The following is a 114049-nucleotide window of genomic DNA, read 5'->3' as shown; positions in this document are numbered from 1 at the left end:
CCGAGGCGACGCACGAGGCGAAGGCGACGCCACCCGGCGGGCAGGCGGATCGCGCTCCGGGAGACGATCGCCCGGTCTCGGCGCACCGGCTGGGAGACCCTGACGATCGTGCGCACCAGGCCGGTGATCCGGCCCCGGCGGATGGTGATGCTCTGCGACGTGAGCCAGTCCATGCAGCCCTATGCCGACGTCTACCTGCACCTGATGCGTGCCGCCGTGACCCGTGGCGACGCGGAGGTCTTCGCCTTCTCGACGCGGCTGACCAGGCTGACCGCCGTGCTCGCACACCGATCCGCCGAGGCCGCGGTCGCGCACGCCAACGACAGGGTGGTCGACCGGTTCGGCGGCACCCACATCGGCGGCAGCGTGCGCGACCTGCTCGCGTCGCACCACGGCAACGCGCTGCGTGGGGCGGTGGTGCTCATCGCCTCGGACGGCTGGGACAGCGACAGCCCGCAGCAGCTGGGCGCCGCGATGGCCCGCCTGCACCGCAGGGCGTACCGCGTGATCTGGCTCAACCCACGCGCGGGGGCGACGGGGTTCGAGCCGCTGGTCGGGGCGATGGCCGCGGCGCTCCCGTACTGCGACCGGCTGCTGGCCGCCGACACCCTGATCTCGGTGCGTGAGGCGCTCGAGGTGATCGGTGCCGCCGCGTGGCGCGGCCGTTGAGCGCCGGACCTACAGGTGCCGCGTGGTGTCGATGCCGAGCGACATGCCCGCCAGGCCGCGCGAGCGGACCGAGAGCTTCTCGGCGATATCCCGCAGCGCGGTGCCTGCCGGGGAGTCGGGATCGCTGAGCACGATCGGGACGCCCTCGTCGCCGCCCTCGCGGACCGCCTGCTCGAGCGGGATCTGTCCGAGCAGCGGGACCTTCGCTCCGACGGCCTTGGTGAGCCGGTCGGACACGGCCTGACCGCCCCCGGAGCCGAACACCTCCATCCTGGTGCCGTCCGGCAGCTCCATCCAGGACATGTTCTCCACGACGCCGACGATGCGCTGGCGGGTCTGCAGCGCGATCGCGCCCGCCCGCTCGGCCACCTCGGCCGCGGCCTGCTGCGGGGTGGTGACCACCAGGATCTCCGCGCCGGGGATCAGCTGGGCGACGGAGATCGCCACGTCACCGGTGCCGGGCGGCAGGTCGAGCAGCAGCACGTCCAGGTCGCCCCAGAACACGTCGGCCAGGAACTGCTGGAGCGCGCGGTGCAGCATCGGCCCGCGCCAGACGACGGGGGTGTTGCCCTGGGTGAACTGCGCGATCGAGATGAGCTTCACGTCGTGCGCCTGCGGCGGCATGATCATCCGCTCGACCTGCGTCGGCTTGGCGTCGGTGCCGAGCATCCGGGGGACCGAGTGGCCGTAGATGTCCGCGTCGAGGACACCGACCGAGAGGCCGCGGGCGGCCATGGCGGCCGCGAGATTGACTGTGACGGAAGACTTTCCGACGCCGCCCTTGCCGGATGCCACGGCATACACGCGGGTCAGCGAGCCGGGCTGGGCGAACGGGATGACCGGCTCGGCCGAGTCGCCGCGCAGTGACTTGCGCAGCTCGGTGCGCTGCTCGTCGTTCATCACGTCGAGCTCGACGCGGATGGCGCCGATGCCGGACACATCGGCGACCGCCTTGGTGACCCGATCGGTGATCTCGGTCCGCATGGGGCAGCCCGCGGTCGTCAGGTAGATCTCGATGTCGACGCTGGCGTCGTCGGACAGCGCGACGCTCTTGACCATCCCCAGCTCGGTGATGGGTTTGCGGATCTCCGGATCGAGCACCCGGGACAGCGCGCTACGAACGTCGGACTCGGTCACTACTGGCATGCCCTAATCCTAGGTGGCCTGGACTCAGTGGATACGCGGCAGGGCGTCCGCGGTGGGGGTGATGCCGGTCGAGTAGGCCAGCGCCCATGCGGTCACGTTGGCCACGTACGCCATCGAGTTGTTGTAGCGGTGGATCGCCATGGTGGCCGAGCCGATGTCGCGCATGTTGGTCCCGCGGTCGCACAGGTACTTGCCGGTCGCGGCGGCGGAGTCGAACAGGTTCTGCGGGTCGATCTTGCCGTCGCCGTTGCCGTCGGCGCCGAACTGCGCCCAGGTGGTGGGGATGAACTGGGTGGGGCCGACCGCGCGGTCGTAGACGGTGTCGCCGTCGAGGGCGCCGCCGTCGGTGTCCATGATGACGGCCTGTCCGGGCAGGCTGCCGTTGAGCGGCAGGCCGATGACCGGCTCGAACACGTCGCCGTTGTCGTGGGCCTTGCCGCCGTTGGCGTGGTGCGACTCGACCATGCCGATGCCCGCGATCTGCATCCAGCTGATGCCACAGCCGGGCAGGTCCTTGGCGAGCAGCTTCTCGGCGGACTGGTAGGCGGCGAAGTTGACGCCGGGGATGCCGAGCGGTCCCTCGGGCAGGGGGGCGGGCGCGGGCGCCGGTGCGGGCTCGGGGGCGGGCGCGAGGACCGGGGCGGCCTCGGCGGCGGGCGTGGCCACGGCGGCGGGCTCGGCCTCGGGCTGCGGGGCGGCGGGAACGTCGGCGATCGGTGCGGAGTCGGCGGCGACCGTGAACGGGAGCGAGGGGGAGGCACTTGCCGTGGTCCCGACGACCAGCCCGGCGGGGACTAACCCGGCGAGTGCCACGACGGAGTTGCGGCGAAGATTCGAATCGTTCTTCTTGCTGTGGCGACCCACGGTGATCCTCCTGCGTCCCGGTCGGGGCACTGATTTGTTATCGACCGGAGCCGAGGCTACCCGAATTCGAGATACTTCCGTTACTTTACCGTGATCTGCGTAACGGGATTCTGGAGGTAATCACTGGTCAGCGAAGAAAATTGGATAGTTTCAGTTAGGTCACGCCGAGGGCGCGTCGAGACCGAAAAGTGAACCCGTTCGAGACCTGGCGAAGGGATGCCGAGCGTTCCGTCCGGACTGTCAGGGTGCGGGCGGGGGAGGCGGCGTCGCCGGCGCGGCGGGAGTGCCGCCGGGCGGCGGACAGAAGATCAGGCACGGCAGCTCGGGCAGGCCGGGGATCAGTGGCGCCGGTGCTGGGGCCGGTGCGGCGGGCGCGACGGGTGCGGCCGCATCGACGGCGCGTCCCGGTTCGGGTGCCGACGTCGGCTCGGCCGGCTCCGGCCGGACCTCCGGGATCGAACCGGGGGCGGGCGTCCCGCCGCCCGCATATGCCGCGGACCACGCCAGCACATTGGCGGCGTAGGCCATCGAATTGTTGTAGCGCAGGACCGCCCGGACTTCTTGGGCGCTGTCGCGCAGGTTCAGTCCACCCGAGCAGAGGTACCGGGCGGCCGCGAGCGAGGCGTCGAAGACGTTGTTCGGGTCGGCGGTGCCGTCGCCGTTCCCGTCGGCGGCGTACCGCGTCCAGGTGCTGGGGATGAACTGCATGGGCCCGACCGCGCGATCGTGCTTCTTGTCGCCGTCCAGGGCGCCGTCGTCGGTGTCGGTGATGACCTGGTTGCCCGCGAGGTGCCCGTTCAGGACCGGTCCCAGGATCGGGGTCAGCGTGGTGCCCGCCGCGTCGGTACGGCCGCCGCCCGCGTGCCCGGACTCGATCCGGCCGATCCCGGCCAGGAGATGCCACGTCACCCCGCAGTCCGGTGCCTCCGTGGCCATCGTCGACTCGGCCATCCGGTACGCGCCGAGCACCAGTTCGGGGATGCCGAGTTCGCTCACCGTGATCGCCGCGGGCATCGGCGACAGGCGGGGCGCCAGCGCGGGCGGCAGCTCGAACTGGACCGGTGGGGGCGGGGTGTACGCGTGCGGTGCGCGGGCCGGCCTGGGCGCGGGGGGCAGCACCCCGACCGTGCCCGCGGGATCGAGGGCGTCCTGCGTCGTGACCGCGACCCCGGCGAGGGCGGGTGCGGCGGTACCGAACGGTCCGAAGCCGAGCGCGGCGCCCACGACCGTGGCAGCGGCCCCGACCGCGACCAACGTCGCCGTCGACCCGGCCGCGAGACCCCTGATCCGCATGCGCCCACCCTTCGCAATGCCCGAACCCACGAAATGTGACCCAGATTACAGAGTGGATACGCGGGTGGTGGCCCTTTCGGGTGGTGCTACCGGCGCGGGGGCCTCGGCTCCTCCTCATCCTGCGGGGTCAGCAGGGACTTGATCTCCTCGAGCTCGCGGCGCAGGTAGTCCCTTGTGGCCACCTCGCCGACGGCCAGGCGCAGCGCGGCGAGCTCGCGGGCCAGGAACTCGGTGTCGGCCTTGGTCTGTTCCGCCCTGGCCCGGTCCTCCCCGAGCGAGACGCGGTCCCGGTTCTCCTGCCGGTTCTGCGCCAGCAGGATCAGCGGCGCGGCGTACGCGGCCTGGGTGGAGAACGCCAGGTTGAGCAGGATGAACGGGTACGGATCCCACTGCAGCCGCACCGCGAACACGTTGAGGGTGATCCAGACGATCACCACGATCGTCTGGATGGCCAGGTACCGCCCGGTTCCGAGGAACCGAGCGAACCGCTCGCCGACCCGGCCGACGGCTTCGACGTCGATCTGGAAATTGAACAGCCGGGATCCGCGCGGTGTGTCGAGCCGTTGACGTGCGCTCAGTGCAGTCGTCTTCTCCGACGATGTCCGCTTCTCACTCATCGGCCACTTCCTGTTCGCGCCAGTCCTCAGGGAGCAGGTGATCGAGCACGTCGTCGACGGTGACGGCGCCGAGCAGGTGTTCCTCGTCATCGACGACCGGTCCGCACACCAGGTTGTATCTCGCGAAGTAGCGGGTCACCGCCGTCAGCGACTCGTCCGGGTCGAGCCGGGTGAGGTCGGTGTCCAGCACCCCGCCGACCAGGGTCGCGGGCGGCTCCCGCAGCAGCTGCTGTAGGTGCACGCAACCGAGATATCGGCCGGTCGGCGTCGAGATCGGCGGCCGGACGACGAACACCAGGCTGGCCAGCGCAGGCGTCAGATCCGGGTTCCGGACCCGGGCCAGCGCCTCGGCGACGGTGGTCGAGGGCGTGAGGATCACCGGTTCGGGCGTCATCAGGCCGCCCGCGGTGTCGGGGGAGTGCTCGAGCAGCCGGCGCACGGGCTCGGAGTCCTCGGGATCCATCAGCTGCAGCAGCGACTCGGCCTCGGCGTCGGGCAGCTCGCCCAGCAGGTCCGCGGCGTCGTCGGGGTCCATCGCCTCGAGCACGTCGGCCGCGCGTTCCACCTCGAGGTGGGTGAGCAGGTCGGTCTGATCGTCGGACGGCAACTCCTGCAGCACATCCGCGAGCCGCTCGTCGTCGAGCGCGACCGCGACCTCGTGACGGCGCTTGTCGGGAAGCTCGCGGATGGCCTCGGCGACGTCGGCGGGACGCATGCCCTCGAACTGTGCCAACAGCTGCGAGACGCCCTGTCCCGGCAGGGCCAGCTGAGATTGCGTCAGCCCCTGCACGTGCTGCCAGTCGACGATCTGCATCGCGGTGCGGCGGGCGAGCCTGCCTCGGGGCTTGCGGACCGCAACGCGGGAGACCACCCAGTCCCGCGTCCTGGTCAGCTCGATGCCCAGGTCCGCGACCAGAACCTCCTGACCGGCCAGGTCGTCGTGTTCGGGGTCGTCGACACGCACCCGGCTGTCGAGTATCTGGGCCAGGGCCAACACCTCGCCGGGTTTCTGGGTGAACCGGCGCAGGCTCACGTTGCCGGTCAGTGTCACCGAGCCGGGCTCGATGGCCGTCACCCGCAGCATCGGGATGAATATCCTTCGCCGGGTGAGCAATTCGACGACCAGGCCGAGGACTCGGGGGCGTTGTCGGCCGACCCGGATGGTGATGACGACGTCGCGGACGCGACCGATCGATTCTCCGTCGGGCCCGAGCACCACCAGGCCGGCGAGCCTGGCTACGAAGACCTTGCTCACTGCTGCCATGATGGCCAGGCTAATTCACACTGGAGGTCCACATGCAGGTCGCGCGTCCGCGTCGGTCGATTCTTGCCGTTCCCGGCAGCAGCAGGAAGATGATCGACAAGGCCAAGGGATTGCCGGCCGACGAGATCTTCCTCGATCTCGAGGACGCCGTCGCACCGATCGCCAAGGCACAGGCCAGGGCCGAGATCGTCGATGCGCTGAACTCCGACGGATGGGGTGAGCAGATCCGGGTCGTCCGGGTCAACGACTGGACCACCGAGTGGACCCACGCCGACGTCATCGAGGTGGTCTCCGGCGCAGGTGCCCGGATCGACGCCATCCTGTTGCCGAAGGTGACCGACGCGAGTCACGTGCAGGCACTCGATCTGCTGCTCACCCAGGTCGAGCGGGCCAATGGGCTCGAGGTGGGCCGGATCGGCATCGAGGCGCAGATCGAGAACGCGATCGGCCTGACCAACATCAACGCCATCGCGACCGCCAGCCCGCGGGTGCAGACGCTGGTCTTCGGGCCCGCCGACTTCATGGCGAGCATCAACATGCGCACCCTTGTCGTCGGCGAGCAGCCGGAGGGTTACGAGCCGGGCGACGCCTACCACCACATCCTGATGACGATCCTGATGGCGGCGCGGGCGCACGGGCTCGAGGCGATCGACGGGCCGTACCTGCAGATCCGCGACGTCGAGGCCTTCCGGCGCGCCGCCGGGCGGACCGCGGCGCTCGGTTTCGACGGCAAGTGGGTGCTCCACCCCGGCCAGATCGATGCGGCCAACGAGGTTTTCAGCCCGCGTCAGGCCGACTACGACCACGCCGAGATGATCCTCGACGCGTACGAGTTCCACACCTCGGCGGCGGGCGGCGGGCGCGGCGCCGCGATGCTCGGTGACGAGATGATCGACGAGGCGAGCGCCAAGATGGCGCTGGTCGTCGCGGGCAAGGGGCGCGCGGCAGGCATGGTGCGGACCACACGGTTCGACCCGAACTCTCAGTAAGATGGACATCGACGAGAGTGCAGTTCTCACGAGCTGAATCACCGATGAGGGAGCACAGACGATGACCAATCCGCTCGCACAGCCGAATCGGACCGGACGCGGCGGGCCGCTGCCGACCCCTCCCACCGGTTGGCCGATCGGTTCGTACCCGACCTATGCCGAGGCGCAGCGCGCCGTCGATCACCTGTCGGACCAGGCCTTCCCGGTCGAGGACGTCACCATCGTCGGCGTGGACCTGATGCAGGTCGAGCGCGTTCTCGGACGGCTCACCTGGGCGAAAGTGATTGGTGGCGGAATCGTTTCGGGAGCCTGGTTGGGTGTGTTCCTTGGCCTGCTGCTCGGACTCTTCACCGACAGCCTCCTCGGCCCGCTGGTCGCGGGCATCATCGGCGGCATCATCTTCGGATTGATCTCCACCACCATCCCGTACGCCGCCACGCGTGGTCAGCGTGATTTCGCGTCCACCATGCAGTTGGTGGCCGGCCGCTACGACGTGCTGTGCGAGCCGAAGACCGCCGAGCGGGCGCGGGATCTGCTCGCCAAGCTGGCCATCTGACGGTTCCCGCCGCACCAGGGGTCTCCACACGGGTGACTCACGGCGAAGTCATGGCCTCGACCACCGCAGCGGTGGTGTCGGCAACCACCTCATTGTTCCCCTGTGCATCCTCCTGATTGGTCAGGCTGTCGGTGAGGATAGCGAGAACCAGGGGGTTGCCGTCCCGGTCCCAGGCGACGCCTGCGTCGTTGACGGTCCCGAACCGGCCTGCGCCGGATTTTGCCGCAGCGGTCCACCCGTCCGGCAGACCGGCGCGAATTCGCTTGTCCGACGTCTTGCTCGCCCGCATCCAGTCGACGAGTTGCGCGCGTTCGGGAGATCCGAGCGCGTCCCCCAGGAGCAGTGCCTGGTAGCCGTCCGCGAGTTCTTTCGGTGTGGAGGTGTCCCGCGGGTCCCCGCGGAGCGCGCTGTTCAGTTCGGTCTCCCACCGGTCCAGGCGGGTGCTCTCGTCTCCGATCTCGCGGGCGAGTGAGGTGATCGCGGGCGGCCCGCCGATCTCCTCGAGTAGATAGTTTCCTGCCGTGTTGTCACTCCGGGTCAGCGCCGCTTCGGCAATCTGCCGCAGTGTCATCGGGGTGCCGACGGCGGCCGCGGTGACGGGTGAATTCTCCACGAGGTCACCGGGTTCGACCAGGACCGGTTTGTCGAGTGACGATGTGCCCGCCCGCGTCCGGCGGAGTACCTCGGCGGCCGCGTACGTCTTGAACGTCGAACACAGGGCGAATCGTTCGTCGCCCCGATGCTGGTAGATCTGGCCGGTCGCGGGATCGATTGCGGTGACCCCGATTCGCGTGGAGTAGCGGGCCTCCAGCGCGTCGAGTTTCGTGTCGAGTGAGGGCAGTTCCGGTGTCACGGCCACCGAAGTGTCCTGGACGGTCTGATCCGCGGCGGCCGTGCACGCGCCAAGAAGCAGCGGAAGAGTGAGAGCGAGGGTGCGGGCACCGTGATGTCCGATGCTGCCCCGCTTCGATTTCGGATGAACTCGATTTCTGGTCATGACCCCAATGTCGGGGTCGGCGCCGCCGTGCGCAAAGACGGTCACAGCGTCGAGACGAGTCGAGAATGCTATCTCGCCAGTTCAGGAGGCAATTCTGTGTGGAGCAATTCGTCGCGCGCCCCTGACGCCCCCTGATCGGCTGATTCAATGGTGGCCATGGATCTGGTCCGCCATTTGAATTTCTTTGTCGCAGTTGCGGAAGAGGGGCATTTCGGAAATGCCGCGGCACGATTGGGAATGACACAACCGCCGTTGTCGCAGGGCCTGCGGCGTCTCGAACAGAGGCTGGGCACCGAGCTCGTCCACCGCAGCGCTCGTGGCGTCGGGCTCACGGACGCTGGGCGACAGTTGCTTCCGCGAGCACGGCTCCTGGTCTCCGACGCTGCCAGATTCGAGGACGAGGCTCGGCGCATCACGGGCGGACATGACGCAGCGGTGAGATGGGGTGTCACGCACTCGCTTGGCGACGACGTGGTGGTGCGGTGTGTCCGCGCGCTCCGCGACGCCGACAAGGCAAGGCCCACCAGGGTCGTCACCACCACTGCGACCACCACCGAACTGGTGGAGAGCGTCCGAACAGGGAGTCTCGACGTCGCTGTGGTCGAACACCCGGCGCTGCTCACGGGTCTCGATAGTGGGCCCATCCTGAAGATTCGGCGTTGGGTGGTCGTGCCGGACGACCATCCGGCCGCGATCGCGAAGAAGGCGCAGGTCCGGATGCTTCGGGGACTGACGTTGTCGACAGGTCCACGATCGGACAATCCCCCCGCTCACGACCTGTTCGTGGACATGTGGCGGGCCCGTGGCCTTGACCCGGACGTGGTCGTCTCGACGGGGCCGCGAGACCTGCTCGCCCGCGTGGCGGCCGGTGGCACTTTCGGGGTGACGACGACTCCGCCGACAACGATGCCCGGCGTGTCCTGGGTCGACATGGTGCGAGAGGAACTTGCGCTGCGCCTTCGTATCGTCTGGCGGGCGGGTGCCGATCTCGCGCTGTCGGCAGGCGCACTGGACCGGGTGCTCCTCAAGGCGGGACGATGAGCACGACCGCGGAGAAGCGGATCCGCGACGTGTTCGCCGACGCCGGCTGCACCGGCTGGCTTCACGCCAGGCGCATCGGAACGCGGCGAGCGGACGACGACGAAGACGCCGTCTCGGTCGGTGCCGACGAACTCGTCGTGACGGCGTCCGTCTACAAACTCCCACTCTTGGTTGCCCTGTGCAGGGCTTTCGACGTGGGGTCCCTCTCCCCGACAGCGACGGTACGTATCAATCCCGCGGACTGCACGCCGGGGCCGACCGGGGTGTCGACCTTCCGGGACCCGGTGGTGATGAGTTGGCGCGATCTGGCCCTGTCGATGATGACGGTGTCCGATAACGCCGCCGCGGACCTCATCCTCGGACGAGTGGGACTCGACGGCATCGATCGGGTGCTCGCCGAACTCGGACTGCTCCGCACGCGAATCGTCGGCGGCACAGCGGATATCCATCGGACCATGCTCGAGGAGGCGAATTCGCACACGACGAGGGAAGCGTTCGAGGTACTCGCCGACAATGACGAGGCGTGGGCGGGCTCCGCCTACGATCCGGCGTTCACGAGCGCGACGACCCCGAGAGAGATGACGTCGCTACTCGACGCGATCTGGACCGACGGTGTGGTGTCTGCGGATCAGGGTCAGTTCATCCGGGAGGTCATGGCGGGACAGATCTGGCCGCATCGAATCCGCTCGGGATTTCCCTATGCGGGGGTGACCGTGGCGGGGAAGACCGGGACGATCGGGGCCATCCGCAACGAGGTGGCAGTCGTGGGTTTCCCTGGCGAGACTCCGGTTGCCGTAGCCATTTTCACACGGGCGGCGCGCGCCGATCCTGTGCTGCCCGTGGTCGACCGGGCGATCGGACGGGCCGCTCACATCGCGGTGACCGAACTTCGTTCCGGCCGCATCGCGTGAGTGCGCGGTGCCGAGGGTTTCGTGGTGCGATGTCCTACCCTTGGTGCGGCGACGGAAGTCTTTCGGCGGTAGGGGAGTGCAATGTCAGCGGGGCTCGAGGCCAGGCGAGAACGATTGTCCCGCAGGGCCCTGAGCCGCGCGACGCTCGACCGTCAGCACCTGCTGCGCCGCACGAGCGGCACCGCGCTCGAGTTGGTCGGCCACCTGTTCGGCCTGCAGGCGCAGGCGCCGATGGCGCCGTACTTCGCGTTGTGGGCTCGGCTCAAGGGATTTCGGCCCGCCGACCTGTCCGCGCCGATCGAGAACCGGGACGTCGTACGGATCGCCCTGATGCGCGGCACGGTGCACGCCGTCACCGCGGCCGATGCCCTCTCGCTGCGGCCGTGGGTGCGGCCCATCATGGACGCGGACCTGCGAACGAACACCCAGCACAAGGCCGCCCTCGTCGGGATGGACCTCGCGGCGCTGACGGACTGGAGTCGGGCGACCCTCGAGGGCACCCCGCTGAGCCTGGCCGACCTTCGGCCGCTGCTGGCCGAGCGTTGGCCGGACCGCGACCCGGTGGCCCTCGCACATGCGGTCCGGGCCCTGCTCCCGCTCGTGCAGGTGCCCCCGCGGGGGATCTGGGGCAGGTCCGGTCAGCCGGTCTGCACCACCCTGGAGCGGTGGACGGACACGCCACTGTCCGAACCGATTCCGGACGAGATCATCCTGCGTTACCTGGCGGCCTACGGCCCGGCGTCGGCGGCGGACGCACAGGCCTGGTCCGGCCTGACCAGGCTGGGGGAGGTGTTCGACCGACTTCGCCCGAGGTTGCGGGTGTTCGTCGACGAGGACGGTGCCGAACTGTTCGATCTGCCCGACGCCCCGCGGCCTGACCCGGCAGGAAGCCTGCCGCCACGGATCCTCGCGCCCTACGACAGCGTCCTGCTGGGCCACGCGAACCGGAGTCGGGTGATCGCCGACGAGCACCGCAAGGTGGTGTTCACCGTGAACGGGATCATCAAGCCGACGGTCCTGGTGGGCGGCCAGGTTGCCGGGTTCGTCACGGTCACCGCCAAGAAGCGTTCGGCGGCAGTCGAGATCGCGACATTCGCCCCGGTCGCGAAGGGCGCCACGTCGGCGCTCGAGGCCGAGGCGCAGCGGTTGCTGACGTTCGCGCACCCCGACGCCGACGATCACGACATCCGGTTCACCGACGCGCGGTAGCCGCCTCCGCCATCGACGACTCGCCCGCTGCGGGAAGGTCGTTGCCCGCTTCCGCCGCCGCCGTACCCCGCGAGATCCGCCGCGCGAGCGCGTGGGCCGCGCCAACGAACAGCCCGACGATCGCGCCCCAGACCGCCGACACGAGCGCGCCGCCGACGAGCGAGGCCAGGTAGGCGCCCGGTCCCTCCTGCAGCACGAAGCTCAGGTACACCGTGCGGATCAGGTTGCCTGCGAGGACGCCGGTCACGGTGGCGCCAAGGCCCGCCAAGAAGGCGCGCCCGACCCCGCCGCCGGGGTGCCTGCGCGCCGAGTCGGTCAGCCGCATCCAGACGACGGCGAGCATCACCAGTGCCGCGGCGCAATCGACGAGCCAGTTGGTGGTGGTCGTCTCGCCCAGCGGGAACAACCGCAGCGCCGGGATGCCGAAGGGCAGCCCGATCGCGCTCGGGACGAGCAGCTCCGGGATCCGGGTGAGCACGGCGCCCGTGATCGACCAGACCCCGAACAGGACCGAGATCGCCGCAAGCGTCGCGACAGCCGGCCACGGGGCGCGGAAACCGGCATCGACCTGCGGATTCACCGAAACAGCAGCGCTGGCGTCAGACATGCCGCAACATTAACGGGATCGAATGGACCAAGCGTCCAGAATCATGCAGAAAGTTGGGTGTGAGTCCTGTGCGGCGAACCAGAGTGGTGTCCCTCGTTGCGGCCGGTGCGCTCGTCCTCGCCGGTGGTGTCGGCGCGGTGCTGCGATCAGATCCGGCGCCTGCCGAGTCGTACCTCACCGACGGCCAGGGACGTTCGCTCGTCCTCCGCGGATTCAACACGGCATCCAGCGCGAAGAGCACCCCCGACGGCATGCCGGAGTTCACCGAGGCCGACCTCGAGCGGGAACACACCGACATGGGCACCAACTTCGTCCGGTTCCTGATCTCCTGGCGCTCGGTGGAGCCGGAGCCCGGCGTCTACAGCCAGGAATACCTGGACCGGGTGGAGGACCGCATCGACTGGTACGCGGACCGCGGCTATCACGTCATGCTCGATATGCACCAGGACACCTGGGGGGCCGCGATCACCCCGGGCGGCAAGGCCGGCAACGGTGCCCCCGCGTGGGCCACGTACATGGACGGGTTGCCGGTCGGATCGCACGACATGTGGGAGCAGTACTACCTCGACGCAGGCGTGATCCGCGCCTTCGACAACTTCTGGAACACCACCGGAGCGCACCCCGAACTCTCCGAGCACTACGCGAATGCGTGGCGGGCGGTGGCCGAGCGATTCGCCGACCATCCCGCCGTCGTCGCCTACGACCTGATGAACGAGCCCTACGGCGGCACCCTGCAGGGCCCCGTCTTCGAGTCAGGGCCGCTCACGTCGCTCTACCAGAAGTCGGCGGACGCGATCCGCACCGTCGACCAGGACAGCTGGGTCTGTGTGGCGCCGCAGGCGATGGGCAACAACTGGGGCACCCCGAGCGGCCTCGGCGCGATCACCGACAGCCGCGAGGGCGACGCGCGGATCGCCTACTGCCCCCACATCTATCCGCTGCCGATGGACCTCGGTGGGGGCTACGAGGGCACCTCCCGCGACCTGGTCGACGCGACCGTCGCCTCCTGGCGTGACAACACCGTGCGCACCGCGGCCGCCCTCGGCGACGCCCCGATCATCCTGGGGGAGTTCGGGCTCGACACCACGCTCCCCGGTGCGCTCGACTACGTGGACCGGATCTACGCCACGGCGGCGGAGATCGGTGCGGGCGTGAGCTACTGGTCGCGCGATCCGGGTCCGTGGGGTCCGTACGGGGAGGACGGCACCGCCCGCAACCTCGTCACCGCACTCGACACGCCGTACCCGCGCGCGGTCGCGGGCACGCCGATCTCGTGGGAGGCGTCCGCGGACCGGCTCCAGCTGACCTTCCGGCCCGACCGCGACATCTCGGCGCCCACCGAGATCTACCTGCCGCAGCGCGGCTTCCCCGCGGGCGTGGCGGTCGACGGCGGCGAGGTGCTGGCCTGGGATCAGCAATCCCGGCTGCTCACCCTCCGGCAGCCGCAGGCGGACGAGGACGTCACCGTGACGCTCACCCCGGCGCCCTGATCGGTGCCTGACGGGCGTGGGGTGTTAGATGAACGGGTGAGTGACAGCGTCATCGCCTCCGTACGTGCGCACCTCACCGAGCGGATCGGTGGGCCCGCGCCCTCCGCCGCCTCCGTAACCTTCCTCGGGCTGGAACCGCTGGAGGTACTCCGCTTTCCCGCCGACTCCGACGACCTGGTCCGGTACGTCTCGCTCGGCTGTTCGCGGCATCCGATGGGTGATCCGAGCGACGCCATCGCGGACCCGGTGCGCGGGCCACGCGCGGAGCTGATGCTGACCCTGCGCGGCGGCGTCGGCGTCGCCTCGGGCGTGCACAAGACGCTGGCGATCCTGGCCGCCGCGCCCGCGGTGGAGGGCGTGGTCCTCACGGTCGACGGCCTGCTCGACGTGGGCGAGCCGCTGTGGAAGGGCGCCCCGTTCACCGCGGTGCTGCTGGGGGAGAGCGACGTCGAGGACCTCGAGCTGCCCGAGCCGGCCGATCCGGTGCGCTTCCTCGCCGCGGTGCCGATCACCGGGACCGAGGCCGCCTGGGTGCGGCTGCGCGGAGCCGCGGCGCTGCGGGAGGCGTGGGCGGAGGCAGGGATCGACGTGCGCGACCCGGCGCGCGGGGCGGCCTCGCTCTAGTCAGAGCCAGTTGTTGCGGCGGAACGTGACGAACAGGCCGGCGCACGCGATCACGATCACCGCGACAACACCGTAATAGCCGTAGCTCCAGCGCAGCTCCGGCATGTGGTCGAAGTTCATCCCGTAGATGCCCGCGATCATCGTCGGCACCGCGGCGATCGCGACCCAGGCCGAGATCTTGCGCATGTCGGTGTTCTGCTGCACGGCCACCTTGGCCAGGGCGGCCTCGACGAGGGTGCTGAGCACCTCGTCGAACTCGGCGATCCGCTCGGCGACGATGGTGTGGTGGTCCTGCACGTCGCGTAGGTAGCGCCTGACCTCCTTCGGCACCCCGGTGGTGGTGTCCTGGCTCAGCCGCTGCAGGGGACTGGCGAGCGGGTTCACAGACTTGCGTAGCTCGACGATCTCCCTCTTGAGTAGGTAGATCTGCTCGATCGGGACCCGGGTGCGGGGGCTGAAGACCTCCTCCTCCATGAGATCGACGTCCTTCTCGACGGATTCGGTGACTGCGAGGTACTGATCCACCACGTGGTCGGCGATCGCGTGCAACACGGCCGACGGACCCAGCGCGAGCCGACCGGGGTTGGCCTCCATCAGCGCCCGGACACCGGCCAGGCCGGAGTGTTCGCCGTGCCGCACGGTGACCACGAAGTCGGCGCCGAGGAAGATCATGATCTCGCCGGTCTCGACCACCTCGTTGGCCGTGGTGATCGACTCGTGCTCAACGTAATTCACGGTCCTCAGTACCAGGAAGAGCACATCGTCGTATAGCTCGAGCTTGGGCCGCTGGTGGGCATGCACGGCGTCCTCGACTGTCAGCTCGTGCAAGCCGAAAACCTCTGCGACACTGCCCATCTGATATTCGTCGGGGGCGTGCAAGCCCACCCAGGCGAAGCCCTTGCCGCGGGCGCGGACCTCGGCGAGGGCGGCGGAGTGGGTGAACTTCCCCGGCAGTCGCTCGCCGTCGATGTACACGGCGCAGTCCACGATGGCCCTTGCGGTCGGGACGGGGATCCGTGCCGGGGTGATGCCGGGCGACCTGCGGGTCGGGCGTAGCGACGGCATGGACGGCACAGCAGCCACTCCCTCTCGAGCCCGGCGATGATCTGGGGTCAATCCTAGCCCCGGTGGAATCGGGCGGACGCTGAGCTGCGAGGTGTCGAACCGCTTCCCACAGCCTGAGACAATGGCTCGGTGCGCATCGACCTCCACACTCACACAACTGCCTCGGACGGGACGGACAGCCCCGCTGACCTGGTGCGGCACGCCGCGGACGCCGGGCTCGACGTGGTGGCCCTGACGGACCACGACACCACCGCCGGCTGGGCGGAGGCCGCCGCCGCGCTGCCGGCCGGGCTGAGCCTGGTCCGTGGCATGGAGATGTCGTGCGAGGGCCGCGGCGAGGACGGCAGGCCGGTCGCGGTTCACCTGCTCGCCTACCTCTTCGACCCGACGAACGCGGCCTTCGCCGCGGAACGTGGACGGCTGCGATCCGAGCGGACGTCGCGGCTGCGGGCGATGGCCGAGCGGATGGCACTCGACGGCCTGCCGGTGGACCCGGACGAGGTGATGGCTGCGGCGGGGCCCGCGGCCGGTCGCCCGCACCTGGCGCGGGCGCTGGTGGCGGCGGGGGTGGTCGGATCCGTCGACGAGGCGTTCGGTGACCTGCTCAAGACCGGTGGCCGCTACTACGTGCACAAGGCGGATACGCCGCTGCCCGAGGCGGTGCGGATGGTGTCCGACGCGGGCGGGGTGAGTGTGATCGCGCACGGGCGGGCCGCGAGCCGCGGCCGCCTGCTCGCGATGGAGCAGATCGGCGAACTCGTGGCGGACGGTCTCGCAGGGGTGGAGATCGACCATCACGACCACCTGCCCGCGGATCGGGAGATCCTCGCCGGGATCGCCCGCGAACACGGACTCATCGTGACCGGGTCCTCGGATTATCACGGCGTCAACAAGGCGGTGAAGCTCGGCGAATTTCTCACCGCGCCCAGCGAGTTCGAACGGATCGTGGCCAGGGCCACCGGCATCGACGTGATCTCGGCATGAGGGAGGAGTGCTGATGTCCTTCGACACGACCCTGTACATGACGGCCGTGATCACTCTCTTCGTGATCATGGACCCGCCGGGCGCCATCCCCGTCTTCCTGTCCCTGGTCGGCCGCAAGAGCAAGGAGGCGCGCAACCGGGCCGCATGGCAGGCGCCCGCGGTCTCGCTTGCCGTCATCACGGTGTTCGCGATCGGCGGCCAGGCGATCCTCAACTACCTGCACATCGGGATCCCCGCGCTGCAGGGCGCGGGCGGCCTGCTGCTGTTGCTGATCGCATTGGAGCTGTTGACCGGCCGGGACGCGAATCAGCCGAAGGGCAATGAGGACGTCAACGTCGCGCTGGTGCCGCTCGGGACGCCGCTGATGGCGGGGCCCGGCGCGATCGCCGCGGTGATCGTCTTCGTGAACCAGGCCGAGGGGCATTCGGGTGCCCCGCTGGCCGTGGGGTTGGCGATTCTGACGATTCACCTCATCCTGTTCGTGGTGCTGCGGTTCTCCACGGTGCTGATCCGGCTGCTGGGCGTGAGCGGAATCTCGCTGCTGGCCAGGATCGCCGGACTCCTGCTGGCCGCGATCGCGGTGCAGCTCATTGCGGACTCGGTCCGCGGATTCATCGCAGGTGGGTAGGGACGTGTCGGTCGACGAGTACGAGGACCACGCAGAGAGCAGCGGGGGAGTCGCCCGCGGACTGCGGGCGCTGAGCGGTGCCATGGCGGCGGGCGTTGTGGTGCTGGCGGTGGTCGTCCTCGGCACGTCGTATCTCGGCGGCCAGCGCGGGTTCCCGGGGCCGGGGAAGGTCTCGGTCGGCGCGCACATCGTCGCGGTCGTGTTGGTGTTGCTGGCGCAGCGGGTGGCCGATCACCGGCGGGGTGTCACGGCCGTCTTCGGCTCGGTGGGCGTGTTCTTGGTCACAGGCCTGTTGCTGTGGACCCAGTGGTGGCGTTAGCTCACCAAAAAAGCTACTCACCGGTGAGATTTGCGTGCGGTGAGGCCGCGGTGGCACACTTGTTGCACTTCGCGCCGGTGCTACCCCCCGGTAACGGAGCGAGAGTCGGATTCACCAGCGGCAGATTTCGCGCCCGGGCTCACCCCGCCTGGCGCCTTCGCGCTTCCGAGTTGAGTGCAGCGGCCCGTAGACCAATCGGGAATTGATCGTGCACCCTCGGTTAGCCTCACCCCCATCTCGACCAAAAACCTGCGGCTGCGTCGATTTCCACCTCGGCGCTGCTACTTCCCAGTAACCCGCCCCCGAGTGGGAGCGGCATGAGTAGGAGTGCAATCGTGTCTCTTGTGTCTGAAGCAACCACACCGAAAAAGGTTGAGCTGACCGACGAAGAGATCTTCGCGGGCCATGTCGGCGGCAAGCTCTCTGTCGAGACGACCGCCCCCCTCGATTCTCAGCGCGCCCTGTCGATCGCATACACGCCCGGTGTGGCACAGGTCAGCCGCGCGATCGCGGCGGACGAGACGCTCGCGGACCGCTACACGTGGACCAGCCGTCTCGTCGTCGTCGTGAGCGACGGCACCGCGGTGCTCGGACTGGGCGACATCGGACCGCGCGCCTCGCTGCCGGTGATGGAGGGCAAGTCCGCGCTGTTCAAGCAATTCGCGGGCCTGAACTCGATCCCGCTGGTGCTCGACACCAAGGACCCCGACGAGATCGTCGAGACCCTCATCCGGCTCCGCCCGAGCTTCGGCGCCGTGAACCTCGAGGACATCTCGGCCCCGCGCTGTTTCGAGATCGAGAAGCGGGTCATCGAGGCCCTCGACTGCCCCGTCATGCACGACGACCAGCACGGCACCGCCATCGTCGCGCTCGCCGCGCTCAAGGGCGCGGTCAAGGTCCAGGACCGTGACATCACCGCGCTGCGCGTGGTGATCTCCGGTGCGGGCGCGGCAGGCGTCGCCTGCGCGAACATCCTGCTCGCGGCCGGCATCGCCGACGTCACCGTCCTCGACTCCAAGGGCATCGTGTCCAGCGACCGCGGCGACCTGAACGAGATCAAGGCCGACCTCGCCGCCCGCACTAACCCGGCAGGCCGCACCGGCGGCATCGTCGAGGCGCTCGACGGCGCCGACGTGTTCCTCGGCGTGTCCGCGGGCACCGTGCCGGAGGAGATCATCGCGACGATGGCCCCCGAGGCGATCATCTTCGCGATGTCCAACCCGGACCCGGAGATCCACCCGGACATCGCACGCAAGCACGCCGCGATCGTCGCGACCGGCCGCAGCGACTTCCCGAACCAGATCAACAATGTGCTCGCCTTCCCCGGCGTGTTCAAGGGCGCGCTCGACGCAGGCGCCCGCCGCATCACCGAGGGCATGAAGCTCGCCGCGGCGGAGGCGATCCTGTCCGTCGTCGCCGACGAGCTGGCCGTCGACAAGATCGTGCCGAGCCCGCTCGATCCGCGGGTCGCCCCCGCGGTCGCCGAGGCCGTCGCGGCCGCGGCCAAGGCCGAGGGCGTCGCCCAGGCCTGAGCCTCCAGCCCAGAGCTCGAGGGGCCCCGTCGTGCGGTTGACACCGCACGATGGGGCCCCTTCGCGTTCGGGGTGTCCGGTCTTGCCGGACGCGGGCTCAGCTCAGCGTCGGCGTGCGGCGCAGCCTCCCGGTGCCGGGTACCGAGGCCCACACCGCGACCGCGAGGATGCCGTCGAGGATCAGGGCCAGCGCCGCGACGAGGATCGCACCCACCAGGACGCGGGCATAGTCACCGAGCGCCAAGCCGTCGAACATGTACCGCCCCAGTCCGCCCAGATTGACATAGGCGGCGACCGTGGCCGTGGCGATGACCTGCAGCGTCGCATTGCGCAGCCCGCCGACGATCAGCGGCAGCGCGTTCGGGACCTCCACCCGGCCGAGCACCTGTGCCCTGGTCATCCCCATCGCCCGCGCGGCGTCGACCACGACAGGGTCGACGTTCGCGACGCCCGCATAGGTGCCTGCCAGGATCGGCGGGATGCCGAGCAGGACCAGCGCGATGATCGGCGGGATCAGGCCGAGCCCGAGGAGCAGCACCAGGAACGTCAGGATGCCGAGGGTCGGTAGCGAGCGGAGCGAGTTGACCAGACCGACCAGGATGGCGTCGCCCTTGCGGAAGTGCCCGATGAGCAGGCCCAGTGGGATCGCGATGGCCGCGGAGACGGCCACCGCGAGCAGGCTGTACCAGAGGTGTTCGACGATGCGGGCGCCGATGCCGGTTGGGCCGGACCAGTTCGACGGGTCGGCGATGAAGTCGAAGGCGGAGCCGAAGAGGTTCATGCGGGGCCCTCCGTCGCGCGCAGGACCGCGGCCGGCTCCTCGGCCTTGCGGCTGCGGGCGGTCCTGGTCCAGGGCGTCAGCACGCGACCCGCGAGGTAGAGCAGGCCGTCGATCACCAACGCCAGGAAGACGATCGCGATGATCCCCGCCAGGATCTGGTCCGGGTAGTCGCGCTGGTAGCCCTTGGTGAACAGTTCACCTAGTCCGCCGATGCCGATCAGCGAGCCGACCGACACCAGCGAGATGTTGGTGACGGCGACGACCCGGATGCTGGAGATCAGGACCGGGACGGCAAGCGGCAGTTCGACGGTCAGCGCGCGGCGCAGCGGGGTGAAGCCCATCGCGGTGGCCGAGTCGATCACCGACTCTGGCACCGAGTCGAGCGCCTCGGGCACCGCGCGCACCAGCAGCGCGGTCGAGTAGATCGACAGCGCGATCACCACGTTCATCTCGTCGAGGATGTTCAGCCCGAGCAGGGGCGGGATGGTGACGAACAGCGCGAGCGAGGGGATCGTGAACGCGAGCGAGGCGAGCGTCATGGTGGTCTTGCGCAGCCACGGGACATTTCGGATGGCGATGCCGGCGGGCACCGCGATCACCAGCCCGATCAGCAGCGGCAGCAGCGCCAGGTAGAGGTGCGTCTTCGCGAGGTCGACAACCTGCGAGAAGTTGTCGATCAACCAGCGCATCAGCCGGCCGTCTCGCCGTTGAAGAAGTGCCGGTTCCTGGCCCGGTCCTCGGCCTGTCGCTGGTCCGCGAGCTTGCGGATCACCTCGGATCCGTTGACCCCGCCCACCACCGAGCCGGATTCGTCCACCACGACGCCGATTCCGGACGGCGACGAGATCGCAGCGTCCAGCGCCTGCCGCAGGTCCCCGCCCCGCGTGAACAACGAACCGCCCGCGGATGTGCTCTCGGCCAGTGTGTTGCCTGCCCGGATGCCCTCGACGCCGGTGACGTCGATCCAGCCGCGCGGCGCGCCGTCCTCGGTGACCACGAGCACCCACTCGCCCTGGTCGAGGCGAAGCGCGGCGAGCTCGGACTCGACGGCGGTGCGGATCTCGTGTACCGGCACCTCGTCGGCGGGTCGGAACGACAGCCCGCGGTACCCGCGATCGCGTCCCACGAAGTCGGCGACGAAATCCGTTGCGGGGGAAGCGAGCACGGTCTGCGGATCGGCGTATTGCTGGAGCCTGCCGTGCGGGCCGAACACCGCGACGCGGTCGCCGAGCCGGACCGCCTCGTCGATGTCGTGGGTGACGAACACGATGGTCTTGCGCAGTTCGGCCTGCAGGCGCTGCATCTCGGCCTGTAGGTCCTCGCGGACCACCGGATCGACCGCGCTGAACGGCTCGTCCATCAGCAGGATCGGCGGGTCGGCCGCCAGCGCCCTTGCGACGCCGACGCGCTGCTGCTGGCCGCCGGAGAGCTGGGACGGGTAGCGGGTGGCCAGTGCGGGGTCGAGTCCGACCCGCTCGAGCACCTCGAGCGCGGCCTTGCGGGCCGCGCGCCGCGAATCGCCGCGCAGCACAGGCACGGTGGCCACGTTGTCGACCACGGTCCGGTGCGGCAACAGGCCCGCGCTCTGGATCACGTAGCCGATGCCGAGGCGGAGCTTGACCGCGTCCGTGCGGGTGACGTCCTGGCCGTTCACGATCACCTTGCCGGAGGTGGGCGTGATCATCCTGTTGATCATCCGCATGGACGTGGTCTTACCGCAGCCCGACGGCCCGACGAACACGGTGAAGGACTCGGGGTCGATGACCAGGTCGAGATTGTCGACAGCGGTGGTGCCGTCCGGATAGCGCTTGGTGACCGACTCGAAAGAGATCAAGGCCTGCCGCCTACGACACCGGCTTGTCGAGCCCCTTGGCCGACACCCACTCGGTGGCGGCGGCGTCCGGTTCGGTCTTCGAGTCGCCGGAGACCGAGGTGTTCAGTGCGATGAGCTCGTCGGTGGTCAGCTTGGCCGACACCGCATTAAGGACCGCTGCCAGCTTCTCGGACTGCTTGTCGGCGCGCAGCACCGGCACCACGTTCTGCGCCGGGAAGTTGTACTTCGGGTCCTGGAGGACCACGAAGTTGTTCTTGGCGATGGCAGGCGAGGTGGTGAAGATGTTCGCCGCGGTGACCTGGCCGGAGGAGAGGGCGGCCACCGTGGCCGGTCCGCCGCCGTCCGCGATCGGCACGAAGTTCTGCGGGCTGATGACGAGGCCGTAGTCGGCCTCGAGTCCGGGCAGCCCTCCCGCGCGCTCCTGGAACTCGGCGGGTGCGCCGAACTTCACCTCGGCGGAGTGCGGCGCCAGGTCCGCGATCGAGGTCAGCTGCCACTTGTCGGCGGTCTCGCGGGTGACAACCACCGCGTCCTTGTCCTCACCTGGCGCGGGCGTGGTGATCGCCAGGTCGGGGCCGAGCGCCGCGGGCAGGGCCGCGTCCACCTCGGCGGCGCTGGTCGCGGTCGTGTCCTTGTCGAGGTACTGCAGCAGATTGCCGGTGTAGTCCGGGATCACGTCGATGGACCCGTCCTTGACCGCGGGGATGTAGGTCTCCCGGCTGCCGATGTTCAGCTTGGTCTGCACGTCGAAGCCGTTGGCACGCAGTGCCTCCGCGTAGATGTTCGCCACGGTCTCGGACTCGGGGAAGTTCGCCGACCCCACGATGATCGCGTTCGGGTCCGAGCTGGTGCCTCCGCTGCTGCTGAGCGGGTCGGAGTCACCGCCGCAGCCGGCGAGGGCAAGGGAGGTGACCGCCGCGACGACGGCGAAGGGGAGCAGGCGTGGACCCTGCGGAATGCCCATCGAGCGCAGGCGTGGAGCCTGCGGAATGCCCATCGAGCGCAGGCGTGGAGCCTGCGGAATGCCCATCGAGCGCAGGCGGGCGGAGCGGAGAGCTGAGAACCTCATGGCGTCCTTCCATCGGTTCCGGCGGTAGCACCCGTCCCCTTCGGACTGGTTGCTGCGGCGTCGACAAGCCGGATCTCTCGGCCGCTCGAGATGGTGCTGGCCACCGAGTGTAACGATAGGGAGGACATTCGCTGGGTGAGGAGAGGGAGCGTGGCGCGCCATGACGGCTCGGTGGAGGAAGGCCGCGATGACAGCGATGTCCGCGGCCGTTGTGTGCGCGCTCGCCGGATGCACGGTGGACAATTCCCGGCTCGACCAGACGCAGGCACCGGCGGCGATCACCGTCGGATCCGGGGAGAGCGCGGAGTCACAGGTCGTCGCGGAGATCTACGCGGGGATCCTGCGTGGCACCGGATCCCCTGTCGAGGTGGGTTCACCGGAGACCAGGGCGGAGTACGTGGAGGGACTCGGGGCGGCGGACATCACGCTGGTGCCGGACTTCACCGGGCAGCTCCTGCACTACTTCCAGCCGGACTCGGCGCTCACCGATCCCGATGAGGTCTTCGAGGAGCTGAACAGGTCTCTGCCGGAGGGGCTCTCGGTCTCCGACTACAGCGAGGCGGAGCTGGAGGCCGATGATTCGGCACCCGCGGAGAACGTGGTGCCCCTCATGCGCAACGGCGTGCTCACCGAGGATCAGGTCAAGGCGCTCAACGTCGTTGCGGGCGAGCTGACCTCGGACGACCTGGCGTCGATGGCGGAGCGGGTTCGCGTAGGCGAGCTCACCCCCGAGCAGGCCGCGGACGAATGGCGGGCGGCTCGCTGAGAGGATCCCCTGCACGTAGTGAGCTGCCGCGGAAGCGGATCCGGCAACCAGGCGGATCGGCTCTGTCGGTGATCGGTGGGCAATGAGGCCGCCCGAATCGCGTCTGTAATGTCGAACCCCGATGCAGCAGAGCACACAAAGCAGGCGGGGGCCAATGCCGAGGATTGCCGAGTTACCGACCAAGCTGATCGCAGGGCTGGCGCTGGCCTTGATCGGCCTTTCGATTGCCGCACCACCTGTCCAAGCGCAGGCGAGCTCCGAGTCGGCTCCGCAGTATGCGCCGACCATGCTCATTCTCGACGCGTCCGGATCCATGCAACGTCCCGATCCGGCGGGCACGATGATGGACGCCGCGAAGAACGCCGTCCGCACCTTTGTCGGCGCCGCGCCTGCCGAATCGAAGGTAGGACTGACGGTGTACGGCACCGGCACAGGCAACACCGAGGCGGACAAGTCCGCAGGATGTCGTGACGTGCAGGTGCTGCACAAGCCCGACACCCTTGACCGTGCCGCGTTGACCAATGCGGTCGACGGAATCAAGGCCAGCGGGTGGACGCCGATGGGCACCGCAATGCGCCAGGCGGCCGCCGCCCTCCCGGACTCGGGACCGCGCTCGATCGTGCTCGTCTCCGATGGCGACGACACCTGTTCCCCACCGGATCCGTGTGAGGTCGCCAGGGAGTTGAAACAGCGAGGCGTCGACCTGGTGATGCACGCGATCGGCTTCGCGGTGGACGGAAAGGCCCGCGCCCAGCTCACCTGCATGGCGCAGGCCACCGGCGGCACCTACACCGACGCCGCCGACGGACCCGCGCTGGAGCGGACGCTGCCACGGGTAACGGCCGCTGCGCTGCGCAACTACACGGCGGCCGGGACACCGATCGCCGGAACGCCCACGTACGAGACCGCCCCGGTGGCGAAGCCCGGTCAATACCTCGACACCATGGGCCAGAAGGAGACGCGCTACTACGCGGTCGATGTTCCCGACGGGGCCACCGCCTATTTCAGCGGCACGATCTCCTTTCCCCGCCTGCCCGACATCTCGAGCACCGAGGACATGAATGTTCTCAACCTGCGGGTTTACGGCAGGGACGGCCGAGACTGCAACGAGTTCGTGTTCGAACAGGTGACGAGTTCGAGCGATGGCGCGGCACTGACGGTGGCCGAGACCTTCGACGGGGCGACCGAGAAGCGCGCGGACGACGGCAGCGGTGCCGACAAGTGCAGGGGCGGCGGGCGTTACTACTTCGCGCCGACCTGGGCCACGGTGTCCCACGGTGTGCCGGAACGGCTGCCGATCGAACTGCTCATCGGCATCGAGCCCGCCGCAACCGATCCCGGGCCGATCGCCGTGGCTCCGCCGATCGCCTCTACCGAGCAGGCCGGTCCGGGTACCCCGGTCGTCGGCGGCGGGTCCTTCAATGTGGCCACCGAGCTCGACGGCAGTGGTCGGTACACCGACACCCTGCAGCCCGGCGAGTTCGTGTTTTACCGGGTTCCGCTGGATTGGGGGCAGGGGCTCGCGTATCGGGTGCACTACGGGGAGAACGGCGGCCGAGGCGTGGAGAACATCTCCAACATCCAGACCGCCGTGTACTCCCCGGTCCGCGAGGAGATCGACCTGGATACCGGGTCGTACACCGGCACCGACCGGATGCTGCCGTCGAACGGGGCATTCGCCACGGTGCCGATCCGCTACAACAACCGCACATCCGATGTCCTGGACACCCGCAAGGAAGCCGTGGCCGGGTCGTATTACATCGCGGTCAAGGTGGGCTCGACTGCGGCGGAGGGCGAGAAGCGTCCGGTGCCGATCCGGCTGGACCTGACTGTCGGGGGGAAGGTTGAGGAGGGTCCCTCGTATTCGTCCGGGGTTGCGAACGGGATCTTCGGCGAGAACGCGACGACGCAGGCTGTGAACGCCCCGCCCACCGGCGGTCCTGCTGCCGACACCGTGGTGGTCGAGGCGGCGGGCGGGGCAGGCACCTCGGACTCGAGTTCGTCGACCGCCGTGATCGCCGTGGCGGTGGCCGGAGTCGTGTTGTGCGGCACGCTCATCGGCTGGGTCGCCGTGCGCAGGCGCCGAAGGTAGACGGCTGGCGGCGGTGACGCACGAACGGGCGGTTACCGGGTTCGCGTCTCGGCAATCGTCCCGGTAACCACCCGTTCGATGCGTGAGCTAGACCCTGGTGCGTTCGAGCGCCTCGCGTAGGAAGCCGCCGAGCTCGCGCACGGCGTCGTTGGCCTCCCGCAGGATCGACGCCTGCAGATGCGCGACGTGCCACAGCTTCGGGTACTCGGTGAACCGAACCGTGACGTCGGCGGCGCGCAGCTTGCCCACCAGTTCCACCACCTGTGGGTACAGCACCTCGGAGGTGCCGACGTGCACGATGGTCGGCGGCAGGCCTTCCATGTCGGCATGCAGCGGCGCGAAGCCCGGGTCGGTCGGGTCGCCCCCGTCGAGGTACGCCTCGGCCGCGACGAACGACCACGCCGTGTTGACCACGAGATCGCGATCCTTCGGGGCGTCGCGGGCGCCGGGGTCGACCCAGGGCGCGATCAATCCGAGGGCCGCCGGGTGCACGTCGTGCGCGTCGATCAGGCGCCGCGCGGTGGCCAGCGACAGTCCGCCGCCCGCCGAATCCCCTGCGATGGCAACCTGATCGGCGGTGTACCCGTGCTCGACCAGCAGCTCGAGGTACGCGTCGACCGCGTCCTCCAGCCCGGCCGGGTACGGATTCTCCGGGGCGAGACGGTAGTCGAGCAGGTACACCGCGGATTCGGACTCCCGTGCCAGGTACGCGGCGAGCGACCGGTGGGTGGCGAGCGATCCGAGGGTGTAGCCGCCGCCGTGCAGGTACAGCACGGCGGTGCGGCGCTCGCTGGCGCCGACCGTGATGCGCTCGGCCCTGCGGCCTGCCAGGGTCAGCTCGCGCACGACGGTGTCGCGCGGGAGCCGCTGCAGCGGGGATCCGGCGTCGAGCAGCGCGCGCGCCGCGGGTACCGGCATCTTCGCGTGCAGCGCCACCCGGTAGAACGCGCCGAGGTTGGCGGCGACCAGCGGTCGGGGCAGGAACACCACTGGGCTACTTCCCCTTCGGCATCACGCGGCCGGCGATCTCGGCGACCACACGCTGGTAGCTCGAGCCGACCAGGCGGACCCAGGCATCGAGGAACTTGGCGTCGGCGCCGATCAGCACCCGCGCCTTGCCCTTCTGCACGCCGTTCACGATGACCTTCGCGGCCTGCTCGGGCGTGGTGCGCGCGAGCTTCTTGTCGAAGAACTCGGAGAAGGCGGCGAGGTCCTCCCCTGGCCCGGCGGTCGCGTTGCGGGCGATGGCGGTCTTGATCCCGCCGGGGTGCACACAGGTCACCTTGACCGGGTGCTTGGCGATCAGCATCTCCTGCCGCAGCGACTCGGTGAAGCCGCGAACCGCGAACTTCGCGGAGTTGTATGCGGACTGGCCGGGCATCGAGAGCAGGCCGAACAGGCTGGAGACGTTCACCACGTGACCGTCGCCGGAGGCGAGCAGGTGCGGCAGGAATGCCTTGGTGCCGTTGACGACTCCCCAGAAGTCCACGTCCATGATCTTCTCGATGTCCTTGAACTCGGACTTCTCGAACTCGCCGTGGTACGCGATACCCGCGTTGTTGTAGATCTGGTTGACCTTGCCGAAGTGAGCCGCGATCGTCTCGGCGTACTGCAGCACGGCCTCGCGCTGGGTCACGTCCAGGTGATCGGACCTGACCTCGGCGCCGAGCGCCTCAACCTGGCGCACGGTCTCCGCCAGACCGACGCTGTCGAAGTCGGAGAGGGCGAGCCGCGCGCCCTTCTTGGCCAGGTTCAGCGCGAGCGCGCGACCGATGCCGGATCCCGCTCCGGTGATGACGACGACCTTGCCTGCGAAATCGCTCACTGTGCAACAACCTTCTCATCGTCGTCGGCGGTGCCGACAGTGGATGCCGTCCCGCGTTCGATTTCGGCGGCGATCTCGTCGCCGGTGATCGCGGGCAGGTCCTTGGTGGCCACGCTGCGGTACGCAGCGAGGTCGAACTTCTTTGTCGTGTTGCGGAACTGGAAGGTGAAGCCCGGCCACAGCGTGGTGTTGTTGCCGTGCTTGTCGAGGTACCAGCTGGCGCAGCCGCCGTTGTTCCAGACGCTGCGCGCGAGCTTGTCCTGCAGGTCCTTGTTGTAGGCGTCCTGCACGTCCTGGCGGACCTCGATGGTCCCGATGCCGTTGCGCTCGATGGTGTTGATCGCGTCGATGACGTAGTTGAGCTGCGACTCGATCATGAAGACCATCGAGGTGTGGCCAAGGCCGGTGTTCGGGCCGACGAGGAAGAACATGTTGGGGAAGTTGGCGATCGCCGATCCCTTGTAGCCCTGCTGCCCGCTGGCCTCGAAGACCTCCGCGGCGGAGCGGCCGTCCTTGCCGATGATGCCTGCGAAGGTGGGGGAGTCGGTCACGTGGAAGCCGGTGGCCACCACGATCGCGTCGACCTCGCGGGTGGCGCCGTTGCGGTCGACGATGCCGTTGGCCGTGACCTCCGAGATACCGTCGGTGACCAGGTCGACGTTCGGCTGGGTCAGCGCGGGGTAGTAGTTGTTGGAGATCAGCATGCGCTTGCAGCCGATCTGGAAGTTCGGGGTGACCTTCTCGCGCAGGTCCCGGTCCTTGATCTGCATGCGCAGGTGGCGCTCGGCAGCGAACTGCAGCGGCTTCATGAAGATCGGGGCCTTGGCCAGGCCGACGACCTGGGTCTCGCGCATCCAGTAGATGCCGGTGCGGGAGAGCTTCTGGAACCCGGGGACGTACTTGAACGCGAGCTTCTCGAGCGTGGTGTACTCGCGGTCCGCGCGGGGCAGGACCCACGGCGCGGTGCGCTGGTAGACGTCGAGCCGGCCGGCCTTCGCGGCGAGCTGGGGGACGATCTGGATGGCGGAGGCGCCGGTGCCGATCACGGCGATGCGCTTGCCCGCCAGGTCGGCGTCGTGGTTCCAGCGTGCGGAGTGGAAGATCTCGCCCTCGAAGCCGTCGATGCCCTTGATGTCCGGCAGCGACGGCTCGCACAGCGCGCCGACGGCCGAGATCACGATCTTGGCGGTGAAGGCGCCCTGCGAGGTCTGTACCTCCCAGCGGGCGCTGACGTCGTTCCAGCGCGCCTCCTGCACGTCGCAGTCGAAGACGTGCTTGTCGAGCACGTTGTACTTGCGAGCGACGGTGCTGATGTAGTTCTGGATCTCCTGCTGCTTGGAGAACGACCGGGTCCAGGTCGGATTCAGTGCGAAGGAGTACGAGTACAGATGCGACGGGACGTCGCAGGCCGCGCCGGGGTAGGTGTTGTCGCGCCAGGTGCCGCCCACCTCACTGCCGCGCTCGAGGACGACGAAGTCCCGCTTGCCCTCTTGTACCAGCTTGATCGCGGCGCCGAGGCCCGCGAAGCCACTGCCGATGATCAGCGTGTCGACGTGTCGCGGAGCTCCACCCGGCTTCACGGCGGTGTCTGTAACTGGAAGACTCATGTACCACACAGTAGGGGCTTGTTGAGTAGCAGTCAATAGCTTATTGACAAAAATTCAGTAAGCTGATGGTCATGGCGGTCACCAAGCGCACCCGGCTCAGCCCGGAGGAGAGGCGCGCTCAGCTCATCGACCTGGGCGCGCGCATGCTCGCGGAGCGACCCCTCGAGCAGGTCTCGGTCGAGGAGATCGCGGACCAGGCCGGCGTCTCCCGCGGACTGCTCTTCCACTACTTCGCGTCCAAGCGCGAATTCCATCTCGCCATCGTGCGCCACACCAACGTCGAGATGCTCGCCCACACCGAACCAGACCTCAGCCTGGAGCCGCTCGAGATCCTGAGGTCCGCGATCACCTCTTATGTCGACTACGTCTCGGAGAACCGGAACACCTACGTCTCGCTGCTCCGCGGCACCGCGAGCGGGGACCCCGAGATGCGCGACGAGTTCGAGCGGACCCGGGCGATCATGGCGGAACGGATCACCCTGCAGCTGCCGAAGCTGGGCATCGAACCGGGACCCAGGATCACCCTCGCGGTCCGTGGCTGGATCGCGTTCGTCGAGGAGGCCACGATCAGCTGGCTCAAGGATCCCGAGATCGCCCGCGAGGAACTGATCGACCTGATCGTCACCGCCCTGCCCGCGGTGGCGCTGAGCTCGGAGGCGGCGGCGTTGCTGGGCGCGTGACGGGCAGATCTCGCCCGGGAGATCCGCGACGTGCCCTCATACCTGGGTATGGGATCCGATCTCACTCCGCAGCGGGACGCGCCGATCGGGTCCGCGTCCATACCGTCGGTGCATGGACACCCTCGGATCGCAGGTTCGCTCCCTGTTCGCCCGGCAGCGGCCCCTCATGGTGATGGTCACCGCGATGATGTTGCTCGCGTTCGCCTGCGCCGTCGGCATGGTGGTCGACGACCGCACACTGCTGGGGGTGTCGGTCTGGGTGAAACCGTTCAAGTTCGCGATCGCCTTCGCGCTCTACGGCGCGACCCTGGCGTGGCTGCTGAACCTGCCGCACCGGGGGAGTCGCTGGACGCGCCTGCTGGCTCTCGTCTTCGCGGTGGCCGGCCTCACCGATGTCGCTTTCGTCGCGGTCCAGGCGGCACGCGGAACCTTCAGCCATTTCAACAATTCCGACGACATCGTCAACTCGGTGGGGCAGACGATCTTCGGGTTCGGCGTGCTGGGGCTGTTCGCCGCCAACCTCGTGATCGCCGTGATCCTGCTGCGGCAGCGGCTGGCCGACCGCCCGACCACCAGGGCCATCAAGGCCGGGCTGTGGCTCGCGCTGGCCGGAATGGCGATCGCGTACATGGTGGGCTTCCAGGGCGATCAAACGGCGCGCGACGCGAACGGTCGCATGGTCGAGCTCGGCGCCCGGCACACCGTCGGAGCTACCGACGACCGACCCGGCATGCCGATCACCAACTGGAGCACCACCGGTGGGGACCTGCGCATCCCTCACTTCGTCGGGCTGCACGCGCTGCAGGTCCTGCTGCTGGCCGCGGTCGTGCTGGCGGCGCTCGCCCCGCGCGTCGCGTGGCTCCGGGAGGAGGGCTCGCGGGCAGCGGTGATGGGGGTGCTCGCCGGTGGCTACACGGGCCTGCTGGCGCTGCTGTCGTGGCAGGCGCTGCGGGGACAGCCGCTCACCGACCCCGACGTCCTCACCCTCGCGGCGGGCGGCGCCCTGATCGCAGCCACGGTGCTCGGGGTCGCTGCCGTGCGCGCGTTTCACCCCGGTAGGGGTACGACTCGCGCACGGGCGGCGCAGCCGCTACAGGTGCCGCAGGAACCGGTCGGGGCCGTCCAGGAATGAGCGCCAGTTCCGGACCAGGTCGAGCTTGTCCCACCGCGGGTGCTCGATGCCGTCCTCGGTCAGCTCCCAGATCTCGGCGCCGGGACAGGCGGCCAGCACGGGGGAGTGGGTCGCCATGATCACCTGGGAGCCCTCGGCCGCCAGGTCCTTGATCACCCCGAGCAGCGCCAGGCAGGACTGGAACGAGAGCGCGGCCTCCGGCTCGTCCAGGATCCACAGGCCGACACCGATCGGCCGGTCCGCCACGTAGCGCAGGAACGACTGGCCGTGGGAGAGTTCGTTGAGCCCCTGATCGGTGTCCCGGACGCGATCGGTGTCGGCCCGGTCGAAGAGCGAGTGCATGGACTCGGCCCGTAGGAAGCAGCCGCCGTATGGCCTGGGCTGCGCCCCGATGCAGGTGAGATGACGGGGCAGGTCCGTGTCCTCGGCGCTGCCGCCCGCCGACCACAGCCGGTCCTGGGCGCCGCGGAATCCGTTCTGCCAGGCGCCGGCGACGGCCTCGACCAAGGTCGACTTGCCGACACCGTTCTCGCCAACGACGACCGTCACCGGGCTGGTGAAATCGAGTCCGTCCCTGCACAGTTCGCCGATCGAGGGCAGGTCGAGATACCACGAAGCCGGGTCGAATCCGCTCCTGCGAGTGAATTCGACCCGGCTCAGTGGCAAATCGGGTGCGGTCAAGCTATGCGATCGGCTTGAACGCCTCGTCGATGATCTCCTGCTGCTCGACGGCGTGCACCTTGCTCGAGCCCGAGGACGGGGCCGACATGGCGCGGCGAGAGATCCGCTTGATGCCGGTCAGCTTGTCGGGGATCAGCTCCGGCAGCGCCAGGCCGAACAGCGGCCAGGCACCCTGGTTCGCCGGTTCCTCCTGGACCCAACGGAACTCGGTCGCGTTCGGGTACCGGTCGAGGGTCTCGCGCAGGCGCCGGCTCGGCAGCGGGTACAGCTGCTCGATCCGCACGATCGCGATGTCCTCGCGGTTGTCCTTCTGCTTGCGGGCCAGCAGCTCCCAGTACAGCTTTCCGCTGACCAGCAGCACGCGCTTGACCTTGTCGCGCTCGCCACCACCGGTCTCGTACTCCGGCTCCTCGAACACCGAGCGGAACTTGCCGGTGGTGAAGTCCGCGAGATCGCTGACCGCGGCCTTGTTGCGCAGCATCGACTTCGGGGTGAAGACCACCAGCGGACGCCGGATGCCGTCGAGGTGGTGACGACGCAGCAGGTGGAAGTACGACGCCGGGGTGGACGGCACCGCCACGGTCATCGAGCCCTCCGCGCACAGCTGGAGGAAGCGCTCGATGCGGCCGGACGTGTGGTCCGGGCCCTGGCCCTCGTGGCCGTGCGGCAGCAGCAGCACGACGTCGGAGAGCTGGCCCCACTTGGCCTCACCGGAGGAGATGAACTCGTCGATGATCGTCTGGGCGCCGTTGACGAAGTCGCCGAACTGCGCCTCCCACAGCACCAGCGCGTCGGGGTTGCCCACCGAGTAGCCGTACTCGAAGCCCACACCCGCGTACTCGGTCAGTGCCGAGTCGTAGACCATGAACTTGCCGCCGTTGCCCGCGTTCGCCGCGATCGCGGAGATCGGGTTGTACTCGCCGCCGGTCTTGCGGTCGATGAGCACCGAATGGCGCTGGGTGAACGTGCCGCGGCGCGAGTCCTGACCGGTCAGGCGCACCAGCGCGCCCTGCTCGACTAGCGAACCGAACGCCAGCAGCTCCGCGTACGCCCAGTCGATCTTGCCGTCGCGCGACATCTCCTGGCGCTTCTCGATGACCGGCTTGACGCGCGGGTGCACCGTGAAGCCCTCGGGCACGTTGACGAACGCGTCGCCGATCCGCTCGAGGACGGCCGGCTCGACGGCGGTGGTCAGGCGGGCGGGCGGGGTCTGGTCGAGCTCGACCGACTCCGACGGCTCCGGCTTGAACTTCTCCAGCTCGCGGACCTCGTTGAACACCCGCTCCAGCTGACCCTGGTAGTCACGCAGCGCGTCTTCCGCTTCCTTGAGCGAGATGTCGCCACGGCCGATCAGGGCCTCGGTGTAGCTCTTGCGGACGCTGCGCTTGGTGTCGATCAGGTCGTACATCGCCGGCTGCGTCATCGACGGGTCGTCGCCCTCGTTGTGGCCGCGGCGGCGGTAGCAGATCATGTCGATGACGACGTCCTTGCCGAACTCCTCGCGGTAGTCCACGGCGAGCTGCGCGACCCAGACACAGGCCTCGGGGTCGTCGCCGTTCACGTGGAAGACCGGTGCGGCGATCATCTTCGCGACGTCGGTGCAGTACTCCGAGGAGCGCGAGTGCTCCGGGGCGGTGGTGAAGCCGACCTGGTTGTTGACGACGATGTGCACGGTGCCACCGGTGCGGTAGCCGCGCAGCAGCGACAGGTTCAGCGTCTCCGCGACCACGCCCTGACCGGCGAAGGCGGCGTCGCCGTGCAGCATCAGCGGCAGCACGGTGAAGCCTTCCTCGCCCTTGTCGAGGATGTCCTGCTTGGCGCGGACGAGACCCTCGAGGACCGGGTCGACGGCCTCGAGGTGCGACGGGTTCGCGGTGAGCGAGACCTTGATGTCGTTGTCGCCGAACATCTGGATGTAGGTGCCCTCGGCGCCGAGGTGGTACTTCACGTCGCCGGAGCCGTGTGCGGCCGCCGGGTTCATGTTGCCCTCGAACTCGGTGAAGATCTTCGAGTACGGCTTGCCGACGATGTTGGCGAGCACGTTGAGGCGACCGCGGTGCGGCATGCCGATGACGACCTCGTCGAGCTCGTGCTCGGCGCTCTGGTCGATGACGGCGTCCATCATCGGGATGACCGACTCGGCGCCCTCGAGCGAGAACCGCTTCTGGCCGACGTACTTGGTCTGCAGGAAGGTCTCGAAGGCCTCGGCGGCGTTGAGCTTGCTCAGGATGTACTTCTGCTGAGCGACGGTCGGCTTGACGTGCTTGGCCTCGACGCGCTCCTGCAGCCACTGCTGCTGCTTGGGGTCGAGGATGTGCGTGTACTCGACGCCGATGTGCCTGCAGTACGCGTCCCGCAGGATCGACAGCACGTCGCGCAGCTTCATCCGCTGCTTGCCGTGGAAGCCGCCGACGTTGAACTGGCGGTCGAGGTCCCACAGCGTCAGGCCGTGGGTGGTGACGTCGAGGTCGGGGTGGCTGCGGAACTTGTCCTTGACGAACTGCAGCGGATCGGTGTCCGCCATCAGGTGTCCGCGGTTGCGGTACGCCGCGATCAGCTCGAGAACACGGGTGCTCTTGTCGATGTCCGTCGCGGAGATGTCCTGGCGCCACCGCACCGGCTCGTACGGGATGTGCAGCGCGTGGAACAGCTCGTCGTAGAAGTCGTCGCTGATCAGCAGGTTGTGGATGGTCCGCAGGAAGTCGCCGGACTCCGCGCCCTGAATGATGCGGTGATCGTAGGTCGAGGTCAGCGTCATGAGCTTGCCGACGCCCATCTCGGCGATCTTCTCGTTGCTGGCGCCCTGGAACTCGGCCGGGTACTCCATCGCACCCGCGCCGATGATGGCGCCCTGGCCCTGCATCAGGCGCGGCACGGAGTGCACGGTGCCGATGGTGCCGGGGTTGGTGAGCGAGATGGTGACGCCGGCGAAGTCCTCCGCGGTGAGCTTGCCGTCACGGGCGCGGCGGACGATGTCCTCGTACGCGCCGTGGAACTGGGCGAAGTTCATCGACTCGGTGCCCTTGATGGCGGCGACGACCAGCGAGCGGCTGCCGTCCTTGCCGGGCAGGTCGATGGCAAGACCGAGGTTGGTGTGCGCGGGGGTGATCGCGTTCGGCTTGCCGTCGACCTCGGCGAAATGCCGGTTCATGTTCGGGAAGGCCTTGACGGCCTGGACGATGGCGTAGCCCAGCAGGTGGGTGAACGAGATCTTGCCGCCGCGGGTCCGGGCGAGGTGGTTGTTGATGACGACGCGGTTGTCGAACATCAGCTTCGCCGGGATGGCGCGCACGCTGGTGGCGGTCGGGATCGCGAGCGAGGCGGACATGTTGCGCGCGAGCGAGGCCGCGGCGCCACGCAGGACCTTGGACTCGTCGGTGCTGGCAGCCGGGGCTGCGGGCATGGGCTTGGCTGCGGGAGCCGGGGCCGCGGCCGCGGGCTTGGCAGCGGGGGCCGGGGCTGCGGGCGCGGGCGCTGCTGCCGGTGTGGCTGCTGCGGGGGCAGGCGTCGGGGCTGCCGGGGCGGGGGCAGGGGGTGCGGCGGCAGGGGGCGCGGCGGCAGGCGGTGCGGCGGCGGCCGGGGCGGGCGGCGTGCCGTTCGTCGCTGCGGGTGCGGCGGTGCCGTTCGTCGGGGCGGGCGCCGCGGGAACAGCGGGGCTGCTCACGCCGTTGCCGGCTCCGGAAGCATCTGGCGTGTAATCGGTGAGGAATTCGTGCCAACTCGCGTCGACTGATGCCGGGTCCTTTTGGAACCTCTGGTACATCTCGTCGACCAGCCACTGGTTCTGTCCGAATTGTGACGTAGAACTGCTGCTCACGGCAGGTGTTCGCCTCGTTTCTCTCTTGGTCCCAGATCAGCGCGGATAGACCTGAGGCTAGACCCCATCTGTGACGAGCGCGCACCGGGCGCCCGCCGAGTGAAGTACATCACTTCAGGCCGCCGGGTTCACTACTATCGATGACGGTTAGTCCCCGCGAATTATTCCCTTCTTGGCTCTGCGCTGCATCCCAGAGTCGCTCATAGTGACCACCGGCACGCCGCAAATCGCGGTGCCGTCCTTTCTCCACGATCCGCCCGTCGTCGATCACGACCACGAGGTCGGCCTGGGCGGCGGTGGCAAGGCGGTGCGCCACGATGACCGCGGTCCGCCGGCGGGTGAGCAGTCGGCCCGCCTCCAGCACGGTCCGCTCGGTCGCGGGATCGAGCGTCGCGGTGGCCTCGTCGAGCAGCAGGAGGTCGGGGTCGACCAGCTCGGCGCGGGCCAACGCGATCAGTTGTCGCTGCCCGGCCGACAGGCCCTGGCCGCGTTCCCCGATCGGCTGGAACATCCCGCCCCGGAATCCGGCGATGGTCTGCAGCGCCCCGACCGCGCGGGCCGCGGCGACGATCTCGTCACGGGTGGCGTCGGGTTTCCCGTAGGCGATGTTGCTCGCCACGTCCCCCGAGAAGAGGTGCGCCTCCTGTGGGACCACACCGAGGCGGCCGCGGTATCGGTGCAGTGGATAGGCGCGCAGGTCGACGTCGTCGACGCGAACGGAACCGGTGCTCGGGTCGTAGAACCGGGCGAGCAGCTTGACCACCGTCGACTTGCCCGCGCCGGTCTTGCCGACGAGAGCGACGGTGGTGCCGGACTCGATCCGTAGATCCACCCCGCTCAGCGCCTCCCGTTCGGCACCGCTGTAGCGGAAGCTCACGGCGCCGAAGGAGACGTCGCCGCGCAGGTGGCCTTCGATGGGAACGGTGTCGGGCTGGTTGGCGGTCTCGATGGAACTCGAGGTGCGCAGCAGGTCGCCGATGCGGGTGAGGCCGACGCTCGCCTGCTGGTAGCCGTCGAACACCTGCGAGAGCTGCTGGATGGGACCGAACAGCAGCCCCAGGTATAGGACGAACGCGACGAGCGTCCCCGCGGTGGCGTCGCCGCTCGCGACCTCGCGCGAACCGACAAGGACCACGGCGGCGAGTGCCAGGTCGGAGAGCAGCGTGATGAACGGGAAGAAGATCGAGATCGCGAGCTGCGAGCGCATCCGGCTGTGGCGGTAGCTGTCCGCCCTGGCGGCGAACCGTTCCGCCGCGAAGTCCTCACGGCGATACGCCTGGGCGGCGCGCAGGCCGGCGATGTTCTCCTGGAAGTCGGCGTTCACGATGGAGATGCGTTCGCGGGAGACCGAGTACGCGACGGATGACACCCGCCGGAAGATCAGGGTGGCGACGATCAGTGGCGGCACCACGGCGAGGGCGACGAGCGCGAGGACGACATCGGTGAGCAGCAGCGCCACCGAGATGCCGACGACGGTCAGCACGCTGACCACGGCGGTTGACAGGCCGGTCTGGAGGAACGACGACAGCGCGTCGACGTCGGTGGTCATCCGCGTCATGATCCGGCCGGACAGCTCGCGCTCGTAGTAGTCGAGTCCGAGCCGCTGCAGGTGGGCGTAGCTGCGCACGCGCAGGCCGTAGAGGACCTTCTCGCCCGCGCGGGCGGTGATCACCGTCATCACCGCGACCACCACCCAGTTGGTGGCCACCAGCGCGACCCCCGCGAGGGTGGCCCACCACAGCGCCGACGGCTGGTCGGGGACCACGCCGTGATCGATGGCGAACTTCACGATCGACGGGAACAGCACACCCGCGAGCGAATCGAGCGCGAGGCAGACGACCACCGCTGCGAGGATCCAGCGGACCGGCCGCAGCAGCGAGGACAGCCGGAAGTCGGGATCGGGCCTGCGGAGGCCGGCATCGTCCATCCGGGGGTTCTCGACCGCTGGCGGCAGCGCCTCGACCGCGGCCCGCAGCTCGGGGGTCGCCGCGACGTCGCCGAGGGCGCCCGCCATCGGCCCTCCGCCTCCGCCACCCCCTCCGCCGCGGCCGGGGGCGCCGCCGTGCCCCGCGGACGCGGCCGGGTTGTCGGAGACGATCGCGTCGAACTCGGTGGACGGCACGGTCTCGGGCCACAGTTGGGTGTCGGTGGGTTCGGGCCCCGTCGGCACCGGCGTCGGGTCCGAGTGCGCGCCTTCCGGGTCCGGGTCGGCGAGCAGCGCCCGGAACAACGGACAGCGCTCGTCGAGCTCGGCGATCGTCCCGCTGTCGATGATCCGGCCCTCGTCGAGGACGGCGACCCGGTCCGCCAGGGTCAGCGTCGAGCGCCGGTGCGCCAGGATCAGCGTGGTCCGGTCGCGTTGGGAGCGCAGGGTGTCGAAGATCGCGGCCTCGGTGGCTGCGTCGACGGCGGAGGTGGCGTCGTCGAGGATGAGCAGCCGCGGATCGACCAGCAGCGCGCGCGCCAGTGCGACCCGCTGGCGCTGGCCGCCGGAGAGGGTGAGTCCACGCTCGCCGACGACGGTGTCGTAGCCGTCGGGCAGCGCCTCGATGAACTCGTCGGCCTGCGCCATCTTCGCGGCGATCGCGATCTCCTCGGCGCTGGCGTCGGAGCGGCCGAGCGCGATGTTCGCGGAGATGGTGTCGGAGAACAGGAACGGCTCGTCGAAGACCAACCCGACGGCCTCGCGCAGCTGATCGGCCCGCAGGTCCGCCACGTCGATGGCCTGTCCGTCCGAGGTGAGTCCCACGCTGCCCTCGGTGGGCGCATAGAAGCGGGGGAGCAGCAGCGACAGCGCGGTCTTGCCGGATCCGGCCCGGCCAACGACGGCCACCGTCTCGCCGGGAGCGATGTCGAGGTCAAGGTCCCGAAGCACCTCGCGGCCGGACTCGAAGCCGAAGGTGACCCCGCGCAGCCGGACCCCGATCGGCCCGGCGGGCAACGGGATCGGGTGCGCCGGGTCCGCGACCGAGGGCTCGGTGTCGATCACCTCGTAGACGCGTTCGACCGCCGCCCGCGACAGCTGGGCCATGATCACCACCGACGACAGCAGGCGGCTGATGTTCGACATCGTCGCCACGTAGGTCGCGAACGCCAGGAAGGTGCCCACCGAGATCGAGCCCTGCAGCGCCAACGCGCCGCCGAGGGCGATCACCCCGACCAGCCCGAGCTGCGGCAGCGCGGCCATGGTCGGAGTGAAGCGAGAGTTGATCCGGGCGGCCCGCATCCGTTCGGCGTAGAGGTCGCGGCCGAGGCCCTCGAGGCGCTGCACCGCCCTGGCCTCCTGGCCGAACCCCTTGACCACCCGGACGCCGGTGACGGTCTCCTCGACGTGCTGCGCGAGGTCGGCTGCGCGTTGCTGGGCGGACCAGGTGGCCGCGTACAGCTTGGGTCGGATCAGCCAGACCACGAGCGAGACCGCAGGCACCACGAGCAGCGCGACGACGGTGAGTAGGGGGGAGAGGTAGGCCATCACCACGACCGCGAGCAGGAACTGGATCAGCGCGCCCGCGGACAGCGGGACCATGGCGAGCAGGCCCTGCACCAGCTGTAGATCGGTGATCGAGCGGGACACCACCTGCCCGGTGCGGATCTGGTCCTGGCCCGCGCCGTCGAGGCGTTGCAGCGAGCTGAGCAGACCGAGGCGGAGGTCGTGCTGCACATCGATGGAGAGCCGGCCGGCGAGCATCCGGCGGCCGAACTGGCATCCGAACCGGACCACGGCCAGCCCCGCGATGCTCGCGGCCACGGTCGCGATCATCTCGGTGGCGCCGCTGGTGGCGTCGTCGATCGCGATCCGGGTCAGGAGCGGGAACGAGATGTCGATGATCGCGGCGATCACCGTGACCGCGAGTGCGCCGAGCACGACGGTCCGGTGGGCCCAGCATTCGGCCGTCAGCCGACGTATCCAGCCGCGTTTGCTCTCCGAGGTCACCATCGAAATCCACGGTAGCCCCGGGGTCCGACGCGGACGCCTCAGGGCTAGGTGATGTCGCGGGCTCGCGTCAGCCACCAGCCGAGGCCGGCCGACAGTGCGGCCCAGGCCAGCAGCACGATCGGCGCGAGCGGCCACGGCGCGGTGTCCGAGAGCCCGTCGGTGGCCGCGCCCAGCACGGTGGACAGGGTGAGCGCGCCGGGCAACCACGCCGCGACCGATCCCGCACCGAACCCGGCGAGTATCGCGCCGACGATCATCTCGCCGACCGGATACCAGGCCAGCAGCGCGATCGCCGCGCCGATCGAGGAGGCGAACGCCAGTCCCAGCCCGGCCCCGATCAGCGACCAGGCGATGGACGCCAGCACCCCGGCGGCGAACAGTTCCGCCAACGAGCCGTCGAATTCCAGTGCGCCGCCGAACGCCGTCAGGCAGATCGCCGCGAGCGCCATGGCCGCGATCGCGTACAGCGCGCCGAAGGCCGCCGTCACGATCAGTTTCGCGGCGAGCACCCGGTCCCGGTCCGAGGCCATGAGGAAAGTGGGAGTCAGTGTGCTGTACCGGAATTCGGTACCCGCGTTCACCGCGCCGAAGAGGCCGGCGAACAGGGCCACCCAGCCGATGGTGATGAAGAGCCCGACGTTCGCCGCGCTGGTGGTGAGTTCGGCGTCCACGGTGGTGAGGGTGTCGTCGACCGCCGCGAAGATCGCCCCGGCGAACAGGGCGACCGCCAGCGGTGCGATCACCAGGGCCCACCAGAAGCGCAGGGTGGTGACCTTGCGGAGTTCAGCGGTGAGCAGCGCGGTCATCGGGGACCTCCATAGTGCTGGCCCGGCTGGTAGTCGGCCGCGTACCGGCCGGATGTCATAGACAGGAACACCTGCTCGAGGTCGACCGGCTCGGCGGTGGCGCCGAAGATGCGCACGCCTGCGGGCTGTGCGATGGCGGCGATCGTGTCGAGTTCGGCGCCGGTGACGGCCAGGCGGCCGTCGGGCAGCACCTGCGCGTCGGTGATCCCGTTGGCGGCCAGGGCGATCGCAAGGGTGGCGGGATCGGATCCCGCGATCAGGATGCGGCCCTGGCGAGAACGCCGAAGGTCATCGATGCCGCCCTGGTAGACAAGGCGGCCCTCGCTCACGATGACCAGGCGGTCGACGGTCTGCTCCACCTCGCGCAGGATGTGGCTGGAGACCAGGACCGTGCGGCCGGACCGGGCGAATGCCTTGAGGAACTCGCGCAGCCAGGCGATGCCCTCGGGGTCGAGGCCGTTCGCGGGTTCGTCGAGGACCAGCATCTGGGGGTCGCCGAGCAGGGCGGTGGCCAGCGCGAGCCGCTGCCGCATGCCGAGCGAGAAGGTGCCTGCCTTCTGGTGTGCGGCCTGTTCGAGCCCGACCAGCGCCAGGACCTGTCGCGCGCGCGAATCGGGGAGCCCGGTCGCGGCGGTGTAGACGAGGAGATGGCCGAGCGCGGTGCGGTTCGGGTGCAGGCTCAGCGAATCGAGAACAGCGCCGACCACGCGCGCGGGTTGTGTGAGCGCCGCGAACGGCACGCCGGCGATGGTGGCGGTGCCCGCGGTCGGCCGCACCAGGCCTAGCAACATGCGCAGCGTGGTGGTCTTGCCTGCGCCGTTCGGGCCGAGGAACCCGGTGATCGATCCCTGCGGCACGGTGAAGCTCAGATCCGATACGGCGTCAACGGTTTTGAACTGCTTGGACAGTCCGATCGCCTCGAGTGCCGCCGGGTGTCCCCCTGCGCTCATGCCGTGCCCTCCCTCCGTGATGGGCGCCAGCCTATCCGCGGAGGGAGGGGTGGGTGGATCTCCCGCGTGGTTTCAGTTCTGCAGGCCGAGCGCGACGGCGAGCGCGGTGAGGGTGGGCAGCTGGTCGCCGTCGACGGGGAGCGCCTGGATGGCGACATGGTTCGCGCCCGCGTCGAGGTGTTCGGTGAGCCGGGCGGCGATCGCGGCGGCATCGCCGTGCGCGACGAGGGCGTCGATCACCCGGTCGCTGCCGCCGTCGGCGAGTTCGGCCTCGGTGAATCCGAGCCGGGTGAGGTTCGCGATGTAGTTCTGTAGGTGCAGGTACGGGTTCTCCACGACGGGGCGGCCGATCGCCCTTGCGGCCGCGGCGTCGGTGTCGAGCACGATCTTGTGCTCGGGTGCGAGAAGTGGTTCGGGGCCGAGCAACTCGCGCGCCTCGCGGGTGTGCTCCGGGGTGGTCAGGTAGGGGTGCGCGCCCGCGGTGCGGTCCGCCGCGAGCCTGAGCACGCGCGGCCCGAGGGCCGCGAGGACGCGGCGCCCGGCGGGGACTCCGGCCGCGTCGAGCTCGTCGAGGTAGGAGACGAGTGCCTGATAGGGCTTCGCGTAGACCTGTCCGGAGTGCTCGGGATGACCGGCGCCGATGCCGAGCAGGAACCTGCCCGGGTGGCGCGCCTCCAGTCGGTGGAACGACGCGGCGACCTCGGCGGCGGGGGAGACCCAGATGTTGGTGATCCCGGTGGCGACGGTGAGACCGGTGGTCGCGTCGAGCAGGGCCTCGGCGGTCTTCAGGTCCGCGGGCGGGGAGCCGCCGAGCCAGACGGTGCCGTAACCCAGCCGTTCCAGCGCCTGACCGAACTCGGGAGTCGCGAAGTATGCGGGCTGCCACACACCGATTCGGCCGAGGTCGGGGGTTTCTTCGATGACGCTCATGGGCTCTCCGTCCGATTGGCTTGCCATAGGGGTGGTGCTTTGCGCAACCCCGCGTCGCCGGAGTTCATTCCGGCAGCTGATTCGGCGATCCTCGGAGGGTCGTAGCCTGCTGGTCATGGTGGTTACCGGGGGCAAGGATCGGCTGCTCGTGCTGCGCGCGAGCCTCACGCTGGCCGTCGCCATGGGGCTGGGCCGGTTCGCGTTCACGCCGATCCTGCCGTTGATGGTGGGTCAGACGGAGCTGACCGCGGAGTCCGCGGCCACGCTGGCGACGGCGAACTATCTCGGCTACCTGGTGGGTGCGGTGGCGGCGATCTTCGCGCACTGGATCCCGAGGAGCAGGGCGGCGCTGCGGGTCTCGCTCGTCCTGTTGATCGCGACGCTCGCGCTGATGCCGGCGGCAGAGTCGATGTCGTTGTGGCTGACGTTGCGGTTCCTGGCCGGTGTCGCCAGCGCGGTGCTGTTCGTTTTCACCGCGCGGGTGGCGCACCAGCAGGTCAGGGGCGGCGGGGACGGTGTCGGCTGGGTGTTCGGTGGCATCGGGGCCGGAATCGCGTTGTCCGGCTGCGCGCTTCTCGCGTTGGGGTCCGGCGGATCGTGGCGGGTGAGTTGGCTGGTGGTGGCCGCGTTGGCGGCGGTACTGGCCCTGTTCGCGTGGTCGCTGCCCGGCGGTGACCCCGCGACCGCGACCTCGGCGGGTAGGCAGTCGCCGGTATCGCGCCGGGACCGGACGCGATTCGCCTGGCTGATGGCCGCCTACTTCTGCGAGGGCATCGGCTACATCGTGTCCGCCACCTTCATCGTCGCCGCGGTGGCCTCCATCGGAACGGCGACCTGGCTGGGCGGCGCGGTGTGGATCGCGGTCGGGCTGGCTGGGCTTCCGTCGTGCGTGCTGTGGATCAGGCTGTCGCGCAGGCACTCCCGGGTAGCGATGCTCGCGGTGGCGTTCGTTGTCCAGATCATCGGGGTAGCGGCCTCGGCCCTGTTCGATGCGACGGCGGTGCAATTGCTGGCGGCGCTGGCCTTCGGCGGCACCTTCATGGGGATCGTGATGCTGACGCTCGCGGAGGGCACCGAGCTGGTGGGCCCGCGTGCCCCCGCGATCGGAACGGCGCTGTACGGGCTCGGCCAGGTTCTCGGCCCGCTGATGGTGGCCCCGTTGCTCGACACCGGGTACTCACGGTCGCTCGCCGTGGCGGCAGGAATCCTGGTGCTCGGGTTGGCGTTCTTGGTGCCGCTGCTCCGTTCTGCCCGGGTGGAGGTGCCGGAGTCGGAGCAGGTGGTCGCGCGTTAGTTGAGTCCTGCGTAGGAGTGCAGGCCCGAGACGACGAAGTTGATGGCGAACATGTTGAACAGTGTGGTGGCGAGGGCTGCGACGTTGATCCACGACGCGCGAAGGGTCCCCCACCCGCTAGTAGCTCGCGCGTGTAGGTAGGCGGCGTAGAGCACCCACGCGATGAAGGAAACGGTCTCCTTCGGATCCCAGCCCCAGAAGCGTCCCCATGCGGCTTCGGCCCAGATCGCGCCGCAGATGACTCCGATGGAGTAGAGCGGGAAGCCGACGATGGTCGTGCGGTAGGCGACCCGATCGAGCAGTTCTGCGGATGGAAGTCGGTTGGCGATCCAGGCTTTCGGGCCGCGGTCGTTGGCGTGTCCGTGGACGGCGACGATGTGGAGCAGGCTGGCTGTGCTGGCGAACGTGAGGATCCCGCAGGCGGACACGATGATTGTCACGTGGATGGCGATCCAGTAGGAGCGCAACGCCGGCACGAGGGGAGCGGCGTCGTTGTACATCGCCGATGCTGCGATGAACAGGAGTACGACCACCGGAGCGAGTACGAACACCGTCAGGTTGCGGATCGGGTACTTCCGTACGGCGACCAGCCAGCACACGACAGTCGCTGCGCACAGGAACAGTGCGTACTCGTAGAGGTTGCCCAGCGGCCAGCGATCGGTCGCCAGGCCACGCAGGACGATCGCGGCCACGTTCAGTGTCAGGGCAACGAGCGTGAGGGCGATGGCGGCACGTCCAGCTCTCTCGCTGGGCGGGCGGGTGCTGTCCGAGGTCGAGATTCGCCCAGGCATATCCGGGGCTGATGCGCCGACAGTGGCCACAGCCCGCAAAAGGGCGTCCGCTGCGGTGCGGGGGCGAACGGAAGTGCCCGCAAATTCGAATGCCGAAAGACCCAGAGCAAGAACGTAGATCGCGAACGCGGACGCGAATGCGAAATCGCTGTACTGCGCCAGTGTGGTGTTGACCGGCATGAAGCCCCCCTCGCAACTCATCGGCTACTACGGTGGATAGTAGACGACTGGGCGCGCTGGGTTTGGCTTCGTGCAAGTCCTGATTTATGTCGGACCCTCGGCGTATAATCGAATGTATGTTCGAGAACGGTGACGGGGTCGGTGAGGTGAGGTCCGGTGTGGAGGCGGAGGCCGCCTCGCTGCTGGCCGACGTCGCCGCCCTCGACGAGGTCGTTAGGTCGTGTCGGGCGGAGAATCGGTTCGCGGCGCGGAAGGTGTTGGCGGCGGGTCGGTTCTGGGAGTCGTGGATCGAGCGCGATGTCCGGTTGGGGTCGGGTGACATCGTGGACTGTGGCAACGGTGCGGTCGCCGAGTTGGCGGTGCGGATGGGCTGCTCGAAGACGGTCGCGGAGTCTCACGCCTCACTGGGGATGGACCTGCGGTTGCGGCTGCCCCTTGCCCGGGCCGCGTTCGAGTCCGGTGAGTTGGATCTGCCTCGGGTGCGGGCGATCAGTCGCGAGACGACGGGGCTGAAGCCGGAGACGGTGGCCGCGTTGGAGCCGGGGATCGTGGCGGCCGCACGGCAGCTGACGCCGGGCCCACTCGCCGGGGAGATCGGCCGGCTCGTCTCGGAGTTCTCGGCGGAGGAGGCGGCCGCGCAGCGGGAAACCGCACAGGAGTTGGGGCGCCGCATCGTCAAGCGTTCCCGCGGCACCATGTCCACCATCGAGGTGAATGTGTCGCCGGAGGAGGCCGAGCAGGTGATGCAATTGGTCGCCGAGTTCGCGGCCACGGTCTGTCCGCATGACAAGCGCGGCAAGCGGTGCCGGTTGGTGGATGCGGTGTTGGCGATGATGCACGGCGAGCCGTATCTGCGGTGCAGCTGCGACCGCACTGACTGCGCGCAGGCGGGCCGGGCCGCGCTGCCGGGGCGGCGGGCGCCACTGACCCAGATCACCATGGACGTCGCGACGCTGGTGGGGCTACTGTCCGAACCCGCCTACCTGCACGGCCACGGACTGATCGACCCCGAGCTGGCCCGCAGGCTGGCCGCGGATGGGACGTGGCAGGCCCTGCTCACCGAGGCACTGAACCTGGCCGAGGAGCTTGGCCTGATCGCCCATGACGAGGCCGCCGCCAGTGATGTCGACAGCGACGGCGAACGCTCGGCCACAGGAACTGTCAAAGACATTGCGCCGGAACCGGTGCCGGAGTCAGTCGCCGACACCGACGAGAAACCCGAAACCGAAACGCATAGCGAGAAGTTTGTCCGCATCAAAGCTGAACCACCTGGCCCCGATGCACCGCCACCACCGCTACCGCCGCGGTTCTGCGTGCGCTCGTACCTCGCCCGCGGCAGTCGCCGAAAGGCTGGCTACATCCCTGAATTCGGGACACTCCCCGTGCCGCGACCCTGCACCGCATCACCACCGAGCAGCGAGCATCAGCACCCGACACCGCCGGACGGCAGCGCCTCGCCGATGCCGCCCGATCCATCGGTCCCGACCAGCATCGGCACCATCACCGACGCGATCCTCGCCGCCATCGATGCCGACCCCACCCTGGCCCGACCGGAATACCCCGACGGGCACGGCGGCCTGACCGCCCCACCCGACGGTGCCCTCACCTACCGCCCCGACGCAGCGACCACCGCGCTCGTCCACGCCCGCGACGGCCACTGCCGATTCCCCGGCTGCACCCGCCCCGCCGCCGGATGCCAACTCGACCACATCATCGAATACCTGCCCCACGACCCCATCGCCGGCGGCTGGACCGTCGTCGCCAACCTGCACTGCCTCTGCCAGTTCCACCACCAACTCAAAACCCTCGGCCTCTGGACAGTCACCGCACTCCCCGGCCACGCAATGCTCTGGACCTCCCACACCGGCACCACCGCCCTCACCCTCCCCACCGGCGCCCACGGCAGCCACACCATGAAGACACCCGCACCACGGATCACGGGCCGCCGCGGCCACACCCCACCAACACAGGCACCCGCGCCGGACCCGCCACCCTTCTGAAGGGCGCCAGCACTGTCACACGGAGGACTGCCGGTGGCCGCCTTACGTCCCCGCCCATCCAAATCAGCGACGTAATCTCACGGCCACCGTATGTGCCTTGCACGGTGTTCCGGCGGACTCCGATCGAGCGCGCCGATCGCCAACTGTCATGGAACCGCCACGACCAGTACGGCGCCTTCCCGGCCCCGGCTCCATGCATCGATATCCAGGGCGCGCTACCCATGAACCCTGTTTTGGGTCCCCAACGCGCATGACGAATGACCCGTTCCGCGCGGATCAGCTCAGATCTCGGCGGTCATTCCCTCGGCAGGTAGCCGCGCGGAGCATCCATAGACTGGCGGTCACTTTATGCAGGGTGCCCATTTTCCAGATAGAGGGTTGTGTCGTCGGCACGAGCCTGCAGAGCTTTCCGGGTGCGTCTGAGCATGTGTGCGGGTAGACGGTCTTCCAACTCGTCGTCGGTGCACCACGCCCAACTGCGGAGTTCTGTTTGCGGCAGCACGATAGCGGCCGATTGGTCCGATGACAGGACGGCGCCGTCGTAAACGAACAGCAGCCCCTCGATCCGGTTTGGGCTGGGAGCGACCCAGTCGGTCACCAGGAGCCGGCCGGGCTTGACCGACAGGCCAAGTTCGTGGCGGATGGCTCGTGCGGTGGCTACGAACGGTGACTCGTCGGCCTCGACAACGACGCCGGGCAGCTGCCAATACGACTTGTAGGTCGGTTCGACCAACAGGGTTCGGCCTAGATCGTCGGAGAGCAGCACCCCCGCCGCGATCCGCTTCTTCGGTAGCCCCCCGAGATACTCAGCGCGCTCGGGTGTCATTGCATCGAACAGATTCTCGGCGGGCATATCAGTTCCCTCCTCGAGATCTCTGACGGTGATGGCCACAGTCGCGGCCAAACGATCCAGCCGGCCCCGCTGGTCCAGCAGTCGGCGGTGATGGCGGCGCAGCGCTTCGATCGGATCGTGCTCGGCATCGACCACGCCACCGATCGTCGCCAGGTCCAACCCCAATTCCCGGAGCAACAGGATCTGTTGCAACCGCAACAACTGTTCACGTTCGTAGTAGCGATGGCCGTTGGAACCCACACCAGCTGGACGCAACAGACCAATTTCGTCGTAGTACCGCAACGTCCGTGCCGTCACCCTCGACACTCTGGCCACCTGCTGAATCGACCAACTCATCAGCGCCGAACACCTCCCTCCGCGATGGACTCAAACGGTAGAAGCTGCCGCAACGGCAAGGTCAAATATCTCGGTGGGAGTGTCGAAATACTGCCGACATTTGTGCGTGGCTGGCTAGCCGAAGCATTGGTCTTTGCAGGTTTCGTCGGTCGAAGACGAGCACGGCCTGCTGCGGATGCAGGAGGGCTCCTGGATTCATCCCGTACCTGTCAGCTGACCTCGGCGAGGACCGTCGGCGGGCCGGGACGGGATACCGCCCGACCCGCCGACGCGCGCGACTACTGCCCGAGCATCGCCTTCATCTGGGTGATCTCGGTCTGCTGGCCTGCGATGATCTTCTTCGCGAGCTCCTGGACCTGCTCGCTCTGTCCGTCAGTCAGGATCGCGGACGAGGAATCCACCGCGCCCTGATGGTGGGCGATCATCATCTCCAGCCACGCCCGGTCGAAGTCGGCTCCCGACGACTGCTCGAGCTGCGTCATCTGCTCCGCGGTCATCATCCCGTCGCCGCCGTCGCCGTGGCCCATATCGGCATGGCTCATGTCGGCTGCCATCGTCGGCACGCCCCACTCGGTGAGCCACCCCGTCATCTGCACGATCTCGGGGTCCTGGGCGGCCTTGATCTGGCCGGCCAGCGCGAGCAGTTCCGCATTCTCGGTGCGGCCCTCGGCCAGCGCCGCCATCTCCACCGCCTGCTGGTGGTGCGGGATCATCATCTGCACCCACATGGCATCGGCGTTGTTGTGTGTGCCCGACGACGCGGACTGCGCCGCACTCGAGGTCATCGACATCGAGCCCATCGAATCCATCGAGTGGCCGGATCCGGAGTCGTCGTTGGAGCAGCCCGCGATCAGTGCGACGGCTGCAGCGGCCGCTGCGATCATGCCGGTGGTCTTGGTACGTGTGTTCATCGTTCTTCCTTGGTCTTTCGAGTGGGACAGTGGCCGAACTGCGTCGAGCACGACACAGTGGCCCTGTCAGACCCGCAGAAGGCACAAGGTGGCAAGGCGACTAGAGGTGGGCACGGCGAACGGTGGCCCGCGACCGGTATAGGTGACCGCGGACCGGCCGCGGCGCATCCGGGCGCCCGCGCCCGACGGGAGGCCGAACGCGATCAGGGACATCGCCAGCAGCACCGCCGAGAGCAGTACGGCGACGCACGCGTTGAGCATGTGGTGGCTGCCGGTGTGGTCGGCCGGCCGCTGGTCCGCAGGTGCTGCCACAGGGGCTGAGGTCTCGGCATGTGATGGCAGCCGGTCGGCTGCCATGTCGGTGGACGCGGATCGAGTCATCGCCCCATCCATGTCCATCGCAGGCGCGCTGACCGCGGCCCGCGAACCGTGCGCCTGCCCGGTCTCCTTCACTGCCGCCGCCACGTGATGCATCGCCAGCAGGCCGAACACCAGCGCGCCGAGCAGCAGCGCGCACGAGAGTGCGGCGCGCTGCGGGGCGAGGCGGAGCCGGTCCATGCCTAGACCATACCCTGCGGGGGTCAGGTAGTGAGCTCCAGCGGCCACCGCGCGGGTGCGGGCCCGAAGGCGTCGCGCGCGTTGTTGATCACGCCCTTGCCGATCACCCGGTTGCCGGTGCCGCCGATCGCCGCTCCGATGCCCGCGGGTACCAGCTTGCCCAGGATCAGCGCACTCCGGCGGGCCGCGTACTTGGTGACGAACTTGTGGATCAGCTTCCGGTTCATCCCGGTCATCGTCTGCGCCGGGAGCCGATTGGTGATGAGTGAGCCCCAGTTCTTCGTGGTCGCGCCGACGGCCTTCTCCACGATCTCCATGCCAGAGGCGCCCAGCGCCACCGCGAGTACCAGCGCCCGGCGCTGCTCGTGCTGCTGCACCGAGATGCCGTGCACCGAGGCGATCGCCAGCGTCAACAGGGCCGAGGCCTCCAGGAAGAACACCGACTCCGCGCCGACCGCCGCGATGGAGCCGACCGTGCCGATGCCGGGCACCGCCGCAGCCGCGCCCACCGCGCCGCCGCTGCCGGTGACCGCGGTGAGGAAGATCTTCTCCATCCGCTCGACGATCTGCTGGGGATTCTCGTCGGGATGGGCCCGGCGAACCCGGTCCACGTACTTCTGGATCGCGGGTCCCTGCAGCTTGGCGCCGTTGTCGAGCAGCGACACGATGACCTGCTCGATGCGTCCCAGCTTGTCCGCCATGGTCTTCCCCTCCGTCACGGCCAGCACCGTCCGCGGCCGAACTCCTGTCCAACGGTCGGCCTCGTCGTGTTTGTTCCTGGCCCGGGCACGTCGTCCCTGGATGCGACGCAGATCACTGCCTACGCTGAGATCATGACCGGGCACTCGGAGGGTAGACGGGCATCGCCCGCGCAGGCCCTGCGCCCGTTCGTCGGTCCCTACGAGGGCTATCGACTGACCGGGTTCGAGCCCGGCTCGCACCTGGGCCTGCCCTCGCCGTACCTGACGGTGATCATCGCGCTCGACGCCCCGCTCGAACTCGCACGGATGTCCGATCCGCGGCAGCAGCCCGGCGCCTGGGGCACCCTCGCCAGCGGCCTGTCCACCGCGCCGGTCACGATCCGGCACGACGGCAACCAGCACGGTGTCCAGCTCGCCCTCACCCCGGCCGGCTCAAGGGCGCTCCTCGGTGTGCCCGCCGCCGAGCTCGGTGCCTGGGTCGTCGAGCTCGAGGACCTGCTCGGCACCGACGCCGCCGAGCTGAGCGACCGGATCGCGGCGCAGCACTCCTGGGAGGCCCGCTTCGCGGTGCTAGACGAGGTGCTGTCCCGCCGCCTCGCCGACGCCGAGATCGATCCGCACCTCGAGCACGCGTGGCAGCTCCTGACGGCCGCCGACGGTGTGGTCCGGGTCGGCCAGGTGGCCCGCGAGATCGGTTGGAGCAGAAGGCACCTGGTCGGCCGGTTCGCCGCGGAGTTCGGAGTCAGTCCCAAGGAGGCGGCCAAGCTTGCTCGCTTCCACCGCTCGCATCAACTCCTGCGGAGCCGGCCGTCCATCTCCCTCGCCGACGTCGCCGCCCGGTGCGGCTTCTACGACCAGGCCCACCTGGCGCGCGATTGGCGGGACATCGTCGGGATCCCGCCGTCGAGGTGGCGGGCCGAGGAGCTGTTCTCATTCATCCAAGCGGACCAGACATCGGAAGGAGCAGTGTCGAGGGCATGAGCACACAGACGATCAACACCACCACGATCTGGCCCACGCTCAGCTACGCGAACGCGCGAGGGGCCATCGCGTTCCTCGTGGACGCCTTCGGATTCATCGAGACCGCCGTCTACGGCGAGGGGGAGCGGGTCGACCATGCCCAGCTCGACTGGCCGGGCGGCGGCGGCGTCATGCTCGGCTCGCAACGCCCCGACTCCGCGGTGGGGGACCTGCCGACGGGGGTCGGTTCGGTGTACATCGTCGTCCCGGACCCCGACGCGCTGTACCGGCGTGCCGTCGATGGCGGGGCCACCATCGTGAAGGGGCTCACCGACGAGGACTACGGCTCCCGCGGGTTCACCTGCCGCGATCCCGAAGGGGTGTACTGGAGTTTCGGCACTTATGCAGGAGAGCCGCCCAGGACCCAGTGATCGGCGGGGACCACCTCGTCGGGCTTCGGCGGATGGGGCGGCGTGCCGTCGCCGAACGGTCTGCCGCCCAACGCTTCCCGTCCGTGCGGCTCGAGCCAGTTGGCGAGATCCGGCCCCTTGGGGATGATCTGGGTCGGGTTCACATCGGAGTGCACCACGTAGTAGTGCTTCTTGATCTGCGCGAAGTCGATGGTGTCGCCGAAGCCCGGCGTCTGGAACAGGTCCCGCGCGTAGTCCCACAGCACGTGCATCTCGGTGAGCTTGCTGCGGTTGCACTTGAAGTGCCCGTGGTAGACCGGATCGAACCGGACCAGGGTGGTGAACAGTCTGACGTCCGCCTCGGTGATGGTGTCGCCCACCAGGAATCGCTGCGTCGCGAGCCGGTGGGTCAGCCAGTCCAGCCTCGCGAAGAGACGGTCGTAGGCCTCTTCGTACGACTCCTGGGTGCCGGCGAATCCGCAGCGGTACACGCCGTTGTTGACGTCCTTGAACACCAGCTCGGCGACCTCGTCGATCTCCGGTCGCAGAGCCTCGGGGTACAGGTCGGGTGCGCCCTCGCGGTGGAACTGCTTCCACTCGGTCGAGAGGTCGAGGGTGAGCTGCGGGTAGTTGTTGGTCACCACCTGACCGGTCGGGATGTCGACGATCGCGGGCACCGTGATCCCGCGCGGATAGTCGGGGAAGCGGGCGAAGTACGCGTCCTGCAGGCGCGGGATCTTCAGCACCGGGTCCACCCCACCGGGATCGAGGTCGAAGGTCCAGCTCCGCTGGTCGTGGGTCGGCCCGCAGATGCCCATCGACAGGACGTCCTCGAGGCCGAGCAGGCGCCGCACGATGATGGCCCGATTCGCCCAGGGGCAGGCCCGCGCGACGACGAGTCGGTAGCGGCCGGGTTCGACCGGGTAGCCGTCACGGCCGTCCGCGGTGATCCGGGTGGTGATGTAGCGGGTGTCGCGGGTGAACTCCTGGCCCGCTTCGACATACGACGCCGCGGTGCTGTTCTCGTCGGTCACTGTTCATCAACTCCGTCGATAGTGGGCAACAATCACACGGTACTTCGGGGGAGCGTGGCCACGGTATGGACGCCCAGTTCTTCGTAGCCAAGCGACGCGGCCAGTCGGCGCGAGGCCGTGTTGCCGGGGTGGCTGCGCCACTGCGGGATCAGGCCCACGTCGATCGCGTCGTTCGTCGTCAGCCGGGCCACAACGGCTCCGTGTCCGCGCCTGCGATGGTCCGGCGACGTGAGTGTGCCCATGTGGGCCAGGATGCCCTGCCACTCCGCGTACCCGGACGAGGACAGCGGCGTCCCGGCGGCATCGACGAGCGTGAACCAGTTCCGCTTGCCGGTGAGATCGGCCTCCGCCGTGTCGTCGGGCGGGCAGGCCGACTGCAGGGCAAGCACGTGTTCGAGGTCGTGCGAGATCAGTGGGTCCTCGCGGCCGATCTCGGTGCCCACGTCGGCGGCGAAGGACAGCAGCCGCGGGCCCGAACAACTGCCGCCGTGGTCCTTGGTGATCGTGAGCATCGTCGCGCCGTCGGTCAGCTCATCGTCGCTGTAGCGCTCCGCCCGCTCGATCGCCCAGTCCGGGCCCACCAGCGCGCTCGCTCCAGCCAGCCGGAGGAACCGGACCCGGTCGGAGCTCTGGTCCACCCGGATGTGACGGGTACCCGGCCGCACCAGGCCGAGGTCCGGCAGTCCCAGTTCTCTGGCCCAGGCCAGGGCGATGATGTCGATCTGATGGGCGTCCACCCTCGTCACGGTATCGGTCCCGGCGCGCGGCGCACGCCGGCCACAGCATCGCCGCCCAGCCGACGACGACGAGCACCGCGGCGATCACGTCGCTCGGCCGGTGCCACTGGCAGATCATCACAGCGGACCCGGCCGCGGCGGCGGCCCCACACATCAGCGCGGCGGCCGCCGACCGCGAGCCCGGGGTCAGGACCATCGCCAGCCCGACCGCCAGCGAGGTGATCACGGTGACGTGCCCACTGGGGAGCGTGTTCTGCGCGCCCCAGCCGAGATACGGCCGGTCGAGCAGCACCTTGACCGCCTGCGTGGTGAGGTTCGCGCCGGCGATCACCGCCAGCGCGACCACGATCGAGCGAGGTCGACGACGGATCAGCCCGATGAGGACGATCGCGCCGATCGCCGCGGCGATGACCGTCGCGTTCACCGCTCCGAGCAGGGTGAAGCCCGCCTCGTGCCAGGAGTCGGGTGCGGCGTTCGCGGTGCGCATGATCTGCTGGTCGAGGAGCTGGCCGCCTTCGGTGGTGACGAACACCGAGTGCACGAGCATCAACGCGATCGCGCACGTCGCCGCGATCGTCGCGCCCGGCATGAACCGCGATACGCGGCCACGGGCCTTCGCCTTCTGGATCCCCATTCGGATCAGGATGCCGCGCCCAGATGAGAGCTTCATGAGAAAGCTGTTGCCGAACCATCCCTCCGCGCCGTATATTCCATCTGGATTAATTGGCGCGGAATAGGAAGGCGTGGACGTGGCGGCAACGGCGTTGACTCCCCTCGGGATCACGGTGCTGGCGCTGCTGTTCGAGCGGCCCATGCATCCGTACGAGATGTTCCAACTGCTCATCCAGCGGCGCGATGATCGGCTGGTGAAGATCCGGCCGGGCTCGCTCTATCACACCGTCGACCGGTTGGAGCGGCAGGAACTCGTCGCAGTGCTCGGCACGGAGCGTGAGGGCAACCGTCCCGAGCGCACCACCTACGCCATCACCGAGGCGGGACGGGCGGCGCTGACCGTGCGGATCCGCGAGATCCTGGCCACCCCGGTCAGTGAGTACCCGCAGTTCCCGGTGGCCCTCGCGGAGGCGCACAATCTCGACGCGGACACCGTCTGCGAGCTGCTCGGCGAACGGGTGTCCCGGATCGACGAGGACATCCGGGAACTCGAAGGGATGCGGCAGGCGGTGGTGGCCGAGGACATCCCGCGGGTCTTCTGGTTCGGGATGGACTACCTGCGGGCAGTTGCCAAGGCCGAGGCCGACTGGCTGCGGGGCCTGATCGTGGAGATCGAGAGCGGCGAACTACCTTGGCTCACAGAGGAACTCATCAGTAAGCGCAATCCCCAACTTGCGAAGGATTGACATGCAAACCGAGATCAAGCAATGGCCGGCGCTCTGGGCGCTGTGCCTCGGGTTCTTCATGATCCTGGTGGACTCCACCATCGTCGCGGTCGCGAACCCGGCGATCATGGAGGATCTGCAGACCGACATCAACAGCGTCGTGTGGGTGACCAGCGCCTATCTGTTGGCCTATGCGGTCCCCCTGCTCGTCACGGGCAGACTCGGTGACCGGTTCGGTCCCAAGAACCTCTACCTGATCGGGCTCACGCTGTTCACCGCGTCCTCGCTCTGGTGCGGACTGTCCGGCAACATCGAGATGCTCATCGTCGCCCGCGTGTTCCAGGGCTTCGGCGCCGCGCTGATGACCCCGCAGACGATGGCCGTGATCACCCGGATCTTCCCGCCGGACAAGCGCGGTACCGCGATGGGGCTGTGGGGTGCCGTCGCCGGTGTCGCCACCCTGGTCGGCCCGCTCGCGGGCGGCGTCCTGGTCGACGGACTCGGCTGGCAGTGGATCTTCATCGTCAACGTCCCGGTCGGCATCATCGCCTTCTTCGCCGCGTGGCGGTTCGTGCCGTCGCTCGAGACCCATCAGCACCGTTTCGACATCCCCGGGGTGATACTGAGCGCCGCTGGCATGTTCTTCCTGGTTTTCGGCCTTCAGGAGGGCAACACCTACGACTGGTCCGGGCTGGTCTGGCTGTCGATCGTCGCCGGCCTGATCCTGCTCGCGGTCTTCATCTGGTACCAGTCGTGGAACAAGAACGAGCCCCTGCTGCCGCTGGGACTGTTCAAGGACCGCAACTTCTCCCTGGCCAATATCGCGATCACGTCGATGGGCTTCTCGATCACCGCGATGGTGGTGCCGCTGATGTTCTACGCGCAGGCCGTCCGTGGGCTCTCGCCGACCGGTTCGGCGCTGCTGATGGTCCCGATGGCGGTGCTCACCGGCGCGCTGGCGCCGAACGTCGGCAAGCTGGTGGACCGGGTGCACCCGCGCTACATCGCCGCGCCCGGCTTCCTGATGCTCTCGATCTCGCTCGGCTGGCTCGCGTTGGTGATGCAGCCGGACGTCGCGATCTGGGAGCTGCTGCTGCCCATCGCCCTGATGGGCGTCGCGAACGCCTTCATCTGGTCGCCGCTGGCGGCAACCGCCACCAGGAACCTGCCGATGAACGCGGCAGGCGCGGGCTCGGGTGTGTACAACACCACCCGCCAGGTCGGTGCGGTGCTCGGTAGCGCAGGCATCGGTGCCCTGATCACCTCGCGGCTGACCGCCAATGGGGTACCCACCGGCGGTGAGCACGAGGCGGGCGGTGCGATGCCGAGCTTCATCGTCGACGGGTTCAGCACCTCGATGGCGCAGGCGGTGCTGCTGCCCGCGGGTGTGCTGCTGATCGGTTTCGTTGCGTCGCTGTGCTTCTCGCGGCCGATCCGGGAAGGGGACAAGCCCCCGGTTGACGCCGAACACCAACGCGTCCAGGCCTAAGCCGCGCGGGCTCGGGTGTGGCAGGCTGACGCCATGACTGCGTCGTTCCCGCCTGCAGGTTCCGAGCCCGCCCAGCCGACCCGGCTGGAGCGCATCACCACGGACGCCGGCGCCGAGATCGCCGTGCTGACCTTCGCGCACGGACCGTTGAACCTGTTCGACCAGGCCATGTTCGACGCGATCACCGCCGACGTGGATTCGCTGAGCGCGGCCCCGCCGCGTGCGGTGCTGCTGCGCGCCGAGGGCAAGGTCGTCTCCGGCGGCGTGGACGTGCATGTCTTCGAGGGGTTGAGCGCCGAGCAGGGCGCCGAGCTGTGGCGGACCCTGTTCGCGGAGATCATCCACCAGATCGAGGCCCTGCCCTGCCCGGTGGTGTACGCCGCGCACGGGCTGACGCTCACCGCCGCGTTCGAGATCGCGCTCGCCTGCGACATCATCCTCGCCGCACCCAAGGCCAAGTTCGGTCTCGTCGAGACGGTGGTCGGGTTGACGCCCTCGATGGGCGGGCCGCAGCGGCTCGCCGAGCGCGCCGGTTCGGGCCGGGCCAGGGAACTGGTGATGACCGGCGATCTGTACGACGCCGCGACGTTGGCCTCCTGGGGGGTCGTCAACGCGGTGCACGAGGATGTCGACGCGGCCGCCCGCGCCCTGGTCGCGAGGCTCGCGGACGGTCCGACCCGTGCGCACCACGCCACCAAGCAGATCATCGAGGCCTGGCGTTCCGGCGGTGTCGCACACGCGGACTCGATCACCCCGGAGGTCTCGGGCGTGCTGTTCGGTACCGAGGACCTCGCGGGCGCGGTCCGCAGCTTCCTCGACGTCGGACCGGGCAAGGCCACCTACACGGGGCGCTGAGCGCGGAGTCGGCTCGCGTGGGCGCGGCAGCGCCTAGGGTGGGCGGCATGTCTGACGAAGTGCTGCTCGAACGTCGTGGCCGCATCCTGGTCATCACCATCAACCGCCCGGAGGCGCGCAACGCGATAAACGCCGCGGTCAGCAACGGGCTCGCGGCCGCGGTCGACGAACTCGACGCCGATGCGGACCTGTCGCTCGCCGTCCTGACCGGCGCCGGGGGCAACTTCTGCGCGGGCATGGATCTCAAGGCGTTCGTCGCGGGCGAGAATGTGATCGCCCCCGGCAAGGGGCTCGGCTTCACCGAGGCGCCGCCCCGTAAGCCGATCATCTCCGCCGTCGAGGGATACGCACTCGCGGGCGGCACCGAGCTGGTGCTGGCGACGGACCTGGTGGTCGCGTCCTCGGAGGCCAGGTTCGGCATCCCCGAGGTCAAGCGGGGACTGGTCGCGGCGGGTGGCGGCCTGCTGCGGCTGCCGAAGCGGATTCCGTACCAGAAGGCGCTCGAATTGGCGCTCACCGGAGACAGTTTCACCGCGGAGGAGGCGCACGGTTACGGCTTCGTCAACCGGCTGACCGAACCCGGCAAGGCGCTCGACGGCGCGCTGGAGCTGGCCGAGCGGATCACCGCCAACGGCCCGCTCGCGGTCGCCGCCACCAAGGAGGTGATCGTCAAGTCGTCCGGCTGGACCGACGAGGAGGCGTTTACGCGGCAGCTGGAGCTGATGGGACCGGTCTTCGCCTCGGAGGACGCGCAGGAGGGGGCGATCGCCTTCGCGCAGAAGCGCGCCCCGGTCTGGAAGGGCCGATAGGGGTGCGCCGACGTCGGGTGGCGGCGCTGTCGACACTCGTCGTGGTGGCCGGACTGCTCGGCGGGTGCGCCTCGCAGGAAGAGGATTCGGCGACGGCGCCGGCAGACGTCGCGGCCGACGGCTACGTCTACGGCTACGCGCCGATCGCCCTGGCCCGGACCAGGGCCAACATGATCTGTCTGCTGCCGGTCAACCAGCTCTACAGCCAGGCCGCCATGTCGGGGCCGGAGACCAGGGTGGTCGTCGCCCCGAACGCGGACACCCTGTACTCGATCGCCTGGCTCGACCTGCGGTCCGGCCCGGTGCTGCTTACCCATCCGGAGATGGGGGAGCGGTACTTCGATTTCCAGCTGCTCGACATGTACACCAACGTGTTCGGCAACATCGGCACCAGGGAGACCGGGCAGGCGGCGGGCTCGCACGTGATCGTGCCGCCCGGGTGGCACGGCGAGACGCCCGCGGGCGCCGCGGTGATCGAGTCGCCCACCTGGGATGCCTGGATGATCGGGCGCACCCTGGTGGAGTCCGACGCCGACCTCGCCGCGGCTCGTGCCGCCCAGCAACAGTACAAGATGACCGTGCTCACCTCTCCGGTCCCGGACGCGCCGCCGCCGCTGCCCCCGACCGATTGCGGCAACAACCCGGCGCCGCAGGCGATCGCGGGTTCCGGGCCGAAGGTCTTCGACGAGCTGTCCGCGATCCTCGCGGCCAACCCGCCGCCCGCGGCGGACGCACCGATGCTCGAGCACCTCGCCACCCTCGGGGTGACGCCAGGCGCGACCCCCAGCGGCGGCGAGCCGGACGACGTCGCGGCCATGGCGGCGGGGGTTGTCCGGGGCGACAAGCAGATCGTCGGGCTCGCGAACACCTCGTTCGGTGGCGACGGGCCGTGGAGCTCGCTGCAGGACGCGGGCCGGTACGGCACCGACTACCTGCACCGCGCCGGGGTCGCGAAGATCGGGCTCGGGGCGAACGTGCCCGAGGAGTCGATGTACTACGTCGCCAGGACCGACTCGGGCGGCGCCGCGTTGCGCGGAGACGGTGGCGGCTATCGGCTGCACTTCCCGGCAGGCGGGCTGCCGCCCATCGACGAGCGCGGCTTCTGGTCCGTCACCCTGTACGGACCGGACATGTTCTTCGTGGCGAACCCGTTGGGCCGCTATGCGATCGGTGACCGCACCCCCGGACTGGTGCGGGGCGCCGACGGCTCGCTCGACCTCTGGATCGGGGCCCAGCCGCCCGCGTCCGGCCCCTCGAACTGGTTGCCCGCCCCGCCCGGCGAGTTCGTCCTCATGCTGCGCTCCTACCTGCCGACCGACCAGTCGTGGACGCCGCCGGCGCCGGAACCGGCGAGCTGACGCGGGATACTGGACGCCTGACGACCTCAGGAGGACACCGTGTCGACCCCGCTCGCCGAGCTGCACATGCACATCGAGGGATCCCTCGAGCCGGAGCTGATCTTTGCGCTTGCCGAGCGCAACAAGGTGGAGTTGCCCTACCGGGACCTCGATGACCTGCGCGGCCGCTACGAGTTCAGCGACCTGCAGTCCTTCCTGGACCTCTACTTCGCGAACATGGCGGTGTTGCGGACCGAGCAGGACTTCGCCGACCTGGCCCGCGCCTATTTCGCGCGCGCGGCGGCGGGCGGCGTCCAGCACGCGGAGATCTTCTTCAACCCGCAGGCGCACACGGCCCGCGGGGTGCCGCTGCGCGCGGTCCTCGACGGGCTGGCCGATGCCGTCCGCGCCAGCGAGGCCGAGTTCGGGGTGTCCAGCGACCTGATCGCGGCCGTGCTGCGGGACCGGCCGGTGCCCGAGGCCGAGGCGATGCTGGACGAGGTGCTCAGGCTGGACGTCCCGGTCCTCGGTCTCGGCCTGGACTCCGCCGAGGTCGGCTATCCGCCGTCGCTGTTCGTGGACGTGTTCGCGCGGGCGCGGGCGAACGGGCTGCACACCGTGGCACACGCGGGGGAGGAGGGCCCGCCCGACTACATCTGGCAGGCGCTGGATCTGCTCGAGGTGGAGCGGATCGACCACGGCGTGCGGTGCCTGGAGGACGAGGCGCTGATCGCTCGGCTCGTGGACGAGCAGATCCCCCTGACCGTCTGCCCGCTGTCGAACGTGTGGCTGAAGGTGGTCGACACCCTTGCCGAGCATCCGCTGCGCCGCATGCTCGAAGCGGGACTGCTGGTCACGGTGAACTCCGACGACCCCGCCTATTTCGGCGGGTACGTCGACGACAACTTCGCCCGCCTGCAGGCGGAGCTCGGGCTCACCGAGCAGGAACGGGAAACCCTGGCCCGCAACTCCATCCGGGCCTCGTTCGCCTCGCCCGAGCGGAAGGCGGCGCTGCTCGGCTGAGCTGTGAGTGATTTGCACCCCAAGCGGGGTGCAAATCACTCACGGGGCGCGGAGCGCCGTTATCCCAGCACCTGGCGCAGGTAGGCGTTGTCGAAGACCCGGGCCGGGTCGTACTTGTCCCGCACGGACCGGAACTCGTCGAAGTGCGCGTAGGTCGGCTGCAGATCCGCCGCGGTGCGCGAGTGCAGCTTGCCCCAGTGCGGCCGTCCGTCGACGGCGCGGGCGATCGACTCCACGGCGTTGAAGTACTCGCTGTGATCGCGGCGGTGGTACTGGTGCACGGCGATGTAGGCGGTGTCGCGGCCGTTCGCGGTCGACATCCAGACATCGTCGGCCGCGGCGAACCGGACCTCGACGGGGAACGCGACCCGGAAGTCGGACTTCTGTAGCCAGCCGTCGATCTCGCGCAGCGTCTCGGGGAGCGCCTCGGCGGGGATCGCGTACTCCATCTCGCGGAACCGCACCCGGCGCGGGGAGGCGAAGACCGCGTAGTTGCGATCGGTGAACTCGCGCGCCGAGAGCGCCCGCGAGGAGAGGTTGTTGATCCGCGGGATCGCGGCCGGGAACCGGGCGGCGACGCGGTTGACGCCCTCGAACAGGGTGTTGGAGAGCAGTTCGTCGTCGATGTAGCCGCGGACCTTGTTGACGGGGGTGAGCGGTGTGTCCCCTGGCAGGCGGGTGTTGTGCTTGGTCAGCACCCGGTCGGTGTGCGGGAACCAGTAGAACTCGAAGTGGTCGACGCCGTGGGCGTGCTCGTCGATCCGTTCCATGGTCTCGCTCAGCCGCGCGGGGGCCTCGACCGCACGCATGGCGTAGGCGGGCTCGCACAGCAGCGTCATCGACGCGATGACGCCGAGCGCGCCCAGACCGAGCCGCGCGGCGTTGAACAGTTCCGCGTTCTCCTCGGCGGAACAGTTCACCACCGAGCCGTCCGCCAGCACGATCTGCAGCCCGCGGACCTGGGTGGCCAGACCCCCGAAACGGGCGCCCGTGCCGTGGGTGCCGGTCGAGATCGCGCCCGCGATGGACTGCACGTCGATGTCGCCGAGGTTCGTCATCGCGAGACCCAGAGACCACAATGTGGGATTGAGTTCGTTCAGGCGAGTGCCCGCGAGGACGGTGACGAGGGCGCCCGACGGTTCCACCGGGATCACGGACTGGATACCCGTAAGGTTGTCCAGGCTGATCTGCACGCCGTCGGTGACCGCGACGGGTGTGAAGGAATGTCCGGCACCAACGCACTTGACGTGCAAGCCTTCCGCTGCGGCGCGGGTGATCTCGTCACTCAGCTCCGCGACAGTCGCGGGTGCAGCGAGGCGAGTGGGCCGTGCGCTGGCGCAGCCGGCCCAGTTCTGCCAGAAATGTGATTCCATTCACTCATAATCTACTGGACGATCGTCCAGGTCAACACCTGATACGGAACTGGCTCCGGCGTTCTAGGATCGGCAGATGCTGAATCGGCTTCCTGCGGACGAACGTCGCGCCCAACTCGTCGAGTCCGCGATGGGTATCGCGGAACGCACCGGGATCAACTCCGTCACCATTCGTGCCGTCGCCGAGGAGGCGGGGGTCTCGCTCGGGGTGGTCCATTACTGCTTCGAGAACAAGGAGGCGCTGGTCGCCGCCATGGGCGAGGCCCTCGTTCTCCAGCTCAGCGCTGCGCTGCGGTACGCATTCGGCACGGCGCAGGGTGAGGGTGACCAAAGCGGCCTGCGTGGCCTGCGCGAGGTGCTGCACAGCGGCCTGTCCAATATGTGGCCGCTCATCGAGATGACGCCGAACCGGCAGCTGCTCACCTACGAGATCACCGCGTACGGGCTCAGGCAGCAGGCCGCGGGCGCCGAGCTGGCCGGGTCCATCGCCTCGCTGCAGTACCGGACGATGGACATCGAGGCGACCGCCTTCCTCGAGGAGACGGCCCGGTACACGGGGACCACCTGGACCGAACCGGTCGAGCACATCGCCCGCTTCTGTCTCGCGGTGATCGACGGCATCGTGCTGCGGTGGCTCGTCGACCGCGACGGCGAGGCAGTGATCGCCCAGCTCGACGACGCGGTGCAGATGATCGCCATGAAGGCGGTCGAGGCGGAAGAGGAGCAGGCCTAAAACCTGGACACTCGTCCAGTTGGATGGTTGACTCAGGCCATGACCTCGACCCGCGAACGGCTGGACTCCTACGCCATGACCTCCACCCGCGAACGGCTGGACGCCGCAACCCGTGAACTCGATCCGCCGCTGGCCGCGGTGGATCTCGGCACGCTGCGCACCAATGCCGCGGACCTCGTCCGGCGCGCCGGTGGCACCCCGGTCCGGGTGGCCAGCAAGTCGGTTCGCTGCCGGGCAGTGCTCGAGGAGACGCTGGGCTCCGGGCTCACCGCGCAGGGTGGATTCCGGGGCATCATGTCCTACTCGCTGCGCGAGGCGATCTGGCTGGTCCGGCTCGGTGCGCGCGATGTGCTCATGGGATACCCGACAGTCGACCGGGGTGCGCTCGCCGAGCTCGCCTCCGACCCACTGCTGCTCGAGTCGATCACGCTGATGGTCGACAACTCGGGCCAGCTCGATGTGCTGCACGACGCGGCGGGCAGCACATCGGTGCCTGCCCGGGTGTGCCTCGACATCGACGCCTCGCTGCGGGTCGGCCCGCTCCATCTCGGAGTACGGCGGTCGCCGCTGCGGACCCCCGATGAGGCCGTGGTCGTCGCCCGCGAGGCCAAGCGCCGCGGGTTCGTCGTGGTGGGCGTGATGTTCTACGAGGCCCAGATCGCCGGCCTGCCGGACACGAGTGCGCCGGTTCGGCTGGTCAAGCGCGCCTCCGCTGCCGAGCTCGCGACCAGGCGCACGGCGGTCGTGGATGCGGTCACCGCCACCGTCGGCGAGCTGCAGATCGTCAACAGCGGCGGCACCGGCTCGCTCGAGGTCAGCTCCGCCGACAGTTCGGTCACCGAGGTGACTGCCGGTTCCGGGTTGTACGTGCCGACGCTCTTCGACCGGTACAACGCGTTCACCCCGCGCCCGTCGGTGTACTTCGCGCTGTCCGCGGTCCGCAAGCCGACGCCCCGTATCGCCACCCTGTTCGGCGGCGGCTACATCGCGTCCGGCCCCGCGGGCCCCACGCGGGTGCCGACCCCGGTCTGGCCCGCGGGCCTCAAGCTCACCAGGAACGAGGGCGCGGGCGAGGTCCAGACCCCGGTGACAGGCGATCCGGCAGCGGCCCTTCGGATCGGGGACCGCGTCTGGTTCCGGCACGCCAAGGCAGGCGAGCTCTGCGAGCGGTTCAACGAGCTGCACCTCGTCGAGGCCGACGGCACCCGCACCACGGTGCCGACCTTTCGTGGCGAGGGGCAGTGCTTCGGCTAGAGGTGTGTCCGGATGAACGCGCCGAGCTCGGTCAGTCCGGCGGGAGTGGTCGGTAGGTAGTCGGTCAGTGCCGGGGAGCGGACGATCACCGCGCGCCACTTGCCGCGGGAGATGGCCACGTTGAGTCGGTTCCTGGACAGCAGGAACCCCATGCCTCGGGGAACCTCGTCGGCCGAGGACGCCGTCATCGACATCAGCACCACCGCGGCCTCCCGGCCCTGGAACTTGTCGACGGTGCCGACGAGGACCTCGTCGAGTCCCGCATCGGCGAGGGTCCGGCGGAGCAGGCTCACCTGGGCATTGAAGGGGGCGACGACGAGGATGTCCGACTGCGCGAGCGGGCGGGTGTCCTCGCCGGCACCGGGTGTCCACGGGGTGCCGAGCAACGCCTGCGCCTCAGCCGCGATGGCCGCGGCTTCCTCGACGGACTCCGTCGAGTTGCCGTGGTGCTCGACGTACATGGCCACAACTCCGGGTTCCACGCCTGCGAGGGTGCGGGCGGTGGTGGCCCGCTCCTGCGAGTGCAGCCGTCCGTCGTAGGACAGGTCCGAGACCGCCGCGCACACCGCGGGGTGCATCCGCCAGGTCCGGTCCAGGAAGTAGCCGAGCTCCGGCGGCAGTGCGCCGTGACCCTCCGCCAACCAGCCAAGGGCCGAGGTGTCCACCGGCTCCGGATGTGTGCCCTGGCTGACCTGCGGCAACTGCTGAGGGTCACCCAGCAGTAGCAGGTTGCGTGCCGAGATCCCCACCGCGACGGTGTTGGCGAGCGAGAACTGACCGGCTTCGTCGACAACCAGTAGGTCCAGGCTGCCTGCCGGAACCCGGGCGGTGTGCGCGAGATCCCATGCGGTCCCGCCGATCACGCAGCCGGTCGACTCGTGCTCGGTGAGGAAGGCCGCGAGTCCGCTGGACTCGACCTTCGTCCACGCCGGATGCTCGCCCAGGCCGGAACCGGGCTTCTTCGCGACCCGCTCGCCGGGGACCCCGGCGCGCACGATCCCGTCGAGCATGTTCTCGACCACCGAATGCGATTGGGCGACAACGCCGATTCGCCAGCCGTGCCGGTTCACCAGCTCGGCGACCACCGCGGCGCCGGTGTGGGTCTTGCCGGTGCCGGGTGGCCCCTGCACCGCGAGGTAGGAGTCGTCGAGGTCGCGCAGTGCCGCGACGATCGCGGCGGCCTTGTGCTCCGGGTCGGCGACGGGGAGCGGATTGCCGGAGCGCGTGCGGGGCGGCACCCGGCGCAGTACGTCGACGGCGGCCGAGGCGGGCATCGACGGCAGGGCCGCGGCCATCGCGGCGGCCTGCTCGGCGATCGCGGCTTCGATGGCCACCGTCCGGACCGGCTGGCCGGGGGCAAGGGCAATCGGTAGGACGGCGTGCGGGCCGGTGCCGGTCGGCTCGAGTTCCTCCACGACCGCCACCTCGCGCGGCTCGCCGTCGGGCCCGACCTCCTCCTCGAGCGCGAGGACCGTGACGGGGACGGCGCCGCGGGCACGCGGGTCGTCGGAGCCGATCCCGGTGCCCTGCTCGTAGAGGGCGTACACCTGGTCACCGACGCGCACCGTGGTGCCCGCGCCCCAGTGCCCGGCGAGGCGAACGTGCCTGCGCTGCTTGCGTTGCCGCGGGGTGCTCTTGTGCCACTCCACCGGCACCTCGGCCCGCTCGGCCACCAGCACGTCGGCGGACTCCGCCCACTCGTCCTCGGGCTGGACGAGCCGGTCGAAGTGCGCCCACCAGAACGGCTTGCGCTCGCGTCGGTGGTAGCCGACCGCGGCGGCCATCAGGGCCGCGGCCCGCTGGTCGTCAGTCCGCTCTCCTGGCAGGGCGTCGCCGACATGGTCGCGGAGCGCGGTCTCGGCCGCGCTCGCTTCCTCGACGGGCGCCGAGAGCACCTGCTGCGCCGGGTGCGGCTGCACTCCGTGCTCGGCCGCGACGGCCCGCAGCCAGTCCCTCAGCCGCAGCGTGGAGACGCAGTCGTACTCGTTGTAGTCGGCGATCTCCTTCAGGAGGTCCTGTGCCTCGCGCTCGCGCCCCGCGTCGCGCAGCGCGCAGTAGTCCGCGTAGGCGACGATCGAGGCGGCGGCGTTGGTCACGTCGCCGTCGCGCAGCTGCTCGCCCATGTACAGGGGCTCGAGCTTCTTGATCGAGTAGGACGAGGCGCCGACCCGGACCGCGCCGCGGACCACCGGGTACAGATCGACCAGCACGTTCTCCCGCAACAGTGTGTCAACCGATTCCTCGCCCACGCCGTAGCGCCCGGCCAGCCGCAGCAGCGCGGTCTTCTCGTAGGCCGCGTAGTGGTAGACGTGCATGCCAGGGAAACGCGTGCGACGCTCGGCGACGTAGTCGAGGAAGTCGAGCAGGGCGCGGCGTTCCTGGGCGCGGTCGTGCGCCCAGAACGGGCGGAAGGTCCCGTCGGTCTCCGTCACGCCGAACAGGTACTCGAGGCCCCAGTCGGTGGAGCCGTCCTCTGCCCACAGCGGGTCGCCCTCGAAGTCGAAGAAGATGTCGCCCGGGTCGGGCTCCGGGACGGCGGCGAGCGCGCTCGCACCGTCGATCACCTCGTACACGGGGGAGTGCGAGCGCTCCTGCCGGACCTGTGCGGCCGCCTGGGCCTGCAGCCCGCCGAAGGTGCGTGCGCTCATGCCCTCGACCGGCTCGGTGCGGTCGGCGAGGGCGTCGAGGTCCGCGACGCCACCGCGGATCAGTTTCTCCCGCTGCGAGGATCGCATCCCGGCCACCAGCAGCAGGTCCCGGGTCCGCACGATCTCCGGCGAGCACTGCTCGCACCGGCCGCAACCGCGGTAGCGCGGATCGGCCCAGGCCACCGGCGTCTGCTCGCGGTGGTGCCGGTCGAGGATCCGGACCAGCTCGTCGCGACGCTGTCGGAACACCGGCGCGATGTCGCCCAGTGCGAAGTCCGCGGTGCTGTGATCGCCGAGGACCAGCGTGACGTGCGGCGCGGCGGGGACGCCGTCCGCAGTCAGTGCGTCCGCGTAGGCCGCCAACTGCAGCAGGGCGGTGACCTTGGCGTGGCGCGAGAGCTTGGTGTCGACCACCACGTATCGGTCGCCCTCACGCACCAGGAAGTCGCAGAAGCCGAGGAAGCGTCCGTCGAAGAAGGTGCCCTGGTAGATCACGTCCGCGCCGGACCGGGCCGCTGCCACCGTCGCCTTGTTCGCCCGGGTCAGCTCCTCCCAGTCCAGGCGCGGTCGGTCGATCCGCACCACGCCGTCCCCGAAGCGCTCGACGTACCGGTCGAGCTGACGCTGTTCGTGCGCGTCGCCGAGTTCGGACGTCCGGGCCAGCATCGGGTCCGCCCGGTCGGCGCCTGCCGGTTCGATCCGCCCCAGCTTCGCGTCGAGCCTGCGCAGCAGCGCGTACTCACACTCCGCGGCCTGGGACAAGTCGCTGGCGCTGAAGATCAACACGTCGTCGAGGAGGAACACGGGACGACTATCGCAGACGGCACCGACCGAGCCGGGCGAACGCCACCCGGATCCGGGTGCGGTCGGTCGTCAGCCGCGCCCGCCGCAGGCCGCGGAGACCCCGGCCAGCGTCTGGGCCGCTGCCAACTCGGCGTCGAGCGCCGCGTCCGCCAACAGGTCCGGGTCGGCGGGGTGGTCGATGCCGAGCACCGTCACCGGGCGGCCGCCGGCCGGGGTCAGCGTCAGTCGGACGCCGGTTGCGAACCCGGGAGCGGGCTCGGGTGGTACGACGCCCGCCGCGGCCAGCGCGCGCAGCGTCGCGTCCCAGCCGGTCGGGCCGAGCGCGACGATCACCCGCACCCAGCGGCCGACCTCGGCGTACTCCCGATCCAGCCACGACGCGTCGCCGACCGCGGAGACGATCCGGGTCCCGAACAGGTGCTGGCCCGGCGCGCGCAGCCCGGTGGGCCGGGAGGCGACACCGATGCGGTGCAGCGACCCGGCGATCCGGTCCTCCGCGGCCGGGTCCGGTGCCGGGTCCACGATCAGCAGCTTGGGCAGGGTGTCGCCGTATCCGGGCACAATCGTCGACATGAGCCCCATTGAACCCGATCCGGTGCTGCTCGACGCGGCCCGAACCGCGGACCGAGTTGTGGTGTTCTCCGGGGCGGGCATGTCCGCCGAGTCCGGCGTGCCCACGTTCCGCGACGCGCTCACCGGGCTGTGGCAGCGGTTCGACCCGACCGAGCTGGCCACCCCGCAGGCGTGGGAACGCGATCGCGAACTGGTGTGGGCCTGGTACCAGTGGCGTAGCGCGCTGGTGCGGCGGGTCCAGCCGAACGCCGGTCACCGTGCCGTGGCGGACTGGGCGCGGTTCGCCGAGCTGGCCGTGGTCACCCAGAACGTCGACGACCTGCACGAGCGGGCCGGCTCGGACGTCGCCTCGCACCTGCACGGCAGCCTCTTCGCGCCGCGGTGCAGTGCGTGCGGAACGGCGGCGCACGTCGACGTCATGCCGGATCGAGTGCCGGTGGAACGTCTTTCGCCACCAGAGTGCGCGGCGTGCGGCGAGGCGGTCCGGCCGGGCGTGGTGTGGTTCGGCGAGCCGTTGCCGCGGGCTGCGTGGGACGCCGCGGAGGACGCCGTCGAGGGGTGCGACCTGATGGTGGTCGTCGGCACCTCGGGGATGGTGTACCCGGCGGCAGAACTGCCGGCGCGGGCGGCCGCGTCGGGTGCGACCGTGCTCGAGATCAACCCGGAGCCGACCGAATTGACCGCCGTGGCAACCCATTGCTGGCGGGCAACAGCGGCCAAGGCGCTGCCGGCGCTGGTGGCGGCCTGTGCTCCGGCCGGGGGCTGAGCCGGCGGCGTCGTCCTAGAAGGTCCGCAGCGCCTCACGACTGAGCTGATAACCGTGTCCGGAAACCTCGTTGGCGCAGAGCAATCCGCCCTCGGTGCTCAGGCAGCCGAAGTCACCCATCCGGATGCTGCTGCCGTAGGGCAGCACCCTGCTGCCCCGGGTGACCAGCGGTCTGGGCAGACACACGCCTGCGGCGACGCCCTCGTCGGTGAGCATCGCGTAGTCGGGGAACCACTGGCACGGTTCCTTCGCGTCCGCGGGCTTGGCCGCGGGCGGATAGGCGTGGTCGGTGACCTCGCACAGCAGCACGGTCGGCTCCTTCGGCGTCGAGCAGCGGATGTTGCCGCTCGGTGTCGTGAAGTGGAAGCCGATGGTGGGCGCGGCGGGGGAGGAGTCGGTCTCCTTCGCGTCGTGGTAGGTCTCGGGGTCGACCGGGGACCCGGCGCCGATCCGGGCGGTGTCGGTGGCGGCACCCGGATTCGGTGGGCGCGGCGGTGTCGGCACCCCGGAGGTGGTGGGGAGGCCCCAGTCCTCGGCGGCGACCGCAGTCCCCTCGATACCCGCGCCGCCGCATCCGCTGACCGCCGTGCCGATCGCGACTGCACCAAGGACGCGGAGGAGGGCGGGGGCACATGCGAGGAAGCGTCGCGGCATCGGTCGACTATCTCAGATGATTTCGTGCCGCTGCGCGGCGTGCTGACGGCACAATGTCCCGATGCCATTCTTCTCGGGGGTCAGCGGGCAGGTTCACTATCGACATTGGCCGGTGCCAGATCCGGTCGTCGTCATGGTGTTCCTGCACGGGTTGGGCCAGCACAGCGGTAACTATCACCGGTTCGGACGGGCCATGTCGGCCCAGCACATCGAGGTGTGGGCCCTCGACCACATCGGCCATGGACTGTCGGAGGGCGACCTCGGGGTGATCGGTCCGCTGCCCGGACTGGGCGACAATGCCCTGCGGTTGGCCGCGATCGCCGAGGAACAGCATCCGGATCTGCCGGTGATCGTGATGGGGCACTCGCTCGGCGCGGCCGCGGCGCTCGCCGCGATCGAGGCGGAGCCGACGAGGTTTCACGCGGCCGTGCTCAGTGCACTCCCTCGGGTCATCTCCTCGCGGCCGCCGATCGCCATTCGGCTGCCGATCCTGACCCTGCACGGCGTCGACGACAGGATGGCGCCGATCGATCCGGTCCGGTCGTGGGCGGCGGCACTGCCGTCCGCCGCGTTGCGCGAATACCCGGACGCCGGTCACGATCTGCTGCACGAACCGGTCCAGCGGGTGGTGACTTCCGACGTCGCGGCCTTCGTGCTGGGTACCGTTCAGGAATGACACCGGACCAACACCTCGAGACGCTGCGAACCGAGGGGCTGAGGCTCGCCGCGATGCCCGCGGTGGCGCTCGACGCCCATGTCCCCACGGTGCCGGGGTGGACCCTGGAACGGGTCGTGCGGCACACCGGGCGGGTACACCGATGGGTGCGGACGACGCTCGCGGCGGGGCCGGGAGCCGAATTGGACGGGGCCGCGCAGCCGGAGTCGCTGCCCCGCGGCCCGGACTGCCTGCCCGCGTACCGGGAATCCCTCGAGCAACTCCTGGCCGAGATCTCCGCCCACGATTTCGACCGCGGCGCACCGACGTTCGCGGGTCCCGGCACCGTGGGGTTCTGGGCGCGCAGGCAGGCCCACGAGGTGGCGGTGCACCGGGTGGACGCGGCCGACGCGCTGCACGCCGCGGGTGGCCCCCCGCCGGAGGACATCTCCGCGGAGTCGGCCGCGGACGGCGTCGACGAGTGGGCCCGCCTGATGCTGGTCCGCGCCCTGCCTGCCGACCGGATCCCATCGGAGCTGCACGGCAGGACCGTCCACCTGCACGGCACCGACACCGCGGATGCGGAATGGCTGCTGCGGTTCGGACCCGAGGGGGTCACCGTCGAAGCCGGGCACGCCAAGGGCGATGTCGCGGTCCGCGGCACCGCGCAGGAGCTGCTGCTTACGATGTGGCGGCGACGACCGCTCGCGGCGCTCGAGGTGTTCGGCGATGTCACGGTGGCGCAGCGGCTGGTGGACGCGGCCCGGATCTAGCCGAGCGAGCGCGGAGGTGGAACCGCGTCGGACGCGTGTGCGTCCAACCGGAACAGGGGCACGTAGTCGGGGACGGACGGTTGATCAGGATGCGATGGAATCTCAGCCCGGATGAGTTCGACCACGCCTGGCGCGAGGCCGGACCCGACCGGTTCCCGTACCCGCTGGAGGTGCATCGCACCGTCGAGGACTGTGCCGCCCACGCGCGAGCGCTGTCCGATTGGTACGAGGGCTACCGCTCCGCGGAGCTCGACGTCGCCTTGGGGATTCTCGCCAAACCGTCTGTGCGCGTGGAGATATTCGGGGTCGAGGGCGGAGCCGCCGTCAGCGATGGCCGGCCTGCCGCGGTCAGCGACGGGCGGCTCGCCGCCGAATGGGATGGGCGACCCGCAGCCGTGGTCCGAGTGCTGGGGTGCGCGAGCGAGCGCACCTCCGTGGTCGTCGCGCAGCGCCCCGGACCCACGGCGGACACCGGCGGGGACCTGGCGATGTGTCTCGGCGGGGTGGACACGCTGGCCCCGCGCATCATGGACATGCTGCCGGGGGCCGAGGCGGGTGGCAGGCGGGCGATGAGGGCTCCGGTGTCCGAGGTCCGCGGCGGACGTCGGTCCTCACTCCTGGTACCGGTGCGCTCGGCGACCACGGCGGCCCGGATCCGAGCGTTGCTCGACCTGCCGCGCAACGGGGTGGGACAGGTGACCGTGACCACCGGAGTCGACCAGCCCGCGTCGTCGGCGAGCCGGGCATTCAGCTGGATCGACGTGAGCGGTGACGGTCGCTACCTGGTGCGGACCGAGTCCGAGGTCGAGATTCGGCCGCTCTCGGTCGCCGACTTCACCGCGGAGTTGCGCGCGGATCTGCCGGCGACCTACTGAGTCGGATCAGGTCATGATGACCGCGTCGGCCGAGCCGAACGCGAGCGCGAGGTTGTTGAAGAAGGTCGTCACCGGGTCGTACACGAGTACGTCCTGCGGGTTGAGCATCTGGCAGTCCTCCTTGAAAACGAATGGGTCGTCCCCCCGATCGGAGGGACGACCCATTCACTCATGGCCGGGGATCGCTCAGGTGTAAATGGCCTCGATCGCCGTCGCGAATTCCTGATGGATGATGTTGCGCTTGAGCTTGAGGGTGGGGGTCAGCTCGCCTGTCTCGACGGTGAAGTCCACATCGAGGATGCGGTACTTCTTGATCTGCTCCGGGTTGGAGACCTTCTTGTTCCCCTCGGCGACCGCGGCGTCGATCTCGGCGACCAGGTCCGGGTGCTTGACGATCTCCGAGATCGCGATGTCCGCGGCGATGCCGTTGCGCTCGAGCCAACCCGGCAGGGCCTCGGGGTCGATGGTGATCAGCGCGCCGATGAACGGCTTCGCGTCGCCGACGACCAGGCACTGGCTGATCAGGGCGTGGGCGCGCAGCGCGTCCTCGAGCACGGCCGGGGCGACGTTCTTGCCGCCTGCGGTCACGATGATCTCCTTCTTGCGACCCGTGATCGAGACGAAGCCCTCCGAGTCGATCGAGCCGAGGTCGCCGGTGTGGAACCAGCCGTCGCGGATGGAATCCGCGGTGGCCGCGTCGTTGTGCCAGTAGCCGTTGAACACGACCGGTCCCTTGACCAGCAGCTCGCCATCCTCGGCGATCTTCGCCGCGTGCCCGTTGATCGGCTTGCCGACAGAGCCGACCTTCTGGGCGTTCGTGGTGTTCACGGTGATCGCGGCGCTGGTCTCGGTGAGGCCGTAACCCTCATAGATCGGGAGGCCGATGCCACGGAAGAAGTGTCCGAGACGCGCGCCGAGCGCCGCGCCGCCGGACACCGCGCGGTCGCACTCGCCGCCGAGTGCGGCCCGCAGCTTGCCGTAGACCAGCTTGTCGAACAGGGCGTGCTTGAGCTTGAGCCCGAGGCCCGCGCCGCCGGTGTCCTTGGCCTCGCTCCATGCGATGGCGGTGTCGGCGGCCTTCGCGAAGATCTTGCCCTTGCCGCCGTCCTCGGCCTTCTGCTTGGCCGAGTTGTACACCTTCTCGAACACGCGCGGCACCGAGAGGATGAAGTTCGGCTTGAACGCCGCGAACTGCTCGAGCAGGGTGCTGATGTCGGCGGTGTGGCCGACGGTCACCTTGTTGTCGAAGGCGCCGAAGGAGATGGCGCGGGCGAACACGTGCGCCAGCGGCAGGAACATCAGGGTGCTCTGGCCCTCGTACATCGCGTCGTCCAGCGCGATCTTCACGGCCTTGGACTCGGCGTAGAAGTTCGAGTGGGTCAGCTGGACGCCCTTGGGGCGGCCGGTGGTGCCGGAGGTGTAGATGAGGGTGGCGGGGGAGGAGGCGTTCACCTGCCCGCGACGCTCGTGCAGTTCCTCGTCGGTGATGGCGGACCCGCGGGCGGTCAGCTCGTCGAGGGCTCCCGCCTCGATCTGCAGCATCTCCCGCAGCGCGGGGGCGGCCTCGGCGACGTCCTTGACCGTGGCGGCGTGCTTCGCGGTCTCGACGACGAGCACGGAGGTGGCGGAGTCCTCGAGGATCCACTGCGCCTGGTCGGCGGAGGAGGTCTCGTAGATGGCGACGGTGCAGCCGCCTGCGGTCCAGATGGCGTAGTCCAGCACGACCCACTCGTAGCGGGTGGCGGACAGGATGGCGACGCGATCGCCGAGCGCGATGCCGGAGGCCATCAGGCCCTTGGCGACGCCCTTGACCTGCGTGGCGAATTCGGCCGCGGTGACGTCGACCCAGGAGCCGTTGACCAGTCGCTTGAAGGGAACGTGCTGGGGGCTCTCCTTTTCGAGGCGGAACACCGTATCGGCCATCGAGATGTCTTCCGGGATGGAAAACGACGCCGGAACTTCGAACTCTCGCACTGTGACCCCTCCAGGTACTACTGACGTGTGGAGTGTGCATTGGATCACATCCGTGGTCGGTATGCACTCTCAAGCTTGTCCGAATTGCGAGGGTTAGCCTCGCTACGGAGATTTACGTGTAACCCCAAGTCTCGTGATCTGCGGGTTTTTCGTCTGGTTGAGGCGAAGATCACGTGGCGAGCAGGTCGGTCACCTCCTGGTCCGTGAGCTGGTGGAAATCCCGGTAGGCACCGCCGACACCGCCGAGCCAGCGCGGGACGAGCGGGCAGATCACCTCGTCCGCCTCCTTGGTCAGCCGGGCGACCGCCTCCTCGGAGGAGACCGGCACCGCGACCACCACGCGGGCGGCCCCGTCGGCCCTGGCCACCCGGCACGCGACCGCCGCCGTCGCCCCGGTGGCCATGCCGTCGTCGACGATCACCACGGTTCGGTCTCGCAGCGGGATCCGCCCCCGATCGCCGCGCAGCACCCGCGCGCGCCGCTCGAGTTCGCGGCGTTCTCGCGATTCGACGGTGGCCAGCCCGAGCGGACTCATTCCGGTCTGCGCGAGGACGTCGTCGTTGAGCACCCGGATGCCCCCCTCGCCGAGCGCGCCCATCGCCAGCTCCGGCTGCCACGGCACGCCGAGCTTACGGACCAGGATCACGTCGAGTTCGCCGCCGAGTTCGTGCGCGACCTCGGTCGCCACCGGCACCCCGCCCCTTGGCAGTCCGAGCACGAGCGGATCCGCGTCGCGCAGGTGGCCGAGCGACTCGGCCAACGCGCGACCGGCTTTCGCGCGAGTCTCGTACAGCATCCTGTCTCTGACGCTACGCCGCTCGAGCGCCCTCGGCTCCCGTGCGAGGGACTAGCGCTCGGTGATGCCGAACCGGCGCAGCGCCAACGCCGGGTTGGTCGCCCGGACCTGGGCGATCCGCGCGGCGGTGGCCTCGGCGCGCGCGGTTCCGACCTGATCGCCCAGCGACGCGAGCACCACGCCCATCGGGTCGACGATCATCGAGTTGCCCGCCCCGGTCCTGGCGCTCTGGTCGGCGGCGGCGACATAGATGGTGTTCTCGATCGCCCGCGCCCGCACCAGGGTGGTCCAGTGGTCCTCTTTCAGGGGGCCGGGCACCCACTGCGCCGGCAGCAGCAGCACGTCCGCGCCCGCGTCAACGATCCGCCGGGTGACCTCGGGGAATCGCAGGTCGTAGCAGGTCTGCATCCCGAAGGTGAGCCCGTCGACCTCGAAGGTCGCCGGATCGTCGATCGCCCCGGCGCGGAAGAACTCGGATTCGCGGTAACCGAAGGCGTCGTAGAGGTGCAGCTTTCTGTAGACGGCGGCGACCCGGCCGTCAGGAGCCGCCGCGACCAGGGTGTTGGAGACCCGCTCGTCGCCGTCGAGTGCCTCGTTGATGCCGGCAACCACGTGCACGCCGAACTGTCCGGCGATCTCGAGCATCCCGCCGACAAATGGGCCGTCGAGAGGCTCGGCGGAGGACAGTATGCGTTCGTCCGTCGGTGGCGCGGTGAACATGGCGTACTCGGGTGCCACCACCAACTGCGCGCCGCGCGAGGCCGCCTCGCCGACGAGGTTTCGCAGCGTTAGGTGGTTCTCCCGCTTGTCCTGTCCGGCGGAGAACTGGGCAACGGCGATCTCGACCATGGCACGAGTATGGCCCAGCCGGTGGGCGCGCCGCGGGCGCGCCCACCGGTGCGTCCTACGCCGTGGAGGTGAGATCACCGTCCAGGTAGGCCTGGTACGCGGGCAGATCCAGCATGCCGTGCCCGGACAGGCCGATGACCAGGACCTCCGGCTCAGTCAGGCTGCGCGCGTATTCGGCGCAGGCCGCGATCGCGTGCGCGGACTCGGGTGCGGGCACGATGCCCTCGGCGCGCGCGAACAGCACGCCCGCGGCGAACGAGTCGGTCTGGTCGACGGCCTGACCCTGCACGTAGCCCAGCTCGACTGTGTGGCTGAGCAGTGGTGCCATGCCGTGGTAGCGCAGGCCGCCGGCGTGGATCGGGTCCGGGACGAAGTCCTGACCGAGGGTGTGCATCTTCAGTAGCGGCGTCAGGCCCGCGACATCGCCGTGGTCGTATCGGTACTCACCCTTGGTGATCGAGGGGCAGGCGGCTGGCTCGGCGGCGACGATGCGCGTCGTGGCCCGGTCGTGCAGCACCTCGCGGATGAACGGGAAAGCCAGACCGGCCAGGTTCGAGCCGCCGCCCGCGCAGCCGAACACCACGTCCGCGTTCGCCTCACCCGCGGCGCGCAGCTGCTCGACCGCCTCCAGGCCGATCACGGTCTGGTGCAGCACCACGTGGTTGAGCACGCTGCCGAGCGCGTAGCGGGTGTCGGGGTCGCCGGCCGCGACCTCGACCGCCTCGGTGACCGCCATGCCGAGGCTGCCGGGGGTGTCGGGGAAGTCGGCGAGCATCTTGCGGCCCGACTCGGTGAGGTCGGAGGGGCTCGGGTGCACGGTGGCGCCGTAGGTCTCGATCAGGTGCCTGCGGTACGGCTTGGACGCGTAGGACGCACGCACCTGCCACACCTCGAGCTCGATGCCGAACTTCGCGCACGCGAACGACAGCGCGCTGCCCCACTGCCCGGCGCCGGTCTCGGTGGTGATCTTCTTGACCCCGTCCTGGGCGTTGTAATACGCCTGCGCCACCGCGGTGTTGGTCTTATGACTCCCCACCGGACTGACGCCCTCGTACTTGACGTAGATGCGGGCCGGGGTGCCCAGCGCCTTCTCGAATTCACGCGCCCGGATCAGCGGCGCGGGCCGCCACGTCTTGTAGACCTCGCGGATCGGTTCGGGAATCTCGATGTACTGCTCGGTGGCGGCCTCCTGCGCGATCAGTGCGCTGGGGAACAGTGCCTCGAGGTCGGCGGGGGTGACCGGCTCCCTGGTACCCGGGTGCAGGTGTGGGGGCGGCGGCACCGGCAGGTCAGCCGCGATGTTGTACCAGTGGGTTGGGATCGGCGTCGGCTCGGACACGGGCGCTCCTGGTTGGTATTCGGACGAATGGGACGGGCACATTGTGATCAGCGGCCGCCGCGGCGCCGCGACCAGGGGGTGGTGCGGCTCGCACGGGTTATATCCTAGTGCTAGGATATAACCCGTGCCCGCAGAGCTGACCGAATCCGAGGTGACCGTCCTCGGCCTGATCGCCGAGCGTCCGCGCCACGGCTTCGACCTCGAGAAGGTGATCGACGAGCGCGGCATGCGGCAGTGGACCCAGATCGGGTTCTCCTCCATCTATTACCTCCTCGGCAAGCTCGACAAGCGCGGTCTCATCGAGGAGGTGGCGGTGGAAGCCGGTGGACCCGGCCGCCCCCGCCGGGTCTACGCGATCACCGCGGCCGGCCGCGTGGCCGCCGCGGAGCGGACCGCTCAGTTGCTCGCCGAGCCGTCCGCGACCACCGCACCGGTACTGGTCGGGATGGCCAACTGGCCGCTCATCCCGCCCGCCGAGTCGATCGCTGCACTTCGGCGACGCTCGGACGCCTTGGTGCGCAAGAAGGCCGAGGTGCTCGCCGCGCGCGACGCCCAACAACCGCTACCGGATTTCGTCGACGCCGTCTTCGAGTACTCGGTCGTGATGCTCGACGCGGAACTGAGCTGGGTCGCCCGGACCCTGACATCCCTTGAGAGGAAACGATGAGCAAGCTGGACTTCAAGAAGCAGAAGGAGCTCTACTCGCCTGCGGCCGACGACTTCGCATTGGTGGAGGTTCCGCCGATGTGGTTCCTCATGATCGACGGACACGGCGATCCGAACGTCTCCGAGGACTATCGGCTGGGGGTGGAGGCGCTGTACGCCGCTTCGTACGCGGTGAAGTTCGCGAGCAAGAAGGGGCACGAGGCCGACTACGTGGTCGGGCCGCTGGAGGGCCGGTGGTGGGCGCAGGACCCCACGGTCTTCGTCGACCGCAGCAAGTCGGAGTGGAACTGGACCATGCAGATCCGACAGCCGGACTGGATGACCGCCGAGGAGGTCGCGGCCATCCTGGCCGAGACGGAGTCCAAGAAGAAGCTGCCCGTCGTGGGGGAGTTGCGGCACGAACGGCACGACGAAGGCCTGTCGGCGCAGATCATGCACGTCGGCTCGTACGACGACGAGGCGCCGACCCTCGAGCGGCTGCACACCGAGTTCATTCCCGGTCGCGGTCTCGAATTCAATGGCAAGCACCACGAGATCTATCTCGGGGACCCCAGGAAGTCCGCGCCCGAGAAGCTACGGACGGTGCTCCGTCAGCCCGTCCGGCAGGCGTCGGCGACGGGCGCGACGAGGGCGTGAGCGGGACTCCCGGCGGCGACGTACTAAACTCCTGGTGAGATGAGCGACACCGAGCACAACCCCGAGCCGGAAACCGACACCACCACCTTTGCCGATCTCGGCATCGATGAACGGGTGCTGCGGGCACTCTCGGACGTCGGCTACGAGTCGCCGTCCCCGATCCAGGCCGCGACCATCCCGCCGCTGATGTCCGGAAGCGACGTCGTCGGGCTCGCGCAGACCGGCACCGGCAAGACCGCGGCGTTCGCCGTTCCGATCCTCTCCCGCATCGACACCGAGCAGAAGCGGCCGCAGGCGCTGGTGCTGGCGCCGACCCGCGAGCTCGCCCTGCAGGTTGCCGAGGCGTTCGGCAAGTACTCGGCGCACATCCCGGGGCTGCAGGTGCTGCCCATCTACGGTGGCCAGGCCTACGGCGTGCAGCTGTCCGGGCTGCGCCGCGGCGCCCAGATCATCGTCGGCACGCCGGGCCGGGTGATCGATCACCTGGAGAAGGGCACCCTCGACCTCTCGCACCTGGACTACCTGGTGCTCGACGAGGCCGACGAGATGCTCAAGATGGGCTTCCAGGACGACGTCGAGCGGATCCTCGCCGACACCCCGGAGTACAAGCAGGTGGCGCTGTTCTCGGCGACCATGCCTCCTGCGATCCGCAAGATCTCCAAGCAGTACCTGCACGACCCGGTCGAGATCACGGTCAAGACCAAGACGTCGACCGCGCCGAACATCACGCAGCGGTACGTGCAGGTCGCGCACCAGCGGAAGCTGGACGCGCTGACCCGGGTCCTCGAGGTCGAGACCTTCGAGGCGATGATCATCTTCGTCCGCACCAAGCAGGCCACCGAGGACCTCGCCGAAAGGCTGCGGGCGCGGGGGTTCTCGGCCGCCGCGATCAACGGCGACATCGTGCAGGCGCAGCGTGAGCGCACCATCGGCCAGCTCAAGAGCGGCGCGCTCGACATCCTCGTCGCCACTGACGTCGCGGCCCGTGGCCTCGACGTCGAGCGCATCTCGCACGTCGTCAACTACGACATCCCGCACGACACCGAGTCCTATGTCCACCGCATCGGCCGTACCGGCCGCGCCGGGCGCTCCGGCGAGGCGCTGCTGTTCGTGGCGCCGCGGGAACGGCACCTGCTCAAGGCCATCGAGAAGGCCACCCGTCAGCCGTTGACGGAGATGCAGCTGCCGACCGTCGAGGACGTCAACGCGCAGCGCGTCGCCAAGTTCGGCGACTCGATCACCGAGAGCCTGAGCTCCGACAACCTGGCGCTGTTCCGGACCCTGATCGAGGATTACGAGCGCGAGCACGACGTGCCGCTCGCCGACATCGCGGCGGCCCTTGCCGTGCTCTCGCGCGACGGCGAGACCTTCTTGATGCCGCCCGAGCCGCCTGCGCCGCCGCGCCGCGAGCGTGAGCCGCGCGCGGAGCGCCCGCCCCGCAAGTTCGACGACACACCCAAGTTCGGTCGGGAGGGGCAGGAGCTCGCCACCTACCGGATCGCGGTCGGCAAGCGGCACCGCGTGGCGCCCGGCGCGATCGTCGGCGCGATCGCCAACGAGGGCGGCCTCCGGCGAAGCGACTTCGGCCACATCAGCATTCGGCCCGATCACAGCCTGGTGGAGCTGCCTGCGGACCTCGCGAGCGAGACCCTCGAGGCGCTGCGGCGGACCCGGATCTCCGGGGTGCTCATCCAGCTGACCCCGGACCAGGGCCCGCCAGGGCAACGCCTCCCGCGCGACGGCGGCAAGGGCAAGTTCGACCGCAAGCCCAAGCGGGACCGCTACTGACCAACTGACAACGCCCGGCCACATCGTGGCCGGGCGTTGTTTGCTGTGGGGCGGAAGGCTACTTGGCCGGTGCGGCAGGCGCGTCAGGCGCGACGGTGAACATCCCGACGGTCGGCAGCACCACGCAGGTCGCGTCCGCGTAGGTGACCGTGCCGAACAGCGCGGCGGCGACGTTGCCGGGGCCTGAGTCGACGACCTTCGACAGCGAGGGGGTGCCGAACTCGGTGACGCCGTCGATGGGGGCGATGCCGCTGGCGCCGGTGCTGGTGTTGACCCACACGGCGGTCAGGCCGGAGCCCTTCGCCACGCCGGAGACGCGGGGCGAGGCCTGGAACCGGATCTGGCCGGCCTTGAGGTCTCCGCCGCTGCTGGCGGAGGCGCCGGTGAGCGTGATCGGGACGCCGGGGCCACAGCCGAGCGTCGGCGAGGTGAACGCGAACAGGCCGAAGGAGCTCGCGATGTTCGTTGTGACCAGGGGAGAGCCCACCAGGACGTCGACGGCGGCGCTGTTCGCCTCGGAGTTGGCGGCGGCCTTGCGGAGATCCTGGATGCCGTCCGACTGGGGGTCGGCGCCTGCGGTGCCCGCGAACACGAGGGTGGCGGTCGCGCCGATGGCGAATGCGGCGGTGGTGCGACGTGCCAGGTTCTTGCCGTTCACTCAATGCTCCTCGTGTCGTGTGCTGCTCCGAGGAGAAGGTACCGGATAACCGTGCCCCCGGCGAGAGATGATTTCAGCACCCGACCGTCTCAGGGGTGGGCCGCCGGGGACCGACGCTCCGACGCGGGCAGGCAGAGTCGAGAGGCGAACGAGCGCAGCAGATCGCGGACATCCCGGTCGGCGGGTTCGAGGCGGCCGGTCTTGCCGATCGCCGCGAGGCACCCGGCCACCCGGCCGTCCGACGTCCGCACCGGCACGGCGACGGCCGTTCGGCCGACCCGGCATTCGTCCATCTCGCCCGCCGCGTCGGCATCGCGGACCCGCCGGAGTTCGGCGGCGAGCGTGCTCGGATCGGTGATGGTGTGCGCCGTCACCCGGCGTAGGGGGCGTGGCCGGGCGTGTTCCGGGAGCCGGGCCAGCAGCAGCTTTCCGATGGCCGACGCGTGCAGGTGTGCGGTGATCGCGGACTCGGCGGTCAGTTCGTGATCGGGGTCGCGGTCGACCAGGCGGACCCGATCGTCGGCATAGGACGCCAGATAGATGCCGAATCGGACCTGCGACCGCAGCTCCTCGAGGACCACGCCGCGGTCTGTGTCGGGTTCGGGTGGGGCGCCCGCGCCCGCCAGTTCGCGGGTGCGCCGACCGAGGGCGAACCCCGACAGGTCCTCGACCCGGACCAGGAACCCTTCCGCCACAAGCAGGTTCAGCAGCCGGTAGGCGGTGGCCGGTGGGATTCGGCTCATCGCGGCGATGTCCCGCGCCGCCGCGCCGGGCCCGAGGCTGGCCACCGCTTCCAGCAGTGACAGCGCCTTCTGCACCGCCTTCGGTTCGTGCCCACCGAGCTCGGCGGTCCGCAGTCCCGCCATCAACGCCCGCCGCGGTCCGTACGGTCGGCGCCGACCAATGCGATGGCGCCACGCGCGTTGGTGCCGAGGGCCCCCGAGCCGGGCAGCACATCCGCCGACTCGGGGCTGTCGAACACCCCGACCGCGGCGAGGGCGCCGGGATGGGTCCGGCGCAGGTGGCGCTGCCACGCCGTCCCGGCCAGGATCACGGACGCGACCGCGGCGCCTGCCCAGTACCTGCCGTCGTACGCGTTCAGTCCCACGATGTAGCCGAGGGTTGCCGCCGCGGCGGTGCCGCCGATCCATCCGGCACACACGACCGGAAGGGTCAGCTCGCGGATCCGGCGCAAGAACCTCAGTGATGCGACCGTCACCAGCAGGTACGCGACGATCAGTGCGCAACGCACCCCGACCTTCACGTCGGCGATCACCGCGTCGAATGCCGCGAACACCATCGCCGCGGACAGCACCAGCGCGACGATCACCGAGAGTGCCACCCAGGGTGTCCGCAGCCGGCGGTGCACGGCCCCGAACGCCCCCGGCAACACTCGTTCGATCCCCATCGAATAGGCCAGCCGTGAGGCGGCATTGGAAGAGGCCATCGACGACGCCAGCCACGAACAGCTCAGCCCGAGGTTGAGCATGATCACCACCGCCGGACTCACCCCGGTTCCGGTGCCGTGCAGGTACGCGTTGACCACCGTGTCGGCGCGCCCGGACCAGGCAGCCCAGGCCGCGAAGATGAACAGCGCCCCACAGATCATCGGGGTGAGCAGCACGGTGCGGGTCACGGTCACCAACGGTCGCTTCGCCTCCGGCCCGAAGAAGGTGGCGCTCTCGAACCCTGCCAGGGCGAACAGCGCCGTCAGCACCACCAACATCACACCGCGTGTGCTGTCCGCGTTGTCGACCATCGCGACCTGATCGGTGGGCCCGGAGAGCACCATGAGCCCGGCGATGAACATCAGCGAACACACCTCGACGGTGAGGATGGCGAGGGCCGCGAACCGGACCCCGCGGACCAGTGCCGCGAGGATGACGGCGGCCACCGCGAGATAGATCGCCGCGACCCACGGCCCCCGTGGCGCGACGCCGAGTTCGGCGAGTAACGCGATCAGCGCCTGACCGCCGTGGTACATCGTCAGGGCGCCGCTGCCGAGGTATTTCGCCAGCATCGCGACGCCGGTGGTGAGTGCGGCGCGGGTTCCCGAGCCCTGGAACACGAAGCTGTAGAGCCCGCCTGCGGCGGCCAGCCTGCGGGTGAACTGGGACACGCACGCCGCGATCAGCGAGACGGCCACCGTGGCGACCACGATGGTGATCAGCCCCGCGAGCAGGGTCTCGTGGGTCAGCATCGTGACGGGGAGCAGCACCATCGAGGCCGCGGGGGCGGTCGTCGCGACGGCCTGGGCCAGCACCTCGACGCCGGAGAGCCTGCGGCGTCCGAGTGCGCGTAGCGGTGAGACCGCGGGCCGCTCGGGTTCCACCGCCGAGAAGGACCGCGCGATCGCGTCAGTCAAGGCAGTCATCGCACCTCCACACCGTCCGGCCCCCGGGAGGCACCGGTCCGGCGACGGTAGCCGGGGCGTGTTTCGCGAACGTTGCGGTCATGAGTCCGCGGTCGCTCGGCGAGTGAGAAACCGAGCGCGCCCGTTCTCACTCGACGCACCGCGAATTTCTCGCTCGCGTAGCTGTCGCGACTCACGGCCACCACAGGATTGGCGGCGAACATCCACCTCGGCCAGCCGAGAGCACGAATGGGAGCGCGAATTGGCAGTCACCAGAAGATCATTCATGCAGGGACTCGGTGTCACCGGCGGCGTCGGCCTGGCGTACGGGGCGATGTCGACCCTCGGTCTTGCCCCGGCGACCGCGGCCGCGCCCCGCCGCTTCCAGGCCCCGGCGATGGGCGACCTGATCGGCCAGGCGCCCGGCTCGCACTCCGTCGTGATCCTCGGGGGTGGGCCGGCGGGCCTGTGCTCGGCCTACGAGCTGCGCAAGGCGGGCTACGACGTCACGGTGCTCGAGGCGCGGACCCGTCCGGGCGGCCGGGTGTACTCGGTGCGCGGCGGCACGACCGAGACCGACCTGAACGGTGAGACGCAGACCTGCACCTTCTCGGAGGGGCACTTCTACAACCTCGGCGCCACCCGGATCCCGCAGAGCCACATCACCCTGGACTACTGCCGCGAGCTGGGGGTCGAGATTCAGCCATTCGGCAACCAGAACGCGAACACCGTCGTGCACTACAAGAGCGACACCTCGATCTCCGGCCAGTCCGTCCAGTACCGCGCGGCCAAGGCGGACACCTTCGGGTACATGTCGGAGCTGCTCAACAAGGCCGCATCGATGGGGGCGCTCGACGACGTCCTCTCGCCTCAGGACAAGGAGGCGCTGGCGTCCTTCCTCAGTGATTTCGGCGACCTGTCCAGCGACGGTCGCTACCTCGGATCCTCCCGGCGCGGTTACGAATCCGAGCCGGGGGCGGGGCTGAACTTCGGCTCCGAGACCAAGCCCTTCGCGATGTCGGAGGTGATTCGCGGCGGGATCGGGCGCAACTTCAGTTTCGAGTTCGGGTACGACCAGGCCACGATGATGATGACCCCGGTCGGCGGCATGGATCGCATCTACTACGCCTTCCAGGAGGCCATCGGAACCGATCGGATCCGGTACGGCGCCGAGGTGACGGCGATGAAGAACGTGCCCGACGGCGTCACCGTCGAGTACACCCAGGACGGCAGGGCGCGCTCGATCACCGCCGACTACTGCATCTGCACGGTGCCGCCGAACCTGGTGGGCCGCTTCGCGAACAACCTGCCTGCGGACGTGCTGACCGCGCTCGAGGCGGCCGTCCCGGTGTCCTCGGGGAAGCTCGGCATCGAGTACTCCCGGCGGTGGTGGGAGACGGAGGACCGCATCTACGGCGGCGCCAGCAACACCGACAAGGACATCTCTCAGATCATGTTCCCGTACGACCACTTCGGCTCCGACCGGGGAGTGGTGGTCGGGTACTACAACACCGGCAAGCGGCATCTCGCCTTCGAATCGCTCACGCATCGACAGCGTCTGGCCAAGGCCGTCGCGGAGGGCACGGCGATCCACGGCGACAAGTACGGCCGCGACATCACCTCGTCCTTCTCCGGGAGCTGGCGCCGGTCCCGGTACTCGGAGGGCGCCTGGGTCGGGTGGAAGGGGGCGGGGGACTCGCACGGCGGCACCGCCACCCCCGAGTACACCAAGTTGCTCGAACCGGTGGAACGGATCTACTTCGCGGGCGACCACCTGTCCAACGCGATCGCCTGGCAGCACGGCGCCTTCACCTCGGCCCGCGACGTCGTCACCGCGCTGCACCAGCGCGTCGCCCTCAGCTGACCTCCCCTCGACACAAGGAGAAACGAACGATGCAGAACCGCATGCGATTCACCGCAGCCACCGCCGCGGCTGCGGCAGGGATCATCATCCTGGCCGGCTGCTCCTCCGATACCGAGGAGCCCGCGGTGCCCGCTGAGGCGGCGGCCTCGACGTCGGTGCTCGAACCGGGCGAGGCGAACCCGATGATCGCCCAGGGCGTCACGATCGCCGGCGGTAGCGCCGTGTACAAGACGAGCGGGCTCGGGCCGTCCGCGATGAACAACGCGGCGCCGGAGGGTAGCCCGGAGTCCTATGTCGACACCGCGCAATTCCCCGGCGGGGTGCTTCCGCCGGGGGTGACCGTCACCGAGGCACAGGGCATCGGGGTGCTCAAGAAGATCCGCGAGGGCCTGGAGGCACAGGGCCTGACCCTCGGGGACGTCACCACCATGCGGGTGTTCCTCGACAATGCGCCGGGCACCGACCGCGTCGACTATGCCGGCTGGAACCGGGCCTATCGCCAGTTCTTCGCGAACACGAATCTCGAGACCGGGGACACCGAGTTGGTGGCGATGGGTACCGCGGAGCCGGCCGCGCCGCTCGAGCGGAACGAGGCGCGCCCCACTCGGTTTGCGCTCGAGGTGGGCAGCCTGCCGGTGCCGGGCTGGCTGGTGGAGGTCGAGGTGGACGCGGTGTACCCGGCGGGGAAGGGGCCGCAGTAGCGGGGGTAGTGGTCGGTCGGTACCCGGCGCCGTCAACCGGCCCGGGTGCCGACCCGTTCAGCGTGCAGGTGTGAGGGGCTGCTCCCCGAGTGACTCCCGGATCGCACCGATCAGTGCGGACTTCTTGTCGTTGTACCGGATCCGGAACGCGTCCTGGTCGGTGACGCCGTCGATGGTGGAGTCTGTGACGAATCCGAAGAGGGCGACGGTCGCGTCGACCACCGGGCCGGGGGCGCAGATCCGGAGTTCGTTTGCGATCGAGTCCATCTCGACGATGGACCGGGCCAGGGCCTTCAGTTGCGGGTCGTCGGACTCGAGCGACTCCTCGAGGTCCGCCTCGGCGAGCAGGGCATGGTCGACCTCGACGATGCTGTTGTGTGCCCGGTCGGCCGCGGCGAGGAAGCGCACGTAGGTGGAGCGGGCCTGCGGGTCGGACGTGGTGGTGCGGACCGGTTCCGGTGTCGATGCCGATCTGCCGCGCCGGACGGCGAACACGCCGAGCAGGATCCCGAGGATCATCGACAGCGGCACCGCCCACCAGGGTGCGGTATCGGAGCTGAGGGCCTCGACCAGCGAGTTCACTTGCCGATCCTAACAATCGGCGACCCGAATTCCCGGTAGCGACGGGCGACGACACGCATCTGCTTAATGCAACCGGAGGGTTGCACCTCCGGTGGAATAGTGCAACCATTGAGTTGCATCTATCGCGGGTAACCCACAGGAGGAGATCGAGATGACGTCGACAGGTCAGGCAACCGTGGACGAGGGGCGCTACACCGTCAGCCGCACCGTGGTCATCAACGCGACGCGCGATCGGGTGTGGCAGGCGCTGACCGATCCGGAGCACATCGCGAAATGGTTCGGCCAGCGCGCGGTCATCGACTCGCTCACCGTCGGGGCCAGGGGCGTCTTCAGCTGGGACGAGCACGGCGACATGCCGCTCGAGATCATCGAGGTCGACGAGCCCGACCGCTTCGGGTATCGCTGGGGCCACCTCGGCGAACCCGACCTGGCCCGCGGCACGGACGTGCGATTCACGCTCCGCGAGCTCGGCGGATCGACCGAGCTCACCGTCGTCGAGACCGGATTCGACCGGGTCAGCGACGTGGAGTCCGAGCGCCGCGACGCGCTCGAGGGCAACCGGCAGGGCTGGAACGCCGAACTGGACGAGCTCGTGGCCTACCTCGAGGCGAAGGCGGCATGACCGGAGGCGTCCCGGCGCCGACCCGCGTGTTCGCCGCGCTCGCCGACGACACCCGCTGGGACATCCTCGTGCTGCTCGGCGAGGCGGACCTGTCGGCGTCCGCGCTCGCCGATCGCCTGCCCGTCAGCAGGCAGGCGATCGCCAAGCACCTGGCGGCCCTGGAGGCCGCGGGTCTCGTCGAACGTGTCCCGGCGGGCCGGGAGGTGCGATACCGCGCGATCGGCGCCACCCTCAGCGCGGTCGGGCGCAGGCTCGAGGCGATCGGCGCGCACTGGGATGCGCGGCTCGACGAGATCAAGCGGATCGCCGAGGCGCTGTAGGCGATACCGGCTCAGGCGTTGCCGACGGCCTCGCGCAGGTAGGCGAGGTCGTCGGCAACGCCGTCCGCCGGGGTCTCCAGGATGACCGGGGCCTGCGCGGCGAGCACGACGGCCGCCAGCACCTCCGGGTCGATGGTGCCGTCGGTCAGGTTCGCGTGCCGGTCCCGCGCGGAGTTGAACTCGTCGCGGGAATTGTTCAGGTGCACCAGGTCGATGCGCCCGGTGATCGCCTTGATCCGCTCCACCACGCCGACCAGTTCCTCGCCACCGGCCCAGGCGTGGCAGGTGTCGAGGCAGAAGCCGGCGCCGAACTCGCCGACCTGGTCCCACAACCGCGCGATGTCGTCGAACCGCCGGGCCATCGACGATTCCCCGCCCGCGGTGTTCTCGATCAGGATCGGCACCTCGAAGCCGCCCTTGTCGGCCTGCCGCTCGAACAGCTTGCGCCAGTTGTCGAACCCCGCGGCGGGGTCCTCGCCGTCGCGGACGTGCCCGCCGTGCACCACCAGGCCGATCGCGCCGAGGTCAGCCGCGGCCTTCGCCTGCTCGGCCACCGACTTGCGGGAGGGGATCCGGATCCGGTTGTTCAGGCTCGCCACGTTGATGACGTACGACGAGTGGACCACGACGTCGATCGCGCTGTCGCGGATCTGCTCGGCCCTCGGGTGAGGGGTCAGCTTGTTCCACTTCTGCGGATCGGTGAGGAACAGCTGCACCACCTCCGCGCCGAGCCGCTCACCTGCCCCGATGGGATCGTCGTCCTCGCGTACGTGTGCTCCGATGCGCATGGTTACCAGGGTAGGGCCTGGGTCGGACAGACGACTTCGAGAACCTGCCTCGTGCTTCGTCGAGGTAGCGAAGATCAGTACGGGCAGGATGGCCCAGGACATACCTGTTTTCGGATCAGATGGACGGATCTCCCGCGAAAGCCCTGTAGAAACTGGATGACCTCACGGTCGTCAATCACGGCATCACCCACCTCACGTAGGAGATTTGCATGTTCGCCAAGGCCGGAAGGCTCGCCTTCTCCGCTGTAGCCGCTGCTTCAGTCGCTGTGCTGATTCCCGGGATCGCCCACGCCGAATGGGGGAAGACTCCAGGAAACTATGCAGCCTGGTCCGCGCCGGCGAACCCGACATCGTTCACGATCCCGATGACGCTGCAAGTCGATCCGGGTGACTACAACGCCTACTGGTCTACTCAGTTCAAGTTCGCCGGAGTGGACGCGTCCGGCTACTTCGGCTTCCAGACCCATCGCGACGGCGGCGGAATGTTCCTGGCCTCGGTGTGGAATGGGGTTTCCGGTACCGCCGGATCGACGGGAACATACTGCAAACCCTTCGCCGAGGACGGTACCGGCAAGACCTGTCGGTGGGATGCGCGCCCGCAGCTCGGGCATGTGTACGAGCTGACGGTTGCCCGTGACCCGAGCGGCACGGGCTGGACATTCACTGTCAACGACCGCACGACCGGCGCATCGACGGTTCTGGGAACGATCACACTCGCGGGAACCGCCACACTGGAGAAGAACTCCTTCATCTCCTGGACGGAGTACTACGACTGGAACAACCCGAATACCGTGTGCGCGGATGCCAAATACTCCAAGATGCTGTTCGGAATCCCCAGCACCGATGAGGGGCAGGGAAACTACACGAACAGCTGGAAGTCCAAGACCTGTCAGGAGCTGTCGGAAGTCACGGTGGGTCCGGCCGGCGCCACCGAAGAGAACGGGCCTCGGCCCCTGGTGCCCCCGGTGCCCCCGGCAGTCACGACAGGGAGCCTCGGCAGCTGACTTCACGCATCCCGCCGCATCCCGCCGCACCCCGAGCAAAAGATCAGGGTGGTCCCTGATGGCGCTCGCATATCGGCTCCGACAAGACTGATGCGGTCGCAGTGTCAGCCCAGCCCCAGGACGAAAGGCAGTCATGAGCTCGCATGCCCTCGGCGCCGTCGCGGTGTCAACCGAAACGCCGGCCCCCACCCCCGTCGCCGCTCGCGCGCAGAACCTGAACAAGACGTACGGCTCCGGGGACACCCAGGTCCGCGCGCTGGACGGGGTGTCGGCCGACTTCGCGCGCGGGGAGTTCACCGCGATCATGGGGCCCTCGGGGTCCGGTAAGTCGACGCTGATGCACTGCCTGGCCGGGCTGGACTCCGCCACCTCGGGATCGGTCATGATCGGGGAGACCGAGCTGACGACCCTGTCTGACAAGCAGATGACGCAGCTGCGGCGCGACCGGATCGGGTTCGTCTTCCAGGCGTTCAACCTGGTTCCGACGCTCACGGCGCTGGAGAACATCACCCTCCCGCTCGACATCGCGGGCCGCAAGGCCGACCCGTCCTGGCTCGACAACGTGCTCACCCGGCTCGGGCTCAAGGACCGGCTCGACCATCGGCCGAGCGAGCTGTCCGGCGGGCAGCAGCAGCGCGTCGCCTGCGCGCGGGCGCTGGCCGGTCAGCCGGAGATCATCTTCGGCGACGAGCCCACCGGAAACCTGGACTCGCGCTCCTCCGGCGAGGTGCTCGCCATCCTGCGGGCCGCGGTCGACGAGTTCGGCCAGACCGTCGTCATCGTCACCCACGATCCGCGGGCCGCGAGCTACGCGGACCGGGTGGTGTTCCTCGCCGACGGCCACATCGTCGACGAGTTGCGTGACCCGACCGCCGAGACCGTCCTGGACCGGATGAAGCGGCTCGACACCGTCGACACCGTCTCCGTCGACGGACAGGGCTGAGACATGTCCTCACCCATGCGCAAGGTTTCGCTGCGAAACCTCGCGGCGCACAAGGTCCGGCTCGCGCTGACCGTGCTCTCCGTCGTCCTCGGCACCGCCTTCGTGGCCGGGTCGTTCGTGTTCACCGACACGCTGCAGAAGACCTTCGACGGGCTGTTCGCGGACGCGGCGAAGGGCGTCGACGTCCGGGTCAGCGGGCTGGAGAAGGGGTCGAGCGGGGTGCCGCTGAGCGAGCTCCCGAAGCTCGAGGCGGTCGACGGGGTGCGCGCGGTCGTGCCTGCCGTCGACGGCCCGATCGTGCTGCTCGGCGCCGACAAGAAGCCGCTGCAGTCCGGTGGCGCCCCCAGCATCGGGCTGTCGTACACCCCGCCGGAGCAGGCGCTCGGCGATCCCGACGTGATGGTCGCGGGGGCGCCGCCCGCCGCTCCTGGCCAGATCGCGCTCAACGAGGGCGCGGCACGCAAGGCCGGTCTCGCGGTGGGGGACCGCACCCAGGTGCTGGTGCCCACGAGCGGCGTCATCGACGTCACCGTCAGTGGGATCTACCAAACACCGTCCGACTCCGGCGGATTCGTCGGCGCGCAGTTCGACGGCGCGCAGGCGCGCGAGCTCTTCACCGATGGCAGCCACGTGGACTACGTCGACGTCGCGGGCACCGGGGTCTCGCAGTCCGAGCTGCGCGACCGGGTCGCGGCCGCCCTCCCAGACCTCAAGGTGGACACCGGCGATCAGGTCCGCGAGGACGTGAAGGCGGAGGTGAACTCGGCGCTCAGCTTCATGAACTACTTCCTGCTCGCGTTCGGCGCGATCGCGCTGTTGGTCGGGACGTTCATCATCTACAACACCTTCTCGATGATCGTGGCCCAGCGGCTGCGCGAGCTCGCGCTGCTGCGGGCGATCGGCGCCAGCCGCAAGCAGGTGGGGCGTTCGGTGGTGCTCGAGGCGCTCATCGTCGGCCTGCTCGGCAGCGCGCTCGGCATCGCCGCGGGCGTCGGCCTCGCCTACGGGCTGCGCGCGATGCTCAACGGCTTCGATGTCGGGTTGCCGTCCGGGCCGTTGCAGCTGGAGCCGCGCACCGTCATCGTCGCGCTCCTCGTCGGCGTGCTCGTCACGGTGGTCAGTGCCTACGCGCCCGCGCGCCGGGCGGCCAAGGTGCCGCCGGTGGCGGCGATGCGGGAGGAGTTCTCCTCCACCGGTGACTCGCTGCGGGTGCGGACGCTGGTCGGCGCGATCGCCGCCGTGGTCGGCGGCGCACTGCTGCTGGTCGGCTCGCGCGGCACCGGCGGCGGGGCGGCCACGACGGTCGGCCTCGGTGCGGCCGCGTTGATCGTCGCGGTCCTGCTCGCGGCGCCCGCGCTCTCGCGCCCGGTGGTGGGTGCGCTCGGCGCGGTGTTCGCCAAGCCGTTCGGTCCGGTGGGCCGGCTGGCCCGCACCAATGCCGTGCGCAACCCCCGGCGCACCGCGGCGACCGCGTTCGCGTTGACCCTCGGGCTGATGCTGGTGTCGGTGATCGGGGTGTTCGGGGCTTCCGCGAAGGAGAGCGTGAACTCCCTGGTGGACAACGGTGTTCGCGCCGACTACATCCTCGCGGGCCCGGATTCGATGGGTGTTCCCCTCGGCGCGGCGGCCGCGGTCGAGGAGGTGCCAGGTGTGGCGGATGCGGTCGAACTGCACGGCGTTGCGGTCAAGATCGACGACGAGGAACAGTTCGGCACGGCCCTCAGCGGACAGCTCGACGGTGTCCTCGACTACACCCTCGAGGAGGGGTCGGCCGAGCTGGTAGGCACCAACATGCTGGTCTCCCGGACGACCGCCACAGAAAAGGGATGGCGGATCGGTACGCCGGTCGTCCTGACCGACCGCGACGGCGAGCAGGTGACCACCAATGTCACCGGCATCTACGCCGACTCCCAGCTCCTCGGCAAATGGATGGTGCCCGAATCGGTGTACGAGCAGGTGACCCCGGCGGCGGTCAGGGCGGTCTGGGCGGTGCTGATCGAGGCCCAGCCCGGCGCCGACCTGGCGGCGATGCGCGGCGATCTGGCGGCGGCGACAGACAAGTTCCTGGTCGTGCAGGTCAAGGACCGGGAGGAGTTCAAGGGCAGTCAGGGCAAGCAGATCGACACCCTGCTGGCGGTGCTCTACGGGCTGCTCGCGTTGGCCATCGTCATCGCGATCCTCGGCATCATCAACACCCTCGCTTTGTCGGTGGTGGAGCGGCGCCGCGAGATCGGAATGCTCAGGGCCGTCGGCATGCAACGGCCGCAGGTCCGCCGCACCATCTACCTCGAGTCGGTGCTCATCGCGGTCTTCGGTGCGGCGGTCGGTGTGCTGCTCGGAGTCGCGTTCGGCTGGGGCTTCGTCAGCACGCTGGCGGATGAGGGCCTCGACGTGATCGCGGTGCCGTGGGGGCAGGTGGTCGCCATGCTGCTCGGCTCCGCGGTGGTAGGCGTGCTGGCCGCACTGTGGCCCGCCGCGCGGGCCGCGCGCACCAAGCCGCTGGAGGCGATCGCCGGGGTGTGATCGCCTGTGCCGCCGGGCTGGTCGTCGACATCAGTGCTCGATGTCGACGACCAGCCGGGTCGGGTCGCTCAGGGTTGAGACCGTGAACGGATGCCCGCCGGACTCGAGACCGATGAACGACTGGGTGGTCCCCTCGAACACCCCGGAGATCCGGGTCTCGGTGACCAATTCGGAACCCTCGCCCGGCAACGGGTTCGGTCCGTCGTACTCGGCGACGCCCGTGTCGAACGGGTAGCCGCTGCCGGTGATGAGGACCTCGAGGATCGCGTTGCCTGCCATCGGGATCACCTCCCCGCTGCCCTCCTGCACGGCGAGGTCGGCGTAGCGGACCGACCAGCCGGGAACGCCGGTACCGCCCAGTTCGTAGACCACGCGGTCGTAGCCGTCCTGGCCGCCGACGCGCAGACCGGTGACCGTCAGGTGCGCGTCGGCGGACGCGTCGGCCCGCTGGGAGTCGGTGCTCCAGGCAGTGTTCGGGGTGGTCGACCTGAGCGTGGCGCCCGACTCGGAGGTGGGGGAGTCCACCGGCGCCGCGGTGACCGACCCCGAGGTGGTCGCGAGGCCGTCGCCGCCGTCGCCGCAGCCGGTCAGCGCGAGCACCCCGCCCACCGTCAGCACGCCACAGAGCGCGGCGAGACGGGTGTGGGGCGTGTTCGGGCGGTTCATGATTCCGGCATCTCGGAGGAGTGGTGGTTCACGATCAGCCATTCGCCGTCCCTCTTCTCGTATACGAACGTGTAGCGGGCATCGACGATCTCCGTGCCCTCGGGCTTGTTCATGGTGAATCGGTAGACACCGGTGTCGATCGCGTTGTCCGCGTCGAGCACGTTGACGACCGACTGCTCGATCACCGCGCTCGGCTTGCTGGGCAGGAAGCCGGTGAAGTAGTCGACGATGCCCGCGCGGTCGGTGCGCACCGTATTGGACACCGTCGGGAGGAGCACTGCGTCCGGGGCGTACAGGTCCGCGACGGCCTCGGGGTCGCCGGTCGCCAGGGTCTCGTTCCAGGTGTCGAACAACGCGGCGACCTGTTCCTGCGACGGCGGATCATCCTGCGCGACTCCGGAGATCGGGTCCGCGCATGCCGCGAGGGCCGCGATGGCGCCCGCGGTCAGTGCGATGGATCGAACGGTGGACTTGTGCATCGCGGCACCTGATTTCCCTCGGTTGTCATTCGATGGATTGACGGGGCTACCTCACCACCAGATCGTGGTCGGTGGCACTGAGGGTGATGGCGGCGATCTGCTTGCCCCGCATCCAGTCCCTGACGAAGCTGTCGAGCGCGGGATCGTCGCCGCGCGTGTCGAAGGCCTCGCGGGGGACCTCGACGGCGCCGACGAGATGGCGCGGCTCCCCGTCGAGCCCGGGGGCGCGGGGGCCGAGGCGCAGTCCGTCCGCGGTGTGCAGGATCACCGGGATCTCGGCGCCGTCGGGCGCGGTCACCGTCGCCGCCCTGCTGGTGGCCGCCGGGTCGAAGTGCGACACCGAGATGCGGTAACCCGATGGCGCGGCGTGCGATCCGACCGCGTCGAGCAGCCGTGGGTCGACCACCGAGTACGGGAGGCCGATGTCGATCAGGGTCTGCCCGTCGATGCTGCCGTCGCGCGCGGGCAGGTTCCCGGACAGGTGCCAGGGTGCGGGCGGGGCCAGGGTGTCCTTCGACCGGTCCGCCGACGGGTTGTCCACAGGGACGCCAAGGCGCGCCGCGTCAGTGCGGGTGAATTCCCATTCGGGCGCGGTCGGGGCCTTGTGCCAGAACCCGGTGGCGCCGTCGCGGCGGCCCTCGACCCGCAGTTCGCGCTGGCCCGGGCCCGGTCCGGTCGAGTTGACGCTGATCGCCGAGGTGATCTCGCCGGGGACCTTGGGCTGATGGACCCAGTCGGGCGCGGGCAGTTGGATGGCGGCGGTGCTGCGATCGAGCAGCTCGGCGAAGATGTTGGGGGCGGTTGGCTTACCGACCTGGCTGTCCCAGCTGTACCGGAAGAAGACCGAGTCCGAGCCCGACGAGTCGAAATCGAAACTGCGGGTGTACATGTCGCCGTACCGGTTCATCACGAAGGTCGTCGACCCGGCCGCGGACAGCGAGATCGACTGGAACCGGCCTCCGACCGGCCCGCCGATCTCGTAGCTGTCGTCGTTCGGCAGCCACGGGTCCGCGAAGGTGATGCGGCTGCCGTCGCCGGTCAGTGCGGGCAGCATCGTCATCTTCCCCAGCCCCACGTAGTGGATTCGCCCCGCGATGTCCGTGAAGGTCTGGTTGTCCCACGGGGAGGAGACGCTCAGCGCCCAGCCGTTCCCGTTCTCGCCCGGAAGTTGTTGTCCCGGAGCGAACCACAGCGGCGAGCCCCACGCGGACGTCCAGTTCCAGAGGATCGGGTCCTGCGAGGCGTTGTCCATCGTGTAGATCCAGCCGTTGTCGTCGACGGCGGCCAACTCGTCGTCGTCCACGGAGATCCCGATCAGGCGGCCCCGCAGGCACTCGGGCATCGGGACGTAGCGCCACGGTTCGGTGTTGGCGCCGCCTGCCGTTCGGGGACGGGTGAGCAGGTCGTGCCCGACCAGTGCGAAATCGGAGAACCGGTTGAACTGCGTGGTCGGCGTGCGTAGTTCGACGCTGGCAGGGGCGGACTGTCCGGTGAACACCGGCAGGTTCGTCAATCCGAGCCTGCCACCGCCGGACGGGACTCCCGGTGGCAGCTGCGCGGTCCCGAACGGTACGCAGGCGGCGGGCTGGCTCGGCGGTGCCTGTGCCGCGGCGACGGGTACCGGCCAGAGCAGGCCAAGCGTGACGAGGGCCGCCGCGCGTGGCACCCGTGATCGGGTCGAGTGTTTGGCCTGACCGCCGCGTCGTCTCACCCCTGCAGTGTCCCATGTCGGGACCGGTCCGCTCAGGAATCCACGGCCGTCGGGGTCGCTGTGTTCCGGTTCGGTGTCGGGGCGGGCTGATCGGCCGTCCGCCTCCTGCGGGTGGCAAATGGCAGGAGCGAACAGGAGGTGAGGATCACGGCCACGCCGAGCCATTGAGCTGGGCCGAGCCGTTCGGAGAGCACGATCGCGGCGACCAACACCCCGACCACAGGTTCGAGGAGTCCGATCAGACTCATGGGGACGGATCCGAGCCGCCGCACCGCATAGAAGGCGCCGCCGAGACCGACCGGAACGAGGAAGAACCCCTGCAGGATGACCGATCGCCAGCCGTCCGCGGTGAGCCCGAAGTCCTGATCGGTGGCGATCGCGCCGACGCCGATCGTCACGGTGGTGCCGACCGTCACCAGCCCGGCGGCCGTGACGGCGCCGACCTGGCGCACCCAACCCTCTCCGAGCACGAGGTACACCGCGTAGCCGGCGGCGCTGAGCATGGACATCATCGCGCCGGTTGCGGTGACTGCGCTCGCACCTGATCCGGCGACGAGGGCGATCCCAACCGTCATCGCGGCACACAGGGCGAGGACCGGTGCGCCGATACGCCGGCGGTGAATCAGCCAGACCAGGAGCAGGACCAACACGGGGTAGATGTGCACCAGCACGACCGCCACCTGGGCGCCCGTGGACCGGACCGCGGCGAAGTACGCGAGAATCTGCAGACCGAAGATCGGTCCGCACAGCAGTGTCAAGCCGAGGGTCGCGGGGAGCGGAAGCCCCCGAAGTCGGCCGGTGAGACCGGCAACCAGCAGGATGAGCGCGCCGCCGCACAGGCTGCGCAGCGTCACCATCACCGACGGGGACACCCCGTCGCCGTACGCGAGCACCGCCGCCACCGGGGTCACCCCGTAGGCGGCCGCGGACGCGATCCCGCCCGCCCAGGCACCGGCGAAGTGTCGCTCGCCGGAACGCGCCGGCCCGCCGGTGCCTGGGCCTCGGGTCATCAGAGGTTCCGGGAGATGACCAGCCGCATGATGTCCGAGGTGCCCTCCTCGATCTCCTCCAGCTTGACGTCGCGCATCCACTGCTCCACCGGGTACTCGCGCGAGTAGCCCCAGCCGCCGAGGGTCTGGACGGCGGCGTGGGTCACGAACATCGCGGTCTCGGAGGCCGTCAACTTGGCCATGGCGGCCAGCCCGGTCGTGTTCACGCCCGCGTCGATCGACCGCGCGGCGTGGTGGACCAGCAGCCGGGACGCCTCGATCCGGGTTGCCATGTCCGCCAGGCGGAACGCCACGGCCTGGTGCTCGATGATCGGCTTGCCGAACTGCTTGCGGGTACGGGCGTAGTCGAGCGCGTACTCGTAGGCGGCCCGCGCCGCTCCCACGGCGGCCGCACCGAGCACGATCCGCGAGATGTCGAAGGTCTCCATCAGGCCGTAGAAGCCCTGTCCCTCGTCGCCGAGCCGGTTCTCCTCGGGGACGAACACGTCGTCGAAGAACAGCTCGCGGCAGACGATCGCACGCTGTCCCATCTTCTTCATCGGCTCACCCCAGGTGAGGCCGGGTGTGTCCTTGGTCAGCATGAACGCGGTGACGCCTTTGGAACGTTCGTTGCGATCGGTCTTGGCGAACACCACGTACTGGTCTGCGGCGCCGGCATTGGAGATCCATGCCTTCTGACCGTTGATCCGGTAGCCGCCGTCCACGCGGGTGGCGGTGGTGATGATCGACGCGGCGTCCGAGCCGGAGCCGGGTTCGGTGGTCGCGAGCGCGGTCATCAGGGGAGCGGTGCCGGTGAGCGGCCGCAGCCACTTCTCCTTCTGCTCGGGGGTGCCGAGGGCCATCAGCGGGTCGGAGAAGAAGCCGTTGGAGCACACCAGGTTTCCGATGCCCGGGTCGCCCCAGCAGAGCTCCTCCTGCACCAGGCACTGGGTGAACACATCGGTCATGCCGCCGCCGCCGAACTCCTCGGCGATCATGAAGTCGGTGATGCCGACCTGGGCGGCCTTGGCGAAGATGTCGACGGGCGTGACCACGTCGGCTTCGTCGACCTCACGGCCGCGCGGGCGGATCTCCTTCTCAGCGAAGTCACGGCAGAGCTTGACGATCTCGCGCTGCTCGGTGGTGAGCGGCCAGGCTTCGAACTGGGTGCCGGTCATGGTGGGCCTTTCTGGGTATGGGTACCGGGGGTTAGGGGAGGGAAATCGGGTCGGCCCGATCACATTTGGACTGAGGTCATCTCGGTGAACTCCTCGATGCCGACGCGGCCGAGCTCGCGGCCCAGCCCCGAGTTCTTCCACCCGCCGAAGGGTGCGAGTGGGTTGAAGGCCGCGCCGTTGACGTCGACCTGGCCCGTGTCCATGCGACCCGCGACCGACAGGGCGCGTTCTCGGTCGGCAGACCAGACGGCGCCCGCGAGGCCGTACTCGCTGTCGTTCGCGGCCGCGATCGCGTCCTCGTCCCCGTCGTGCGGGAGCACGACCAGGACCGGGCCGAAGATCTCGTCTCGTGCGACCGGGTCGTGCCGGTCTACGTCCGCCAGGACGGTGGGCCTCAGGAAATGCCCGCGTTCGGCGATGGCGTCGGTGCCACCCGCCGCCAGCCGCGCGCCCCGTGCCACCGCACCGTCGACAGCCGCGGCGATCGACACGCGCTGCCGGCCGGAGATCACCGGACCGAGCGTGGTTGCCGGGTCGAGCGGGTCGCCGACGACCATCGCATCGGCGTGCGCGGCCGCGAGCTCGACGGCCTCGGTGTACCGCGTGCGCGGAACCAGCAGCCTGGTCCATGCGCTGCAGGTCTGCCCGCTGTTGAGCATTGCCGCCTCCACTGAGCCGGTGACGGCGGCGGTGAGATCGGCGTCGTCGAGGACGACGCTGGCCGACTTGCCACCGAGTTCCAGGCACGCGCGCTTGAGCTGTTCGCCCGACACCCGCCCGACCTCGCGGCCGACCGTGGTGGATCCGGTGAAGGAGACGACGTCGACGCCCGGGTGCGCGACGAGGGCCGAGCCGACCACCGAACCCTGCCCGGGCACGAGGTTGACCACGCCGGGCGGCAGGCCCGCTGCGAGCAATGCGTCGCAGAACAGGTAGGTCGACAGTGGGGTCAGTTCGGCGGGCTTGACCACAGTGGTGCATCCGGCTGCCAGCGCCGCGCCGACCTTCGCCGCGAGCTGGTAGAGCGGGTAGTTCCACGGGGTGATGCAGCCGACCACGCCCGCTGGCCGGCGCAGCACCGTCGAATTGCCGATGGTGGTGTGCATCGGTTCGTCGCGGGCGATCCGCGCGAACGAGGCGATGAGCTCGATTGCCAGGTCGACGTGCGCTTCCTCGGCCACCGCCACCGGGGCGCCCACCTCGGCGACGATGGCGTCGACGAGCAGGCGGCGGTCGGCGAGCAGCCGGGCATGCACTTCGTCCAGCATGTCCGCGCGGGTCGCGTGATCCGTTCGGCCCCAGTCGATGCCGGCCCGTCGCGCGGATCGCACCGCGGCATCGACGTCCTCGACCGATGCGGACGCCGCGCTGCCGACGACCTCCTCGGTAGCGGGGTTGTACACCGCAGAGGTGCTCGCACGCTCCTGCCAGGTGCCGTCGATCAGGACGGTATTGCGCATCCAGTTCGTCACAGCGGCACCTCTTCCTCGCGCACATGGATCAGGGTCGGCCGGTCGGCGGCCAGGGCAGCGGCCACCGCCGCGCCTACCTGGTCGGTGGATTCGAGCGCCACTCCGTGGCAGCCGAGGGCTCGGGCGAGCGCCGGGAAGTCGGGAGCGCCGAGGTCGACGGCGTGCACCGCCTCGTTGCGGTCCGCCATCTCGTTGCGGATCTCGCCGTAGCCGCCGTTGTCGACGATGACGACGGGGATCGCCAGCTTCGCCTCGGCAGCGGCCGCCAATTCGGCGATCGTGAACATGACACCGCCGTCGCCGAGCATCGCCACGACCTGGCGGTCCGGCGCCGCGACCTTCGCCCCGATGGCGGCGGGCAGTCCGTATCCCAGCGTGCCCAGCCCGGTGGGGTACAGGAACGACCGGGGGCGGTGCAGGGGGAGGTTCGACAGCGCGCCGTAGTAGCAGGCCATCGCGCTGTCCGCGGCCAGTACGGCGCTGTCGTCGAGGACGTCGTCGAGCACCTCGCACAGGCGCACGTAACGAGCGCCTTCCCGGCGGGCATCGTCGCGGATCCGGTCCCGCCAATGCTGTGCGCGGGCGCTCCCGTCGGCCTTCGGCCCTGGCAGGGCCTGGAGGAGGCTGGCGAGGGTCTCCGCGGCGTCACCGACGAGCGCGACCGCGGGGCGGGCGTTGGTCGAGATGGAGGTCGGGTCGATGTCGATCCGGATGAGGGTCGTGTCAGCTGCGATCGGACCCCACCACCAATCCGATGGGGCGAGTTCGGTTCCCACCGCGATCACCACATCGCTGTCGGCGACCACCCCGGCGACGGAGGGATGTTGGAGGCCGGCGCCGAGCGAGAGCGGATGGTCCTCCGACAGCACTCCCTTGCCGTTGGCGCTCGTGACGACCGGGGCGCCGAGGGCCTCGGCCAGTTCGCGCAGTTCCGCCGCTGCGCCGGCGGCTCCGCCACCCGCGATCAACAGCGGGCTCCGGGCGCCCGAGAGCAACTCGTGCGCGGCGCCGAGGGCAGCGGAGTCGGGAATCGACACCGACCGGGAGATGGGCGCGACCGGGCTCACCTCGTCCGAGGCGTCGAGCAGGTCGAGCGGGATCTCGAGGTAGGCCGGGCGCGGCCTTCCCGAGGTCATCGCGGCAAAGCACTGCGCCACCGCGAGCGGGATCTCCGCGACACTGGTGACGCGCTGGGCGTGGCCGACGACGGAGTCCATCGCGCGGAACTGACTCTTGACCTCGTGGAGGTATCCGTTGCCGTTGCTCGGATGTGCGAGCGGCAGCCCCGGAGCGATGAAGAGGACCGGCACCGAATCCGAATAGGCCTGTGCCGCAGCGGCCGCCGCGTTGAGAATGGCGGGTCCGGTGGTGGTGATGCACACCCCGGGCCTGCCGCTGACGCGGGCGAAACCGTCGGCCGCGTAGCCCCCGCCCTGCTCGTGACGCGGGGAGACATGCGTGATGCCGGAATCGGCAAGCGCCGCGTAGATCGGGAGGTTGTGCGTCCCCGGGATGCCGAAGACTGCCGTGACCTCGTGCGCGGACAGGGCGTCGACGAGCGCCTGGCCGCCGGTGCGGACTGTGTTGTTCATGGTCATGCCCCCTTGGTCGGATCGGTGTAGATTGCCTTGCCCAGCCACTGGCCGCCGTCGACGACGTGGACGTCACCGGTGACGTAGGAGGCGCGGTCGGAGAGCAGGTAGGCCGCCGACTCGGAGACCTCCTCCGGCGTGGTGAAGCGGCCTGCGGGCACGCTCGAGAGCACCTGGGTACGCGCCTGGGCGGTCGGCCACAGCGCGGCGCCTGCGCCCTCCGTCTCGGTGGGCCCCGGTGCGATGCAGTTCAGTCGCACTCCGCGCGCGGCCCACTCCACCGCGAGGGTGCGGGTCATCGCGACCACACCCGCCTTGGCGGCCGCGCTGTGCACGGTGCCGGGATGGCCGTGCCACGCGTAGGTGGCGATCACATTGAGGATCGAGCCGGACCCGGCCGCGAGCATGTGCCGTGACGCCGCCCTGGTGCAGTAGAAGGTGCCGTTGAGCACGATGTCGATGACGGCCTTCCAGCCGTTCGGGGAGAGGTTCTCGCCGGGCACGACGAAGTTCCCGGCGGCGTTGTTGACCAGTGCGTCGAGGCGTCCGGTCCGCTCGACCACCGAGTCGATCGCGGTGTCGACCGCAGAGGGGTCACGGACATCGCAGGACACCGCGATGCCCGTGCCGCCGGCCCGTTCGGCCAGCGCGACCGTCTCGGCCAACGCCTCCTCGCGTCGACCGAGCACGGCGACGGTGCCGCCGGCGGCGGCCCATCGGGTCGCGATCGCCCGGCCGATCCCGGATCCGCCGCCGGTCACGACCGCTACGCGGTCGGCGAACTCGGCCCTGATGTCTGGTGCAGTCATGAGTCGTTCCTTGGGTACGAGGGGATTGGTCAGGGGTGCTGTTCGATGACGAGCGCGTCGACGGCGAGGATGCCGTCGGGGCCGACCCGCAGCGGGTTGACCTCGATCTCGTCGACGTGCGGGTGTGCCGCCGCCAGTTCGGAGACTGCCGCGGCCGCGGCAGCCAGGCCGTCGATGTCGACGCCCGGCTTGCCCCGCCATCCGCGCAGCAGCGGCAGACAGGTCAGTCGCTCGATCATCTGGAGAGCGGTGGCCTGGTCGATCGGCGCCAGTTCCACCGCCACGTCCCGGTACACCTCGGCCTCGGTGCCACCGGCCCCGACGACGATCACCGCACCGAGATCGGGGTCGCGGCGGGCGCCGAGCAGGATCTCCACGGTGTCCGGGCGGGTGTCGAGTTCCTCGACCACGTAGTCGCCGACGCCGAGGGCGGCGTACATCGTGTCGAAGGCCGCGACGAGTTCGGCGTGGTCGGCGATGCCGACGCGTACGCCGCCGACCTCGCTCTTGTGCTCGAGCCAGCTCGCCTTGAGTACGTAGGGTGCGGTCAGCCGCTCGACCGCCGTCGTGAGCTCGGTCCGGTTGTGCACGGTGAGGCTGCGCGGGAACCGGATCCCAGCTTCGGACAACAGCTTCTGGGCTGGGAGGTACCCAGCGCCGATCAGCTCGGTCCTGGGAGCCGACGGACGGCACTCGCGTCCGGCCGACTGCAGCCGGCTCGCGTGCGAGAGGGACCGGACTGCGGAGTCGATCGCACTGTAGGTGGGGATCGCGTTGGCGTGCAAGGCTTCCGTGGTCGGGTTGCCCTCGACCATGGTGTGCGCGATCAGCGGCTTGCCGTTCGCGGAGACCGAGTCGCCCATCGACCGGGCGACCTCGATCTCGCGACCGGAAAGGGACGGGGTGTCCGCCCCATAGGTGCCGAAATATCCGGTCAGGACGACGGAGTCCACCTCGTCCGACTCCAACAGGAGCGAGACCACGCTCGAGTACGAGCCCAGGTCCCGCTCACCGGCACCGGCCAGGTCGACGGGGTTGCTGCAGGCGGCGCCGCTCGGGAGTTGCTTTTCCAGAGCGGATTTCAGTCCCGCCGAGAATTCCGGGACCCGGAGCCCGGCCTTGGCGACGACGTCGGCCGCGATGCCGGTCTGTCCTCCGCTGTCACCCACGACGGCCACCCGGCGGCCGCCGGGCAGGCCGGTCGCGAGCAGCAGGCGAGCGAGGTCCACGAGCTCGGTAGGGGTGGCGACCCGGACCGCGCCCGCGACGCGCAGCGCGGCATCGACGACGTCCATGCTCGAGGTGAGCGATCCGGTGTGCGATCGGGCCAACCGGGAGCTGGCCTCGCTCGCGCCGACGGTGAGCACGATCGTGTGCTTTCCGGCCTGTCGGAGTCGGCTGAGCGCATCCACGATGTCCGGGCCGCCGGCGAACGACTCGAGGTAGAGCGCGACCACGCGGGTCGAATCGTCGCCGACCAGCTCGTCGAGCAACTCGGCGGCGCCCAGGTCCGTCTGGTTCCCGATCGAGATGAACCGGGAGACACCCAGTTCGGCGCGCGCCGCCAGCAACGCGATCTCCGAGCCGACCTGGCCGCTCTGCGAGATCACCGCGATCGGTCCGGGGGTGAACTGCCCCCAGGCCAGACGCAGCTCCGTGGTGCTGTCGTAGATGCCGAGGCTGTTCATCCCCACCAGCCGGGCCCCGGCCGCCCGGATGCGTTCCGCGATGGCGCGCTCGTCGGGGACGCCCGCGGTGATGCCGAGGAATCCGCGGGCACCGAGCGCGAGCGCCTCGTCCACCACCGCGCCGACGTGGTGCGGCGGCACGCACAACGCGACCAGTTCGGGAGCGTCCGGCAGCTCATGCAGTCCGGCGTGACTGGACTCGCCGTGGATCTCGGCCCCGGACCGGTTCACCAGGTAGACGCGACGGCGGTGGCGTCCGGACAGCGCGCCTGTCGCCAGCCAGTAGCCCCACTTCGCTGGGTCGGCGGTGGCGCCGACCACCGCCACCGAGGAGGGGTCGGTGAAGACCCGTAGGTCGGTGTCGGTCGTCGGCGCAGGGATGGGTGCCATGTCAAGAACTCCTGGTCGTGGTGGGGCCGGGGCGTCAGTAGGTCGGGAACTGCGCGGACAGATCGGCGAGCTTGTCCGAGGCCAGAGCGAACGCGGCGGCACGCGTGCTGACACCGTGCTCGTCGGCGTGGTCGAACATCTGGCCGCTCAACGTCCACATGCGGGTGCGGATCTTGTCGAAGGACTGCTCCGCGCTGCCGTCGATGTCACCGAAGAACACCCACCACCACCAGGCGTTGGTCGCGGAGTTGGCGAGAAAGTCCGGCGACACCACGACACCCCGGGCGACCAGCGCCTCCTCGGCGCTGGGGGTGATCGGCATGTTGGCGGCCTCGACGACGAGTGCGGCCCGGACCTGGTCCTGGTTGGAGTCGTCGATGCAGTACGACGTCGCCGCCGGGATCAGCACCTCGGCCTCGACGGACAGCCACTCTGCGGACGGCAGCTGCACGTCGCCGGCCGCGAGCCGGCTGCGGTCGACCCCGCCGGTCGCGTCGCGGGACAGGAGCAGCGTCTCCACGTCGAGACCGTCCGGGTTGGCGACGACGCCGTGCACGTCGGCGATGCCGACGATGCGCACACCGGCCTGGGCGAGGTAACGGGCGGTGGCCCCGCCCATCGATCCGAAGCCCTGCACCACGGCCCGGGTCTGCCTCGGGTCCATGCCCTTTCGGTCCATAGCGGCGAGGGCCGCCTCGGCGACACCGTATCCGCCGACGAGCTCGTCGAGCTTGACCCCGTCGACGATCGCGGTGAACGCCGTCTTCATCCGGGTCGCGGACTCGGCCCGGTCGTCGATGACGCGGTGTGCGGCCTGCACCGAGCTCTCGAGCCCGATGTCGCTCAGGGCCGCGTCCACCGCGTCCTGGCGGACACCGAAGTCCTCGCCCATGGTCCAGCGCTGCTCGATGAGCGGCGCCATGGCCTGGAGGTAGCGCCTCAGCACCCCGTCGGCGTCGGCGTGGTACGGGTCGAAGTCGATGCCGCCCTTGGCGCCGCCCAGGGGGACGTATCGGGCGCCTGCCTCGAAATGGATGGCCTCCTTGAGGGTCATCCCTCGGGCCAGCCCCCTGACCTCGTTGAGCGTGCAGCCGGCGCGCATCCGGAGGCCGCCGCTGGAGATGCCGCGGACGAGGCGGTCGATGACCAGGTATCCCGTTGCGTCGCTTTCGGTGTCGCGCCAGGTCGCCTCGAAGAACGGGTCGTCGGTGCGGGTGGCGTCGGTCGATCCGATCGCGTTCGGAAGGGTCAAGGACATGGGGGCTCCTACGCTCTCTGTCATCTACTAACTGATTGCTCAGTCAGTATGCGAGAGTGATGCGTGCCACGTCAAGGGGATGGCGTTTGAATTTTCCGGCGCCGCAGGGCGATCACCGGTGGAGGAGCCGCCGGGGGAGCCCCGGCGGCAGCGCGTCAGAGCTGTAGCTCGGAGCGGATCGCCCGGTCCATCCAGGTGGCGACGTCGTCCTTCGACACCGCGCCGTCCAGTGCGACGAGTTGGACCGCGAGCCCGTCGAGCATGGCGGTCAGCCGCCAGGTGGTGCCCTGCGGGTCGTCCGTGCGGAACTCGCCGTTGTCGACGCCCGCGCGGATCAGGTCGGTGACCACCTCGCGCCAGCGCATGTCGAGGCGATGGGTGACATCGCGCAGCGCGGGCTCGCGCAGGCACGCCGACCAGGTCTCGATCCACAGTCTCCAGCCCACGGCGCGGCCGGTCGGTCCGTATTCGTTCAGGACTGCACGCAGGCGGTCCTCGATCGTGCCATCGGTGCTCTCGAGCACCGTGTCGAGGTTGGCCAGGTCGTTCTCGGCGGCCAGTTCGAAGGCGCTGACGATGACGTTCTCGAGGGTCTTGAAGTGGTAGAAGATCAGCGCGGTGCTGACGCCGAGCGCCTCCGCGATGTCGGCGGCACGCAGTCGATCGATACCGTTCTCGGTTACCAGGTCCAGCGTGGTGGAGAGGATCTCGTTGCGCCGATCCTTGGTCTCTTTACGCTGTTTTGTCTGCTTTGCCACACTGTCAAGCTACTGCACCGTCGTGCGAATGCGCCGAGCCGCCACCGCGCTGCTCTCGTTCGAGCGAATGCACGGTGACGGCTCCGGGTGTATGCGGCGATAGCGCACGCGTACTTGGGGTTTCGTGAGCGATCAAGCCCTCGCAGCGGCCTCCGACGCGATCTCGATCGGGTCATGCGGTGTTGCTACGGACCGCCGCACCCGGATGACGAGTTCGATCACGGCGATCACCGCGATGTTGACGATCAGGCCGCTGATGCCGGTGTTGATGTCGGGCCCGTCGAACGGCGCGAAGGTGAGCAGGATGACCGTGAACACACCGGCGCACAGGCCGGCGATGACCGAGGCCTTGTCGAGTCGTCGTTTGAGCAGCAGTGCTCCCGCAATCGCGGGGACCACCTGCGTCGACCCGCTGAAGGTCAGCAGCAGCATGTTGCCGAGCAGGTTCGGCATCGACAGTGCGAGGACCAGTGCTGCAAGCCCGAAGACCACCACCACCGCCTGGTTCACGACGAACTTGCGCTTCTCGTCCTTGACCTGGAACACGTTGTTGACGGCGAGCGGCGCGATGGCGATGAGCAAGGCAGCGGAGGGCACCATGGCGGTTGCCGCGGCGGCGGTGAGCACGACACCCATGGCCCACGGCGGCAGGGCCTCGGACGCCATCTTGAGCATCGCGGAGTCGCCGTCCTGGTCGCTGCCGAATGCGACGATCGCCGTATAGCCGAGCAGCATCGGGATGCTGGCCAGGGCGCTGTAGATCGGCAGGTAGATCAGGTTCTGGCGGACCGCCTTCTCGCTGCGGCTGGCCAGTACGGCCGGCCAGTTGTGGGGCAGCGCGTAGAACATCACCCCGATCATGCTGATCGCCATGCTCGTGATGAACCACCAGATGCCGTAGGTGCCGGTCTGGACGTACAGCATCTCGGGCATCTCACGGGCGATGGTGCTCAGTCCGAAGTCGAGCCCGCCGTTGAAGTGCATCGGGATCGCGATGCTGATCACCAGCATCACCAGGATCATCAGCACGTCCTTGAAGTACGACGTCCGCGCCACGCCGTGCAGTCCGGACCACAGCACGAACGCGATCACGAGTACGAACGCGACGATGCTGCTGATCGTGCCGTCGGCGGCACCACCTGTCGCGGCGCGGACGATCAGGCCCAGTCCGGTGATCTGCAGCTGCAGGTAGGGCAGCAGGAAGATGATGCCGAAGACCGCGGAGAGGAAGCCGAGCGTGGGGCTGTTGTAGCTGCCGCGGAGGAAGTCGGATTGGGTGACATACCCGGCCGCCTTCGCCCGGCGCCACAGCTTTGGGGCAATCCAGTACATCACCAGGTAGGCGAGTGGGATGTACGGAATGCAGTAGAAGGCGGAGGCGCCGAGGGAGACGACCAGCCCGACGGTGCCGAGGAATGTGAACGTCGTGAAGGTCTCGCCTGCCTGCAGGACCCAGGTGGTCATCACGCCGAACTTGCGGCCGGCGACCGCCCATTCGTCCATGTCCTTGACGGGCTGTCGCCGCCCATAGAAGCCGATGGCGGCGATGACCAGCATGCCGAGGACGCCGATTGCCAGGGTGACGTTCACGCTTCGTTGCCTTCCGCGTCGAGATCGGTGCGGGTGCGCTCGAAGTAGGTGAGGACGCCGGACACGAGGATGCTGCTGACCAGGGTGACCCAGATGAAGATGGCGGGGGCGCCGAGCCACACGTGCGGGCCGTTGATCTGGGGTATCCAGGTCACCAGGAATATCAAGATGAAGGGGATGGAGCCGACTATCCAGTACTTACGCATGTGCACCGCCTGATGGGTAGGGGTTAGTTGCCCGCGATGAATCGGGCACGGAGGGTGGGGTCGGTGGCGAGGTCGACGATGGTCCAGGCCATCGCGGTGGCGCCGTCGATGAGCGCGCGGTCCGCGGAGGCGCCCGCACAGTGGGCCGCGAACTCGGGCTGGTGGTTGACCGAGGTGCCGCAGTCAAGGGCGAGGGTCGGATGGATGGCGGGGATCGCGCGGGAGACGTTTCCCATGTCGGTCGATCCGAGTGCGGATGACGTCTCCCCGACCGGGGCGAACCTGCGGCCGAGCTGCCGGGCGTTCGTCTCGTAGAGGTCGGCGAGCGCGGTGTTGTTGCGGAACTCGGAGTAGTCGGGCCCGGTGGGGGCGCTCGTCATCTCACAGCCGGTCGCCAATGCCGCCGCCTCGAAGCATCGCTGGACGCGCTGCTCGAGTACCTTGAGTGATTCGAGGTCGGATGCCCGAATGTAGTAGTGCGCACCGGCTTTCGCCGGGATGATGTTCGGTGCCTCGCCGCCGTTGGTGACGATCCCGTGGATCTGATCACCGGGATGGAGTTGTTGGCGCAGCAGCCCGATCGCCACCTGGGCGAGGGTGACCGCGTCGCCGGCATTGACCCCCTCGTAGGGGGCGGCCGAGGCATGGGCGTTCTTGCCGGTGAAGTCGACGAGCAGGTCGCCGTTCGCGAGGACGCTTGTGTACGCCTGCTCGAAGGTTGCGGGGTGCACCATCATCGCGGCGTGCGTTCCGTCGAAGAGGCCGGCGTCGAGCATGAGGACCTTGCCGCCGCCGTTCTCCTCGGCGGGGGTGCCGAACACCTTCACCGTGATGCCGAGGTCGGAGGCCAGCGGGGCGAGCGCCCGAGCGGCGGCCACGGCCGATCCGGCGATGACGTTGTGCCCGCACGCGTGCCCGAGGCCGGGCAGGGCGTCGTACTCGGCGCAGATCCCGACCACGAGAGGCCCGTCGCCGGCGGTGGCGAGCAACGCGGTCGGCAGGTCGGCGACGCCGGTGTTGACGGCGAAGCCCGCCTCGCTGAGGGCGTCACCCACCCACTGGGCGGCGCGGTACTCCTCGAAGCCGACTTCGGGGTGGGCGTGGATGCGGTGGCTGAGGTCGACGGCGGACTGCTCGGCTCGCCCAATGTTCTGCCGGACGGCTTCCTTCAGATCCACGGAGTCTCCTTACTGACTAATCGATCAGTCAGAGTATGAGACCAGAGTCACACCGCAGTCAATAGGCACCCGCAGTCACATTCAGATCCCGTTTCAGTGTGCTCGCAACGGTCGGTCGCCGAAAGGCGCCGTCACCTGGGGCTGTGCGGACCGGGTCGCGGCGCGTTCCCCGGAATTCTGGGACAGTGGAGTCCTGGAACTCGAGGAGGCTCGATGTCGGATGACCCGCAGGTCCCGGGCGATTACGAGACCGCGGCACAGCGCCGTGAGCGGATCTCGCTGCAGGTGCGACGGTGGAGCGAGGGGGCGTGGGTCGAGGCCCGGCTGCCGGTGCTGTCCGACGAGGCGGCCGTGCTGATCGCGGCCGGACACGTCGACGTCACCACGCGCGAGATCTTGGCCGAACGGCGGCGGACGGGCCGGACCATCCCGTCGATCGGGGGCTTCGGTGCGCTCCGGCGGCTCACCGACGAGCAGGCCCGGCTCGCGGGTCGGGCGGCGGAGCTGCGGCCGGGGCCCGTGCAGGCGGTGTTCACCTTCCGGGCGGCCGAGGTCGCCAAGCGGCTCGATCACCTGCGGTCGGCCATGGTGCTGTCCGGCACGCATTACGCGAGCGGGGTACGCGCGATCCGGCGGGAGCGCCGCGACGGGGTGCACCTCGAACCCGACCAGCGGGAGGCGTTGTTCGCCGCGCTGCAGCGGACCCCGGTGCCCGTCACCTCGGGCGATCGCCCCGTCGACCAGGTGCGGAACGCGACCCTCGGCGCTGCCGCGGAGCGGGTGGCCGCGCTCACCGAGAGCACTCCGCTGGCCGGTGTCGGTCGCCGGGCCGCCGAGGCCCTCGCCCAGGGCGCCGCGCCCGAGGGTGAGCGGTTCGCGGACCGCTACGACACCCTGCTCTACCTGGCGGGCACGCTGTACGACCGGATCGATGGGTCGTCGGCCTGGCATTCGGAGCACTTCCTCATCCAGCGTGCCCAGCTGGACCTGGCGGACGAGCTGATCCAGATCGCGGCCGACACGGTGGCGCTGCGGGGGATCACCGCCGAGCTCGGCGCGGCCATGCGGTCCACGCGGGGCGAGGGTGCCCGCGCCCAGATCACGGCGCGGCAGACGGCGCTGGCGCCGGTGTGGCATCAGCTGGTCGACCGGGTCGCGGCGCTGGCTCGCATCGGAGACCTGCTCTCCCAGGCGGAAGAGCAGCTCCAGGCGGTCGCCGCGGTGCAGCGGACGATGAGCCTCGATTCGAGGATCGACGACCTCATCGCGCGCTCGGGCAACCGGGAGCTCTCGGCGGAGAACACCCACCACGTCGGCGACCAGTTCGGCGGGGTCGAGGAGCTGATGGGGACCTATCAGAGCGTCCTGTACCGGGACATCCTGGCGCTCACGTCGCGCGCGGAACCGGGCCGCGGGCGGGACTGACGGTCAGGCGGTGGCCGCGACGAGGCGAAGGGCCAGTTCGGAATACAGCTCCGCGACCCGATCCGGTTCGGTGAAGCCGCCACCGGGGAACCATCGGCACACGTCGACGCAGAGCGAGGTGATCGCGAGGGTCACGCCCTCGACGTCCGGCACGACGAACGAGCCGTCCGCGGCGCCCGCCTTGACGATCCGCTTGACGATCCGGTTCACGTCGCGGCGGAGCCCGATGATCGTGCGGTAGTGCTCGGGGGAGAGCGCGGTCAGCTCGTACTGCACCACCCGTCCGCGGGCGTGGTGGGTCGCATGCCAGCGGGTGAAGGCGCCGACGACCGCGCGCAGCCTCGCGGTGGGCGGCGAGTCGACGGGATCGGCGTCGGTGAGCAGCTCGACGCACCGCTGGTGGCCCTCGTAGCTGATCGCGTAGAGCAGCTCTTCCTTGGACTTGTAGTGCGGGTACATCGCGGCGGGGCTCAGGCCGAGGCGAGCGGCGATGTCGCGGGTGGTGGTCCCCCCGTAGCCGTTCTCGGCGAACGCCTCCACGGCCGCGGCCCGGATCCGCGCGGCGGCCTTGGAGCTGCTCACCACGCCGGGTGTCTCCGCCGCCACCGATTCGCTCACCCTTGGCCTCCGCTTCACCTTCTGCACCTTGACAACACCCGCCGACGGGACAAGTATAAGCATGCGCTTAGGAAATGAGCGTGCGCTTAGTTCTGCGGTGCGCGCTCTCGGCTCGCCCCGTCCGGTTCGACCGGCCGGGGTTCGGCGATCTGACACAGAAAGCACACAATGAACCTGAAACTCACCGACGAGGAACTCGCCTTTCGCGACGAGATGCGCACGTTCTTCACCACCCAGGTCCCGGCCGACATCCGTGAGCGCGCCGCGCGCGGCGGTGAGCTGACCGCCGAGGATTTCAAGACCACCCAGGCGATCCTCAACGCCAACGGGCTCGCCGTGCCGAACTGGCCGGTCGAGTGGGGCGGCCGCGACTGGACGCCGGTGCAGCGTCACCTGTGGCTGGACGAGATGCAGCTGGCCTCCGTGCCGGACCCGCTGGCGTTCAACGCCGACATGGTCGGGCCGGTCATCGCGGCCTTCGGTTCGCAGGAGCAGAAGGAGCGTTTCCTGCCCGCGACCGCGAACCTCGACATCTGGTGGTGCCAGGGCTTCTCCGAGCCGGAGGCGGGCTCCGATCTGGCCTCGCTCAAGACCCGCGCCGTCCGCGACGGGGACGACTACATCGTCAACGGCCAGAAGACCTGGACCACGCTGGCGCAGCACGCGGACTGGATCTTCTGCCTGGTCCGGACCGACCCGAACGCCCCGAAGCGGCAGGCGGGCATCTCGTTCCTGCTCATCGACATGAAGACCCCCGGCGTCACCGTCCGCCCGATCAAGCTGATCGACGGCAGCTACGAGGTCAACGAGGTGTGGTTCGAGGACGTCCGCGTCCCGGCCGAGAACCTCGTGGGCGAGGAGAACGCGGGCTGGGGATACGCGAAGTTCCTGCTCGGCAACGAGCGCACCGGCGTCACCCGGGTCGGCACCTCCAAGGTGCGCCTGGCGCAGGCCAAGGAACTGGCGGCCCAGACCAAGGTCGGCGACGGCACGCTGCTGCAGGACCCGCTGTTCGCGGCGCGCCTCGCGGAGCTGGAGAACGAGCTGCTGGCGCTGGAGCTGACCCAGCTGCGGGTGGTCGCCGGCTCGGCGGACGGCAAGCCCAACCCGGCGTCGTCGTTGCTCAAGCTCCGCGGCTCGGAGCTGCAGCAGGCCTCCACCGAGATCCTCATGGACGTCGCGGGCCCCGATTCGCTGCCGTTCGGTGCGGCCGACATCGACTCGCCGTCCTGGGCGCAGCACGCCGCCCCGACCTACCTGAACTACCGAAAGGTATCCATCTACAGCGGATCGAGCGAGGTGCAGCGCACCATCATCGCCTCTTCGATCCTCGGATTGTGAGGCGCCGCAATGGACTTCGAACTCAATGACGAACAGGTCATGCTGCGCGACACGACCCGTGAGCTGCTCGCCCGCAGCTACGACGCCGAGAAGCGCAACGCCGTCACCGCCACCGACCTCGGCTGGAGCCGGGACGTGTGGAAGAGCTTCGCCGAGATCGGCCTGCTCGGGCTGCCGTTCGCCGAGGAGGACGGCGGGATGGGCGCGGGACCGGTCGAGACGATGGCCGTGATGAACGAGATCGGCCGGGCGCTGGCGCCGGAGCCGTACCTCGCCGTCCTGCTCGCCGGTGGGCTGATCGCCGACGCGGGCTCGGCCGACCAGCGCGCGCGCTACCTGCCTCGGGTCGCCGAGGGCACCGTGCTGCCGGCGTTCGCGCACGCCGAACCCGGTAGCCGGTGGCCGGCGAGCGAGGTCTCGACGACCGCCACCGCGCGGGGCGACGGCTGGGTCCTCACCGGCCGCAAGAACCCGGTGCTGCACGGCGACTGCGCCGACACCCTGGTCGTCAGCGCGACCCTGCCCGGCGGGGGAGTGGGCCTGTTCGTGGTCGACGCCGCCGCCGAGGGCGTGACGCGGCGCGGCTACGCCACCCACGACGGGCTCCGCGGCGCCCAGATCGAGTTCGCCGACGCGCCTGCCGAGCAGCTCGGTGACGGCGGCGACGTCACCGCCGCGATCACCGCGTCCGAGGTGCGCGCGCAGGCCGCGCTGTGTGCCGAGGCGGTCGGTGCGATGGCAGAGACGCTGCGGCTGACCACGGAATACCTCAAGCAGCGCAAGCAGTTCGGTGTTCCGTTGGCGAAGTTCCAGACCCTGACGCAGCGCGCGGCGGACATGTACGTCTCGCTGGAGTTGGCGAGCAGCATGAGCCTGTACGCCACGATGTCCCTGGCCGACGGCGTGAAGGACCCGACGATCGCCTCGCGGGCCAAGCTGCAGATCGGGCGGGCCTCGCGGCACATCGGTCAGGAGGCCATCCAGATGCACGGCGGCATCGGCATGACCGCCGAGTACCCGGTGGGGCACTACGTCTCCCGGCTCGTCGCGATCGAGCACACGCTCGGCAGCGCCGACGACCACCTGCGCGTGCTGGCGGGCACCGTCGCCGACCACGAGATGGTCAACGTCTCGCAGTAACCCGTATCGGCCGAGAGCCCCGACGACCCGTGCGGTCGGCGGGGCTCTCGTTCGTCGGGGTCAGCGGCTGAGCTTGGTGCGCATCATCATCACGTTGTAGTCGGACCAGGTGGTGGCCAGGAAGTACAGGTTCTCGCCCTCCGACCAGGGGTGCATGTACGCGCCGTACAGGCCGGGCACGGTCGCGCTGCTGATCAGCGTTTCCGGTGCGCTCCACGGCCCGGTCAGCACCGGCGCGGTCCGCATGATCAGCGCGTTCGATTCGTTGGAGTACAGCGCGATGAACTTGCCCAGGTAGGCGCTGTACTGGACCGACAGCTCGCTGACGCTGCCGTCCAGCACCGGGACCGCGACGGCCGGGTTGCCGACCACCCAGCCGTGGCCGTCCCAGTACTCGTAGCCGGCGACGTTCAGGATCGAGGCTTCCGGGGTGCGGGAGAGCCGGGCCTGCCCGGAACGACCCGAGGGCGTGCCGAAGTTGTAGATGAAGCCGTCGTGCTTGACGAAGGCGCCCATCTGGAAATTCTGATTTCCCGACGTCGGGAGATTCGCCCGGGAGAGGGCGTCGTCGAGGACATTCAGTCGCACAGATTCCGGCCGCGGCGTCCACGTCTCGCCATTGTCGGTGGAGGTTGCGATCTGAGAGTAATTGGTGACCCATTCGCCGGGCGCCGCCCAGCTGCGGATGGACATGTAATTGATGTATTGCACCCCGTTGACGGAGATACCGGTGGTCGGGATGACGGTGTGTTCGACGCCGGGGATCTTCTTGCTCGGGAGGAATTCCTTCGAATGGTTCGGCCGGTCCAGGGGCGAGCTGTCGATGCTCATCCCGTCGTCGAGGTCGCGGTCGGAGCTGCGGAAGAGCACGTTGCTCCGCCAGTCGCCCACCAGCCCCTCGCACAGCGGCTCCTGGCTGAGCCCGGTGGTGTCGCCGAACGCGGTGAGGACCTGACCCGCGCCGTTGTCCCACATGATGCCGAGATCGGTGCCGACCACGTTGAACCGCCGGGCGGTGTCGTTGGGGCCGTTGAGACCGGTGACGTGCTCGACCGCCTGGGTCTTGCCCTTCAGGTTGGGGAGCCGCCCGTCCTGGCCGTTCAACCACGGGATCGGGTTGCCCGCACCACCGGTGCTTCCGAACCCGCTGCTCCCGCCGCTGCCGGTACCGCCGCAGAACGGATCCGCCGTGGCGGAGGGCGCGGAGACGGCGAGCACCGCCATCGTCGCGGCGAGGGACAGCATCAGGAACTTGGGGGTACGGGTCATCGGTTGGGCCTTCCCTCTCGATTCTGCGTAGTGGCCGAACAGCAATCGCGGCCGCTGACAATCTAACGAAGCGGGAGAAAAGGGGCCGTGGCCTTGGATAACCGTTCGGACAAGACTTCGAATTGCCTCCGAAGGTGGCAAAGGTCTCGATTTGGATAACGACGCCGCGCCTATCCGGATTGTCGGCATCGTGCCGCTAGCGTTTCGGGCGGAAATGCGGCTCAGGAGTCTTACGCACCCGAGAGGCGTAATTCTCGACGATGCAGATACCAAGCCGGCGGCTCGTGTGCGAGACGCCGAAGAACTTCCGAGTAGGTGTTCGAGCATGACCACAATCGCCCCGCCCGCCGTCAAGACCCTCAGTGCCTGTGTCTTCGTGACCGGGCTCGTCGGCGCCGCCATCGGCATATACGGCCTGGATGTCGAGGTCGCCGTGCTGTGGCTCATCGTCGCATCCGTCTCCGGGCTCTACCTGCTGAAGCTGCGGGCGGAGTCGCACGGTCGGCTCGAGCGCCCCGCTCGCTCCCGCCGCACCACCGCCTAGCCGCCCGCGCGAGGGTGCACGCCCCTAACCTCGTGTGATGCGAACGGTGGGTGTGGACCTTGCGGCGGAGCCGAGGAAGACCGCGGTCGCGGTGATCGCGTGGTCCGAGGGCGCGGCGAGGGTCGAGAGCCTGCGGTTGGGTGTCGGCAACGCGGAGATCGTCGAGGCTGTCCACGGCGCCGAGCGAACGGGGATCGACTCTCCCTTCGGGTGGCCCGAGGCGTTCGTCCGGTTCCTGACCGAACATGACGGCAACATGCTGCCTGTACCCAACGGCCTGGAGAGCAGGGACGGTCGCAGGCCGTTGGCGATGCGACGCACCGACCTCCTCGTCCGTGCGTCGACCGGGCTGTCCCCGCTCAGCGTCTCCGCCGATCGCATCGCGCACGTCGCGTTCCGCTGCGCGGGCCTACTCGCCGAGCTTCGGTACAGCGGTATCGAGGCCGGCCGGGTTTCGGGACGCGCGGTCGAGGTGTACCCGGCTGCCGCGCTCCTGGGGTGGGGCCTGCCCGCACGTGGCTACAAGGGACTGGTGAACCGGGCGGCACTCACCGAACTCGTGGCCGGGCTCGGTGAGGCGGCGCCGTGGCTGGACCTCGGGGCGGGGGAGAGTTTGTGCCGGGAATCCGACGACGCCTTCGATGCGGTCGTGGCCGCCGTCGTGGCCCGCGCCGCCGCGCTCGGCAGGACGGAGCTGCCCGCGGACGAGGATCGGGCCGTGGCGGAGCGGGAGGGCTGGATTCACCTGCCGAATTCGCCGCTGGAAACGCTGCGAGGCACGCAAATTTGAGGACGCGTAGCCGATTACCGCCTCCGACCAGGCGTTTTGGTGTTCTGAGGTTTGTCGCGTAACTTTTGTCGAGTCAGAGCGACACGGACACCGACCCGGCCGAGAGGCGCGGGACAC

105 protein-coding genes and 1 riboswitch (1 of these 106 cut by a window edge) are annotated in these 114049 nt (G+C 69.4%); of the genes, 47 read left to right on the top strand and 58 right to left on the bottom strand.

Annotated elements, in window-relative coordinates; translation table 11 throughout:
- Positions 1-669, top strand: partial view of a VWA domain-containing protein gene (locus tag JOE46_RS10775; RefSeq protein ID WP_209927202.1) — the 3' portion only. 543 nt of this gene lie to the left of the window's left edge; 669 of the gene's 1212 nt are visible here — the last part of the coding sequence; its start codon lies off the left edge, out of view; the stop codon is at positions 667-669.
- 9 nt (positions 670-678) lie between these two features.
- Here JOE46_RS10775 and JOE46_RS10770 read toward each other — a convergent pair whose 3' ends face one another.
- The 5 genes from JOE46_RS10770 to JOE46_RS10750 all read right to left on the bottom strand — a co-directional run bounded on the left by JOE46_RS10770 (position 679) and on the right by JOE46_RS10750 (position 5853).
- A complete protein-coding gene (locus JOE46_RS10770; RefSeq protein WP_097212511.1) occupies positions 679-1815 on the bottom strand; it encodes an Mrp/NBP35 family ATP-binding protein in 1137 nt (378 codons plus the stop codon).
- Positions 1816-1839: 24 nt separating this feature from the next.
- Entirely contained in the window at positions 1840-2679 is an 840-nt protein-coding gene (locus JOE46_RS10765) for a lytic transglycosylase domain-containing protein (protein WP_097212510.1), read from the bottom strand.
- A gap of 240 nt (positions 2680-2919) precedes the next feature.
- The gene (locus tag JOE46_RS10760) at positions 2920-3972 is read right to left on the bottom strand and encodes a lytic transglycosylase domain-containing protein (protein WP_209927201.1); all 1053 of its coding nucleotides are present in this window, start codon (positions 3970-3972) and stop codon (positions 2920-2922) included.
- A gap of 86 nt (positions 3973-4058) precedes the next feature.
- Positions 4059-4589, bottom strand: a complete 531-nt coding sequence (locus JOE46_RS10755; protein ID WP_097212508.1) for a DUF1003 domain-containing protein — start codon at positions 4587-4589, stop codon at positions 4059-4061.
- Positions 4582-5853: a magnesium transporter MgtE N-terminal domain-containing protein gene (locus JOE46_RS10750; RefSeq protein WP_077042431.1), complete on the bottom strand. Its 1272-nt coding sequence runs from the start codon at positions 5851-5853 to the stop codon at positions 4582-4584. The genes JOE46_RS10755 and JOE46_RS10750 overlap by 8 nt, the downstream gene beginning before the upstream one ends.
- Positions 5854-5885: 32 nt before the next feature.
- On the opposite strand from JOE46_RS10750, the gene JOE46_RS10745 reads away from it, so the two are divergent.
- On the top strand, positions 5886-6842 hold the full coding sequence (locus tag JOE46_RS10745; RefSeq protein ID WP_077042430.1) for a CoA ester lyase: 957 nt from the start codon (positions 5886-5888) through the stop codon (positions 6840-6842).
- Positions 6843-6903: 61 nt separating this feature from the next.
- Positions 6904-7398, top strand: a complete 495-nt coding sequence (locus JOE46_RS10740) for a general stress protein (RefSeq protein WP_077042429.1) — start codon at positions 6904-6906, stop codon at positions 7396-7398.
- 37 nt (positions 7399-7435) lie between these two features.
- On the opposite strand, the gene bla is transcribed toward JOE46_RS10740, so the two are convergent.
- Positions 7436-8395 (bottom strand): class A beta-lactamase, encoded by a 960-nt coding sequence (gene bla, locus JOE46_RS10735; RefSeq protein WP_209927200.1) that lies wholly within the window; start codon positions 8393-8395, stop codon positions 7436-7438.
- A gap of 147 nt (positions 8396-8542) precedes the next feature.
- On the opposite strand from bla, the gene JOE46_RS10730 reads away from it, so the two are divergent.
- From JOE46_RS10730 to JOE46_RS10720, 3 genes are all read left to right on the top strand, one after another.
- On the top strand, positions 8543-9436 hold the full coding sequence (locus JOE46_RS10730; RefSeq protein WP_097212507.1) for a LysR family transcriptional regulator: 894 nt from the start codon (positions 8543-8545) through the stop codon (positions 9434-9436).
- The gene (locus JOE46_RS10725; protein WP_097212506.1) at positions 9433-10347 is read left to right on the top strand and encodes a serine hydrolase; all 915 of its coding nucleotides are present in this window, start codon (positions 9433-9435) and stop codon (positions 10345-10347) included. The genes JOE46_RS10730 and JOE46_RS10725 overlap by 4 nt, the downstream gene beginning before the upstream one ends.
- Before the next feature lie 81 nt (positions 10348-10428).
- Positions 10429-11556 carry a winged helix DNA-binding domain-containing protein gene (locus JOE46_RS10720; protein ID WP_097212505.1) on the top strand — a complete coding sequence of 376 codons (1128 nt, stop codon included), beginning with the start codon at positions 10429-10431 and terminating at the stop codon, positions 11554-11556.
- Here the strand turns inward: JOE46_RS10720 and JOE46_RS10715 are convergent.
- On the bottom strand, positions 11540-12163 hold the full coding sequence (locus JOE46_RS10715) for a hypothetical protein (protein WP_097212504.1): 624 nt from the start codon (positions 12161-12163) through the stop codon (positions 11540-11542). The two genes, JOE46_RS10720 and JOE46_RS10715, sit on opposite strands and share 17 nt — an antisense overlap.
- Positions 12164-12246: 83 nt before the next feature.
- Here JOE46_RS10715 and JOE46_RS10710 point away from each other — a divergent pair, with 83 nt between their 5' ends.
- Together JOE46_RS10710 and JOE46_RS10705 are read left to right on the top strand one after the other, a co-directional pair.
- Entirely contained in the window at positions 12247-13653 is a 1407-nt protein-coding gene (locus tag JOE46_RS10710; protein WP_257017538.1) for a cellulase family glycosylhydrolase, read from the top strand.
- A 36-nt stretch (positions 13654-13689) separates the two neighbouring features.
- Positions 13690-14277, top strand: a complete 588-nt coding sequence (locus JOE46_RS10705; protein WP_097212503.1) for a suppressor of fused domain protein — start codon at positions 13690-13692, stop codon at positions 14275-14277.
- Here JOE46_RS10705 and corA read toward each other — a convergent pair whose 3' ends face one another.
- Positions 14278-15351: a magnesium/cobalt transporter CorA gene (corA, locus tag JOE46_RS10700; RefSeq protein ID WP_097212502.1), complete on the bottom strand. Its 1074-nt coding sequence runs from the start codon at positions 15349-15351 to the stop codon at positions 14278-14280. It abuts the gene before it with no gap.
- A gap of 120 nt (positions 15352-15471) precedes the next feature.
- Between corA and JOE46_RS10695 the strand changes: the two genes are divergently transcribed.
- From JOE46_RS10695 to JOE46_RS10680, 4 genes are all read left to right on the top strand, one after another.
- Entirely contained in the window at positions 15472-16326 is an 855-nt protein-coding gene (locus JOE46_RS10695) for a PHP domain-containing protein (protein ID WP_097212501.1), read from the top strand.
- A gap of 13 nt (positions 16327-16339) precedes the next feature.
- Complete coding sequence (locus JOE46_RS10690; protein ID WP_077042423.1) at positions 16340-16954, top strand: MarC family protein; 615 nt, start codon at positions 16340-16342, stop codon at positions 16952-16954.
- 4 nt (positions 16955-16958) lie between these two features.
- Complete coding sequence (locus JOE46_RS10685; protein ID WP_257017537.1) at positions 16959-17273, top strand: hypothetical protein; 315 nt, start codon at positions 16959-16961, stop codon at positions 17271-17273.
- 335 nt (positions 17274-17608) lie between these two features.
- Positions 17609-18805 (top strand): NADP-dependent malic enzyme, encoded by a 1197-nt coding sequence (locus JOE46_RS10680; RefSeq protein ID WP_097212500.1) that lies wholly within the window; start codon positions 17609-17611, stop codon positions 18803-18805.
- Between the two features lie 97 nt (positions 18806-18902).
- Here the strand turns inward: JOE46_RS10680 and JOE46_RS10675 are convergent, their stop codons facing one another.
- Genes JOE46_RS10675 through JOE46_RS10660 form a run of 4 tightly spaced genes read right to left on the bottom strand, consistent with a single transcriptional unit; the run spans position 18903 to position 22384 of the window.
- The gene (locus JOE46_RS10675) at positions 18903-19586 is read right to left on the bottom strand and encodes an ABC transporter permease (RefSeq protein ID WP_097212499.1); all 684 of its coding nucleotides are present in this window, start codon (positions 19584-19586) and stop codon (positions 18903-18905) included.
- Positions 19583-20275, bottom strand: coding sequence for an ABC transporter permease (locus JOE46_RS10670; protein WP_097212498.1), 693 nt, complete (start codon positions 20273-20275; stop codon positions 19583-19585). The genes JOE46_RS10675 and JOE46_RS10670 overlap by 4 nt, the downstream gene beginning before the upstream one ends.
- The gene (locus JOE46_RS10665; RefSeq protein ID WP_209927198.1) at positions 20275-21420 is read right to left on the bottom strand and encodes an ABC transporter ATP-binding protein; all 1146 of its coding nucleotides are present in this window, start codon (positions 21418-21420) and stop codon (positions 20275-20277) included. Before JOE46_RS10665 ends, JOE46_RS10670 begins: the two co-directional genes overlap by 1 nt.
- A 10-nt stretch (positions 21421-21430) precedes the next feature.
- A complete protein-coding gene (locus JOE46_RS10660) occupies positions 21431-22384 on the bottom strand; it encodes an ABC transporter substrate-binding protein (protein WP_097212496.1) in 954 nt (317 codons plus the stop codon).
- Positions 22385-22495: 111 nt separating this feature from the next.
- Positions 22496-22586, bottom strand: a riboswitch (SAM riboswitch).
- Between the two features lie 90 nt (positions 22587-22676).
- On the opposite strand from JOE46_RS10660, the gene JOE46_RS10655 reads away from it, so the two are divergent.
- Positions 22677-23255, top strand: a complete 579-nt coding sequence (locus JOE46_RS10655; protein WP_108168840.1) for a glycine betaine ABC transporter substrate-binding protein — start codon at positions 22677-22679, stop codon at positions 23253-23255.
- Between the two features lie 154 nt (positions 23256-23409).
- Positions 23410-25347, top strand: a complete 1938-nt coding sequence (locus JOE46_RS10650) for a VWA domain-containing protein (protein WP_209927196.1) — start codon at positions 23410-23412, stop codon at positions 25345-25347.
- A gap of 87 nt (positions 25348-25434) precedes the next feature.
- Here JOE46_RS10650 and JOE46_RS10645 read toward each other — a convergent pair whose 3' ends face one another.
- The 3 genes from JOE46_RS10645 to JOE46_RS10635 are packed head-to-tail and all read right to left on the bottom strand — an operon-like array spanning position 25435 to position 28779.
- A complete protein-coding gene (locus JOE46_RS10645) occupies positions 25435-26334 on the bottom strand; it encodes an alpha/beta hydrolase (protein ID WP_374102892.1) in 900 nt (299 codons plus the stop codon).
- A gap of 7 nt (positions 26335-26341) precedes the next feature.
- Positions 26342-27172: an SDR family oxidoreductase gene (locus tag JOE46_RS10640; protein ID WP_097212492.1), complete on the bottom strand. Its 831-nt coding sequence runs from the start codon at positions 27170-27172 to the stop codon at positions 26342-26344.
- Positions 27169-28779: an NAD(P)/FAD-dependent oxidoreductase gene (locus JOE46_RS10635; protein WP_097212491.1), complete on the bottom strand. Its 1611-nt coding sequence runs from the start codon at positions 28777-28779 to the stop codon at positions 27169-27171. The genes JOE46_RS10640 and JOE46_RS10635 overlap by 4 nt, the downstream gene beginning before the upstream one ends.
- A gap of 71 nt (positions 28780-28850) precedes the next feature.
- Between JOE46_RS10635 and JOE46_RS10630 the strand changes: the two genes are divergently transcribed.
- A complete protein-coding gene (locus JOE46_RS10630) occupies positions 28851-29459 on the top strand; it encodes a TetR/AcrR family transcriptional regulator (RefSeq protein ID WP_097212613.1) in 609 nt (202 codons plus the stop codon).
- Positions 29460-29571: 112 nt separating this feature from the next.
- Entirely contained in the window at positions 29572-30591 is a 1020-nt protein-coding gene (locus JOE46_RS10625; protein WP_245221018.1) for a hypothetical protein, read from the top strand.
- Here JOE46_RS10625 and JOE46_RS10620 read toward each other — a convergent pair.
- The 6 genes from JOE46_RS10620 to JOE46_RS10595 form a co-directional block, all read right to left on the bottom strand.
- Positions 30550-31251: an AAA family ATPase gene (locus JOE46_RS10620; protein WP_209929061.1), complete on the bottom strand. Its 702-nt coding sequence runs from the start codon at positions 31249-31251 to the stop codon at positions 30550-30552. The two genes, JOE46_RS10625 and JOE46_RS10620, sit on opposite strands and share 42 nt — an antisense overlap.
- 22 nt (positions 31252-31273) lie before the next feature.
- Positions 31274-35089, bottom strand: a complete 3816-nt coding sequence (locus JOE46_RS10615; RefSeq protein WP_209927195.1) for a multifunctional oxoglutarate decarboxylase/oxoglutarate dehydrogenase thiamine pyrophosphate-binding subunit/dihydrolipoyllysine-residue succinyltransferase subunit — start codon at positions 35087-35089, stop codon at positions 31274-31276.
- 109 nt (positions 35090-35198) lie between these two features.
- On the bottom strand, positions 35199-39026 hold the full coding sequence (locus tag JOE46_RS10610) for an ABC transporter ATP-binding protein (protein ID WP_209927194.1): 3828 nt from the start codon (positions 39024-39026) through the stop codon (positions 35199-35201).
- 44 nt (positions 39027-39070) lie between these two features.
- Positions 39071-39832 carry an ABC transporter permease gene (locus tag JOE46_RS10605; RefSeq protein ID WP_209927192.1) on the bottom strand — a complete coding sequence of 254 codons (762 nt, stop codon included), beginning with the start codon at positions 39830-39832 and terminating at the stop codon, positions 39071-39073.
- Positions 39829-40782 (bottom strand): ABC transporter ATP-binding protein, encoded by a 954-nt coding sequence (locus JOE46_RS10600; RefSeq protein WP_097212487.1) that lies wholly within the window; start codon positions 40780-40782, stop codon positions 39829-39831. Before JOE46_RS10600 ends, JOE46_RS10605 begins: the two co-directional genes overlap by 4 nt.
- A gap of 72 nt (positions 40783-40854) precedes the next feature.
- Positions 40855-41712, bottom strand: a complete 858-nt coding sequence (locus JOE46_RS10595) for an LLM class F420-dependent oxidoreductase (RefSeq protein ID WP_209927191.1) — start codon at positions 41710-41712, stop codon at positions 40855-40857.
- A gap of 115 nt (positions 41713-41827) precedes the next feature.
- On the opposite strand from JOE46_RS10595, the gene JOE46_RS10590 reads away from it, so the two are divergent.
- Positions 41828-43006, top strand: coding sequence for a YbfB/YjiJ family MFS transporter (locus JOE46_RS10590; protein WP_209927190.1), 1179 nt, complete (start codon positions 41828-41830; stop codon positions 43004-43006).
- Here JOE46_RS10590 and ccsB read toward each other — a convergent pair.
- Entirely contained in the window at positions 43003-43977 is a 975-nt protein-coding gene (ccsB, locus tag JOE46_RS10585) for a c-type cytochrome biogenesis protein CcsB (RefSeq protein WP_209927188.1), read from the bottom strand. The genes JOE46_RS10590 and ccsB overlap by 4 nt on opposite strands.
- A gap of 116 nt (positions 43978-44093) precedes the next feature.
- Here ccsB and JOE46_RS10580 point away from each other — a divergent pair, with 116 nt between their 5' ends.
- A complete protein-coding gene (locus JOE46_RS10580) occupies positions 44094-45977 on the top strand; it encodes an HNH endonuclease signature motif containing protein (protein ID WP_209927187.1) in 1884 nt (627 codons plus the stop codon).
- A 346-nt stretch (positions 45978-46323) separates the two neighbouring features.
- Here the strand turns inward: JOE46_RS10580 and JOE46_RS10575 are convergent, their stop codons facing one another.
- The 4 genes from JOE46_RS10575 to JOE46_RS10560 form a co-directional block, all read right to left on the bottom strand.
- Positions 46324-47166, bottom strand: a complete 843-nt coding sequence (locus JOE46_RS10575; RefSeq protein ID WP_209927186.1) for a MerR family transcriptional regulator — start codon at positions 47164-47166, stop codon at positions 46324-46326.
- 278 nt (positions 47167-47444) lie between these two features.
- Positions 47445-48077, bottom strand: a complete 633-nt coding sequence (locus JOE46_RS10570) for a DUF305 domain-containing protein (protein WP_209927185.1) — start codon at positions 48075-48077, stop codon at positions 47445-47447.
- A 66-nt stretch (positions 48078-48143) separates the two neighbouring features.
- Positions 48144-48635 carry a DUF6153 family protein gene (locus JOE46_RS10565; protein WP_209927184.1) on the bottom strand — a complete coding sequence of 164 codons (492 nt, stop codon included), beginning with the start codon at positions 48633-48635 and terminating at the stop codon, positions 48144-48146.
- Positions 48636-48658: 23 nt separating this feature from the next.
- Positions 48659-49336, bottom strand: coding sequence for a hypothetical protein (locus tag JOE46_RS10560; protein WP_209929060.1), 678 nt, complete (start codon positions 49334-49336; stop codon positions 48659-48661).
- Between the two features lie 132 nt (positions 49337-49468).
- Here JOE46_RS10560 and JOE46_RS10555 point away from each other — a divergent pair, with 132 nt between their 5' ends.
- Together JOE46_RS10555 and JOE46_RS10550 are read left to right on the top strand one after the other, a co-directional pair.
- Positions 49469-50317 (top strand): helix-turn-helix domain-containing protein, encoded by an 849-nt coding sequence (locus JOE46_RS10555; protein ID WP_209927182.1) that lies wholly within the window; start codon positions 49469-49471, stop codon positions 50315-50317.
- Positions 50314-50727, top strand: coding sequence for a VOC family protein (locus JOE46_RS10550; protein ID WP_209927181.1), 414 nt, complete (start codon positions 50314-50316; stop codon positions 50725-50727). Before JOE46_RS10555 ends, JOE46_RS10550 begins: the two co-directional genes overlap by 4 nt.
- Here JOE46_RS10550 and JOE46_RS10545 read toward each other — a convergent pair.
- From JOE46_RS10545 to JOE46_RS26410, 3 genes are read right to left on the bottom strand one after another with little or no spacing between them, the layout of a single operon-like run.
- Positions 50697-51740 carry a glutathione S-transferase family protein gene (locus JOE46_RS10545; protein WP_209927180.1) on the bottom strand — a complete coding sequence of 348 codons (1044 nt, stop codon included), beginning with the start codon at positions 51738-51740 and terminating at the stop codon, positions 50697-50699. The genes JOE46_RS10550 and JOE46_RS10545 overlap by 31 nt on opposite strands.
- A 32-nt stretch (positions 51741-51772) precedes the next feature.
- Positions 51773-52321, bottom strand: coding sequence for a GNAT family N-acetyltransferase (locus tag JOE46_RS26955; RefSeq protein WP_257017534.1), 549 nt, complete (start codon positions 52319-52321; stop codon positions 51773-51775).
- Positions 52272-53111 (bottom strand): phosphatase PAP2 family protein, encoded by an 840-nt coding sequence (locus JOE46_RS26410; RefSeq protein WP_245221017.1) that lies wholly within the window; start codon positions 53109-53111, stop codon positions 52272-52274. Before JOE46_RS26410 ends, JOE46_RS26955 begins: the two co-directional genes overlap by 50 nt.
- Before the next feature lie 115 nt (positions 53112-53226).
- Here JOE46_RS26410 and JOE46_RS10530 point away from each other — a divergent pair, with 115 nt between their 5' ends.
- Genes JOE46_RS10530 through JOE46_RS10505 form a run of 6 tightly spaced genes read left to right on the top strand, consistent with a single transcriptional unit; the run spans position 53227 to position 59327 of the window.
- The gene (locus JOE46_RS10530; protein WP_209927178.1) at positions 53227-53835 is read left to right on the top strand and encodes a PadR family transcriptional regulator; all 609 of its coding nucleotides are present in this window, start codon (positions 53227-53229) and stop codon (positions 53833-53835) included.
- Between the two features lies 1 nt (position 53836).
- Entirely contained in the window at positions 53837-55303 is a 1467-nt protein-coding gene (locus tag JOE46_RS10525) for an MFS transporter (RefSeq protein WP_209927176.1), read from the top strand.
- A 33-nt stretch (positions 55304-55336) separates the two neighbouring features.
- On the top strand, positions 55337-56158 hold the full coding sequence (locus tag JOE46_RS10520) for an enoyl-CoA hydratase/isomerase family protein (protein WP_209927175.1): 822 nt from the start codon (positions 55337-55339) through the stop codon (positions 56156-56158).
- A 47-nt stretch (positions 56159-56205) separates the two neighbouring features.
- On the top strand, positions 56206-56967 hold the full coding sequence (locus JOE46_RS10515; protein WP_027502924.1) for a crotonase/enoyl-CoA hydratase family protein: 762 nt from the start codon (positions 56206-56208) through the stop codon (positions 56965-56967).
- 2 nt (positions 56968-56969) lie between these two features.
- A complete protein-coding gene (locus JOE46_RS10510) occupies positions 56970-58325 on the top strand; it encodes a DUF1254 domain-containing protein (RefSeq protein WP_306455736.1) in 1356 nt (451 codons plus the stop codon).
- A 39-nt stretch (positions 58326-58364) separates the two neighbouring features.
- Positions 58365-59327, top strand: coding sequence for an adenosine deaminase (locus JOE46_RS10505; protein ID WP_209927174.1), 963 nt, complete (start codon positions 58365-58367; stop codon positions 59325-59327).
- A gap of 59 nt (positions 59328-59386) precedes the next feature.
- On the opposite strand, the gene JOE46_RS10500 is transcribed toward JOE46_RS10505, so the two are convergent.
- Positions 59387-60700 (bottom strand): D-arabinono-1,4-lactone oxidase, encoded by a 1314-nt coding sequence (locus JOE46_RS10500; RefSeq protein WP_097212470.1) that lies wholly within the window; start codon positions 60698-60700, stop codon positions 59387-59389.
- 76 nt (positions 60701-60776) lie between these two features.
- Between JOE46_RS10500 and JOE46_RS10495 the strand changes: the two genes are divergently transcribed.
- Together JOE46_RS10495 and JOE46_RS10490 are read left to right on the top strand one after the other, a co-directional pair.
- Positions 60777-61433: a TetR/AcrR family transcriptional regulator gene (locus JOE46_RS10495; RefSeq protein ID WP_209927173.1), complete on the top strand. Its 657-nt coding sequence runs from the start codon at positions 60777-60779 to the stop codon at positions 61431-61433.
- Between the two features lie 75 nt (positions 61434-61508).
- Entirely contained in the window at positions 61509-62687 is a 1179-nt protein-coding gene (locus JOE46_RS10490) for an amino acid deaminase/aldolase (protein WP_209929058.1), read from the top strand.
- Here the strand turns inward: JOE46_RS10490 and JOE46_RS10485 are convergent.
- Positions 62684-66139 (bottom strand): bifunctional RecB family nuclease/DEAD/DEAH box helicase, encoded by a 3456-nt coding sequence (locus JOE46_RS10485; protein ID WP_209927172.1) that lies wholly within the window; start codon positions 66137-66139, stop codon positions 62684-62686. The two genes, JOE46_RS10490 and JOE46_RS10485, sit on opposite strands and share 4 nt — an antisense overlap.
- Before the next feature lie 69 nt (positions 66140-66208).
- Positions 66209-66712, bottom strand: coding sequence for a hypothetical protein (locus JOE46_RS10480; protein WP_143548479.1), 504 nt, complete (start codon positions 66710-66712; stop codon positions 66209-66211).
- Here JOE46_RS10480 and JOE46_RS10475 point away from each other — a divergent pair.
- Positions 66711-67478, top strand: a complete 768-nt coding sequence (locus tag JOE46_RS10475) for an NAD-dependent deacylase (protein WP_209927170.1) — start codon at positions 66711-66713, stop codon at positions 67476-67478. The genes JOE46_RS10480 and JOE46_RS10475 overlap by 2 nt on opposite strands.
- Positions 67479-67493: 15 nt before the next feature.
- Here JOE46_RS10475 and JOE46_RS10470 read toward each other — a convergent pair whose 3' ends face one another.
- Positions 67494-68132 carry a DUF6636 domain-containing protein gene (locus tag JOE46_RS10470; protein WP_209927169.1) on the bottom strand — a complete coding sequence of 213 codons (639 nt, stop codon included), beginning with the start codon at positions 68130-68132 and terminating at the stop codon, positions 67494-67496.
- A 61-nt stretch (positions 68133-68193) separates the two neighbouring features.
- Between JOE46_RS10470 and JOE46_RS10465 the strand changes: the two genes are divergently transcribed.
- From JOE46_RS10465 to JOE46_RS10455, 3 genes are all read left to right on the top strand, one after another.
- Positions 68194-68808 (top strand): alpha/beta hydrolase, encoded by a 615-nt coding sequence (locus tag JOE46_RS10465; protein ID WP_097212465.1) that lies wholly within the window; start codon positions 68194-68196, stop codon positions 68806-68808.
- Complete coding sequence (locus JOE46_RS10460) at positions 68805-69560, top strand: maleylpyruvate isomerase N-terminal domain-containing protein (protein WP_097212464.1); 756 nt, start codon at positions 68805-68807, stop codon at positions 69558-69560. The genes JOE46_RS10465 and JOE46_RS10460 overlap by 4 nt, the downstream gene beginning before the upstream one ends.
- A gap of 89 nt (positions 69561-69649) precedes the next feature.
- Positions 69650-70435: an ESX secretion-associated protein EspG gene (locus JOE46_RS10455; protein ID WP_097212463.1), complete on the top strand. Its 786-nt coding sequence runs from the start codon at positions 69650-69652 to the stop codon at positions 70433-70435.
- 186 nt (positions 70436-70621) lie between these two features.
- Here JOE46_RS10455 and JOE46_RS10450 read toward each other — a convergent pair whose 3' ends face one another.
- From JOE46_RS10450 to JOE46_RS10435, 4 genes are all read right to left on the bottom strand, one after another.
- A complete protein-coding gene (locus tag JOE46_RS10450; protein WP_097212462.1) occupies positions 70622-72409 on the bottom strand; it encodes a long-chain fatty acid--CoA ligase in 1788 nt (595 codons plus the stop codon).
- A 169-nt stretch (positions 72410-72578) separates the two neighbouring features.
- Positions 72579-73205 (bottom strand): phosphoribosyltransferase, encoded by a 627-nt coding sequence (locus JOE46_RS10445; protein ID WP_209927168.1) that lies wholly within the window; start codon positions 73203-73205, stop codon positions 72579-72581.
- A 51-nt stretch (positions 73206-73256) separates the two neighbouring features.
- Positions 73257-74054 carry a carbon-nitrogen hydrolase family protein gene (locus JOE46_RS10440; protein ID WP_097212460.1) on the bottom strand — a complete coding sequence of 266 codons (798 nt, stop codon included), beginning with the start codon at positions 74052-74054 and terminating at the stop codon, positions 73257-73259.
- A gap of 55 nt (positions 74055-74109) precedes the next feature.
- Positions 74110-75435: a TrpB-like pyridoxal phosphate-dependent enzyme gene (locus JOE46_RS10435; protein ID WP_179800600.1), complete on the bottom strand. Its 1326-nt coding sequence runs from the start codon at positions 75433-75435 to the stop codon at positions 74110-74112.
- Positions 75436-75517: 82 nt separating this feature from the next.
- Here JOE46_RS10435 and JOE46_RS10430 point away from each other — a divergent pair, with 82 nt between their 5' ends.
- From JOE46_RS10430 to JOE46_RS10420, 3 genes are read left to right on the top strand one after another with little or no spacing between them, the layout of a single operon-like run.
- Entirely contained in the window at positions 75518-76060 is a 543-nt protein-coding gene (locus tag JOE46_RS10430) for a PadR family transcriptional regulator (protein WP_209927167.1), read from the top strand.
- Positions 76057-76695, top strand: coding sequence for a GyrI-like domain-containing protein (locus JOE46_RS10425; protein WP_097212458.1), 639 nt, complete (start codon positions 76057-76059; stop codon positions 76693-76695). Before JOE46_RS10430 ends, JOE46_RS10425 begins: the two co-directional genes overlap by 4 nt.
- Positions 76696-76734: 39 nt before the next feature.
- On the top strand, positions 76735-78483 hold the full coding sequence (locus tag JOE46_RS10420) for a DEAD/DEAH box helicase (RefSeq protein WP_097212457.1): 1749 nt from the start codon (positions 76735-76737) through the stop codon (positions 78481-78483).
- Between the two features lie 58 nt (positions 78484-78541).
- Here the strand turns inward: JOE46_RS10420 and JOE46_RS10415 are convergent, their stop codons facing one another.
- From JOE46_RS10415 to JOE46_RS10405, 3 genes are all read right to left on the bottom strand, one after another.
- The gene (locus JOE46_RS10415) at positions 78542-79141 is read right to left on the bottom strand and encodes a hypothetical protein (protein ID WP_136912124.1); all 600 of its coding nucleotides are present in this window, start codon (positions 79139-79141) and stop codon (positions 78542-78544) included.
- Positions 79142-79230: 89 nt separating this feature from the next.
- The gene (locus tag JOE46_RS10410; RefSeq protein ID WP_209927166.1) at positions 79231-80007 is read right to left on the bottom strand and encodes an IclR family transcriptional regulator; all 777 of its coding nucleotides are present in this window, start codon (positions 80005-80007) and stop codon (positions 79231-79233) included.
- Positions 80007-81515: an APC family permease gene (locus JOE46_RS10405; RefSeq protein ID WP_209927164.1), complete on the bottom strand. Its 1509-nt coding sequence runs from the start codon at positions 81513-81515 to the stop codon at positions 80007-80009. Before JOE46_RS10405 ends, JOE46_RS10410 begins: the two co-directional genes overlap by 1 nt.
- 265 nt (positions 81516-81780) lie before the next feature.
- Between JOE46_RS10405 and JOE46_RS10400 the strand changes: the two genes are divergently transcribed.
- Both JOE46_RS10400 and JOE46_RS10395 read left to right on the top strand, forming a co-directional pair.
- Positions 81781-83358 (top strand): flavin monoamine oxidase family protein, encoded by a 1578-nt coding sequence (locus JOE46_RS10400; protein ID WP_209927163.1) that lies wholly within the window; start codon positions 81781-81783, stop codon positions 83356-83358.
- 29 nt (positions 83359-83387) lie between these two features.
- Positions 83388-84059, top strand: coding sequence for a Rid family hydrolase (locus tag JOE46_RS10395; RefSeq protein ID WP_245221015.1), 672 nt, complete (start codon positions 83388-83390; stop codon positions 84057-84059).
- A gap of 57 nt (positions 84060-84116) precedes the next feature.
- Here the strand turns inward: JOE46_RS10395 and JOE46_RS10390 are convergent, their stop codons facing one another.
- A complete protein-coding gene (locus JOE46_RS10390; RefSeq protein WP_097212450.1) occupies positions 84117-84641 on the bottom strand; it encodes a hypothetical protein in 525 nt (174 codons plus the stop codon).
- Between the two features lie 151 nt (positions 84642-84792).
- Here JOE46_RS10390 and JOE46_RS10385 point away from each other — a divergent pair, with 151 nt between their 5' ends.
- Both JOE46_RS10385 and JOE46_RS10380 read left to right on the top strand, forming a co-directional pair.
- Complete coding sequence (locus JOE46_RS10385; RefSeq protein ID WP_097212449.1) at positions 84793-85263, top strand: SRPBCC family protein; 471 nt, start codon at positions 84793-84795, stop codon at positions 85261-85263.
- Positions 85260-85583, top strand: coding sequence for a metalloregulator ArsR/SmtB family transcription factor (locus JOE46_RS10380; RefSeq protein WP_097212448.1), 324 nt, complete (start codon positions 85260-85262; stop codon positions 85581-85583). Before JOE46_RS10385 ends, JOE46_RS10380 begins: the two co-directional genes overlap by 4 nt.
- 11 nt (positions 85584-85594) lie before the next feature.
- On the opposite strand, the gene JOE46_RS10375 is transcribed toward JOE46_RS10380, so the two are convergent.
- Entirely contained in the window at positions 85595-86371 is a 777-nt protein-coding gene (locus JOE46_RS10375; RefSeq protein WP_209927162.1) for a deoxyribonuclease IV, read from the bottom strand.
- A 209-nt stretch (positions 86372-86580) separates the two neighbouring features.
- On the opposite strand from JOE46_RS10375, the gene JOE46_RS10370 reads away from it, so the two are divergent.
- The 3 genes from JOE46_RS10370 (at position 86581) to JOE46_RS10360 (ending at position 90841) form a co-directional block, all read left to right on the top strand.
- Positions 86581-87375: a DUF3472 domain-containing protein gene (locus tag JOE46_RS10370; RefSeq protein WP_209927161.1), complete on the top strand. Its 795-nt coding sequence runs from the start codon at positions 86581-86583 to the stop codon at positions 87373-87375.
- Positions 87376-87508: 133 nt separating this feature from the next.
- On the top strand, positions 87509-88318 hold the full coding sequence (locus JOE46_RS10365) for an ABC transporter ATP-binding protein (RefSeq protein ID WP_097212445.1): 810 nt from the start codon (positions 87509-87511) through the stop codon (positions 88316-88318).
- Between the two features lie 3 nt (positions 88319-88321).
- On the top strand, positions 88322-90841 hold the full coding sequence (locus tag JOE46_RS10360) for an ABC transporter permease (RefSeq protein ID WP_245221014.1): 2520 nt from the start codon (positions 88322-88324) through the stop codon (positions 90839-90841).
- A 30-nt stretch (positions 90842-90871) separates the two neighbouring features.
- Here JOE46_RS10360 and JOE46_RS10355 read toward each other — a convergent pair whose 3' ends face one another.
- From JOE46_RS10355 to JOE46_RS10290, 14 genes are all read right to left on the bottom strand, one after another.
- On the bottom strand, positions 90872-91507 hold the full coding sequence (locus tag JOE46_RS10355; protein ID WP_097212443.1) for a hypothetical protein: 636 nt from the start codon (positions 91505-91507) through the stop codon (positions 90872-90874).
- Positions 91504-91986, bottom strand: coding sequence for an SgcJ/EcaC family oxidoreductase (locus tag JOE46_RS10350; protein ID WP_097212442.1), 483 nt, complete (start codon positions 91984-91986; stop codon positions 91504-91506). The genes JOE46_RS10355 and JOE46_RS10350 overlap by 4 nt, the downstream gene beginning before the upstream one ends.
- Before the next feature lie 46 nt (positions 91987-92032).
- Positions 92033-93697 (bottom strand): hypothetical protein, encoded by a 1665-nt coding sequence (locus JOE46_RS10345; RefSeq protein WP_373560265.1) that lies wholly within the window; start codon positions 93695-93697, stop codon positions 92033-92035.
- A 32-nt stretch (positions 93698-93729) separates the two neighbouring features.
- Positions 93730-94707 carry a DMT family transporter gene (locus JOE46_RS10340; protein WP_097212441.1) on the bottom strand — a complete coding sequence of 326 codons (978 nt, stop codon included), beginning with the start codon at positions 94705-94707 and terminating at the stop codon, positions 93730-93732.
- Positions 94707-95864, bottom strand: coding sequence for an acyl-CoA dehydrogenase family protein (locus tag JOE46_RS10335; protein WP_209927159.1), 1158 nt, complete (start codon positions 95862-95864; stop codon positions 94707-94709). The genes JOE46_RS10340 and JOE46_RS10335 overlap by 1 nt, the downstream gene beginning before the upstream one ends.
- A gap of 59 nt (positions 95865-95923) precedes the next feature.
- Complete coding sequence (locus JOE46_RS10330; RefSeq protein ID WP_209929052.1) at positions 95924-97324, bottom strand: aldehyde dehydrogenase family protein; 1401 nt, start codon at positions 97322-97324, stop codon at positions 95924-95926.
- An 8-nt stretch (positions 97325-97332) separates the two neighbouring features.
- Positions 97333-98928, bottom strand: coding sequence for a thiamine pyrophosphate-binding protein (locus tag JOE46_RS10325; protein WP_209927158.1), 1596 nt, complete (start codon positions 98926-98928; stop codon positions 97333-97335).
- A 2-nt stretch (positions 98929-98930) separates the two neighbouring features.
- A complete protein-coding gene (locus JOE46_RS10320; protein ID WP_097212438.1) occupies positions 98931-99737 on the bottom strand; it encodes an SDR family oxidoreductase in 807 nt (268 codons plus the stop codon).
- Between the two features lie 29 nt (positions 99738-99766).
- On the bottom strand, positions 99767-101815 hold the full coding sequence (locus JOE46_RS10315; RefSeq protein ID WP_209927157.1) for an acetate--CoA ligase family protein: 2049 nt from the start codon (positions 101813-101815) through the stop codon (positions 99767-99769).
- 34 nt (positions 101816-101849) lie between these two features.
- Positions 101850-103073 carry a Glu/Leu/Phe/Val dehydrogenase dimerization domain-containing protein gene (locus JOE46_RS10310; protein ID WP_209927156.1) on the bottom strand — a complete coding sequence of 408 codons (1224 nt, stop codon included), beginning with the start codon at positions 103071-103073 and terminating at the stop codon, positions 101850-101852.
- 155 nt (positions 103074-103228) lie between these two features.
- Positions 103229-103831 (bottom strand): TetR/AcrR family transcriptional regulator, encoded by a 603-nt coding sequence (locus JOE46_RS26950; protein ID WP_097212435.1) that lies wholly within the window; start codon positions 103829-103831, stop codon positions 103229-103231.
- A 132-nt stretch (positions 103832-103963) separates the two neighbouring features.
- Positions 103964-105421, bottom strand: a complete 1458-nt coding sequence (locus tag JOE46_RS10300; RefSeq protein WP_209927155.1) for a sodium:solute symporter — start codon at positions 105419-105421, stop codon at positions 103964-103966.
- Positions 105418-105633: a hypothetical protein gene (locus tag JOE46_RS10295; RefSeq protein WP_097212433.1), complete on the bottom strand. Its 216-nt coding sequence runs from the start codon at positions 105631-105633 to the stop codon at positions 105418-105420. Before JOE46_RS10295 ends, JOE46_RS10300 begins: the two co-directional genes overlap by 4 nt.
- A gap of 17 nt (positions 105634-105650) precedes the next feature.
- Positions 105651-106799, bottom strand: a complete 1149-nt coding sequence (locus tag JOE46_RS10290; protein WP_209929051.1) for a M20 family metallopeptidase — start codon at positions 106797-106799, stop codon at positions 105651-105653.
- Between the two features lie 219 nt (positions 106800-107018).
- Between JOE46_RS10290 and JOE46_RS10285 the strand changes: the two genes are divergently transcribed.
- Entirely contained in the window at positions 107019-108230 is a 1212-nt protein-coding gene (locus tag JOE46_RS10285) for a hypothetical protein (RefSeq protein ID WP_097212432.1), read from the top strand.
- A 3-nt stretch (positions 108231-108233) separates the two neighbouring features.
- Here the strand turns inward: JOE46_RS10285 and JOE46_RS10280 are convergent, their stop codons facing one another.
- Positions 108234-108815 carry a TetR/AcrR family transcriptional regulator gene (locus tag JOE46_RS10280; protein ID WP_373560267.1) on the bottom strand — a complete coding sequence of 194 codons (582 nt, stop codon included), beginning with the start codon at positions 108813-108815 and terminating at the stop codon, positions 108234-108236.
- 201 nt (positions 108816-109016) lie between these two features.
- Here JOE46_RS10280 and JOE46_RS10275 point away from each other — a divergent pair, with 201 nt between their 5' ends.
- Positions 109017-110189, top strand: coding sequence for an acyl-CoA dehydrogenase family protein (locus JOE46_RS10275; protein ID WP_097212430.1), 1173 nt, complete (start codon positions 109017-109019; stop codon positions 110187-110189).
- A 9-nt stretch (positions 110190-110198) separates the two neighbouring features.
- Positions 110199-111329, top strand: a complete 1131-nt coding sequence (locus tag JOE46_RS10270; protein ID WP_097212429.1) for an acyl-CoA dehydrogenase family protein — start codon at positions 110199-110201, stop codon at positions 111327-111329.
- A 60-nt stretch (positions 111330-111389) separates the two neighbouring features.
- On the opposite strand, the gene JOE46_RS10265 is transcribed toward JOE46_RS10270, so the two are convergent.
- Positions 111390-112598 carry a DUF4185 domain-containing protein gene (locus tag JOE46_RS10265; RefSeq protein WP_245221013.1) on the bottom strand — a complete coding sequence of 403 codons (1209 nt, stop codon included), beginning with the start codon at positions 112596-112598 and terminating at the stop codon, positions 111390-111392.
- 325 nt (positions 112599-112923) lie between these two features.
- Between JOE46_RS10265 and JOE46_RS10260 the strand changes: the two genes are divergently transcribed.
- Entirely contained in the window at positions 112924-113142 is a 219-nt protein-coding gene (locus JOE46_RS10260; protein WP_097212428.1) for a hypothetical protein, read from the top strand.
- Between the two features lie 37 nt (positions 113143-113179).
- Positions 113180-113932 carry a DUF429 domain-containing protein gene (locus JOE46_RS10255; RefSeq protein WP_097212427.1) on the top strand — a complete coding sequence of 251 codons (753 nt, stop codon included), beginning with the start codon at positions 113180-113182 and terminating at the stop codon, positions 113930-113932.
- The last annotated feature ends 117 nt before the right edge of the window (positions 113933-114049 follow it).

This window comes from Rhodococcus sp. PvR099, from assembly GCF_017833315.1.
Taxonomy (GTDB): domain Bacteria; phylum Actinomycetota; class Actinomycetes; order Mycobacteriales; family Mycobacteriaceae; genus Rhodococcus_G; species Rhodococcus_G oryzae.
This window is presented reverse-complemented; position numbering and strand designations above follow the sequence as displayed.

Coding starts and splice junctions, on each gene's coding strand:
- JOE46_RS10365 (WP_097212445.1), top strand. CDS start 87,509: ATGAGCTCGCATGCCCTCGGCGCCGTCGCGGTGTCAACCGAAACGCCG.
- JOE46_RS10325 (WP_209927158.1), bottom strand. CDS start 98,928: ATGAACAACACAGTCCGCACCGGCGGCCAGGCGCTCGTCGACGCCCTG.
- JOE46_RS10405 (WP_209927164.1), bottom strand. CDS start 81,515: ATGACTGCCTTGACTGACGCGATCGCGCGGTCCTTCTCGGCGGTGGAA.
- JOE46_RS10460 (WP_097212464.1), top strand. CDS start 68,805: ATGACACCGGACCAACACCTCGAGACGCTGCGAACCGAGGGGCTGAGG.
- JOE46_RS10385 (WP_097212449.1), top strand. CDS start 84,793: ATGACGTCGACAGGTCAGGCAACCGTGGACGAGGGGCGCTACACCGTC.
- JOE46_RS10610 (WP_209927194.1), bottom strand. CDS start 39,026: ATGGTGACCTCGGAGAGCAAACGCGGCTGGATACGTCGGCTGACGGCC.
- JOE46_RS10520 (WP_209927175.1), top strand. CDS start 55,337: ATGACTGCGTCGTTCCCGCCTGCAGGTTCCGAGCCCGCCCAGCCGACC.
- JOE46_RS10475 (WP_209927170.1), top strand. CDS start 66,711: ATGAGCCCCATTGAACCCGATCCGGTGCTGCTCGACGCGGCCCGAACC.
- JOE46_RS10745 (WP_077042430.1), top strand. CDS start 5,886: ATGCAGGTCGCGCGTCCGCGTCGGTCGATTCTTGCCGTTCCCGGCAGC.
- JOE46_RS10330 (WP_209929052.1), bottom strand. CDS start 97,324: ATGCGCAATACCGTCCTGATCGACGGCACCTGGCAGGAGCGTGCGAGC.
- JOE46_RS10470 (WP_209927169.1), bottom strand. CDS start 68,132: ATGCCGCGACGCTTCCTCGCATGTGCCCCCGCCCTCCTCCGCGTCCTT.
- JOE46_RS10255 (WP_097212427.1), top strand. CDS start 113,180: ATGCGAACGGTGGGTGTGGACCTTGCGGCGGAGCCGAGGAAGACCGCG.
- JOE46_RS10380 (WP_097212448.1), top strand. CDS start 85,260: ATGACCGGAGGCGTCCCGGCGCCGACCCGCGTGTTCGCCGCGCTCGCC.
- JOE46_RS10420 (WP_097212457.1), top strand. CDS start 76,735: ATGAGCGACACCGAGCACAACCCCGAGCCGGAAACCGACACCACCACC.
- JOE46_RS10285 (WP_097212432.1), top strand. CDS start 107,019: ATGTCGGATGACCCGCAGGTCCCGGGCGATTACGAGACCGCGGCACAG.
- JOE46_RS10445 (WP_209927168.1), bottom strand. CDS start 73,205: ATGCTGTACGAGACTCGCGCGAAAGCCGGTCGCGCGTTGGCCGAGTCG.
- JOE46_RS10750 (WP_077042431.1), bottom strand. CDS start 5,853: ATGGCAGCAGTGAGCAAGGTCTTCGTAGCCAGGCTCGCCGGCCTGGTG.
- JOE46_RS10605 (WP_209927192.1), bottom strand. CDS start 39,832: ATGACCGCGCTGCTCACCGCTGAACTCCGCAAGGTCACCACCCTGCGC.
- JOE46_RS10310 (WP_209927156.1), bottom strand. CDS start 103,073: ATGTCCTTGACCCTTCCGAACGCGATCGGATCGACCGACGCCACCCGC.
- JOE46_RS10655 (WP_108168840.1), top strand. CDS start 22,677: ATGACAGCGATGTCCGCGGCCGTTGTGTGCGCGCTCGCCGGATGCACG.
- JOE46_RS10560 (WP_209929060.1), bottom strand. CDS start 49,336: ATGGCGGACAAGCTGGGACGCATCGAGCAGGTCATCGTGTCGCTGCTC.
- ccsB (WP_209927188.1), bottom strand. CDS start 43,977: ATGCCGGTCAACACCACACTGGCGCAGTACAGCGATTTCGCATTCGCG.
- JOE46_RS10410 (WP_209927166.1), bottom strand. CDS start 80,007: ATGGCGGGACTGCGGACCGCCGAGCTCGGTGGGCACGAACCGAAGGCG.
- JOE46_RS10335 (WP_209927159.1), bottom strand. CDS start 95,864: ATGACCGGCACCCAGTTCGAAGCCTGGCCGCTCACCACCGAGCAGCGC.
- JOE46_RS10670 (WP_097212498.1), bottom strand. CDS start 20,275: ATGCGCTGGTTGATCGACAACTTCTCGCAGGTTGTCGACCTCGCGAAG.
- JOE46_RS10275 (WP_097212430.1), top strand. CDS start 109,017: ATGAACCTGAAACTCACCGACGAGGAACTCGCCTTTCGCGACGAGATG.
- JOE46_RS10340 (WP_097212441.1), bottom strand. CDS start 94,707: ATGACCCGAGGCCCAGGCACCGGCGGGCCGGCGCGTTCCGGCGAGCGA.
- JOE46_RS10465 (WP_097212465.1), top strand. CDS start 68,194: ATGCCATTCTTCTCGGGGGTCAGCGGGCAGGTTCACTATCGACATTGG.
- JOE46_RS10525 (WP_209927176.1), top strand. CDS start 53,837: ATGCAAACCGAGATCAAGCAATGGCCGGCGCTCTGGGCGCTGTGCCTC.
- JOE46_RS10480 (WP_143548479.1), bottom strand. CDS start 66,712: ATGTCGACGATTGTGCCCGGATACGGCGACACCCTGCCCAAGCTGCTG.
- JOE46_RS10730 (WP_097212507.1), top strand. CDS start 8,543: ATGGTGGCCATGGATCTGGTCCGCCATTTGAATTTCTTTGTCGCAGTT.
- JOE46_RS10490 (WP_209929058.1), top strand. CDS start 61,509: ATGACCTCCACCCGCGAACGGCTGGACGCCGCAACCCGTGAACTCGAT.
- JOE46_RS10395 (WP_245221015.1), top strand. CDS start 83,388: ATGCAGAACCGCATGCGATTCACCGCAGCCACCGCCGCGGCTGCGGCA.
- JOE46_RS10660 (WP_097212496.1), bottom strand. CDS start 22,384: ATGGGCATTCCGCAGGGTCCACGCCTGCTCCCCTTCGCCGTCGTCGCG.
- JOE46_RS10375 (WP_209927162.1), bottom strand. CDS start 86,371: ATGCGCATCGGAGCACACGTACGCGAGGACGACGATCCCATCGGGGCA.
- JOE46_RS10440 (WP_097212460.1), bottom strand. CDS start 74,054: ATGGTCGAGATCGCCGTTGCCCAGTTCTCCGCCGGACAGGACAAGCGG.
- JOE46_RS10555 (WP_209927182.1), top strand. CDS start 49,469: ATGACCGGGCACTCGGAGGGTAGACGGGCATCGCCCGCGCAGGCCCTG.
- JOE46_RS10725 (WP_097212506.1), top strand. CDS start 9,433: ATGAGCACGACCGCGGAGAAGCGGATCCGCGACGTGTTCGCCGACGCC.
- JOE46_RS10595 (WP_209927191.1), bottom strand. CDS start 41,712: ATGAGCGTCATCGAAGAAACCCCCGACCTCGGCCGAATCGGTGTGTGG.
- JOE46_RS10265 (WP_245221013.1), bottom strand. CDS start 112,598: ATGACCCGTACCCCCAAGTTCCTGATGCTGTCCCTCGCCGCGACGATG.
- JOE46_RS10675 (WP_097212499.1), bottom strand. CDS start 19,586: ATGAACCTCTTCGGCTCCGCCTTCGACTTCATCGCCGACCCGTCGAAC.
- JOE46_RS10570 (WP_209927185.1), bottom strand. CDS start 48,077: ATGAACACACGTACCAAGACCACCGGCATGATCGCAGCGGCCGCTGCA.
- JOE46_RS10370 (WP_209927161.1), top strand. CDS start 86,581: ATGTTCGCCAAGGCCGGAAGGCTCGCCTTCTCCGCTGTAGCCGCTGCT.
- JOE46_RS10580 (WP_209927187.1), top strand. CDS start 44,094: ATGTTCGAGAACGGTGACGGGGTCGGTGAGGTGAGGTCCGGTGTGGAG.
- JOE46_RS10315 (WP_209927157.1), bottom strand. CDS start 101,815: ATGGCACCCATCCCTGCGCCGACGACCGACACCGACCTACGGGTCTTC.
- JOE46_RS10500 (WP_097212470.1), bottom strand. CDS start 60,700: ATGGAATCACATTTCTGGCAGAACTGGGCCGGCTGCGCCAGCGCACGG.
- JOE46_RS10270 (WP_097212429.1), top strand. CDS start 110,199: ATGGACTTCGAACTCAATGACGAACAGGTCATGCTGCGCGACACGACC.
- JOE46_RS10425 (WP_097212458.1), top strand. CDS start 76,057: ATGAGCAAGCTGGACTTCAAGAAGCAGAAGGAGCTCTACTCGCCTGCG.
- JOE46_RS10600 (WP_097212487.1), bottom strand. CDS start 40,782: ATGAGCGCAGGGGGACACCCGGCGGCACTCGAGGCGATCGGACTGTCC.
- JOE46_RS10635 (WP_097212491.1), bottom strand. CDS start 28,779: ATGAGTCTTCCAGTTACAGACACCGCCGTGAAGCCGGGTGGAGCTCCG.
- JOE46_RS10720 (WP_097212505.1), top strand. CDS start 10,429: ATGTCAGCGGGGCTCGAGGCCAGGCGAGAACGATTGTCCCGCAGGGCC.
- JOE46_RS10515 (WP_027502924.1), top strand. CDS start 56,206: ATGTCTGACGAAGTGCTGCTCGAACGTCGTGGCCGCATCCTGGTCATC.
- JOE46_RS10350 (WP_097212442.1), bottom strand. CDS start 91,986: ATGCACAAGTCCACCGTTCGATCCATCGCACTGACCGCGGGCGCCATC.
- JOE46_RS10260 (WP_097212428.1), top strand. CDS start 112,924: ATGACCACAATCGCCCCGCCCGCCGTCAAGACCCTCAGTGCCTGTGTC.
- JOE46_RS10770 (WP_097212511.1), bottom strand. CDS start 1,815: ATGCCAGTAGTGACCGAGTCCGACGTTCGTAGCGCGCTGTCCCGGGTG.
- JOE46_RS10550 (WP_209927181.1), top strand. CDS start 50,314: ATGAGCACACAGACGATCAACACCACCACGATCTGGCCCACGCTCAGC.
- JOE46_RS10590 (WP_209927190.1), top strand. CDS start 41,828: ATGGTGGTTACCGGGGGCAAGGATCGGCTGCTCGTGCTGCGCGCGAGC.
- JOE46_RS10320 (WP_097212438.1), bottom strand. CDS start 99,737: ATGACTGCACCAGACATCAGGGCCGAGTTCGCCGACCGCGTAGCGGTC.
- JOE46_RS10495 (WP_209927173.1), top strand. CDS start 60,777: ATGCTGAATCGGCTTCCTGCGGACGAACGTCGCGCCCAACTCGTCGAG.
- JOE46_RS10455 (WP_097212463.1), top strand. CDS start 69,650: ATGCGATGGAATCTCAGCCCGGATGAGTTCGACCACGCCTGGCGCGAG.
- JOE46_RS10740 (WP_077042429.1), top strand. CDS start 6,904: ATGACCAATCCGCTCGCACAGCCGAATCGGACCGGACGCGGCGGGCCG.
- JOE46_RS10630 (WP_097212613.1), top strand. CDS start 28,851: ATGGCGGTCACCAAGCGCACCCGGCTCAGCCCGGAGGAGAGGCGCGCT.
- JOE46_RS10565 (WP_209927184.1), bottom strand. CDS start 48,635: ATGGACCGGCTCCGCCTCGCCCCGCAGCGCGCCGCACTCTCGTGCGCG.
- JOE46_RS10435 (WP_179800600.1), bottom strand. CDS start 75,435: ATGTGCCCGTCCCATTCGTCCGAATACCAACCAGGAGCGCCCGTGTCC.
- JOE46_RS10575 (WP_209927186.1), bottom strand. CDS start 47,166: ATGAGTTGGTCGATTCAGCAGGTGGCCAGAGTGTCGAGGGTGACGGCA.
- bla (WP_209927200.1), bottom strand. CDS start 8,395: ATGACCAGAAATCGAGTTCATCCGAAATCGAAGCGGGGCAGCATCGGA.
- JOE46_RS10650 (WP_209927196.1), top strand. CDS start 23,410: ATGCCGAGGATTGCCGAGTTACCGACCAAGCTGATCGCAGGGCTGGCG.
- JOE46_RS10760 (WP_209927201.1), bottom strand. CDS start 3,972: ATGCGGATCAGGGGTCTCGCGGCCGGGTCGACGGCGACGTTGGTCGCG.
- JOE46_RS10625 (WP_245221018.1), top strand. CDS start 29,572: ATGGACACCCTCGGATCGCAGGTTCGCTCCCTGTTCGCCCGGCAGCGG.
- JOE46_RS10690 (WP_077042423.1), top strand. CDS start 16,340: ATGTCCTTCGACACGACCCTGTACATGACGGCCGTGATCACTCTCTTC.
- JOE46_RS10755 (WP_097212508.1), bottom strand. CDS start 4,589: ATGAGTGAGAAGCGGACATCGTCGGAGAAGACGACTGCACTGAGCGCA.
- JOE46_RS10715 (WP_097212504.1), bottom strand. CDS start 12,163: ATGTCTGACGCCAGCGCTGCTGTTTCGGTGAATCCGCAGGTCGATGCC.
- JOE46_RS10400 (WP_209927163.1), top strand. CDS start 81,781: ATGCAGGGACTCGGTGTCACCGGCGGCGTCGGCCTGGCGTACGGGGCG.
- JOE46_RS10355 (WP_097212443.1), bottom strand. CDS start 91,507: ATGAACCGCCCGAACACGCCCCACACCCGTCTCGCCGCGCTCTGTGGC.
- JOE46_RS10360 (WP_245221014.1), top strand. CDS start 88,322: ATGTCCTCACCCATGCGCAAGGTTTCGCTGCGAAACCTCGCGGCGCAC.
- JOE46_RS26410 (WP_245221017.1), bottom strand. CDS start 53,111: ATGGGGATCCAGAAGGCGAAGGCCCGTGGCCGCGTATCGCGGTTCATG.